Genomic DNA, 115,343 nt, shown 5'->3' on the forward strand with positions numbered 1-115,343 from the left:
CGATTACTGCTTCAAAGCCCGCGTTTTCTAGTTGTTCAATAACTGAATAGGCTGCTTGCCATTCTTTATTGTTTTGCATGATTTCTTTCAGCAACCTTTTCATACAATTTTTCATATTGTTCTACAATTTTAGATGAATGGAATTTTTCATCAACAGCACGGATGGCTGCCTCACGGAAACGTTGTAATTGCTCTTCATCCTTCAATAGGTTCACGGCATATTCTGCCACTGCGTCCGTATCACCTAATTCCACTATATAGCCATCTACACCATGCTCAATGACTTCTGGAATACCGCCTACAGCTGATCCGATACAAGGTACACCACAAGCCATTGCTTCAAGTAAGACTAGCCCGAATGATTCTTGCTGTGAAAGTAATAATTTAAGGTCACTGATTGCATACAATTCAGCCAAATTTTCTTGTTTACCTAAAAATAGAACATCCTTCATGTAGGGACTTTCCTTTACTTGATCCATTACCCGATGCTTTTCAGGACCATCTCCTACAAGCAAAAGCTTTGCCTTCATGTTTGCACGAATCTTCATAAATGCGTCTATTATATGAGGAAGATTCTTAATTTTACGGAAGTTAGATACGTGAATAATAACTTTTTCGTCTTCTTCAATTCCGAATTGTTCCTTTAGGCTCCCTAGATTGCGTGGGAAGTATTCACGTTCATCAACAAAGTTGTAAATCGTATTAATCGGCTTTACTGTATCAATAAGCTCATAGGTTTGTTGTTTTAATGCCTCTGACACTGTTGTAACGATATCAGATTTGTCAATGCCATACTTAATTGCCTGTGAAAGGGTGGAATCCTGCCCAAGTACCGAAATATCTGTACCGTGTAGCGTTGTGACAATCCCAATGTCACGACCACTCATTTCACGTGCTAAGACAGCACAGACAGCATGTGGTATTGCATAATGCACATGAAGCACATCTAGCTCTTCATCCTTAATCACGTCCGCCATTTTACTCGCTAATGCTATATCATATGGCGAATATTGAAATACTGAATAATTATTAACTTCTACTTCATGGAAAAAGACGGTTGGATAAATTTTATTCAATCGAAATGGTACGCTTGAGGTGATGAAATGAATCTCGTGCCCTCTCTCTGCAAGCATTTTTCCTAATTCTGTTGCAATAACACCAGAGCCTCCAACAGTTGGATAACAGGTAATGCCAATTTTTAGCTTTTTCATTCGATTATCATCCTTTCTAAATCACGTCTTTTTTTAATTTCGTCCTTCTTGAATCAGTCTCCAATCCACAAAGCCTTCTTGTAGGCCTTTTAGTAATATTTCTGCAGTGCCCATATTCGTAGCCAGTGGCACTTGGTAAACATCACAAAGACGGATCAGTGCTGAAACATCTGGCTCATGTGGTTGTGCTGTTAAAGGATCACGGAAAAAAATGACCATGTCCATTTCATTATTGGCAATCATTGCGCCAATTTGTTGATCACCACCGAGTGGTCCAGAACGGAAACGTGTTACCTCTAAGCCTGTAGCTTCAATAACACGCTGTCCTGTTGTACCTGTAGCAAACAACGTATGCTCATTTAAAATATCTCGGTAAGCAATAGCAAACTGTACTAAATTATCTTTTTTGCGATCATGTGCAATTAATGCGATTTTCATAAAGCTTCCATCCCAATCTTTAGATGATGTTTTCTAAACCATATACAAGTTGATCCATTTTCATGACTTCTTCTATGCAAAATGCTACACCAGACATAAAAGAATTACGGTTTAACGAATCATGGCGAATTGTTAAAAGCTGTCCGTCTCCACCAAATAACACTTGCTGGTGTGCCACTAAACCTGGTAAACGAACAGAGTGAAGACGCATGCCATCCAATTCTGCCCCTCTTGCACCCTCAAGTGTTTCTTTCTCCTCTGGATGTCCTTGCATTTTTTGTGCTCGCACCTCCTGAATCAATTGTGCTGTTTTAACAGCTGTTCCAGATGGTGCATCTAGCTTTTGATCGTGGTGCATTTCAATAATTTCAACATCAGGTAAATATTTTGCCGCTTCCTTAGCAAACTTCATCATAAGGATTGCCCCTATCGCAAAGTTTGGAGCAATAATGCAGCCAAGCTCTTTTTCTTTAGCCATTGCTGATAATTCCACTAGTTGTGCATCTGTAAAGCCCGTTGTACCAATTACAGGTCGTACATTTAAATTCAAGGCTTCTTTAGTATGTTTATATACTGCATGCGGGCTTGTTAAATCAACTAATATGTCAGGTGCAGTTGCCTCTACAAGCTCTGACAAATCTGTAAAGATTGGAGCCGTATAACTTGCCGGAAACATTTCCAAATCAGCTAGTGTTTTTCCTACTTCCTTATAATCTAGTACAGCTACTAATTCCATTTTGTCATGCTTCATAACTGTATGTACAGCCTCAGCCCCCATCTTTCCCCTAGGTCCTGCAATAGCTACACGAATTGACATTATTCATCATCCTTTCTAGTCCAACGATCTTTATCCCTTGTTTCAAATTTATGTATAACTCGTAAAAGTGCTTCATCTAATTTAATGCCTTGCGCATTTGCAAAGCAAACTAAAACAAAGAAAAAGTCACCTAATTCTTCTTCAATACTGTTAGCATTCTCTGTACTCTTTTTCTTTTTTTGCCCATAAACGTCCTGCACCTCGCGAGACAATTCACCAAGCTCCTCAGTTAGACGAGCCAATAACTCAAATGGTGGGAAATAACCTTCCTTAAATTGTCCTATATAATCATCTACACGCTGCTGTAAAGCTTGCATTGTCACTTGTTCAGTCATTTAAATCACACTCCTACTTACCATCGTATAAAATTTACACCATTGTTGTCAAAAACAATAAAATGTCAGATAATAGATAGCACTACTTCATTTGTTTGGGACTACAGGAGGTCATATGTTAAAACAGATCAAAATCAGCAATATCATCGCAATAATGCTCGGAGCTGCAATTTTTAGCTTCGGCTTCGTCCACTTCAACATGCAAAACCAACTCGGTGAAGGTGGCCTAAGTGGGATTACACTTATACTTTATTTTACACTAGGTTGGGACCCTGCCTTCATGAATTTACTATTAAACATTCCTATGTTTATTATTGGTTATCGTTTACTTGGGAAAAAATCATTTATTTATACGCTCGTTGGAACTTTATCTGTTTCAGTTTTCCTAAAAGTTTTCCAAAAGTATCAATTTACGATTCATTTAGAGGATGATTTGCTACTTGTTGCTCTTTTTGCAGGGGTTTTTGTTGGACTAGGGCTCGGTATCGTTTTTCGCTTCGGTGGTACAACTGGCGGTGTAGATATTTTAGCTCGCCTTGGGCATAAATATTTTGGCTGGAGTATGGGTAAAACGATGTTTCTATTTGACGCAATTGTCATTACACTGTCATGGATAACGTTTTTAGATGCACGCTCTATGATGTATACCCTTGTCGCGGTATTTGTTGGCGCACGCGTCATTGATTTTGTTCAAGAAGGAGCATATGCAGCACGTGGAGCACTTATTATATCTGAAAAATCTAGCGCCATTGCTGAAATGATTGCATTACGAATGGAACGCGGCATTACTATACTTGAAGGTCATGGCCATTTTACGAAACAACACAAGGAAGTTATTTATTGTGTCATTGGTCGCAATGAGGTTGTACGTTTAAAATCTATTGTTTATGAGGTCGATCCTCACGCGTTCGTCTCTATAATAGAAGTACGGGATGTGGCAGGAGAAGGCTTCACGCTCGACGACCAAAAACAACCGCTCCATTAAAATGAACAATTTGCCTGCTCTTTCGAATAAAACATTCGTTGAGGTAGGCTTTTTTTTACATATTAAATTGTAATACCACAGTTTGACGGATTAAAAAACTTGCTATAGTGAAATACCACTACAACAAGTTTTTTTAATTAGTCGTCACTTCGCATATTTGTAAAGATTAATACTAAACGTAATAATTCTAATACAGCTACTGCTGCTGCGGCAACATATGTTAATGCTGCTGCACTTAACACTTTGCGCGCTGGACGCTCTTCTTCATTTGTAATAATCCCTAGAGAATTCATTTGCACTAATGCACGCTTTGATGCATCAAACTCTACTGGTAACGTTACTAATTGGAAAACTACACCTGCAGCCAATAATACGATACCTAAAAGTAACATATTTGCACTACTTGCAAAAATACCAATCATGACAAATATCCAAGACATATTTGATGAAATATTTGCAACTGGCACTAGCTTACTACGTAATGTCAGCATTGAATAAGCTTCTTTATGTTGGATGGCATGGCCAACCTCGTGGGCAGCAACTGCAGCTCCAGCAATACTCGCCTCATAAAAGTTACTTTCCGATAAAGCAACTGTTTTTGTCGCCGGATTATAGTGATCAGACAACACACCTTGTGTTGGAACAACTCGTACATCATATAAGCCGTTTGCATCTAAAATCGCACGCGCTACCTCTGCACCTGTTTGTCCCTTCATTGTACGTTCTTTTGCAAACTTATTATACGTGCCCTTTACTTTCATCTGTGCATAAAGCGGCAGTAGCATTATTATTGCAAAATAAACAATATACATACCTGTTGACAATTTTCTAACCCCTTTCTATCTCTATACTATAATTCTATAATCAATTACTTAATTCGGCAAATATTTGCGCCACCTAATTGAGAAGACCGCTAGAAAAATGCATGCAACCGATAACCAAAAAGTAAAATAGCCAATATAGCTTGTATAATCTGCTAAATCACGATACATCGGCATTTGGCCAAATACATAATCAATTACATCATTATGCAATGTCCATACAGCTGCCACGGCAATATGCCAATATGAAAAAACATATTTACCAAGATACAGAATTGATTGGAAGGCCATCATAAAATGCGAGCCTACAAGCATCCAGCCTTGCCACCCAATAGATCCAGTCTCAATCAACGTCCAAATATTCATCACGTCAGCCCATAATCCATACTTTACTAATGTTATCAGTGCTAGTACTTCCATTAGCGGCCATTTTTTGCCCATAATCCAAGCTAACAATACAAAGCAAAAGAATAAGCTGGCTGTCGGGCTATCCGGCACAAAAATATAAAAAATAGGCTTTGTGATGGCAAGCTGCCATCCGTACCAATAATAACCGTAAATAGTTCCTAATAGATTGATAATAAGTAAAAGTATTAAAAATGACTTATGCGTAAGGAGATACCAGACATTTGCACGTGTAATTTGCATAATTAAAACTCCTTTATCTTCTGTCTTTACTAAGATGCCTTTTTTAACTGTTATTATGTATAAGATTGTCTTTAATTTGCCACATTCTTTCAATATTGAATATTGGCAGAATTTTTTTGCTCCTAACCATAATGTAAGGTTGATTTCCGTTCCGACTGGGCGCTTTGTTGCTGCCGCTTCGCTTTCGCACAGTTAAAACATTTGCCGCTGACGCTTCGCTTTCGCGCAGAGCAGAGTTTCCTGGGGGCGTCCGATGAGCCTTTTCACTCGCGTTGCTCGCTCCAATCAACTTATATACAATGTCATCCCTTACTTTTGTAGATGAGCTTTGTTTCTAACATTCCCTTAAATAGACTACATCAAAAGTTGGGGTGTTACACACTTTGTAGCAACTAGCGTGTATTTTGGCAAAGCGCCTACATAAATTCTGGTGACTTCCCCGCCTTTTTCGGCAACTTACCGCCTAGCCTTCTCGGTTTGTTCATAGAAACAATCTTGACTGGCCACTTTTCCGCAGGAGTGACTGGACATTTATCTCTATTTTAAATAGTATGTAACTCCTAACAAATATTATTGAAGCAATAATATATTTTGCGGGAACTTTTTTGAAGCTGTAACAGTCACATTATTATACTAGCAGAAAAAAAGAGCCAGTTTCCTGACTCTTTTAAAACAAATCTTATTCCTTAGCCTTTAAGCTCGCAATAAATTCAGCTAATTGCTTCGCTTCTTCGTCTGTACCGTGGAATTGACCGGCTGGCATTCCACCACGACCATTATGAATAATATCTTCAACTTCTTCAGCCGTTAGTGTATTACCAAGTAATTTTGGAGCAGCTGGGCCACCATTTAAATCAGCAGCATGACAGCCGATACAAGATTTAGCTTGGTCACCTGAGTCACCATTCCAAATCGCAAATCCTGGAAGTGATTCATCAATATCAACATCAACTTCTTCAATAATTGCACCCATTGCTTTTTGAGCTTCCCAGTCATGGTTAACAACTGACTCCCATGTTAAGTAGAACATAGCAGCCAACGTTAATAACATAAACGCTGTTGGTAATGGGCGTTTAGATGGACGACGCTCTGGACTTTTATCTAAAAATGGCATTAATAATAGCGCTCCAAATGCAAGACCTGGAATTACGATTGCTCCAATAACATTATATGGACCTGAAGCATATGAGTATTTTAATAATTGATACATGAATAAGAAGTACCAGTCCGGTAATGGCACGTATGCTCTTGTTGGATCAGCTGGTCCTTCAAGAGGTGATGGATGTGCAACTGTTAATATTAAATAAGCTATTAAAAATACAGCACCAACCATCCATTCTTTTAGTAAGAAGTTCGGCCAGAAAGCTTCCGTCTTACCTGGATATTCGGAATAATCCTTTGGAACGTTCGGCATTTTGTGATTCGCTTTAATACGAGAATCACCAACAAATTTCATTCCTTTTCCGCGATGCATTATGTCCCCTCCTTTAAAAAATCATCGAACCGTCAAGAACTATTACAACGGCCCTGAAATTCCTTGACGACGAATCATGATAAAGTGTGCTGCAAGTAACCCAAACAATACTGCAGGTAAGAAGAATACATGAATCGCAAAGAATCGTGTTAACGTTTGAGCCCCAAGAATAGTTGAGTCACCCGCTAATAAGATTTTAATCCATCCACCGATAAACGGTACAGATGCAGCAATTTCGATACCTACTTTAGTAGCGAATAATGCTTTCATATCCCATGGTAATAAGTATCCTGTAAAACCAAGACCCATCATTACACCAAAAATACCTACACCAACCATCCAGTTTAATTCACGAGGTTTCTTATAAGAACCTGTAAAGAATACACGAAGAGTATGTAAGAACATCATTACGATTACTAATGAAGCTCCCCAGTGGTGCATACCGCGTACGATTTCACCAAATGCTACTTCGTTTTGTAAATAATAAACTGATTTCCAAGCATTCACTACGTCTGGTACATAGTACATTGTTAAGAACATACCAGATAGTATTTGAATCACTGTGATGAAGAAAGTTAATCCTCCGAAACAGTAAACGAATGCTGAAAAATGATGTGCAGGGTTCACGTGCTCTGGCACTTCGTGGTCGGCAATATCACGCCAAATAGGTGTAATATCTAAGCGTTCATCGACCCAATCATAAATTTTATTTAGCACTGTTTTGTACCCCCTTACTTAACTAGAGTATTTGCTTTAGTTGGACCAAGCGATAAGTAACCATCTTCTTCTTTAACTTCGTATTCATCCAACGGACCTGTAGGCGGTGTACCTGGTACGTTTTTACCATTTTTCTCGTAACGTCCAGCGTGACAAGGACAGAAGAATTGATTTGGATGTTTTGTATCTTCTTCCCAGCCAACCATACATCCTAAATGCTTACAAACAGGAGATAATGCAACGATTTGATCGCCATCTTTGTAAACCCAAGCAACGTTTGTTACTTCTGATTTGTACCATGCGTCAACTTGTTCAAATTTTAAGTCAACTTTAACTGGTTTGTCAGTAATATCAGCGATTTTATGCTCTGTCTTTATAAAATTCCCACCATCATGTTTTTGTAATAATGGGTCAACTGCAAAGCGAAGCATCGGCATCAGCATACCTGCCGCCATAAAGCCACCTACACCAGTTAGTGTATAGCTTAGGAATTGACGACGTGAAACTCGATTATTACTCATTTTTTTCCCCCCTCTAACTTAAAGGTCAGTCCAACGGACATTCTTTTACAAATAGTAATACTAGGACATATCTATGATATATCAAGTCCATAGCTTGGTCAATATAGCATTCTGTGGAAAGCTGGAGAATGTGAACATTTATTGAAACAAATTGTTAAATCTGTGCCCATTTGGTCGAAAGCATCGGAATCACTTGTCGCAATTGATCTTCGAGAATAGAGCTTTTCACACCTTTATCCATACTTTCTAACGGAATCGCTGGTAGCCAAACTACATTTATTTCTTCTCCAATATTTGTCCAAAAATGGTCACAAGTAATGAAGAACACATGCTTAAAACCAGCATTATGTAATTGTGCCTCTAATTCCTTCGGCATATCTTCGTTTTTTAATGTTGCACTATACGAAAATGGTGGCATCAGTAAAAGACGACCTTTAAACTGTTGTTCGATAAAAGATGTAAGCGATAACAAAAAATCCGCCTCTGTACCACTCTGTTTCATTTTTTCAGGAGATAAATCGACGGTTACGAGTGGAACAATTGCTGTATCGATAAATTCCTTCTGTGCCATAAACGATGTCACATCGCTTGCATTAAAATACATCTTACAAACCTCCTCTTGTTGCATAAATCAATTTCGCTTTGGCGTAATTCAATATCCGTGACATCCGCCAGGGCTTTAGGCCAACAAATGTTTTTTGAAGCGTAGTGCTAACGCAGCATCAGCAAAAGGTTTTGTCTGTGCGAAAGCGTAGCGTCAGCAACAACAACAACATAATGTTGGTCACTCAGTCGTTGCCACAGGACGTGGCATTCTTAGACTGGGTTCTTTATTTCAATGGGGTTTTGTACACCCACTGAATGAAGATAAAAAAAATGCCCTTCTCCACTCTTCAATAGGATAGCCAATAAAAAGTGAAAACAATCATTCACTTGTTATGTTATCATATTGAGGTAGATAAAGGACATTCAATTTTTGCCTTTAACTAACGTAAATTAGCTGTTTCCTTTAGAGCTTGTAACAAATTTGACAATTCATAAAATCGCTCTTCATCTCCCTGATCAAGAGCTTCATCAATTTGCGCGAGTAATTTTTCTTCTTGGAATACGAGTAAGCTGTTGGAAAGCAGCTCTTCTGCCAGTAAACGATCTTTTTCACTGACAATAAGTGCTTCCGGCATATAAGGGTTTTCTTCAAGAACTGCTAAGTATTGTGCACTTGGTGGTACATTAGGAAAATTCAATTGTATATACATATCTTCATGTTCATGTAAGCGTAAATCATGGAAAGATTTCTCAGCATCTGCTGTCATTACATTACCTTTGTAAAAACGAAATGGCACACCAGTTGAGTCAACTGTTGACATTACCATTGCTCTAGGGCAATAGTGAGCTTCTTCAACAAATCGAATTCGTTTTAATAACTCATCGTTGCTTAATAAGTAATTCAAAATCCATACACATTCACGACGTTTCAATTGATAATTCTTTAAAAACCATCTAACAAATGCTTTTTTATCGACAACTGATACAGAAGCAGTCATACCCACTCCCTCCTTTACTCAAATTCTAAGGTTTCTAACTTCTCTTGCCACTCTAGTTCACCCGGCTGAATAGTTATTAAATGACCGAGTACTTCTTTAGCTTCTGAACGCTTTCCTTCTTCTAATAAGAAATAAACATATTTTTCTAAAAATGCTGCGTCTTCCTTAAAATCATTATATGCCAAACGGTAAAATTCGTATGCACGGTCGTACAATTCTAAATTTTCATATGCAACCGCAGCAAATGGGTATAAGGTGCTCCATTCAAAATCATTTTTTTGCAACTCTTCAAATAATTCTATTACATCCTCATGACGCTCTTGCTGTGCCAACACAGAGATTAATGACAATACTGCCTCCATGTATTCAGGATCTAAGGCAATAGCTTCACGTAGATGCTGTTCACCCTCAGCTGGCAAACCCGTTTTCAAAGCCATTTTACCTGCGAATAAATATAAGGATTTATCATATTCATCACGCTTTAAACCTTCAAGAATGGCCGCGTAAGCTTTTGTATTGTCCTCCGTCATGGCATAGCTTTCAGCAAGCAATAAATAGGCAGAAAAATAATCAGGATCTAATTCTTTTAATTCTTCTAATTGTTTAATGGCCATTTCATATTTTCGAGATTGAAAGGCCGAATACGCAGCACCAAATAAAACATCCGGCTTTACTTCATCGTCAAGTGCTTTTAAATAGTAATCTAAAGCCGTTTCATAGGCAGCTCCAGCACGATACACCTCAGCAAGTCGTTCAACAAGACTTATCCCAGCAAATTCAACTTGTTGTTCATACAATTCTTCATATAGTCTCGCAGCCTCTAAAAAACGACCCGTTTCAAATAAAAGCTCCGCTTTAGCAAATTGTAATAATGGCTCCTCTGGTAATATAGATAGTGCCTCATTAATGCGCATTTCTGCTACTTCGAATAATCCTTGCATTTGATAATAATCTGCTAATACTAATAATGCTTGGGGATATTCTGGAGATGTCTCCTCAATTTCTAATAAAAAATCTAGCGCTTCATCTTCAGCGCCAAGTTCCATTAAGACGTTTGCACGATCAATTTTCAACTGTGCCTCTTCCGGGAATAAAAATTGTAAATGCTCCAGTACACGGTCAGCTTCCTTCATATACCCATACTGCATAAACACTTCAGCTAGCGTATAAATTTCCTCTGGTAGCTCCTTCGTTAAAAATGATTCAAGTAGCTGTTCAATTAATGCTAAGTCTCCTTGTTCAAGTGCTTGCATTATTTCAGTCATCGCATTGTTCACAGTCATTCACCTATTCTTTCATTAATATCTTTATGCTACAAAACATTTTCTTTCGAAACAAGAAAAAACTCCCCAAAAGACTTGGAGAGTCAGGATTAATTTCGCCTTGGCGTCATTACGTCCGGATTTTGAGTTGTGCCCAGGTCTGCACGAGTGCCGACAAGATGTCGGTAATGCCACAGGACGTAGCATCCTTACAAAGTTCCTCTATTTCAGTAGGCGTTTGGTACATCCACTAAAAAGGAACCGCAACCGCATTCATCTAACCACAGTCAGAGTGTTAAAGATAGACCTTACTTTACTTCCTCTATATGCTCGAAAAACGATGGGTAAGAAACCGCAATACATTCTGCATCATCTAAAGTTACAGACCCATCTGTTATTAGTGCAGCTACAGCGCCCATCATTCCTATACGATGATCACCGTATGTTTTGAGGCGAGCACCATGTAATGGAGTTGGTCCTTCAATAATCATTCCATCCTCAGTCGCTTCAATAGAAGCACCTAGTTTTTTCAATTCATCCACTACAGCCGTTATCCGGTCTGTTTCCTTCACCTTTAACTCCTCGGCATCCTTAATAATCGTTTTGCCGTTTGCCTGCGTTGCTAATAAAGCAAGAATCGGGATTTCATCGATAAGACGAGGAATAATATCTCCTTCAATTGTAGTTCCTTTTAATACTGAAGTTTCAATTGTAATTGTTGCTGTCGGCTCTGATTGGCTATCTTCATTCGGCATTAATGTTATAGATGCGCCCATATTATGAAGCACTTCGATAATACCATCACGTGTTGGATTAATTCCGACATTTTCTAGCGTTATTTTACTACCTTCACAAATAGCTCCGGCTACTAAGAAAAAGGCTGCTGATGAAATATCACCAGGAACAGAAACATGCGTCCCAGTTAGAGTTTGTCCTCCTTGTAATGTAATAACACCATCCAACTCGTCAACCTGTGCACCAAATTGACGTAGCATTCTCTCCGTATGATCTCGAGAAACTTCAGTTTCTCGCACAATTGTAGTGCCTTCAGCACGTAAACCCGCAAGTAAAATAGCTGACTTCACCTGTGCACTTGCGACAGGCATGTGGTAATCAATAGCTTGTAATGTTGTACCTTGAATGGCTAATGGTGTATATTGTCCATCTGCCCTTCCGGTAATGTGTGCATCCATTTGACGTAACGGATCAATAACACGGCGCATCGGTCGTTTTCCAATGGACGCATCCCCTGTCATTACTGAATGTAAGTTAGATCCAGCTAGAATCCCAAGCATCAAACGTGTCGTCGTACCAGAGTTTCCTGTGTATAGTACCTCTGTAGGCTCTTGCCACCCCTCTATGCCTGGACTGTCGATAGATACATTTGTTCCTTCCACGTCAATTTTTACACCGAGCTTTCGGAAGCAATCAATTGTACTCAAACAATCCTCACCTAATAAAAAGCCCTCAACTGTCGTTTTACCCGTTGCAATAGCTCCAAACATAACAGAACGGTGAGAAACAGATTTATCACCTGGAATCGTTAAAGTCCCTTGTAAGGAAGGTTTATCATATTGTAATACTTTTTCACTCATCGTTTCTTCCCCCTAATATGAAGATAGAAAGCGCCGTAATTTCGACGCTTTCTTTTAAGTAAGCATTTTGCCTACGAAATATATGTTTCATAATTAGCACGCTTTTGTATACACGCTGCTGCACGTTCACGGTCACTTTCGCTTTGTAAGCTAATAACTAGAATACCGAACACGTCTTCACGTGCCTCTAAAATACGTAAATTCGTAATACTAATCGCTTCGTTTGCAAGTAAGCCTGTCACCTCAGAAATAACCCCCGGATAGTCAGGAACATCAACATATAAGTCAAATGATGTGAACATTGCTCCTGCACTTATCGGTAATTCATCCCTTAGCTCTTTGGCAATCGCAAAGTATTTTTCAATGTCCTCCGAGCCACCATTTAAAAGCAGCTCCTTAACACGACTCATTTCCTTTTCCCAGCCTTCTAGCTGTGCAATAAGCTCATCTCGATTTTGTAATGTAATATCTCGCCATAAAATCGGATTAGATGACGCAATACGCGTTACATCACGGAAGCCCCCTGCAGCAAGAGAACGTGTCATCGGATACTCCCCATTTTCTCCGCCCAACTGGTGCACAAGAGAAGCAGCAACGACATGCGGGAAGTGACTAACTACAGCTGTCATATGATCATGCTCACGAGCAGATACACTAACAACCTTTGCATGTGTAAATTTTAATAGACTTTCAAGCTGTGCCATATGGACAATTTCTTCACCGGCAAGCGGTGTTAGCATATAATACGCATTTTCAAAAAGGTGAGCCTTTGCAGCTAAAACACCGCTTTTATGTGAGCCTGCCATTGGATGTCCTCCAATAAAGGTAATGCCTAACTCACGCAATTCCCCAGCCTTTTGCATAATCATCTTTTTTGTACTTCCTGTATCTGTTACGATTACTTTATTTTTTAACGGCCATGTTTTTAATTGTTCCATCCATACAAGTGTTGCGTTAACCGGAGTTCCAAAAATAATAACATCTACGTCGGCCGCCACTTCTTTTGGATCTGTCACAATATCATGAACAATATTTAACGTTTTCGCATGTTCACGTGTTTTCTCATCCATATCATAGCCAATAATTTTTGTTTCTGGTGCCTTTTGTAATGCTAAGGCAATTGAGCCTCCAATTAGGCCTAGCCCAATAACGAGCACTTTACGTGTCGTCATGCAAAAACTCCTAGCTCTTTAAGGACATTTTCAAGGTGACCTAACAACGCTTCATTTTGAGCCTCTGTTCCGATTGTCACACGGATAAACCCAGGCAATCCTAACGCATTTCCACTACGGATTATAAAGCCTCGTTTCATTAGCTCATTGAAAACAACATCACTATCAGCATTCGTATTAAAGAAAATAAAGTTCGTATCAGAAGGGAAGTATTGCAAATTATATTTTTCACAAAATTCAATATATTGCTTTTTACCATTTTCATTTGCTTCACGGCAAGCTTTTATATATTCTTGATCACTTAAAGCGATTGTCGCGACTGCTTGACTTAAAATGGTATTGTTAAATGGCGCTCTTACTGGATCAAGCTTAGCAATTACGTCAGGTTGCCCAATTGCATAACCCACTCGGAAAGAAGCTAGGCCATATGCTTTTGAAAATGTACGCAATAATAGTACATTTGGAAACTCGTTAATTAAAGGAAGAGTATCTTTGTGACCAGGATGCGTTACGTACTCGATATAGGCTTCATCTAATACTACTAACACATCACTTGGTACTTTAGCTAAAAATGCACGCAATTCAACATCAGGTATCACAACACCTGTTGGATTATTTGGACTACAAACCCAAACGATTGATGTGTTATTATCAATTGTCGCTACCATTGCATCTAGATCATGTGCACCTTCTATACAAGGAACTTTGCGTACCTCTGCGCCTTCGATTGCAGCATTGTGCCAGTATTGAGAGAAGGATGGGTCTGCCATCACTGTGTTTACGCCTGGATACAACAATGCACGAGTAATAATGGCAATGATATCGTCGGAGCCGTTACCAAAAAGAAGCTGTGTTTCTTTGACATCTAGATGATGCGCAACAGCCGTACGTAAATTCTGCGCATAGCCGTCTGGATAAATAGCATGATTTACCGAATTATTTTGTAAATAAGCAGTTATCTTAGGTGAGCACCCAAATGGGTTTTCATTAGATGCTAATTTTACGACTTCTTGTAAGCCATATTCACGTTGTACTTCTTCAATTGGTTTACCTGGTTTATATGCTTGCATACCGTCCAATTGTTGTTTCCATTTCATCTCAAACATCTCCTCTATTTATTTAGCTTGGGCTAAATCTGGTCTTAATTTCACTGCATCATTGAGATACAAGTGTTTAACATCCTTTTGTGCCACTTCCACATTCGCATGTATTAATACACGAATACAAAGTGGCAATGCATTCGGCACGTCCATTTCATGCGTACACATGACAGGTACATATTGCCATCCGTCCATTAGCCGTACAGCACGTGCCGGAAAGGCTGACGTAATATCAGGCGTTGTGGATATTAAAATGGAAGCAATATCATCTACTTCCACGTTATTTGCTGCTACTACTTCACTCACTAATCTTGCTGTCTCATCCCATACAAGCTCTGGCTTGTCAGATTCAATTGTAATTGCTCCTCTAAGTCCACGAATCATACAAGCACCTCCGCTAATAGCTGTCGGAATTCGGCGTCTACTTCTCTGCACTCTGCTAAATCAATTGGTTGCACGAAAGGTTTACCAATTTTATCCAACAACACAAATTGTAAAATACCATACTCCGCTTTTTTATCTTTCATTAAATACTCTGTTAACTGATCAAAGGAATATTCTTTCACTGCTTCAAATGGATAGCCATTCTTCACTGCAAATTGCAAAAATGCTGAAGTGAAGTTACGATCTAATTCACCGTATCGTTCACTTAATAATAAACAATATACGAGTCCAATCATTACAGCCTCGCCATGTGCTACTTTACCATAACCTGCGGCCGCTTCAATGGCATGCCCATAAGTATGACCTAAGTTTAAAAATTTTCGCACGGATTGCTCGGTTTCGTCCTCTGCTACTATTTGCGCTTTTACTTCAATTCCTTTTCTAAGCTGCATCGCCAATTCTTCTGTGCTGAAATGAATAACTGTCTCTACAGCCATTAATTCATCTAACCACGCTGCATTAGAAATCATCGCATGCTTGATCACTTCTGCTGTTCCTGAGCGTACTTCACGCTCAGGTAAGCTTTCTATAAATATAGTATCGTAAATGACGCCCTCAGGTTGATAAAACGCACCAATCATATTCTTACCTAATGGATGGTTAATTGCTGTCTTACCACCTACTGCTGAGTCATGTGCTAAAATCGTCGTTGGGATTTGAATAAATGGCACCCCACGCATATAAGTGGCTGCAACAAAGCCTGTTAAATCGCCTACAGCACCCCCACCAAATGCAAAAACAAATGATTTACGTGAGCACTTTTGTTCAAGTAAAAATGTTTGGGCTGCATAGTATTGTTCGAAAGTTTTACATGCCTCACCACTTGGTAAGACAAAGACCTCAAAATGATAAGGGAAATTAGCTTTGAAATAATCTCCTTGTGCTGCCCACACATTAACATCCGTAAAAACAATGAGTTTATCGGCTTTTTGAAGCTTATCATCAAATTCTTTTACTGCTTCTGCCAAAAAATTATGACCAATGACAACCTCATATTGATGTGATTTCGTCGCTACTGGTACTCGCATAAATTAGAACCCCTTTGTATAACGACGGTGTTCGTCGATTTGAGCTTTTAGTTGAGGTAATTGATCACTATGGAATTGTTCCAATATTGCATTCGCTATTTCCCAGGCAATAACATGCTCAGCAACAACTGATGCTGCTGGTACTGCACAGCTATCAGAGCGTTCTACACTAGCTTTAAATGGCTCTTTCGTTTCAATATCAATACTTTGCAACGGTTTATATAAAGTAGGAATTGGTTTCATTACACCACGTACGACAATTGGCATTCCAGTAGACATTCCACCTTCTAAACCACCAAGTCGATTTGTTGCACGTGTATAACCTTCTTCCTCTGACCAAATAATTTCATCATGTACTTCAGAGCCTTTACGTCGTGCCATTTCAAATCCGATTCCAAATTCCACACCTTTAAATGCATTGATAGATAACATGGCAGCTGCTAATTTCGAATCTAGCTTACGGTCATAATGAACATATGAGCCAACACCAGCTGGCATTCCTTCTACAATGACTTCAACAACACCACCAATGGAGTCACCCGCTTTTTTCGCTTCATCAATAGCTGCCACCATTTTTGCAGAAGCCTCTGGGTCAACGCAATAGCAAGGATCTGCTTCAACAATGGCACGAATTTCATCGGCAGATTTTCCTTCCACTAAGGAAGCGTCTGCCTTAATACCAACGATTTCTGTTACATGCGCCACGATGGAAATGCCTAATTCATTTAATAACGCTTTTGCAACAGAACCTACAGCTACACGAACAGTTGTCTCACGCGCTGAAGAACGCTCTAACACATTACGTAAATCACGGTGTCCGTATTTCATGCCTCCTACTAAATCTGCATGTCCTGGACGAGGACGTGAAATTTGGCGTTTAATATCTTCAGGATTCACATCTTCCGCTAATGGTTCTGCTCCCATAATTTTTGTCCAGTGCTTCCAATCATCATTTGTGACTACGAGCGCTACGGGAGAACCAAGTGTTTGTCCATGACGAACACCAGCAACGATGTCCACTGTATCCGTTTCGATTTGCATACGGCGACCTCGCCCATGTCCTCCTTGACGACGTTTTAAATCGTGGTTAATTTTTTCTGCTGTAATTGGTAAGAGCGACGGTAAGCCCTCAATAATTGTTGTTAATTGGGGGCCATGTGACTCTCCCGCTGTTAAGTAACGCATAAACACTTTCTCCCTTCAACTCGCTAAAGTATGTATTTTTCACTATAACATATATTCTCTAAAAAAACAGTCCTTTTGCAAATGTCTTTTAAGACTCGTTTTAATTATTTGTAAACTCCGAATTGCTCCAGCGACTTCAATTAATTTTAAAAGTAACTTTAAGGTTAATGTAGAGCACCTCGTTAAATTCGAATATTCTGAACGATTCACTTAAAAAAAAGATATTATCTTCACTTTCACTAATCATTAGTCTTCACCACTCAAGCTTTTACCGGCAGTTAATCTCCTACTTATTTTGCGTTCGCTAAATTTTGATGTTAGTGTCTTACTGCCCGTTGATGCGAGTTAACTAATAAAAAATACGCTTTTGCTTATACCAAGCGAAAAGCGTACGAGACATCTATGTTTAAGCCTTTAAAATATGTACACGACATTCATATTGTCTATTGTACGAATGCTTTTCTCATATTATTAACTATTTTCGTCTATAGAAGAATGTATCCTCGACTTCAAAATCATATCGAGATGGGTTAAAAATTTGCTCTGTAGATCCAACAAACAAAACCCCATCCTGACGCAACGCTTTACTAAAATTCGTATAAATCTGATCTTTCGCTTCTTCAGTAAAATAAATCATCACATTGCGACACACAATTAAATCATAATTAGCATCATAATGATCATTAAGTAAATTATGTTTCTTAAAAGTCACACAACGTTTAATCTCATCCTTGACCCTATAAAAGGAACCTTCTTGCTCAAAATATTTGGCTTTAATATCACTCGGCACTTCTGCTAATGAGCGCTCTGGATACACACCTAATTTCGCCTTTTGAATGACATTTTCATCTAGATCAGTAGCAATGATTTGAATTTGAGATAATGGCACTAATTGAGATAATACCATGACTAAAGAATACGGTTCTTCACCCGTTGAACAAGCAGCACTCCAAATTCTTAAACGCTTATTAGTTTGCAGTAATTTCGGAAATATTTTTTTCTGCAACACTTCCCAACGCTTCCCATTGCGATAAAATTCGGATACATTAATGGTCATGCGATCTAAAAACTCATTCATTAAGTCCCGATCTTGTTCAAGTGCCTTTAGAAAGTCCACAAAATTACGATGTCCCTTTTTCTCATACAGAGATGTTAATCGTCTTTTCATTTGCGCTTCTTTATATAGCGCTAAATCTATTCCTGTTTTGCGCTTTATACCTGCTATAAACTGTTCATAATCAGACATATGGTCTTCTTCCCCTCTAGCGTCGTATTTCCATTATAGCGGAAAAGTGCCATTTCTGAAATAGTCTTTCACATGTAATCCAGGTTACTTAGTTGAGTTTTGTTTTTCCTCTAATAACAACACTTTAGATTGCTCTAATTCTAGACGTAATTTTTCTGTTTCCATCGTATACGTTTCTAATCTGAGCTTCTCTAGCTCTACTTCCTTTTCGATAGACTTTAATTTAATCTTTTGCTTTCTTGTGTTTGCATCAGTCAATATCCCTACTAATGAGATTAGTACGCCTCCCATAATTGCAACTATCGCAATTGACAATACGTCCACTTCCTTTCATTACTAATGATTATACGGTAAAACGGAAAAATAGTTTCATTTTTCTTTACAATTAGCAAAAATATTCCATTGATATTTTTGGTTCTTAAGCAAAATATTCACTTGACTGCACATTCCACTCTGTGGGACCTCTTCCACGTATGTGTCCTGAGCCCAACTCCGCTCCATATACTTTTTTCAGGAAAGCGCCCATTCAGAACTGAAATCAACCTCTCGTTATGGTAATGATCCAGTTTTTTACATGAAAAATGAAGGCAGTTAGTTACCACCTTCAAGCTTTAATCACTTAAACCTCTACTCGATAATCCTTTAAATCTTCTCGCAATTTTACCTTCATGAATTTCCCTACAGAAGTTTTAGGTATCTCATTTAAAAATACAATATCATCAGGAATCCATGTTTTATGGAATTGCGATCGTAAATCTTCTAGCAGCTCTGATTTCGTAATGGAATCCTTACATTCAAGCTTCGGTACAACACATGCTAGAGGTCGTTCTATCCACTTTTCGTGAGGAATCGCTATAACAGCAGCCTCCAACACTTTAGGATGTGACATCAAAGCATTTTCAAGCTCTACTGAAGAAATCCATTCTCCACCGCTTTTAATTAAGTCTTTCGTACGATCTGTAATTTTAATATAACCATCTACTGTCATTACTGCAATGTCACCAGTGTAGAGCCAGCCATCTTTAAAAGCTTCCTTTGTTCGTTCATCGTTATAATACTCTGCAGCAATCCACGGGCCTCTAATTGTCAATTCGCCCATTGTTTTGCCATCCCAAGGAACTTCACCGTTTTCATTGACTACGCGTGTTTCAATGAGCGGCACTGTTATTCCCTGCGTAATACGAACATCCATTTTTTCACCGATCGCGTAATCTTGCATATGTGTTAAATACGTCGATACGCTAACAAGTGGAGATGTCTCGGTCATACCGTAGCCCGTCATGTAAGGAATGTTAAGCTCCTCCTCAAAACCACGAACTAGACCGAGTGGCGATGCTGAACCACCACAGACAATCAACCGTATAGAAGACAAATCACGAGGATTTTTGCGTTGCTCCTGTAATACCCCAAGCCAAATCGTAGGTACTCCTGCAGTCAACGTTACCTTATATGTTTCAAATAAATCAAGTAGTAACTGCGGTGTAAACATCGGCCCTGGAAGCACCTGTGTAGCACCAAATAATACACCAGCAAACGGAAATCCCCACGCATTGGCATGGAACATTGGTACAACAGGAAGTAAAACATCAGCCTCGCCTATTGCAATACTATCGGAGAGTCCCGCTGCCATAGTATGGAGGACAATACTACGATGAGTATACACTACGCCCTTTGGCATTCCTGTAGTTGCACTTGTATAGCACATGCCAGCCGGTGTATTTTCATCTAAATCATCTGGGAATTTAAAATCATCATTCGCCTCTCCGAGTAATGCCTCATAGGACAGAGCATTCGGTAATGGGAAGTTTTCTAGCACGATCGCATCCCCCATTACGATAAAATGCTTGACTGTTTTAAGCTGCGAGGCAATTGGTGCAATAAGTGGAACTAAGTTATCATCAATTAGTAATATTTCATCTTCTGCATGATTAATAACATAAGCAATATGCTCAGGCGCTAATCGAATATTAATCATATGCAACACAGCTCCTGCACATGGGACTGCAAAATATGCTTCTAAATGGCGATGGTGATTCCAAGCGAAGGTACCTACCTTCATACCTCTCTCCATTCCCAACTTTGTAAGGGCATCTGCTAGTTTACGAGTTCGTTTTACATATTCTTTATAAGTAAACTCGTGAATGGTTGTAGGGCTTGTCCGCGAATATATTTTTTTCGCATGGAAAAATCGTTCTGCTCGATCCAAAAAACTTGTTAATAATAAAGGTGTATCCATCATATGCATAATAACGCTCCCCTTTGTTTATATAATTTTTGAATCGTCCAAGCCTTCTGCTGCTGCCAATATTACAGTCGAAACAAATTAATTCTTCGCCTCGCTATCCGTAGACAAGCACCTTTTCACTTTAGAGTTTCACGAAAGCTAATCACAAGAAGTTGGTTTTAGCCTTCGCTCATTCTTTCTAGCTTATTTAGCAGTTCCCTCTACTTTGGCTGCAAACGAATCGCACCGTCCAAGCGGATAACTTCACCATTTAATAAACCATTTTGGATAATACTTTCGACCAATAGCGCATACTCTGATGGTTTCCCAAGTCGTTTAGGGAACGGCGTCATTTGGGCAAGTGCTGTTCTTGCTGTCTCTGGTAACGACGCAAACATTGGTGTTTCTATTAATCCTGGAGCAATCGTCATGACACGTACACCAATTTCAGCAAGCTCCCGAGCAATCGGCAACGTCATCGCTGCCACACCACCCTTTGACGCACTATATGCTGCTTGTCCTATTTGCCCATCAAACGCTGCCACAGATGCAGTATTAATAATAACGCCACGCTGACCTTCCTCGTTTGGCTCATTATGTTGCATCTTCTCGGCTGCTAGTCGAATCACATTAAAAGTACCAATTAAATTGACAGAAATCACCTTTTCAAATAAACCAAGAGCATGTACACCACGCTTTGAAAGTACTTTACTTGCGTCAGCAATTCCAGCACAATTCACTGTGACATTAATGGACCCAAATGTTGCTACTGCTTGTTCAAGCCCTGCCGCTACATCAGCTTCTTTGGTAACATCAACGCGTGCATATTGGACATTTTCCCCTAGCTCCTCTACTAGTGCGTGTCCTCGCTCGTCATTCAGATCAAAAATGATGGCTTTGCCACCCTCAGCAACAATTCTTCGAACAGTCGCCTCTCCTAAACCTGATGCTCCTCCTGTTACAACTGCTATTACTTCATTCATCAAACACAACCCCTTTTACATTTTTTCAATAATAGTAGCGTTCGCCATCCCCATACCTTCACAAATTGCAAGTAAACCATATCTTAAATTTTCTCTTTCCATTCTGTACAGCATCGTTGTTAACAGTTTTGTACCCGTCGCTCCTAATGGATGCCCTAATGCAATTGCTCCTCCATCCGGATTTAATTTATTGGGATCTGCTCCAATTTCACGCAACCAAACAAGTGGTACTGGCGCAAAAGCTTCATTCACTTCATACGTATCAATTTCCTCTATCGTAAGACCTGAACGTTCTAGCGCTTGTCTAGTTGCCTCAATTGGACCAGTTAGCATTAACGTCGGATCTGAGCCAACAACAACTCTTGTAACAATTTTAGCAAGCGGTCGGATACCAAGCTCCTGCGCCTTTTCTAAAGACATAATAACTACAGCTGAGGCACCATCACTCATTTGACTTGCATTACCTGCTGATATCACACCATCTTCTTGGAAAATGGTTTTTAGTCCATTTAATATATCAACTGTCGTTTCTGCCCGAGGCCCCTCATCAACAGAGAATGTTGTCACTGTGCCGTCTTCTTGCGTAACTTGGACAGGCAATATTTCCTTTTTAAAATGGCCAGCTTCAATTGCACCTAATGCTCGTCTATGACTATCATAAGCAAAGTTATTAAGCTGTTCCTTTGACAAATTCCATTTTTCAGCTATTTTTTCGGCTGATACCCCTTGATGAATAATTGTATAGTTGTCTTGTAATCGTTTACCCGCGTGGGCACCTTTCATATTAGAACCCATTGACACCCTCGTCATGCTTTCAACCCCACCAGCAATAACAATGTCCATATCGCCTGCTAAAATAGCCTGTGCTGCGAAATGAACAGCCTGCTGACTTGAGCCACATTGACGATCAATTGTCACACCCGGGACACTCTCCGGAAAACCTGCCATTAATAGGGCCGTACGGGCTATATTTGATCCCTGTTCAGCAGTTTGCGTCACACAGCCAAAAATAACATCCTCCACCTGATCCTTATTAATACCTGCTCGTTGTACCACTTCTTGCAGTACATCTGCCGCTAAGTCATCTGCTCGAACGTTGCTTAATGCCCCTTTACTCCTGCCAACTGCTGTACGAACGGCTGATACTATTACCACTTCTCTCATAAAAAAACCCCTTTGCACTGTCGATTCTCTCATTTCCTATCATCCAATGTATTTAGATGCTACGAAATATATTCTTGATTATTAAGCTATTCAAAAACCTTAATTATCAGAATATTATATCTTTTATTTTACATGACTAAGAAGTATTTAACAATTCTATATGTATCTAGAAAATTCCATCCACTATTTTTATAAGCTATCTAGGGCTCTAATTATAAAACTAACCACACTCCTTTTCAGAGCAATAAAAAAAGCAATCTCAAAGTAAATTGAGATTGCTTAATCTATTTGCAAATTTAACTATGCCTCGGCATAATTGTTATCTCACTAGGTTGGAGATAAACGCTGAAAGAAATTAAACTAAATCTTCACCGAAGAATAAGCCGATTTCACGCTCAGCAGAAGCAAGTGAGTCAGAACCGTGAATGATGTTGTGAGAAACAGTTGTTGCATAGTCACCACGGATTGTACCTGGGTTAGATTCTTCAGGTTTAGTTGCTCCCATCATTGTACGAGCAAGTTTAATTACGTTTTCGCCTTCCCATACCATTGCGAATACAGGACCAGAAGTGATGAAATCAACTAATTCACCAAAGAATGGACGCTCAGCATGCTCAGCATAGTGCTTTTCTGCTAATTCTGTAGGAATTACCATTAATTTAGCACCTTTCAATACAAAACCGCGACGTTCAAAACGATCTACGATATCTCCTACTACTTGACGTTGTACGCCATCAGGCTTAACCATTAAAAAAGTTTGTTCGATTGCCATGTTTAAAACACTCCTTAAATTCGTATAACAGGTTTTACACCTACCGATAAATATTAACAAAAAATCAGGCTTTGTACAACAAAAAGCTAGAATTTACGCTTACCCATAAATAAAGCGACATCACGTAGTTTTTTCTTGACAGGATGTTTTGGTAATGCATCTATTTCCTGTAATGCCTTTTTCAAATATTTATCACTCATTTTATTAGCTTGCTCAATCGCGTCGGATTTACGCACATATCGCAGCATATTTTGACGTTCTACCTCCGTCAAAGTACCTGCAAATACTTTTACCAAATAAGGTTGCATCCCAGGATCATCTTTTAACAATAGAATTGGTAATGTAATATTGCCCTGCAATAAATCACTACCTGCTGGCTTCCCTAATTCTTTATCTGTTGCCATTATGTCTAAAACATCATCGATAATCTGGAAGCTCATGCCTACAAAATAGCCGAAGCGTTTCAAATGTCTCACTGTTTTGGGATCGACACCTGCTGCTACTGCACCAAGTTCACAACTAGAAGAAATTAGTAACGCCGTTTTGCGTTTAATTCGTCTAAAATAATCCTTTAATCCTTGATCTAGTCTAAATTTATCTTCGATTTGAATGACTTCACCGTTACAAATTTCCACCATTGTACGTGCTAAAATTTGATGAACTAATGGGTCTTCAAGCTTTGTAATATATTCAAGTGCACGTGCAAAAATAAAATCGCCCGTGTACATTGCAACTCTATTATTCCATTGTGATTTGACAGTCGGGCGTCCTCTTCGCATATTGGAATCATCAATTACATCATCATGCACAAGTGATGCCATATGAATAAGCTCTACTGGCACGGCTACATCCTTCATCTTTTCGATATCATAGTCGCCAAATTTCGCGCCAAGCAACACAAAAATTGGTCGTATCCGTTTACCACCAGCTTGCAATAAATGGAGAGAAGCATCATTGATCAAACCTGAAGAAGAGTACACTGCTTTTTCTAATTCTTTTTCAATGATATCGATATCTGATTTCAAATCGGAATAGAGTAGTTTTAACTTCATCTTTTCCACTTGTGAAAACCTTCCCCCATTAACGTACTTTTTTAAAGCCCATATGCATTGCCGCAGCACCGCCACTGTATGCTTTGTACGTTACTTTTTCTAAATCTGCCTGTTCAAACATTGCCGCTAACTTTTTCATACCTGGGAAATCATTTGCTGATTCCTGTAACCAAGAATATTCTTTAAAGCTTTTCGCAAATATTTTACCAAATACCGGCATTATATATTTAAAATAAAAACGGAATAGCTGTCGATAGCCGGGAATTTCAGGTTGAGATGTTTCTAAACAAACAACCATTCCTCCAGGTTTTACAACACGATTCATTTCCTTTAAAACTTGTAAATAATCTGGTACATTGCGAAGCCCAAAACCAATTGTTACATAATCAAATGTATTATCTGGGAAAGGTAATTCCATAGCATTTCCATGTATTAATTCAATTTGTGGGTATGGCTTTACTTTTTGCTCGCCAACCTTCAGCATGTTTTTACTGAAGTCTACCCCTTTTACTTCTCCGCCTTCACCAACTGCCTCAGCTAAGGCAATTGTCCAATCTGCCGTACCACAGCAAACATCCAGTGCTTTCGCTCCAGGTTTTACTGCCATACGCTTCATCGTATCATTGCGCCAGCCAACATGCATTTGGAAGCTAATAACACCATTCATTTTGTCATAGCTTTGCGAAATACTTTCAAATACTTCGTGCACGTGCTCTTCTTTCGTTTTAGCCATTTTGAAAAACCTCTCTTATCCATTAGTAGAAGCAATGGATGCCTCTACACGTGCTTGTAGAACTTGTTTCACATCACCTTGTAAAAACGATGCATCTTCTATCACCTGTAACAGCTCTGTTTTTAATTGCACAATCTTGTCCTGTATGACGTTGACATAGGTCGCTCCGGCAGATCTCGCACTTTCTTCAAGAACCCTACTCATTAACGTTACTTGCCCACGTTGATATGTCGCCCATTCTCTTTCTAAACGCAAGATTAATAAGCTCTTCTCTACAAGTGGAATATAGTTTCCAAACGAATAGAGCTCAAAAAATTTTGAGATCAATCCCGATTCAATGTTAGTTATTGAGGCATACCATTGTTCGACTGATCGTTTTTCTGCCTCATATACTTTAATTTGGTGTTCACAACGTTCCACAATCCCTTGTGACAAACTTCTAATCAATTCGACATTTCCCGACATCGCTAAAATCTCATAATAACGACCACTATAAAAGTCTCCAGCTAAAACGGTTAGCTGCTGTTCTTTTGATGTGGCATCTAATTCTTTTATATGATCGTGAGCCGCTAAGGCTGCGTACACAATTCCAACAGTGATGGCAGCTTCTCTTTCCTCTTGCTGCCACTCCTCACCATTCAAAAAGGGAACTAACAAGTAAAATAATTGATTTTCATCGAGCACAGGCACCCCTGTGTATTTTTGCAAAGTTCTATGACGAACATCCATGAAAATCTCTGTTTTTAATTGTGCAATTGAATTTTGAATGTATGTTGCATTCATAGACCTTACTCCATTTCACTTTCAAATACGTTAGTCACTTCATGGATCTAACGCTTGCTTACTGAGTCATTATAGCACACGCGACGATTCGGAATAAAAAATTTTTGCTTATTCAACATGATAGACAGCAGAGCTTCCCCAATCAATTATGCCTTGGCAAATATGCGTCAGGAATCGGCTTTGTGCTTAGGCCTGCACGAGGGCCGACACGATGTCGGTCATTTCGGTTATGCCACAGAATGTGGCGTTTTTACTGGTGCAGGTCAAGTTAGCCGTTATCGCATGGATGCGATGATTTTACGCTAACATCCTCTAAGAACTTCTTTCTGATTCCGTGGCATCCGCCGGAGGCTTTAACTTCTGTAACTGCCGTAGTAAAAAACAATTGTAGCTGACGCTTTGCTTACGCTACAAAAGACATTTGCTGAAAGCAAGTTAAAAACAGTTTACACATTTAGCCGATTTATATGTGCCATCACTAATTTGCCATGAACATAAAACCATTTCTAAAGCACTTCTGAATGTAATTGCTCTTTATTACTTTTTCGCTTCGCTATTAATAACACCATGAGCTGTATGAATCTGTGCTTTCCCACGAATTTTCATGGCAGATGTATGTTCGGTAAATTGAGCAATCATAACTTCGCCTGCATCTAATTTTTCAGAATGATGGAACTTTGTATCTGTGCCTCGTGTTAAACCGATTACATGCACTCCATCTTCCTCTGCTTGAATAACAATATAATCTTGTGCCATTGTCTGTACACTCCTTAAATCCGACAAATTCTTTGTCCATCATAACATAATTAGACATGCAATTTAAGACATTTGAATAAATGATAAAACTTCTCTACGTTTTACTTCATCTTCTTCGTAAATACCACGTGCAACCGATGTCACAGTTTTAGATCCTGGCTTCTTAAGTCCACGCATAGTCATGCACATATGCTCCGCCTCAATTACTACATAAACACCTTTCGGAGAGAGCATTTCCATAATTGTCTCTGCCACTGAAGAAGTAATACGTTCTTGTAATTGCGGACGACGAGCAATCGTTTCTACTGCACGGCCTAATTTACTTAGTCCAGCAACAATGCCATCGTTTGGTATGTATGCGACATGAGCTTTTCCGTAAAAAGGCACTAGATGATGCTCACACATCGAATAAAACGGAATGTCCTTTACAAGTACTAATTCTTCATGGTCTTCATGAAACACTGTTTTAAAATAATCTTTTGCGTCTTCATGTAAGCCACTAAACATTTCTGCATACATTTTTGCTACACGTTTCGGTGTATCGAGTAAACCTTCACGATTTACATCTTCGCCTACCGCTTCTAATATCATTTTTACTGCTTCTTCTATTTTCAATAAATCAACATTCGACATCCGTAAAAACCCTCCTGCGTATCAATACATTACACATTTCCTTATGCATCGTAGCACATCCAAAAGGTAAGCGCAAAACGACTTACTTGATTCAAAAGAAATTCAACGCTATATGAGTAAAATTGCCATTTAACGCTTTCTAATTAGTAGTATGTTTTGTAAAATTTGGCTCGTCACAATAACGTCATGTTAATTTCCGTTCCGGGCAACAGGTGTTTTTTTATGCGAAGGATTATTACAAATGCGATGCTTTTAGCCTTCGTTCCTCTACTCGCTTGCGCTCTAGGGAAGCTGATTCCCTTAGAAGATGCCCTGTCTCCATTCCAAGCAACTAAATATATCTATAAATTTCAAAAAAATAGATCCCGACTTTCAGTGATAGGCCTAAATTGTGCATAGGATCTCTATATTGCTTACACTTACGTTTATGTCATCTTTCTATGTACCTTAACTTAGTTATCTATGCAACACCCGCAAAAAATAAGTTAAAAAGAGCAGCCTTCATGTTCGTTTACATGAAGACTGCTCTATGTAACTACCAGACGTGTATTATTTTACAGCATCTTTAAGCGCTTTACCTGGTTTGAAAGCAGGTACTTTGCTAGCAGCGATTTCGATTTCTTTACCAGTTTGTGGGTTACGACCTTTACGAGCCGCACGTTCACGTACTTCAAAGTTACCAAAACCAATTAATTGTACTTTGTCACCCTTTGCAAGAGCATCTTGAATTGTATCAAATACAGCTTCAACTGCTTTAGAAGCGTCTTTTTTAGAAAGACCTGCAGCTTCAGCAACAGAGTTTACTAATTCTGTTTTATTCACACCATTCACCTCCTCTCAAAGGGTCATGAACCAATTCTGTAAAAAGATTAACACATAGAAAACCGCTACGCAACTGTATTCATTCATGATTATAACCAAAAAATAAGTTTTTCACCCAAAAAACAAAAATATCAGGACTTTTCGCATAAGAACGAAAAGCCCTGTGATAATTTTTTGCGCTTTTTTTATTCATTTTATCACTACAAAATAAATGTAACTAACCCTCTATCGCCTTCGTTCACCATACGTTCAATTGTTTGTCGCATCCGTTTTTTAGCTGTATTTGGAACAGCATCCATTTTATAGCGTATTCCTTCTTTTAACACTTCATGTAGTGGAGTTCCAAAAAGCTGTGTGTTCCATAATGCATCACGATCATGTAGATAAGCATGATTTAAATCCTTAAGCAATTGTTGACTGTGGAATTCCGAGCCGATTAATGGCGCGAATTCTGAATCCATATCTACACGAATGATATGATATGATGGCGCTTTTGCCTTCATACGCACACCATAAAAATTATTTTGTTTAATGAGCTCTGGTGCTGTTGGTTCAAACTCCTGCATCATCGGCAATGTGACACCATAACCAGTCGAATCTGCTTCATTAATTGCACTTTTAAAGCGTTTTTGCGCCTCTTTTGCTTCTGCTGCCTCTTTAATAAATACTAGCCAATCTCGCTTCGTCTCAATTGGTTCTTCTAGCCATTCATTACATACCGACTTATATAGCTCACTTTGTAATGACACTCGAATAACTGCATTCCCAACACCAGCATCCACATGTACCACTTCACTTTGATCAATAAAATCAATGGCTTTAAAGGCATCTGATGCCTGCTGCACATCTCTAATTTTCATAATAGATGACAACACTTCTTCCATCGAATCAATTAGCGCAACATTCAATGGGTGTGTCGCATCTAAAACATCTAACCAATCTGGTTTCTCCACCTCAATTGTTCGAATTGGAAATTCAAATAATGCTTCTTGCAAAATATACTGAATATCAGATGCACGCATTTGATCAATCGAAGTGGCAATTACTGGGACATTATAGCGCTCAAATAACTCATTTCGAAGCTGTACGGTTTCCTCTCGAGCCGGCATTTGACAATTTAGTACAATAACAAAAGGTTTTCCAATATCCATTAATTGCTCTACAATTTCCTCTTCTGCCTTCTCTGCTGCACGACGACTTATACCATTAACTGTGCCATCTGTTGTTACAACAATCCCAATATTGGCATGGTCACGAATTACTTTATCTGTGCCTATTTTCGCCGCTTCTTGGAAAGGGATAGGCTCTGTATGCCAAGGTGTATGCACAAATTTTGGCCCATTTTCATCCTCATAGCCCTTTGTCCCTTCAATGATATAACCAACGCAATCGGCTAAACGAATTGAGAACGGCATTTCATCATCACCGACTGCAATACGTGTTGCTTGGGCAGGCACAAACTTCGGCTCAGCAGTCATAATGACTGGCCCCGGTGAGCTTTGTGGCAACTCGTCTTGTGCTCGCATTCTTTCTGTTTCATCCACAATATTTGGTAACACGACCGCTTCCATAACCTTTTTTACAAATGTTGATTTACCTACACGTACTGGACCGACAACACCAATATAAACATCGCCATTTGTGCGCTCTGCAATTTCTCTAAATACTGCTTCACTCAAGGTTTCTGCCTCCTTTATCTACGCTTTTTCACTATATGCGGGCGGATAGATAAATATGAAAAGCCCCTCACAAATGTAAGGAGCTTTTCGACTAATCTTTTTTAGTTTTAGATTCAGACTCTTGAATTGCTTTTTCTCTAGCTTTTTCTCTAGCTTTTTTTGCGTCACTATTATAGGCATCCATAGAATAAATTGGCTCACCATTTTCATCTACTGTATACGGTATAGAATAAGCTGGTACTACTGGATATTTATCGACAAGTAGCTGACGAATATCATCTCCAGGCTTTATAGAAGGTTTGTCTTCTTTTAGTAGTTGACCTAAGTCGATTGAATAGTCGACATGCATTTCGCCATCGCCTGTCATAAATATTGGTAATTCGGTACCAGAATAGGGGCTTTTCACAGTTACATCTGTTTTATAGCCCAATTCTTCAAAGTTAATTTGATATACATTATCAGAAGCTGCACCCTTTATCGGTAAATATTGGGTAGAAAGTTTACGAATATTAATTTCTCGAATTCGCTCTGCAGCATTTAAATCTACCAATTTTACTTTAGCTTCATTCTCAGGATCCCAAATAATATACTGGAAAATCCCACCCTTTTCATAGGCGTTCCCAGGAATTTGCGCAAGATATTTAGGCATTAATTTTTCAAAATCAATTAAATATTTTATATATATATCTGTATCTAGCTCGCTATTTTTAATTGGAACTAGTCCACCAGTTGCTTCACGATATTCATTAACCGCACGCTGAACCGCAGCTAATTGGTCAGCATCAGGCACTAATTTTGCCCTTTTTTCGTCTTCTGGATATGCACAACCTACTAGAAGTACAGCGGTTACTATTACCAAAAGAAAAGCACTTAGTTTTTTCATGTCACTTCCACCTCATCATTTTTATGCCGGCCATGTGGCAACAATTAGTACCATTAAAAATGTGCCAAGTCCAAACAGTATGTATGCAATTAAATTTACGATTGTACGTAAAAAAACGTTCGAAACTTTATTTCGAGCTAAATAAATTAAACCGATAGATATAATTAAAAAACCGATACAATAAAACGATACCCACATTACATCAAGCGCAGGCAAATGTGCTAACGGACCCATTTAAGACAACCACCTTTCTACAACGTCACGAAACAATCAAAGTATATTATACTATGCGCTTTCGCTAAAAAGAAATAGTTGTCCAGTAACTATCAATCAATTATACCTCGGCATACTTGCGTGACATCCGCCGGAGGCTTTGGACCAACATGATGTTGGTCACTCAGTCGTTGCCTCAGGACGTGGCGTTCTTAGACTGAGTTCCTCTATTTCAGCAGGTGGTTGGACACCCGCTGAAAAGAGTTTAAATCCGCATCATACCACCACCTATAGAGGTAAGAGACTTCTTCTGAAAGATGTTAAATGGACAACCTTTATAACTTTTTAGCATATTCAATTAAAAGCACAAAATAAGGCGTCTCAGCTATTCCCTGAGACACCTTATTTATGTCCATTTCATGACAAAACTAATCAAATAGATCAGGTATATTAATTAACCTTATTTATCCATTCCATTAATTTAGTACATCATGTCATCGACTTCTCGCTTTTTCATACGCATCATCAATGTATCAACCGCTATTTTAGGTTCGATATTATTAAATAGAACACTATAAAGCTCCGCTGTTATCGGCATAGCAACGTCATATTTCTTTGCTAGCTGATAGGCCGCTTTTGTTGTGCGTACCCCCTCAACAACCATGCCCATTTGGTCGAGTACCTCTGGTAGCTTCATGCCTTGCCCCAGTAAATTACCTGCGCGCCAATTACGAGAGTGTACACTTGTACATGTTACAATTAAGTCCCCCATGCCTGTAAGTCCTGAGAATGTGAATGGATTCCCTCCCATTTCAACACCAAGACGTGAAATTTCAGCTAAACCTCGAGTAATAAGTGCCGCTTTGGCATTATCACCATAATTTAAGCCGTCTGAAATACCTGCGGCTAATGCAATGACGTTTTTTAATGCGCCACCTATTTCTACGCCAATCACATCTTTGTTTGTGTAGACACGGAAATATTGGTTCATAAATAAATCCTGCACTTTTTCTGCAGCTTCAATGTTTGCACAAGCCGCTGTAACAGTTGTCGGGTGGTGTAAGACAACTTCCTCTGCATGACTTGGACCTGAAAGTACAACAACTTCTTCTACAAATTCTGCAGGTAGACTTTCTACTAAAATTTCCGAAATTCGTTTTAATGTATCGGGCTCAATTCCCTTCGATACATGCACAAACAGTATTTTTTTATCGAGTGTTGCTATCATTTTTTCACATACTTCTCGAATAGCCTTAGTAGGCACGGCTACGACAATTGTCTCCGAATGAGCAACTGCCTTAGCAATTTCACTTGTCGCATACAAATTTGTTGGCAGTACTGTTTCAGGTAAATACTTCCTATTCGTATGCAGGTTGTTAATTTCTTCAGCTTGATCTGTTCGATGAGTCCATAGAAGTGTATCATGCCCATTTTCTGCAAGTACCATCGCAAGTGCTGTCCCCCACGAACCTGCCCCTAACACACAAACTTTTTCCATTCAAAATCCTCCCTTGTTAAGAAAAGACAATTCACTCTTATTAGTTTCGAAAAATGCTAGAGAAAACTATACTTTCTTCTCTTGTAAAAAGACGCCACCCAACAAAATTGTCGGGCTGGCGTATTGTATGTGTATATTTTTCCTAAGCACGAGCTCGGGAAATTAATCGAATTGGCGTTCCTTCAAAATCAAATGTTTCTCGGATACGATTTTCTAAAAATCGTTCATAAGAGAAATGCATTAGCTCTGGTTCATTAACAAACACCACAAACGTCGGTGGCTGTATCGCAACTTGTGTAGCATAGTAGATACGAAGACGGCGTCCCTTATCAGCTGGTGCTGGGTTTCGTGCCACAGAATCCTCAATCACCTCATTAAGGATAGATGATTGAATACGCATTGCGTGGTTTTCACTTACACGTTGTATAATCGGTAAAATTTGATGTACACGCTGCTTTGTATTGGCTGATACAAAAATAATCGGTGCGTAGTCTAAGAATAAGAAATGCTCACGAATTTGGTGTGTAAAGACGTTCATTGTTTTTTCGTCTTTTTCAATGGCATCCCATTTATTAACTACAATAACAATAGCTTTTCCTGCTTCATGCGCATAGCCTGCAATTTTTTTATCTTGTTCTTGAATGCCTTCTTCTGCATTTAGAACGACTAAAACAACATCAGAGCGTTCAATTGCTCGTAACGCACGTAATACAGAATATTTCTCTGTCGTTTCGTATACTTTCCCTTTTTTACGCATACCTGCAGTATCTATAATGACATATTCCTGATCATCATACTCATAAGGCGTGTCAATAGCATCACGAGTAGTCCCCGCGATATTACTAACAATTACGCGGTCTTGGCCTAAAAAGGCATTTACTAATGAGGATTTCCCTACATTTGGTCGACCAATTAACGAGAATTTAATAACCTCGTCTCCATATTGCTCTTCATCTTCCTTAGGGAAATGTTGTGCACATTCGTCTAATAAATCCCCTAAGCCTAAGCCGTGAGAACCAGAAATTGGCCAAGGCTCACCAAAGCCAAGCGCATAGAAATCATAAATCATTTCGCGCATGTCTGGGTTATCAATTTTATTCACTGCTAAAACGACTGGTTTTTTTGTTTTGTATAAAATTTTAGCTACTTGCTCATCAGCGGCTGTTACACCTTCACGACCATTTGTCATAAAGATAATAACGTCCGCTTCATCAATGGCGATTTCTGCTTGTTGACGAATTTGCTCTAAAAACGGCTCGTCTCCAATCTCAATACCACCTGTATCAATAATATTAAAATCATGTGCTAACCACTCTGCCGAACTATAAATACGGTCGCGTGTAACGCCTGGAATATCTTCCACAATCGATACACGTTCTCCAACGATACGATTAAAAATCGTCGACTTACCTACGTTCGGACGACCTACGATGGCTACTACTGGTTTCGTCATCTGTACTTCATCCTTCCAACTTCTTGTCTTTCGCTATTATACACGAAAAATGCCATTATATCATATCATATCCATGAAGGTGCGTGCTATGTACCGTTCTTTCCATTTATTTAAGGATTTTTTTATCATTTCGGCTGTTCTATTTGAATGTTCAATGTGATGTGGTTATCTTCGAGTCTGATTTATTCTATCCGTTTTACTATAATTGTTCTTTCCATCGCTTTGGCTCTTCTAACCGTTTCAACCATAAAAAAGCGAGGACACAAACTGTATCCTCGCTTGTCAAGTTTATTTAAAGTTTTTCAGTTTATCGCCAATAACATCACCGAAAGAGAAGCCTGTGTTTTCTTCTGGTAATTCATAGTCGATTACTTCCTCTGCCTCAGGATTTTCAAGTAAATCTTTAATGCTTAATGCTAAGCGGCCATCTTCAGCATTTACGTCAAGCACTTTCACCTGTACCTCTTGTCCTTCTTTTAAAGCCTCATGTGGCGTGTTAATATGCTTATGCGCGATTTGCGAAATATGCACTAAACCTTCTACACCTGGGAAAACTTCCACAAACGCTCCGAAAGAAGTTAGACGTTTTACTTTTCCATCTAACACTGTACCTTTAGCTGCACGCTCTTCAATGTTCGACCAAGGACCAGGCATCGTATCTTTAATAGATAACGAAATACGCTCATTTGCTGGATCTACTGAAAGGACTTTTACCTTCACCTCTTGTCCTTCTGATAAAACCTCACTCACATCACCCACATGCTCATGAGACACTTGTGAAATATGAACAAGACCATCAATACCACCAAGGTCAATAAATGCACCAAATGATGCAATACGCTGTACTTTACCATCTAAAACGTCACCAGTTTTAATTTGGTTAATGACATTTTTCTTTTGAGAAGCTTTTTCAGCTTCCACTACAGCACGATGTGATAAGATCAAGCGATTTTTTTCTTTATCAAGCTCAACAATTTTAAAGTTAAGAGATTTACCTTTATAGTCTTCAAAATCATCAACAAAGTAGTCTTCTACTAGAGATGCTGGAACGAAGCCACGTACTCCTAAATCTACGACAAGACCACCCTTAACAATATCCTTCACTTCCGCTTCGAAAATTTCCTCAGCGTTGAATTGTTGCTCAAGTGTATCCCATGCTTTTAAAGCATCTACTTTACGTTTTGATAATACATAGTTTTCTTCTTCAACTTTTGTAATCATCAACTCCAACTCATCTCCGACAGAGATGACGTCAGACGCTTTTTCAATGTGTAAGCTTGATAATTCACTTATTGGTACAATACCGTCAAATGGTGCACCTGGGATTGAAACAGTTACCGCTTTTTCATCAACCTGCTCAGCAATACCTTTGACGATATCACCTTCGTTTAACGTTTGTTCTACATTGTTCATTTCTTCAGACATATGTAACCCTCCTTCGCATCTTCCCTTACTATTTTATTCGATATTGAAGCCAAAGACAAAAATAAATCCTTTAAATTTTAAAAATGTCTGAAATTTTAGGATTTATAGCATTTTTTCTTGCGCTAATTTTAAAATGGCTTGTGCAGCATCATCAATTGATAAGGCTGTCGTGTCTAAAAATATGGCATCTTCTGCTTGAATTAGTGGTGATGCTTCACGTTCGCTATCCATTTTATCGCGCAGGGCAATTTCTTCTTGAAGCTTTTCAACGGTAGATTCAATTCCTCGCTTTTGATTGTCAATAAAACGACGTCTTGCTCTCTCTTCTACAGTTGCAGACATAAATATTTTTAGTTCTGCATTCTTTAATACATGTGTAGCAATATCTCGCCCATCCATAACAACACCACCATTAGCCGCAAGTTTTTGTTGCTGTGTTACTAATAGTTCACGTATTTCAGCATGAGCCGCTACTTGTGAAACAGATGAGGTTACTTCATTTGATCGAATTTCAGCAGAAACATTCTTCCCATCTAAAAAGACAAGTTGTCCTTGAGAAGAAGGCTTTAATTCAATTGTGCTAGATGCTAGCATTTCTGCTAATTTTGTTTCATCATCTAAATGTATGTTTTGTTGCATTGCTTTATACGTGACAGCACGATACATAGCACCTGTGTCGATATAAGTAAATTCAAGTGCCTCTGCAACGATTTTTGCGATTGTGCTTTTCCCAGCACCAGCCGGTCCATCAATCGCAATTTGAATGTTTTTCTTCATATTTCCCCCTACTTTCTATCACACCATATTGTATCATAAAAAAGCCCTCTTCAAGGAGAGGGCTTTCTAAAATCAAATTACTACGCGAGTTGAAAGATGTGTAAACTCCCTGCAAAAATTCATAGATTTTCTCAATCATCAAAAGGATTTATTTCTTTACGACGATTCACTAACTGACGTTCAAAGCAGAAACGAACAATATGCTGTTGGTCTACATCATCAGTATCTGTTAGTTGTATAGTGGCAATTTTTTTGTCATCTTTTTCGAATATACGAACAACCAACGCATCCGTAATCACGTATTTAACATCCCCGTTGGCATATGGTAAAACGATCGTTAACCGAACCTCATCACCAGCTTGGAAAGAAATTGCCCCTTTCAAGATAACAGCCAAACCACCTGCGCTAACATCCGTTGTTACTAGCTGATATTTGTAATCCTTAAATTGTATCGCTACATCCACAGGCGTTTCCACACGTACATATTCACGACGCTGAATTTTGATAAAGTCATCTTCCTTTGGACAATGCAACATAATCATAGGAATATGACCAGCTTTACGTCCAATCACTTCAGTACTAAAAGCAAATGATTGTTTATCCTCCGTGCGAAAAGTTGCTCTAAATTCAGATCCATCTATTAAAAAAGCTGTTTTCTTTGTGGCAACATTTATTGGATAATCAATGTAAATAATATTTTCATTTTGTTCTACAACTTTACAGCGGAATTTTTCAACACTCTCTGTATAAGTTGGTTCAAGTTCTAATAGTGTACCAATTTTTATTTCCATGAGCATCTCCCCGAACACAAATATACTTTATTATCGCACGAGATACCCATTCTGGCTATATGAAAACTGGTAGTTTTTTCATGGGTTACGTTAAATATTCCACTTTTAAAACATTGTGATTTTCTGCGTCAATAACAATTCTGAACGTTTCTTGCGTGTTTTTATCACGAACCGCAATTACCTCATAACAAAGACGCTGTTCAAATTGACCATTATCTGTATAAATATTTCTTACTTCTTCTACTTTCACGTCGGGATCAAAGAAAGTTTTCCAATCAATTGGTTTTGCAGTTTGTGGTTTAATCGTCTCTTCTTGAATATATTCCATCGCATTTGCACCAAGTAACTCGCCTGTATCCTTAGCAAGCTTTAATTGCACCCCATCTGCATAAACCAATGCATTATCACCAGGGTGAACACGTGCAAAAGTCACATGCCATGCTTGATGGTTTTCACGAGTTTCCACAAATGCTACATCATTCATTCCAAGTCGTTTTACATATTCTTCAGCTTTTTTCATAATTTCATCTTGTGATAGCCTTGCTTCATCTACTGGACGTTCCACTAAATAGGATAGTAAATGCCCACCTTTTTCTGTTAGATCGACATATCCTAAACGAATACCTTGGTGGAATTGGATATGATAAAACGGATATGGTGCAGTATCGCTACTTTTCGTAACAGTAAATGTTGCATCTTTTATAATAGGGAATAATTGTTTTACTTTTTCCAATGCTTCTTTTTCAGTAATGACTGAATCCTGTAATGCTTGAAGATCTATTTTTTTCTGCCAATCTGATTCACTTAATGTTAGTGGGAAGTCTTTTTCGCCGTAATCCTTTAATGTCTTTTGTACATTATCAAATGTTGTATTTGGGTTCTTAGTATCTACTTGTCGTAACCAGACATCCATCTTGCCGTTATTTTTATAAAAATCTACTGTTGCAGCAGACCATTCATCTGAAAGTGATTGTAAATTTGTAGAGATTTTTGGCATTTTTTCTCGCCAAGCTTGGTAATCACCTGTTTTAGATGTTCTCTTTGCCTCATCTCCTAGGCGCCCTAAGTAACTTAACCAGTCGTTCGACATTTCCTGCCCGATAGGAATATTCGACATAGAAGATCGAACGTCAGAGCTCAGTCGCCAAACAGAATCTAACTCATTGTGAATGGCATTGTCATCCCTAAACAATAGAGATTGTGAAACAGATCTTTGTAGATGCGATAATTTCTCAGATGCATCCGTTAAATTATCCGTGTACTGAGCAAGCACAGTACGTTGTAAACTTGCATTTTTTCCGTGCATATTAATGCTATATGCCCCTAAGCCAATAACTGCCGCAGTGAGTATAACGAGCATAGTTCTCATTTTTTTCCTCCTTTCTTATGAACAGAAAATGTGTTCTCCAATTCGTTTAATTTGTGGTCGTGACCAAATCCACTTACTTGTAGCTGTTTTCGGATTAAAATAATAAAGTGCATTTTCTGAAGGATCCCAACCATTCATAGCATCAAGAACTGCTTCTTTTGCACGTTCATTTGGTTCAAGCCAAATTTGTCCATCTGCCACCGCAGTAAATGCTAGCGGTTGGAAAATAATACCTGAAATAGTATTCGGGAATTCAGGACTTTCCAAACGATTTAAAATAACGGCCGCTACTGCTACCTGACCTTCATAAGGCTCTCCTCGAGCTTCACCATAAACCGCATTCGCGATTAATTGTATATCTCTGTCAGTATATTTTGGAGGTACTTGAGTTTTAGTCCCATTATTATTACTACTTCCACTACTTTTACCTCCTCCTCCACCACCGCCAGTATTTGTTTTTACTTGCTGTTCAAGTGGAACACCACCATAATAGGTAAATTGATTTCCTGCATTTAATTGCGCCTTAACCCATCCTGCATCATAATCTGAATAACCTGATAAAGTTTTTTTAGTTTTGGCACCGGCAATTCCATCGACTGGTAAACCATATTTTTGTTGAAAATTTCGTAAAGCCCAATATGTGTTATAGCCAAATTTGCCATCAATTTTACTTTTATAAAATCCTAAGTATTGTAGCCTTGCTTGTAGCTCAATTACATCATCTCCATAAGCACCACGAGAAATCTGTTGCTCGGTAAATGCAATGGCGTCATTTTGCGGAATAGCAAATATACTAATCCCCAACATCAAAGCAAACATTATGCTTACTAAACGCACTATCATCACTCCTTTTTTTTTTAGCTTGAAACAAACGACTCATTTTATACATTCAAAAAATAGAAAAGCGCAGAAATCTTTTTTAGATTTCTGCGCTTTATATTTTTTTATGCATATGCAAATGTTGCACTAGGTGATAGTGAGCGAGCTTGACTTTTCGTAGCCCAAACCACCACAAAAATAGCATAAAAGGTATCATTAAATATACCCAATATCCTTTAAATGATAAAATTGTATTATATAAAATGTGTAATACTACCGGTGCACAAAGCGCCATAGCAATCATTTCTTTCGTCTTTGCAAACTTTGAAAACTTGGCACGTCCATAATAATAGCCCATTACAACACCGAACAAAGCATGACTTGATACAGGTAATAATGCACGCATAAATGCAGTATCCAAACCGAAAGAAAATAAATAAAGCACATTTTCAATCGTGGCAAAACCAAGAGATACGCTTGCACCATACAGTATGCCATCATAAGGATCATCGAATTCTACATGATTGTAGATTGCGATTAAAAGAACAAACCATTTAAAAAACTCTTCAACTACACTTGAAAAAACTACATCTTGTAGATAAAGATATCGAAAGACCCCTTCCTCTGTCAGAACATATTGTAAGAACAAGATTGGGAACGTTAAAAATGCGCCATACAAAAACGTTTGAAGTAAGGTTCTTCTTGGCTCCGTTGCCATCTGATTGCGCAAATAAAAGTAACTAAAAAGCGCTAGACCGGGAGCAATGGCAGCTGATAATAAAATGATCATGATGCCGGCCCCTTTCAAAAATCAATTTCATCTTGACATAATGATGTTAAGATCTTAAAATTCGTGACATCCTTCTGACTCTAGACCAACAATGTTTTTTGTACGAAGGTGAAGCGTCAGCCCCAAAATGTTGGTTAACTTTAGCATTTTCGCAGGATGTAAAATTTCATAGCCTACGTTTATCTTTTCCTGTCGGTTATTGGACAAAAATATCGTCTATGTCTTAGGCGGAAAACTTTCGTGACATTTTTCGACAAAAAACATCTATTGCATGAAGATAAACTGCTATTATTATACCATGTTATGACATAAAACTTTTTAAAAGGAGATATTATTTTATGAAAAAAACAATTTTATTAATTCATACAGGTGGAACAATTTCTATGGCGATGAGTGATGAAGGTGCCGTTATGCCTAACAAGGAAAATCCTCTAATGAAGGAAAGCAGCAAACTTGATGCACTTGCTACAATTATTGAAATGGAGGCATTTAACCTCCCATCACCACATATTACTCAAAAAGAAATGCTTAAATTACGTAACCTTATTATCGAAAAAGTTGCAGAGGAGAAAATTGATGGTGTTGTGATCACCCATGGAACTGATACATTAGAAGAAACAGCATACTTTTTAGAATTAACGACTGATTTATCAATTCCTATTGTATTAACAGGTGCCATGCGCTCCTCAAACGAACTTGGTGCAGACGGGGTTTATAATTTAGTAGAAGCCGTCCGTGTAGCTGTAGATGAAGAAGCTCGTGAGAAAGGTGTTCTTGTTGCCATGAATGACGAAGTCCACCTTGCTGTTAATACTACAAAAACAAGCACCAGTTCAGTAAATACCTTCCAGTCACCTCAATATGGCCCGATTGGACTTATTACAAAATCAAGAATATTATTCCATCATGCTCCTATTCGCCGCCAATATGTAGACATTGATGGATTATCAAAACGAGTAGCCATGCTAAAAGTGTACGCTGGCATGGAGGTTGACTTACTTGATGTAGTACTCGCATGTAAATATGATGGCGTTGTATTAGAAGGCCTTGGACAAGGCAACGTCCCTCCATCAGTTGTTAAAGGTATTGAAAGTCTCATAGAGCGCGGTATTCCAGTTATACTCGTATCCCGTTGTTTTAATGGTATCGCAGAAGGTGTCTACGGCTACGTTGGTGGTGGCAAAATGCTCGAAGACCTAGGAGCTATATTCGCAACCGGCATTAATGGTCAAAAAGCTCGATTAAAATTATTAATTGGGCTCAACAAAGTTGGAACTCCTATTGATTTAAAGGAATTTTTCATGTAAGGCTAGTGTATTCGAAATTCACTTTAGCTTATGCATCTATAATTTGATTATAATAATCCAAAATATTATGTAAATGATTGATTGCTATCTCAAAATCTGGCTGAAAAATAGACAGCTGCATGAAATTTCTTTGACGTAAGTATTGGCTATCCGCATGAACATAAAAAACATTTAGAATTAAATCGCTCTGTAGATTTGCCAAAGCCTTAGGAAGTTGTAAAGTGATTAGCATCGGATACTGTCTAGTTGCAACTTAATATTGCATGAATGGTAGCTGCAGCAATGTTTTAAAGCGTTGTTGTAGCTGTTCATATCTTTCTGGATATGCCTGTAGTGCTGCAACAAGCTAGGTGATAATGCCAGACCTATCCCTATAAAAGTTGCTACTCCTTTTCCTCCATTAAACTTAAGCCAAAACGGAAACATATGCCCAAGCATACCCAAACTAGCACCTAAAACTATTTCCCATTCCTCGAAACGCCATAAATTTCCTACACCAACAATGAGCGCACCTTTTAAAGAATCCCCTAAAAAGGTCCAAATAAAAGCACCTTTCCCAATCACACTACCAGCATTTCGAGCCCCTAGGTTTTTACTTCTTTCTTCCTGTAAGTTAACACCATATGCTTTTCCAACGACATACGTGTGCGTCTGATGAAACGCTTCGCTCTTCTACCCGTCACTTTGCCCTTCTATCCGTCGTTTCGCCCTTCTATCCGTCGCTCTGGCTCTTCTTTATCCGACGTTTTAAAAAAAGCTGTATAAGCAGCTTACTTGCCTATACAGCTCATATTACTATTTATCTTTTTCTACAATTGTCTTCGCAATACAATCGCCATGGAATCGGCCATTTTCAATAAAGATTTCATTGGCATTATTTCCAGCTGCAATAACTCCTGCAATGAATAATCCTTCTACATTTGTTTCCATAGTTTCTGGATTAAACAACGGACGAACCGTTTCATCATCAATAGAGACACCCATTGCTCGAATAAATGAATGATCTGGATGATAGCCTGTCATCGCAAAAACAAAATCATTTTTTAAAGTTTTCTCGCTACCATCTATTTCTACAACGACCTCATGCTCACGGATTTCAAGCACATTTGAATTGAAATGCATTTGGACTTCTCCATCTCGTACTAGTCCTTCAAATTCGGGTAAAACCCATGGCTTGATGCTAGGTGAATACTCACTATTACGATAGACAACAGTGACGCGAGCTCCAGCCTTATTCAACTCAAGTGCTGCATCCACTGCCGAATTTTTCCCACCTATTACAAGAACATCAGTATCAAAAAATTCATGTCCCTCTTTAAAGTAATGGTAGACTTTCGGTAATTTCTCACCTGGAATGTTTAAATAATTTGGATGGTCATAGTAGCCTGTTGCAATCACAACATAAGGTGTTGTATAAACCTCTTTATCTGTCGTAACTGTAAACATCGCTCCATTTTTTACAACGCTATTTACTTTCTCGAAACGATTTACTTGAATATCCTTCAAACGTACAACTTCTCGATAATAAACTAGTGCTTGGTTTCGCTTTGGTTTACGACCTTCAATAATAAAGGGCACATCGCCGATAGCTAGTCGTTCACTCGTACTAAAAAAAGTTTGATGTGTAGGGTAATTGTAAATCGCATTTACGATATTCCCTTTTTCAATGACAATTGGCTTTAATCCAATATTTTGCAAGGCTATTGCTGCTGCTAAACCACATGGGCCTCCGCCAACAATAATTGCATCTACTTGCTGCATTTCTTGACACTCCTATCAACTTTGTATTAGCAATTTGCTAATACTTTACTTTTAACTTCTTTCAGCAATTATTTTCTGTAACGTAAGTGAAACGGCAGTTACAAAAGTCTCTTGTACCGAAAGCGTAGCGGCAGGTACAGAAGTCTCCCACCTCTATAGATGGTGAGATGAATGCGGGTTTAAGTTACTTTTCAGCAGGTGTCCAAACATCCGTTAAAAAGAGGAACTCAGTCTAAGAACGCCACGTCCTGTGGCAACGACTGAGTGACCAACATCTTGCTGTTGTTGCTGACGCTTCGCTTTCGCACAGATAAAACCTTTTGCTGACGCTACGTTAGCACTACGCTTTCGCGCAAAAAACATCTGTTGCTGACGCTACGCTTTCGCACAGAAAAACATTTGTTGGCCCAAAGCCTCCGGCGGATGTCACGGAAACCGGAAAGGAGTTCTTAGGGGATGTTAGCCTAAAATCATCGCATCCGTGCGATAACGGCTAACTGACCTGCATCGGTAAAAACGCCACGTCCTGTGGCATTACCGAAATGACCGACATCGTGTCGGCCCTCATGCAGGCCTATGCACAAAGCCGATTCCGGACGCAATTATGCCGAGGCATAATTGATTAATCAGGCTTTTACCGAATAAATCCTTATCGCTTCCATTATACGCCTTCTAACGAATTTTGGTTGTTTATTTATCCGAAACTTCAATGTCAATAATATGACACTGTGGTCTCGCACCAAGTCGGAAAGGTAATAATGTAGTACCATAGCCGTTGCTTACTAACGTCATCACACCTTCACGCTCACGATATGAGCCTTTAGGATGCACCCCATATGGGCCAATTCTAATTTGACCACCGTGTAAATGCCCACCCATCATTAAATCTGCTCTAAATTTTGCACGGACCTCTGCAAAAACACCAGGGTTATGTGAGATGAAAACAACTAAGTCTTTCTCTTCTACCTTTGCAAATGCTTCATCAAATCTACTTTTCATTATAGATGTGTCTTCAATTGCATTAAGCCAAAAGCGGTTTTTTTTAGGTAGTAATACAGCATCATTGGCAATAATCTGAACACCATGGTCCTGTAAAATACTTCGAAATCGCTCTTCACCTACTTCTCTGTCATTATTACCCCATACAAAATAAGTTGGTCCTAGAGTCGTTAATAATTTAAGGTTGTCATGAATGCGTTGAATAGGTGTACGTCCATCTGCAAAATCTCCACCAATAATAATAGCATCAAATGGACCATCTAACTGCTCAATCATCTGGCGATTAATTTTGCGTAAATGGGTATCCGAAATAAAAAATAGTCGGATTTTTTCCTGTTCACCCTTTAATAGCAATTGATGATGTAAAACATTATTTTCATGTGCCACCTTCAACATATAAAGCATGGACGCGATGACTACTAAAATAAATAGTCCAAAATAAATCATTCGTTCACTTCTCCTTACGAAAGCAAAAAGACGATTCATTTAAAAGAAGAATCGCCTTTTCACCAAATCAGACGTACGCCTCAACCCTATTTGGTGTTAACGTTTGTCCATTATTTTATACTAGAAAAACATCATTGCCAAAGAATGACACCTGTTTTCTTATGGTAACTTAATAACTTGTCCAACCGATAGAGTATTTGTAGACATACCGTTTGCTGCACGGATTTTCGCTAGTGTTGCTTCACTGCCATCACCGTAGTGATTCAATGCAATACGATATAGATTTTCATTCGCTTTTACAGTATGGGTACTTGATTTTGCAGATTGTTTTGCTTCTTCTGCTTTTCGTGCTTCCTCAGCATTTCGTGCTTGTTCAGCTTTTCTAGCCGCATCTGCTTGTCTAGCCGCTTCGGCTTGTGCTCTTCTAGCTTCCTCTGCCTTCTTAGCTGCTTCGGATTGTCTAGCTTCCTCTGCCTGTTTGGCTGCTTCGGCTTTTTTCGCTTCCTCTGCTGCCTTCTGTTCAGCTGCTAATTTCTCAGCGTCTTTCTTAGACGCTTCTTTTGCTTTGTCGGCTTTACCTGCTTTATCGCCTTCTTTGTTTTTGTCTGTTGACACAGGTACAGTTTTATCCCCTGACTTGTCAAATTCTACAATTTGCTCCGTAGAATTTTTTTCAGCCTCTTCAATTGTTGATCCGGGTTCATAGAATTTTAAGAAATAGATTAATATTGATAATGGAATTAAGATAAAAATTACAAAAAGAATCGTCATTAATGGCGTTTTTCGTTTTGTATTTTTTGGCTTTTTATTATTACTTCCATTTTTATTCATTCTTGCAACTCTAGATAAAGCTTGCTGTTCTTTTTGTTCATCTTCAAAAGATTGACGATGTTCTTCGATTTTATCGCGATAATCTTCTTTACTCATTCGCCTTTCCTCCAACCTCACTACGCATTCTATCATTCTATTATGACTAATTTTGCGAAAAAAGTAAATGACCGTCAGTTATAGTCTAAAAAGGGCATATCACCATAACGTGGAGTTGATTTCCGTTCAGACTGGGCACTTTCCCGGAGGAGTACAGTCTTCACTGCAATCAACTTATATATGGCATACGTTTTAACAAATGTCATCCACAACTTTTGGTGATGAGCCTCTAAACACCCTTTAAGAGTTGCTTTAAGCGACTTTTCCATGGGATCATTTCTATTTTCTTCTCTACCGTCAAGCGTATCTTATTGATTTCATCATAATGGATTCCACAATTTTCACAACAGTTTTCTGGTTTTTTCAGCAATTTTTGCCCAAAATACCCGACTAGCTGTGTCCGAATACAGTCTTTTGTCTGGGTAATTATATGCATTTTATCGACAGCACGATATTTTTCCAGTGCCAAATGATTTAAACGCACTTTAACTTGTTCCATCGTTTCTTGTTGCAGCCAGTAATCAAGCACACGAAAAGCGGTCTCACTCAGCTCTCCATTTTTCAACATTTGTGAAGGGTGTACTTGTTGATTTAGTAGTTCTTGATAACGATCCACATGACCAGCTGTTGGCAAATCGCCTGTTACAACAAATTTCGCAAGTTCCTCGTCACCATCACTATATAGTAAAATGGCGAGCGCTGATTGACCATCACGCCCTGCACGGCCAATTTCCTGCATGTAATTTTCTACATTAGAAGGCATCGTTTCGTGGATGACCTGACGAATATCTGACTTATTGATACCCATTCCAAAAGCATTCGTTGCCACAATCCAGTCGAGTTCCCCGTCAATAAACTGTTGCTGAATAAACTGACGGTCCTCAGCACCATAGCCTGCATGATAAGCTGCTGCTCGGATACCTGCCTGTATAAGCGCCTCACTATATTGTTCAGCACGCTTCCGCGAAGACATATATAATATACCCGGTCCTGCGGTCTCCTTAACATGCTGCATAATCCAATGTGCTTTATCTGCCCTATCCTCAAATACAACACGCCCAAGATGAATATTAGGCCGATCCACATTGTACAAAAACTCAAACGGTGTATCTAGCGACAATGTATCTCGTATATCATTGACTACTTTATTCGTCGCAGTCGCTGATAAAGCTAAAACCGGTGGACGATTTACTTGTGAAAACCATTGTCTAATTCGTAAATAATCTGGTCTAAAATCAAAGCCCCACTGTGAAATACAATGTGCCTCGTCCACAACGATAAGACCAAGCTGCATTTGTGAAAGCTTGTCTTGAACCTGTTGCTGTAAAAGCATCTCTGGTGACGTAAAGATAAAGCGAAACTGCTCTAAAAAATGTAACACATAGCGTTTTTCACTTATTGTTAAAAAAGAATTTAAGGCAACTACCCTCTTTTCACCAAAGCGTTTTAGCTCCTCTACCTGATCCTGCATGAGAGATAGCAAAGGAGAAACAATTAAAACCGGCTTCTGTAAGATATATCCTGGTAGCTGGTAACAAAGTGATTTCCCCATTCCAGTTGGTAATAAAGCAATAACATCTTTTTCCTCCATAATTGCTTCGATGACCTCTTTTTGACCTGGACGAAATGTTGTATAGCCAAAATACTTTGCTAACGTTTGTTCAAGTTCCATTTATACTTCCCCTTTCGCGAGGACAAGCCTTAACTGGAAATAACTCATACCTTCAACTACCTCATGCAATGTTTTCAATTTTTTAGTTTGATAGTATTTCGATGCCTGCCAAACTTTTTCCGCTTCTTCATAAGAGACGAATGGACCAATCGAAAAGTTCGGTTCATTCATGGCTAATTCTACCAAATGATCCTCAATTGTACTTTGTTTTAATTTCCTTATTTGCACAATTTGTTCAATTGAATAGCCCTGCTCATATAAATGTGCTGTTTGCTGCGCTGAATCGGTTAATAATGCTTTTACTCTTAACCCCTCTGCCATTTTACCAAGCAGCGGATAATCATTTGTCTGATGAACTTCATTTAATAAAGTATGTAGCAATTCTATAAACGCTAATTGACAATCTAAAACTGTTTCCTGACGTTGACTAGCAAGCTGCTGCCACGTCCATCCTGGTAAACTATGACCGCTCAACCGATAGAGGACGAGCTGCTTGCTGGCATCTGACACTGGTAACACAGAAAGCAACTGTTCACATTCCTCCAATAATTGTTGCTGTAAATGCCCATCTTGATAGTGATGCTCGAATAAAAATGATCGAACCCAGGACTGAATATTCGTATCTCTACTAATAGGAGAAAATGAACGAATCCCATCATTTTGATAAGATAAACTTTGAACAATTAACGAGAACCTTGCAAAAAATACATGCTCATTTCCCCTATAGTGCCATCCGTCAAATAAAAAGTCAGGCGACTGCTCTGCTCGCTGTAAACCTAGCTCTTTCATGGAATAGTGACCAGATTCTTGCATTATTAACCAACTATACTGCAAAAATGAAGTTACGGCTTCATCAAATGTCTTCCGAGGTAACTTAGGTAATAGCCCGAAATAATTATGTAACTGAAATAGGCCAATGTCTTGAATAGTCTGACCTGAGCGCTTTCCTCTTAGTACATGATAAGCAGCTGAAATAGTTCGTTCGTTATTTAGTTTTTGAAAGATTTGCAATAAAATTTGATGAAACATAGACGCAAATTCCTCCAATTTAATAGTATTTATGTTGAAAAGTAAGATAAACATCTTTAAAATGAGTATGAAGCTTTGTAGGAACATTTAAAAGGAGAGAAAAAAAAATGGCTAAATACACAATTGTTGATAAAGATACATGCATCGCTTGTGGCGCTTGCGGAGCCGCTGCACCAGATATTTATGATTATGATGATGAAGGTATTGCCTTCGTTATTTTAGATGATAACATGGGAACAGCTGAAGTTCCAGAAGATCTACTAGAAGACATGCAAGATGCTTTCGAAGGATGCCCTACTGACTCAATCAAAGTAGCAGACGAAACTTTCGATGGCGATTCTTTAAAATTCGAATAATTTTAAGTATCTTTAAAGGCATCCTTAACTGGGTGCCTTTATTTTTTTCCCTCGTTACAAACACCAAAATTAGATTGCATGTTAATTTTCTGGCTCATCACCATAACGTGTGGTTGTTTTCCGTTCCGACTGGGCGCTTTGTTGTTGCTGTCGCTACGCTTTCGCACAGATAAAACATTTGCTGCCGCTTCGCTTTCGCACAGAGCAAAGCTTCCTGGGGGCGTCGGGGCAACAGGATGTTGGTCACGAAGGCATTATCACAGGACGTGATGCTTTTAGCCTTCGTTCCCCTATTGCTAATCCCCAAGGAGTCGCCCAGTCGTAACGAAGATCAACTAATACTTGGCATATGTTTTAACAAATGTCACTCACAACTTTTGGCGATGAGCCAATTTTCTACATACGAATCACTTAGTAACAAATTCTTATACCATGTTTATTAATTTAAAAATCTTGCTGCAAAAAATAACATCTACCAAATTCGTCTCTAACATCCTATAGCAGAGACTTTTTTTGTACTTTTCAACGTAAAGTTGTTCACTCTTTTCATCTTGTTATTGCAACCATTTTTTATGTATGATAAGATTTTAGTAGTTGGTACTAATAACAGATATTATTTCATAAAGGGGTTCTTATTAGATGATGGATAATTTATTACAATTAAAAGATAAGAATATTGTCGTAATGGGCGTGGCAAACGATCGAAGTATTGCTTGGGGTATCGCAAAACGTTTATTTGACGTAGGTGCAAATGTTATTTTCACATATCGTCAAGAACGTTCATTAAAAAAATTACAAATGCAATTAGAGAAAATCGGACAATCCGATTCACTAATCGTACAATGTGATGTTAACAGCGACGAAAGCACAAAAGCTGCTTTCGATGAAATCGGTACAAAAGTAGGCGTTATCCATGGTATCGTGCACTCAGTAGCGTTTGCTAATGCAGAAGATTTACACAATCGCTTCTTAAATACAACTCGTGATGGCTATGCGTTTGCACAAGATACAAGTGCCTATTCGCTTATTTCAGCAACAAAGGCCGCACATCCATATATGACTGAAGGTGGTTCTATCGTAACAATGAGCTACTTAGGAGCAGAGCGTGTTCTTGATGGCTACAATGTTATGGGTGTAGCAAAAGCTGCATTAGAGGCATCTATGCGCTATCTTGCTGCAGATATTGGTAAAGATAATATTCGCGTTAATGCGATCTCAGCTGGAGCGATTCGCACACTTGCTGCAAAAGGTGTTCCTTCTTTCAATACAATTTTACACAAAATCGAAGAAACAGCTCCATTAAAACGTAATGTTCAACAAGATGAAGTGGCAGACATGACAATCGTGATGCTTTCTCACTTATCTCGCGGTGTAACAGGCGAAACGATTTACATCGACGCAGGCTACAATATTATGGGTTAAATGTAAAGAAGCATGGAAGATCAAAATTGATCTCTCATGCTTTTTTGTTTCGGATTTACAAATCTGTTATTTTAGTACCTTTGGAGCCGGATAATCAAAGCCCTTTGTATCTACTTCTACCTTTTTCATTTGCTGATCTTTTAATGGTTTATCTGCACCATCTCGTTCAGCAGCAGCGATAGCATCTACTGTTTCCATCCCCTCGATTACTTTCCCAAAGGCAGCATATTCGCCATCAAGCTGCGATGTATCCTTTACCATAATGAAAAATTGAGATCCCGCAGAATTCGGATCATTTGAACGAGCCATTGAAATAACACCGCGTTCATGCTTCAAATCATTTTTAAAATCATTTGATGAAAACTCACCTTCTATCGAGTAGTCTGGTCCACCCGTACCATTACCCGATGGATCTCCACCTTGAATCATAAAATCAGGAATAACTCGATGGAAAATAAGACCATCATAAAAACCTTTTTTAGCTAAGGAAATAAAATTAGCTACCGTATTCGGTGCTGTAGAAGGCTCTAATTCGATGACGATTTTTTTATCATCGTTCATCGTAATCGTCACAATTGGATTTTCCTTCACTTTTGATGAATAATCCGCATTTTCTTCCGATTTCTTTGTAGTATTTCCCTCCGATTGCTCACTTTCTTTAGCGGCTCCACAAGCTGTCAAAACTAAAACTACCGCCAGCAAAGCAAAGACCAAAGAAAATCCTTTATTACGTGCAAACATATTCTTTCAACTCCTCTTTATAACCAGTCTACTCATTATACTATCAGATAGTTTACGACAAATCATTTTTATATAATAGCTGATGAAGTTGTTATAGTTACATAAAATATAAAACTACCAAAATTGATAAATTTCTAGTGTCCTGTTACAATGCGTTGTTTAGCAATAACTCCCTTTAATAAAAAAGATAGCAAGCATGCTACGACTAAAAATACAGTAATCATACCAATAACGCCTGCCCAGCCGTAATGCATCCAGAATACCCCTCCTACCGTTCCTCCAACACTTGAACCAAAATAATAGAAAAATAAATAGAGAGAAGAAGCCTGCGCTTTATCATGAGTGGCTCGTTTACTAACCCAGCCACTGGCAATCGAGTGTGCCGCAAAAAAGCCAAATGTAAAAATTGTAATTCCTAAAATTTTCAAACTAAGTAACTCAATTAATGTGAAAATTGCCCCTGTAAACATGATGGCAATGGACAATAACAGCATCTTTTGACGGCCATATCGATCAGCTAGACTACCGAACCAAGCAGAGCTAAAAGTACCCACTAAGTAAATCACAAAAATCCAACCAACAATCGTAGCACTTAAATTATAAGGTGGCGCCATCAATTTAAAGCCAATGTAGTTATAAAGAGTTACAAAGCTCCCCATTAATACAAAGCCAATACCAAAAAGACAAAGCATGGATGGGTCCTTTAAATGTTGTAAAAGAGATGTCGCCAATGATTTCACCTGTAATGGACGAGCTATAAAATGCTTGGAGTTAGGAAGCATCCATATAAATAACACACTAATCATAATACTGATGACACCAAGTACAATCATCCCCACCTGCCAATTGTAAAGATCCGTTAATGTGCCTATAATAACTCGACCACTAAGCCCACCTACCGAATTCCCACTTATATATAAGCCCATTGCAATACCTAAACTAGATGGATCCACTTCCTCCCCTAAATAAGCCATCGCAATTGCTGGCAATCCTGCAAAAACAACGCCCTGTATAATACGTAACACTAAGATTGTTTCAAAATTAGGAGAAAAAGCAAGAGCAAGCGTAATAATAGATGCCGCAAAAATAGAAATGGTCATCAAAGATTTCCTGCCCCATGCCTCTGATAATGAGCCAACAATAATCATACTGATCGATAACGCAAAGGTTGTCACAGAAAGTGTTAAACTCGCAACTGCTGGTGATACATGAAATTCCTTCGCAAATGTTGGTAATAATGGCTGTGTTACATATAAGTTGGCGAAGGTAATAAAGCCCGCTAAAAATAAAGCCCAGTTTGCCTTATGGAATGCCTTAGTACCCTTTTGAATGTAATCCATTTCTCTCTCTCCTTAACGTACTTCCAATGCTACTATTATTCTAATACAATAATCTTCAAAACTCACGATTGTTTGTCAAAAAATAGACAAATTTGCCGCAGTTTGAATCATTGCCATAACGTGTTGTTGACTTCCGTTCCGACTAGGCGCTTTCCTGGGGGCATCCGATGAGCCGCTTCACTTGCGCTCCAAGGTCTCGGGCCAACACGATGTTGGTCACGAAGGCGTTATCACAGGATGTGATGCTTTTAGCCTTCGATCCTCTATTGCTAATCCCCAAGGAGTCGCCCAGTCGTAACGAAGATCAACCTATCTATATGGCATACGTTTTAACAAATGTCATCCACAACAATTGGTGATGAAGCTACTGTTTTTATTGTTGAATGCATTATTTATTTGATAATCTTCCCGTGACTGCAATTACATATCTTCAAATAAATATCTATTTTGAATTGGCAAATATTGTGTTACAGTGAAAGTAATCATCTAGCAATCTTTGCAATATGAGCTCCGATGACTAAACCTATTTTCGTTGCATAGACTTGGAGGAATTTTTATGAAGATTATTGAAGCTTTGGCTCTTTCAGCACCCTATATCCACCTTGCATTAAAGGAAGAAGCAATCGTGGCTGTCATTGAGAAGGAAAGTGAAACAGTTGTAAATTATTTAGCTGGCAACCGTGTAGATTCAGGCTATCTAAATGGACAAAAGGTAAATGCTAATGACCAAAATGTTTTCATTGCCTTCAATGGAAAAAATGCTGATGTCGTTATACCAGAGGATGTATACGGAGTGGCCATCAATGCTTTTTCATTTCCAATCCGTGAAAATGGCAAAGTCGTAGGAGCCCTAGCATTTGGACTGCCAATCGACAATGAACTTAAACTCGAGGAATATATAGGCACAATGGATAGCATTGTAAACAGCCTACAGGACAAAGTACATACTATTGCCTCACATTCAGAGGAATTATCAGCAACTAGTGAGGAAATTAACAAACAAGCACAGCACGCACTTGAAGATTCTGAGAAGACAAATGAAGTAACAGATTTAATAAAAAGCATTTCTCGCCAAACAAATTTACTCGGCTTAAATGCATCTATTGAGGCAGCCCGTGCGGGGCAGCATGGCGCTGGCTTTAACATCGTAGCGCAGGAAGTTAGAAAGCTCTCTTTCGAAACATCCAGCGCCACTGAAAACATTGAATCATCCCTTCGAAATATAAATAGAAACCTTGACAACCTGAAGCAAAATATGGGGCAAATCAATGACGCTACAAATGAACAGGCTCAACTCGTTCAAGATTTCAGTGAAATTATTGAGGAGTTAACAGTTCTTAGTCATGAAATGAAGGGCTTTATGCACGATGCCTTAAAATAATAAAGAGGTGAAAAACAATGCAAATTACAATTAATCCTGAACTATCCTTACGTACTATCGAATTAGAAGATGCAAATGCTGTTTTTACCTTAACTGATGTATCACGAGCATCTTTACGTGAATGGTTGCCGTGGCTGGATTTTACAAAGGAAGTAGCCGATACAACGGCATATATAGAAGGCTGTATAAAAGGACAAGAAGCTAAAAGTAGCCTCTCACTTGTCATCATTTTTCGAAATGAAATAGTAGGCATTGCTGGATTTAATACGATTAATCATAGCAATAAAATTGCAGCGATTGGCTATTGGCTCAGTGAAGGAGCTCAAGGACATGGTATTATGACAAAGACCGTACAGGCGTTATTACAATATGCATTTGGGGATTTACAGCTCAATAAGGTGGAAATTCGCGCTGCTGAGGGCAACACAAAAAGCCGTGCCATCCCTGAGCGTCTAGGCTTTACAAAAGAGGGAACGATCCGTGCGGCAGAATGGCTTTATGATCATTATGTCGACCATGTTGCTTACGGTATGCTCGCTAGTGAGTGGAAACAAATTAAAGAAAAATAAAAGCTTCTCAAAAAATAGCCGCCCGATATTACAAATATCAGGCGGCTAAAATTTTATTTTTGTTCAACTGTTTCTTTTATCTCTTCTTGCGTTTCATGAGCTGTAGCTTGCGCTTGCTTTCCTAAGCCTACTGCTATTTGCTCTAGCTCAGGACGCAATGTATGCTTCCCTGCATAGCTTTCAATTAGTTCTTTAACGTCAATCCCTGAAGTTTCCTTCAACGATTCCTGTAATGTTGACATTAAATTAGTTGCGTAGGCAGTTACTTTATTGGCACCGCCGCTTCCTTCCCCACTGCCAGTATCAACAACAGTAATCTTATCAATATTGCCAAGCGGACTCGCAAGCTCTTTCGCATATTCAGGCATCATACGTACAATCATATCAAGAACAGCTGCTTGACCATAGTATTCGAAAGCTTCCGCAATTTTACGTTTTGCTTCAGCTTCTGCTAGACCGCGAAGACGAATAATATCAGCATCCGTTTCCCCTTTTGCACGCTCAGCATCCGCTTTCGCAAGACCGTCCAAGCGAATTTTCTCTGCTTCGGCTTGCGCTAATGATTCGATACGGTATTTCTCCGCATCTGCCTGTGCTAGTTCACGCATTTTAGCCGCAGCTGCATTTTGTTCGATAGCGTAACGATCAGCGTCAGCCTTTTTCTTAACTTCTGAATCATATTGCTTCTCACGACGTAAAATCTCTTTTTCTTCTAATTCAATTTGCTTTTGACGTTCGATAATGCGAATTTGCATTTCCTGTTCTGTTACTTCTTGTTTTGCACGAGCCGTTTCAAGTTCATATGCTTGGTCTGCACGAGCTTTTGCAATATCCTGCTCACGGCGATAATCAGCTACTTTTAATTGATTATCCTTTTCCGCTTCTGCAATTTCTGTCGCACGTTCTAACTCTGCTTTTTGTGCTTCTTTCGATGCTTCAGCACGTTTAATACGTGTTTCCTTTTCAGCATCTGCAGTAGCAATATCCGCATCACGTTTTACTTGTGCAATACGTGGTTTACCAAGCGAGTCTAAGTAGCCATTTTTATCGCGCACGTCTTTAATCGTAAAGGAAACGATTATTAGACCCATCTTCGCCAAGTCCAGGGATGCAACACGTTGCACTTCCTGAGAAAATTTATCACGGTTTTTATAAATTTCCTCAACCGTCATCGAACCTAAAATTGAACGTAAATGACCTTCTAACACTTCGCGCGCCTCATTTTCACGCTCATCCTTTTGCTTCCCTAAAAACTGTTCTGCTGCCGTTGCAATTTCAGAAATAGAGCCACCAATTTTAATGATAGCTGTTCCATCAGCCATTACCGGTACACCTTGTTCCGTATAAACCTCAGGTGTAGTCACATCAAGCTTACTAGATAATAAGCTTAATGGCCGTGCTTGCTGGAAAATTGGGTATACGAATGTACCGCCACCACGGATAATTTTTATCCGATTTCCTGACTCATCTTTATGTACATTTTTTGAGCCAAGATAGCTACCTGTCACAATCAGTGCTTCATCAGGACCCGCTGTACGATACTTTGTCACATACAGTGCAACTAGTGCAATTAAAACAAAGGCTACAATCCCTATAACAATTAAAATCTCCATTGACATATTTATATCGCTCCTTTAGGAAAATTTTTTATCATAAGATCTCACAAAAAGTGTTCCTTCCTTCACTTCAACAACAAGTACCGTCGTATCGTAATCGATAGCCTCATTGTCAAAACCTGTTGCTCGCTTCGAAATCATTCCGCTAGTCGTTTCAATTACTACCTCTCCAAAACCATCTATCGGGATTGGGATAATGACCTTTCCCAACTGGCCACCAAGCGATTCTTCCGTATAAGCTAAAGAAACATCAGCCGATCGTAGCGGAACAAGAACAAATAAATAAAATAATGCACTTAAAATAGCTCCGATGATACAAGCAGCAACAATGTTCCAAACGCTAGGGAAGAAGGATAATTTTTCTAAAATAAACCCTGTTGCTGACATCAACGTAATGAAAGATAGAATGACACTCGGATTAAAAATCGGTAACCCCTCTCCAATGCCCTCGACAGCATCACCAAAAAACATAATTAAAAGAGTTGCAAGACCACCGAAAATTAATACCACTAAAAAGATCTGTTCGAGTGAATAGCCAAATAGCGTCAAGTTGTTCACCCCTTTTCATTGTATTACCTACTATACGGATACAACCCACAGAAAGTTTCGTAATTTTTCATATTTTCTTAATTTTGAATGATAGGTTTATCAAATATACCTCAGATAAATGAGGACCAACATGATATCAATCATTTCAGTAATGCCATAGGACGTGGCGTTTTTACGAATAAAAAAGCATGTCACTGATGGGGCTTTATTTAGAAGCTCCTATCGGCAGGCATGCTTTACTATATTCTAGTATATTTAATGTGGTTAAAGAACCCTGTAATTTGAGAGTCAAACAATGCTCACCAACTCAAATACCCGACCATTCGACACAAAAGTATTTGGTTTAGGTAAAACGTACAAGCAACATAAATCTGTTTGCATATAGTGTCAATATATAATAGAAAGGGTGTGTATCGTGGGGAACGAACATAAAAATTTTCAAAGGATCAAGTTCAAGTTTAAATCAAATCCAAGTTGTCGTTGTCATGATTGCGGTTTTTGTCCTCCTTGTCGTTGTAAGCCACCATTTATACCTGAACCACCAATTCCACCACCGTGTCATTTTTTAGTGTACGTTACAGACGCTGGTCAGTTAGCTACTCCTGATAATATGGTATCAGTAATTGATACGGCGACCAATACAATAGTCGCTACTATTCCAGTAGGAACAGCTCCACTAGAAGTAGCGATTACACCAAATGGAGCGTTTGGTTATGTTCCAGCTCTCTTCTCGGATAATGTAACGGTTTTTGATACTACAACAAATGGGGTAGTCACTACCATTCCATTGGCAGTAGGATCTCAACCTCTTGGTGTAGCGGTTTCACCAAATGGAACACTTGTTTATGTATCAAATCATGGAATTGGAGCTAACTCTGTATCTGTCATAAGTACAGCTACAAATACCGTAACCGCTACTATTGGAGTTGGGCTTCAACCTCAAGGTATAGCTTTTACTCCGAATAGTGCGTTTGCTTACGTTGCAAATGAAAACTCAAATTCAGTATCCGTTATAAATACTGCTACAAATTCCGTAGTTGCTACTATCACTAATATAATGGGAATTGGTATTCGCCCAAGATCAATCGTTATCACACCGAACGGACAATTTGCTTACGTTACAAATGAAAATAGTAACACTGTATCTGTAATTAATACTGCAACAAATACGGTAGTTGATGTAATTAATGTTGGAACAGGACCTGTGGGAACAGCTATTACACCTGATGGAACACTTGTTTACATTGTCAATAAAGGTGGTAATACTGTATCTGTCATAAATACAGCTACAAATACGGTGATTGCTACAATCCCTGTAGGGTTATCACCTGACCAAGTAACCATCTTGCCGGATGAATCACTTGCATATGTCACAAATCAACTTGACAATACTGTGTCCGTCATAGATATAGCAACAGAAACAGTAATCGATACAATCCCAGGGTTTAACGGTCCTACTGGTATAAAAACCGGGACAATTTGCATGATTTCGGGGCTCTAATAATAGGCACCTCCACTAGTTCATCTGCATAAAAACAGACATACTTTCTATTGCCATTTGGTTAATTGAAGTATGTCTGTTCTATTTTGTTATGAAGTTAGTCTACCTTAAAATGTTTGACGTAGAACTTGTGACCATACAATTTGTTTCACCTAGCGATTAATGGTTCCTTGCTGTTCACTGCCTTCTAAATATATGGGTAGTTCCGTGCTATTGAAAATAGGACTAAAAGTGGGGCTAGCTCATAGCTACCCCCACTCAACCCGCATTATATAGCCATTAACAAAGCCTTTAGGATTCTAATACATTTAAAATAGCATCAAGATCATTGACAGCAATATCCAGGCGTTCCTTTGCCTCGATATTTTGCTGTTTTAATTGATTAAACTCTAGTAAATTTTTCTCATGCTTTAACTTGATAGAAGACAAGCGTTCAATTCGTGACTCTACCTTTTCAATAGCTTGCTCACAAACTGCTGTCCATAGCTTTTCTGCTTGCTGCATTTCAGTCGTTGATGGGTTGTGTTGACGCATAATTCGTGCATATACAGCTTCAATTTGTTCTATTAATTCTGAATAAAAATGTCGCTCAACACGAGTAGTCTGGAAAGTTGGATGCTCTACCTCTTTTGCATATGGGGTAATTTGACGTAGTAGCTTTCCAGCATTTTCTCCAAAACCATGTGATAAATTTAATACATTCATTAACTGTAAAAGTAAACGAATTTCTTCTAGATTAATAAGCTGTGAATCGATGCTTTCCTTTAGCTTTAAGGATTCTATATAGCGTCGATCAAAGTGCTCAATTTCACCGTTGCGCTGTTCTACTAAATGATCACTTGCATTGTCTTTTAAGCTTTTAATATAGCGAATGGCGTGGCTTCTTAGCTCTTCCATCGACAGCAAGTTGTCATTGTCTTGTTGTGGCTTTCCTCGTTGAACATACGCAAATGCATCCATTTTTTTTGGCCATTGTGCTGCTGAGGTTTCTTCTGAGACATTATAGCGTATATAAATTCCGTGCATTCCATATCCTCCAAGTCCATTAAACAAGTATCTCTAAAGACAATAAATCGAATACGCCATTTTTTCAAGTAAAAAACTTTTAAAGTTTAAAAATCCTTCTTTCGAACAATTATTCAAAAATTCCGAGTAGTCGTTCCTATTCAGGATTGCTATATTTATTTAACGGGCGATTTTACCACTTTATCCTTTACTAGCTTGTTTTCACATAGTTTCAAACATATTTCACGTCTAAAATAAGCAAAATTGTCTCCTCCCAAAAATAGCTCTTTCCTTGCACCACTTATAGACATTCACTAAGTGATCCTAAAATAGATTCTAGCATTTTTATTTTTCATCCTAATTAGGCATCTTGTCGTATTTGATGAATGCTTTTTCCTTCAGTAAAGGCATGAATTGATTTTAATTTACCTATTGATTTGAAATTTGCCTTGTCATAGACCTTCGCAACCTGTTCATTGATTGGCAAGATCCAGAGATACTCTAACCCTTGCTTTACTGACTCTTGCTGAATATGCTGCAGAATATACCCAATCAAACCTCGTCCTCGGTAACTTTCAATCGTCGCTACACTCTCAACTCTCCCTTGTTTCCCTGAGATGAAAATATTGGCAGTACAGCAAGCTTTGCCATCCACTCTTAATAAATAATACGTAAAATGCGGAGAATGATAGGTTTGTTCAAAGGCTTTTTCAATTAATGCAGGCTCCCCAAATGTAGCAATACTCATTTCTACGGCTAATGCTTCCTCCTTATTGGCATCTGTTACACGTTCAATTTGTATGGTTGGATTATGTGATAATTGCGCGTATTCACCATTCCAACACTGTACATCATCTGTAAAACATTCATATTGAAAGCCATGGATTTCTAATGCTTCTATACAAGACTGATTTTCCTCAACATTGTATAAATACAATCTAGGGATAAGTGATTTCGACTGATAGAAATTCTTGATTTTCTTTAAAAACATATCCGGCTCGGTAATCTTCCTCCATATATGTGCATGATTGGCGTCGTAATAGGTTGGCATTTCCTTATTGTAAAAAAATACGCCTTCATTATATGTTTCCATCTCACTAAAACTTTTAATATAATCAATATCTAGCTGCATGATATGCTCAATTTTATGCATGCTCTGTTCCTCCTTCAACCCATTTTTCATATAAATCTTCTAGCTGCTGTTCAAGCTTATGACGTTGCTCCTTAGCAAGTGTAGACTCCTTTAATTTCATTTCGAGCTTTTCAATTTGTTCTTCAATGGGTATCTCTTTTTTAGTCACGTAGATCTTTTCAAGAGCTTCTTTTATTACTGGTTCTGTTACTATTTCTAAGCGTTTTTGTCTTGCCCACTCATAATCACCTTCAAACACTTGAATCGATTCATGCTCAATCCATGCAACTTTTGTAAAAATCTTTTGTAAAAAATAACGGTCATGCGAAACACCAATAATAGTCCCTTCAAAGGATTCCAGTGTATCCTCCAATACCTCTCTCGCTTCAATGTCTAAATGGTTGGTCGGCTCATCCAGCATCAATAAATTAATATCCTCATGCATTAACTGTGCTAGACGTAAGCGCATTTTCTCACCGCCACTTAAATCCTTCACTTTTTTAAAGACGTCATAGCCATAAAATAAAAACTGAGCAAGAATATGACGTGCTTCAGCCTCTGACACAGAGACGCTCTCACGGAAGGCATCTATTAAACGAATGGCAGGATTTTTATGTTCAAACTGTTGCGATAAGTAGCCAATTTTAACACTGCTGCCGACATTGCAAACACCTTCATTCGGTTCTACTTCACCTAGCATCATTTTTAATAACGTTGATTTCCCACTGCCATTGCCACCCACAATCGCCAGTCGTTCTTCGAAGTAAACCGCTAAATCACTTTCCTTAAATAATGGTTTTTCAAATGCATGGCTAATGCCCTTCATTTGTACAACCTCTTTACCACTACGCTCAGCCATTGTTAAAGCTAAATTCATTTTCTTTTTCGTAGTAGGCTTCTTCACACGCTCTATACGGGCCAGTGCTTTTTCCATACTTTTAGCACGTCGATGCAAGCCAGCATTTGGCGGATTCGCTTCATTTGCCCATTGCTTTAAACGTTTTATTGTTTCCTGCATTTTTTTAATTTTCTTTTGCTGTTCTTCGTATTCAGCAAACTGCTGTTCTACTTTAGCTTCTTTTTGTGCTACAAATGCATCGTAATTGCCAATATACGTAAATGCCTCTCCATCCTCAATCTCAATTATTTTGTGAGCCATCTGATTCATAAATTGGCGATCATGCGATACTACAATAACAATTCCCGCAAAGTTTCGGACATAATTTTCTAGCCATTCTATTGCCTGCATATCTAAATGGTTCGTCGGTTCATCTAATAGCAAAATAGAAGGGTTACTTAACAGGATTTGCCCAAGCATCACCTTTGTTTTCTCCCCGCCACTTAAACTACTAAAAGGCTGCTCAAGTAATGGTGTAATACCTAGGCCGTTTGCAATCATCGCTAATTGCGCATCCATTTCATAGCCACCCTGCAGCATAAACTGTTCCTGTACATGACCATATTGCTGAAGTACCTTTTCTGTTACAGCTAACTGCATTTCCTGCTCAAGCTTTGTCATTTTTGCCTTTATTGCATAGATTTCAGCAAATGCTTCCTCCAGCACTTCCTTCACAGATAACGTGGGATAATGCGGAATTTGATGTAAATAACCAATTGTCGCTTCCTTGCTTTTTATGATTCGCCCCTTATCCGGTGTATCCAAACCAGCTAGTAACTGTAATAAAGTTGTTTTCCCGCTGCCATTCACGCCAACAATGGTAACATGCTCCCCTGTATTTACTTCTAATTGAAGCCCTTCGAATAAAACATTTCCACCAATAATTTTTTCTATTTGTTCAGCTTTAATTTGCATCGTTTTTTCCTCCATTGAAACGTGCGAAAAACATCTATAGACACAAAAAAGACTGCTCGATTAACAAGCAGTCTTTTCCTCATTAGTTTGTGAAAAAGAATGGTTAATCCGCTACGTTTGATATTTGATTTTGCTTAAAAATGGACAGACCTATCCCGTTGTTCGCAAAATCGAAAGTAATCACACGTGCAAAATACATAGCTGTATCTACGTTTACACATGTTTTCGTAGCGTTTTTATTCATTCCTTTTCACCTCCGTTCATAATCGTTAGTTTTATAATACCATAATTCCGATAAATTGGAAAATGGAAAATTTTCAGAGGTGTAAGAAAATTGTTTCGGATGTACTTTTTAATAAAATGTAGATAAAGAATCTATATTTAATCAGGATGAAATTATTATCATTTTTATAACAATGGATACAAAAAACGATAGTAATTTTTTTATATAATAATAGATAAATGATATATAATGAAAAATACTTTGAATTATTAATTTAAATATACATAATTTAATATGAAAAGAGGTGTGAAGTTATAATTTACAATATTTCCGGAGCAGTATTTGCATCTTTTTTCATAGTAATGGCATGTGTCAAAGTTAGAAAAAAGGGTTGGTCATTTCTCCTCATCGGTATCGGTTTAGCAATTAATGCTTTAGTTGCTCCAATTTCATTCGGTTTGAGTTTTATGGCAAAAGAAGTAGAAGGAGGAGGACTCCTTGACCAAATTCTACTCTTTTTACTTTGCCAATCCATTCCATTACTAATACTTTTTATATGTGTTTTAGTGTATCTTATAATAAAAAGGTGTCAATCAAACTAAATGAGTTTGGATTAATAGCGATTTTCACAGCTAATATGCAAGAATTGGCGAGTAGCGCAAGCACACTGAAACATATTGCCAGTAAAAATGCGAAGGCTATTCAGAAATAGTATCCACGCTATTGCTGATCAAACAATTTACTGACCTTAATTGATTAATTAAAGCAGCACGTGCTTGAAAGTATGGTAAGGGCTTTGCGGTTCGAAGGATTGTTCAATAGGGTAATATCTAATGGGCAATCTTTTTTATTCGTCATACCCCTTATGACGGTATATCTTTTAAGGCTATCGGTACTGCTATGCCCCATTACCTACACAAAATGCTTTTAACACGATCATTTCCTCATTTGATTCATTATTAAAATGAGTAGCTATAAAATTGAAAAAGTGCGAGCTCTAGTACAAAGACTTATGTACTAGAGCTCGCACGCTTATGTTCCAATAATCAATTATTATGGCTGTAAGTTAAATGATGTATTGTTCTTGTACCATAAACTTATTGTAATACATATAAAAATTAATGCACCGACAGCTGTAATCCCAAAGAATACATTCCCTCCATCGGTTGTAGAGTTAAGAAATATACCACTACTAACAATACCTACACAACTTATAATTCCTGACAAGATAATTGCCAGCTGACGATTTAGTTGGTAAATGAAAACAATAAGTACTGCAAAAATATAGAGAACACTTACTGTCATAATAGTCGGGAAAAATGGTTGAAATTTAGCCGCATAGACAATGTAATCAAGCTGGTTAATATCCTGGCCACTGATTATCTCATTATTAAATAACTGAGAAAATGGTGTTGAATACTTCCATTCAAACGGATTATCTATGATTCCACTTCCCTCATACCAAGAGATAGCTGTTGACATCAGTAATGTCAAGAAACCAAGAATTAGTTGTATCACATATTTAAACAACGTTCTTCTCCCTTCACCCTTTGAAGTTAAAGACGTTACAATAAGTTTTATAGTTCCAAAAAAATCAAACCATGGAAATTCTAACAAGTATCGAGCTATGAAATCCAGAGAAACTACAGTATTTAATATTCTTATTTTTCACTAAAAGACAGTGAAATACACCTACATTTCTAGGTTTTCACTTTTTTCACAAACACTTTCACAAACGGTACGAGGAAAACGGATACGACCAGCACGCGGAATAGCTGAAATGCTGTGACGATCGTGACATTTGCATGTACGGAAGCGGCAATAATCCCCATTTGATCAAGCCCGCCTGGTACGATACTTAAAAAGCCTGTTTTAAAATCAAGGCTGTATAAACTCTTCATAATAAAGGTTAAGCCATAAGCTGCGCCAATAAAGATACCCGCCGATACAAATGCGTAAAACACATGCTTCTTCGATAAATGTAGATCGTCTTTTTTCAATAAAAGTCCGATGTAAATTCCAAGCATTAGTTGCGCAATATGAAGTAGTGACAATGGCAATTTCGGTACATCAATCCCTGCTATATTGATACCCATCAATAAAAACACGGGACCAAGCATATAGCCTGTCGGAATTTTCACCTTTTGCGCCAGCCACCCCGCTACTCCACACACAGCAAGTAAAGCTACTAAGCTCCATGTATACGCTCCATTGACAACTACACCAGTTCCCCCAGAGCTTGACACCATTAATGGCACAAAGCCGACGATTAAAAGAACCCGTAATATTTGGAAGAACGTAATGACGACCATATCCATATCCCCCTGCTCCTCGGCAAAGGCAACAACCTGTGACATGCCACCAGGTACACAGCATGTCAATGCTGTCGCAAAATCTAAATCCGCACGTCTGGCAACTAAATAACTAACACCAAAAAACAATACAATAAATAATACGTTTAAAACAATCATACTTCCTATAAATTGTTTAATATCCTGTACCGCTTCTGGCGTAAACGCAAAACCAATGGAATAGCCCGCAACAATTAATCCAAAATTACGGAAATATTTATGCCATTTCAATTGTACTTTTGTTGATAACTGAATAATAAGCACCGCCGCTATAGCTCCAAGAAACCACGGCATTGGAATATGTAATACATTAAATAAAATTGCACCTGTTAACCCTATACATAATGTAATGAACATGTGCTTGTCAAAAATAAACATAGAAGCAACCCCTCATGATTGTATGATTCTATTATGCCGTGAACATGCCTATTTTTCTACTTCATCACTTTTTTTCAAAGTCATATATCGTTCGAATTGAACCTGTTATCTACAAAATTTAACCTCTTATCCAATATTTTCTCCAAGCCAAAATTTTCTATGCTACATTATTATTACCTGATTCAGTGTTTCTCCGAACGGAGATATGTAAAGGAGGCCTCCAATGAAAATTCATTTAACAATCAATAGTGAGCTAGAAGAAACTGAGGTTCATATACATGCAAAGGAATATAACGAGCAAATTGAACGACTGATGAAGCAACTACAAACTTCACAAACGACAATGTTAGATGGCTACTTTCAGCAGGAAATTCATATGCTAAAAATTTCAGATATTTACTCCATTTACGCAGAGGGTGCAAAAGTATTTTTGCAGACGGAGGAACAGGAATTCGAAACGAAGCGTAAATTATATGAGCTAGAAGCACAATTAGCGAAAGACTTTGCCAGAGTCAGCAAATCGACACTCGTCAATATTAACAAAATTGCCTCTATTCAAATGGGTAAAATCGGTACAACAGAACTGATTTTAGAAAACGATGTGTCCGTCCATGTTAGCCGGAAATATTTAAAAGAACTAAAACACCACTTAGGGATTGGGAGGGACTCATAATATGAAATTTATTCGCATGATGATTATTGGAATACTCATATCACTTAGCTCTTCCTACATCTTAGTAACATTAAGTGTCGTATCTAATAACGCTGTGATGTCAGGGCCGGAGTTACTTGAACAAATTATCATCGCCGCTATACTTGGAGCTGTAATAGGTCTACTATCCATGATCTTTGACATTGAGCGTTTACCTTTTATTGTTCAGTTTATTTTACATGTAATTGCAGTTACGCTGTGTGTGTTGATTGCAGGCTATTTCGGGCGCTGGTTTGAACATTCAAGCATTACGTCTATTTTTATAAGTGAAGCTATTATTTTCTTTTTTGCTTGGTGCATTATTTATGTTATCCAAAAAAATGATATTGCAAAAATCAATCAACACATTCAAAAAAGAAAGGAATAAAACAATATGGCCTTTGCTATACAAGTTGAAAATCTATGTAAGAAATATGGGGATCATCAGGCAGTAAAAGGTATTTCATTTACGGTTGAGCAAGGTTCCCTCTTCGCCTTTTTAGGTGCAAATGGTGCCGGGAAATCAACGACCATTGAAATACTTTGTACATTATTAAAAAAATCAAACGGTACTGTAAACATTAATGGTTACACACTTGATGCAAGCAATGACAATGCGGAAATTCGAAAATCCATTGGTGTCGTATTTCAGCAAAGTTTACTAGATGAACGATTAACGGTGCAGGAAAATATACTTCATCGTGGTAAAACATATGGTTTATCAAAAAAACAATTAACCGATAATTATCAATTTGTTTCAACATACTTGCATTTAGAAGATATAGAAAAGCGAAAATATGGAACATTATCAGGTGGTCAAAAAAGGCGTGCTGATATTGCTCGAGCCCTTATCCATCGACCAAAAATATTGTTTTTAGATGAACCAACAACTGGACTTGATCCACAAACGCGTCAATTCGTTTGGCAGGCCATTAAACAACTTCAGCTCGAAACAAACATGACTGTTTTTTTAACAACGCATTATATGGAAGAAGCGGCTGTCGCTCATCAAGTCATCGTCTTAAAAGAAGGAGAAATTGTTGCTGAAGGGACACCTGATGAACTTAAAACAAAATACGCCTATGATTCAATGGCACTTGTTTTTCATAATAGTTCAGAAGGGATACAGTGGCTCGAGGAAAATGCTATCTCCTATACAGAAAAGTTAGGTATTTTCTCCATCCGAGTCGACTCGACACTTCATGCTTTAACGCTATTAAAAAAAGCGGAGTCGCTTATTGCTTCATTTGAAGTCATCAAAGGTACGATGGATGATGTCTTTCTTCATATTATGGCCGAGGGAGGCGCAGCTTAATGGAAGCATTATTTAGCTTAGTAAAACGAAATAACAAGGTTTTTAGACGTGATAAAACACAAGTCTTCTACTCGCTTCTTTCTGTCATTATTGTCATTGTGCTTTACGCAGTATTTCTTCAAAAATCACAAGTAAGTGCAATTGAAGCAGTGACAAAGGCTACTCCAGCTTTGGTAACGATGGTCAATGAATGGATTGTCGCTGGTTTACTATCTATGATAGCTGTTACTTCTACACTTGCTGCGTATAGCATTGCTGTTAGGGACCTTGAATCAAAAGCGCAAGCTGATTTTCTAACAGCACCCATCTCGCGAACAACCATCCAATTTAGCTATGTATTAAATGCCTTTATCATTGGCTGTATCTTTTCCTTTATCGCCCTTATTGGCTGTGAAATTTTTATCGCATCAACTGGCGGTCAGCTACTAAGCTTTGGGGATTTCATGAAAGTAGTAGGCTTACTATTTTTATCTGTGTTACTTGCCAGTGTTTTCAATCTCTTCCTAGTGTTACTTGCTAACACCCAACATTCATTTTCAACTCTCAGTACAATCGTCGGTACAGCACTCGGTTTCTTATGTGGTGTTTATGTACCTGTTGGTGCACTTCCAAGCTTTGCTCAAAATGTTATTATGTATTTCCCTATCAGCCATACAACTTTACTATTACGCAATGCCTTTATGGAGAGCTCAATTTCCAAGGTTTTCGAAGGTGCGCCTGCTTCACAGGTGGAAGATTATAAAATAATGTATGGGATTGTCTATGACCTTCATGGAAATATACTGAGTACCTCAACTAGCTCTATCATTATTTTTGTCACAATTATTGTGCTAGCGATCTTATCAATCATTATTTTTAAAAAGAAAAATAAATAAACATTTTCACACATCGTTTATAAAACGATGTGTTTTTTATTGATTTTATTCAAACAATTTGTTATTTTAATAATAAATAAGCAAACAAAATTACAAATGGTTTGTTTTTTAGGAGGATTTTCAATGGATGTAAATGAATTGTTTTGGCAAGCTTCAATCCATGACATAAAAAAGGGCTACAATGCTGAAGCAACACACTTCTCTTGTTTGCTTTGCGGGAAAAAAATTGAAAAGGGTATTATTTATCCACTTGAGGGCGTTCTCTACGAGGCAGAAAAATTTATGCAACATCATATTACTGCAGCGCATCAATCAGTATTTCATTATTTAAATGGCCTTCATAAAAAAATGACAGGACTAACTGATCATCAAAGTCATATTTTACGCTTATTTTATGAGGGAAAAACCGATCAAGAAATTAAAGAAGAGTTGGAAATTGGTAGTGCAACAACGATACGCCACCATCGCTTTACTCTTAAAGAAAAGGAACGTCAAGCGAAAACGTTTCTTGCAATGATGGAACTATTAAAAGAACAAAATGAAAAGGAAGACAGTTTTGTACCTATTCATAAAACGGCTACGATGGTCGACGATCGCTATAATATTACGATTTCTGAAGAACAGCAATTACTTGAAAAGTACTTTCCAAACGGTATAGGCAAAGAGCTTGCCCGCTTCCCAAAACGTGAAAAACATAAAATTGTGATACTCCGTGCAATCACAAAACTTTTCGATGAAACAAAACAGTATTCAGAAAAAGAATTAAACGAAATAATCCAACCGATATATGAGGACTATGTGCAAATACGTCGCTATTTAATCGAATACGGCTTCATGGATCGAAAAGAGGATGGCAGTACTTACTGGATAAAAAAATAAGAAAGAAGGATTTCCGATGGACCATAAAAAAGAATTAAAGGAAATGTACAAAGAAATAAAAATCGAAGCTGGTGTTTTCACAATGACCAATAAACAAAATGATAAAGTGTTTGTTGGCAGTTTCAATAATTTAAAACGCTTAAACGGCTTTCAGTTTATGTTAAAAACAAATACACATACTAATAAAGAGCTACAAGCCGATTACAACGCACTCGGCAAAGACGCTTTTGATATTGAAGTTGTGGAATATTTAAAGAAAAAAGAAGAGGGTTATTTCGATCCCAAAAAAGAGCTAGAAAAATTAGAACAAAAATGGCTCGACAAGCTTCAGCCATTTGGTGAACGTGGGTATAACTAGGCATAGAGCTAAAAAAAGAATCTGTTTTCTTCGCGATTAAGCTGGAGAAACTTGCAGATTCTTTTTTAATTTCTTATATTGTGTCGTTTCGGCGGGGATTCACTACTTTCGGGTATTTCTTTCGTGGTAGGGCATATACGAGTTGGATCTGAGCAGTTTTCCCTTGCACCCGAGCAGTTCCTTGCTGACCCGAGCAGTTTTCTCTTGGACCTAAGTATTTCTTCGCTAATTCTACTCCTGCATCTTTGCGTGGGACTTACATTGACGCACTAGTATTCATCCTACTAGTTCTCTCATCTTATTTCTTCCTGTAAAAGAATTTCCTGCTGAGCTTTTTTTGTTAACTTTCCGAAAACTAGCTCATAAGAATGTTTGATTAATTTTTCAACTAAATCCATAGGTACATCATCTACATCCATATAAATTGAATTCCAATGTGTTTTATTCATATAGTAACCTGGAATTATACCTTCATAGGCTTCTCTCAACTCTTCAGCTCGATTAGGTTCACATTTCAAAGTAAGTACCGGTCTTCCAGTAGCATCGCCGCCCATCATCCCATACATTTTACCCCCAATATGATAGCGATCAGCATGCCATTCTTCTTTGTAATCATATGTTGTTCCACGAAGCTTTAGGCAATATGTGTGAATTGTTTCTTTGTTCATTATTATTTAACCCCTTCCCCTCTAAAAATCAATTATGCCTCGGCATAATTGCGTCCGGAATCGGCTTTGTGCTTAGGCCTGCTGAGGGCCGACACGATGTCGGTCATTTCGGTAATGCCACAGGACGTGGCGTTTTTACCGATGCAGGTCAGTAAGCCGTTATCGCACGGATGCGATGATTTTAGGCTAACATCCCCTAAGAACTCCTTTCCGATTCCGTGACATCAGCCGGAGGCTTTAACTTCTTTCAGCAGGTGTTCAATCACCTGCTGAAAGAAATTAAAAACACACGTTCGATTATATTCATTATAATCAAAAACGTGTGTAGAAGGAATAATTATTTATTTTTGCAAGACACTCAGTTTTTTAACCCTTTATCCAGGACACCCTTTACTTTACACCTCTATCAAACATGCCAATGACCTCGGTAGTTTGCAATATATTGACAAAGGCTTTGGCATCTGTTTCCTTTATCATACCTTTTACTTCAGCAAGCTGATAGCGCGTAATGACGGTAATTAAAACTTTTCGTCCTTCCCCTGAATAAGCACCCTTCGCATCCATAATAGTTACACCTCGATGAAGCCTTTTCAGTAGCTGCTGTTTAACTTCCTCACCCTTGCTCGTAATAATCATCAGTGTCAATTTAATATGACTCGTATGAATCGTGTCAACAACCTTCCCTGTAGCGTAAATCGATACAAGCGTCAGTAATGCGGCATCCCAGCTAAAAACGAACCCGGAGATAGCTACAACGATACCGTTCATCGCAGAGATTAATGTACCTAGTGGAAAATCTCGTTTACGACTTAACAGCATCGCTATAATATCAAAACCTCCAGAAGAACCTGCCGCACGAAAAATCATGCCCATCCCTAGGCCCACAATAACACCACCAAATAACGAGGCAAGAATAGGGTCTTGTGTAGCTTTATGGATTGGAATAATATACAAACTCGCTGACAAGACAACTACTGAAAGAATGGTATATCCAATAAATCGCTTCCCAAGCTTCAAAACCCCTATAATAAGCAAGGGCAAATTCAACAGTAAATTTATAACTCCTGTATTTAAAGGTGTAATAATACCAAGCATGATAGCAATCCCGCTTAATCCCCCACTTAAAATCTCATGTGGAATTAACAAAAAATTGTAGGCAAAGGCGACTAATATCGATGAAAGTGTAATAACGACAATATTACGCATAACAATTCCCCTATCATTAACGAACAGTTTTCTCTTAGAATACCCAACTTATTCGTTCAAAAAACCTGGAGTATTGCAGTTAAACAACAAATTTATTTCTTCTGATATTCTTTTTTCTGCTCCTCTTTTATCGGCACTTCTTTTAACGGCTCCTCTTTATTCTCTTCTACATTCTCGGCAACCTTATAAATACGTTCAAGCATTGGCGGATGTGTATAACGGAACCACTTTACGAGTAACTGTGGATTTACCTCACTTAAACCAGAAATCGTTAGCTTTTGGTATGCAGTAATTGCGGACTCTCGATCACCCGTAATTGATATCGCATATTGATCAGCTCTTGTTTCCTGATACCTTGAAATATAATTCGACAGAGGACTTGAAGCAAATAATAAAACAGATGTAATGAGCAAAAATAATGGATAAGAACTTATATCACCGATTTTTCTAATTTTTAATACCTGTCCGTAACGTCCAATCAACCACCTCAAACATTTCGCTGATAGCCATAATCCGACCAATGTCAACAATAGATACCCTGCAATACCAAAGTAAATATGCTTCTCAACGTAGTGTCCCATTTCATGTGCCATAATAAATAATATTTCATTATCTGTTAAACGATTTAACGTTGTATCCCATAGCACAATTCTCGAATTACTGCCGATACCTGTTACATAGGCATTTAAAGCATTTGTTTTTTCTGCCATATTGACTTCATATACATGTTCTGCTGGTATATTTGCCTGTGTAGCAATAGACAAGATTTTCGCCTCTAGCTCTTTATTTTTGAGAGGATAAAAATCATTATATAAAGGATCAATAACTACGGGTTGAATAAACATCACAAATATTGTAAATGGAATCGTTAGAAACCATGTATAAAGCCACCATCTTTTGGCACTTTTTTTGATGAGCCAATAAAGGACAGACACGATAATAAAAGTCATGCCAAAGTTGACCCAAAAATCAATAATGCCATCCCGCATCCATGACGAAAATCCCTGTGTACTAATTCCGTAGGTTTTGCTTAAATTGTAACGATAATAATTGAGTGGAAATAGTACAACATATAGTAAAAGTGATAATAAGAATAAGTAACTTGCATTTTGTAACAGCTTCCATTTTGTTTGTGATGTCGCAACTTTTTCGAAATAACGTGATATGCCCATCATTAAAATTATGAAATAGACTAACCATTCTAAAGGTGTAGCAACAAAGAATAGGAAGTTCCGTATTTTCGAATATTCACCACTTAAGTAAAGTTCTTTTTCAGACATAAACATCACTGGATCTGCAGCTGTCCCCTGCATCGCTCGCGGTATTGTACCGCCACCGCTGTGGAATATATACCAATACATACACAGCACATAAACACCGAATATAAGTAGCGCGACAATTCCCATTTTTTTCGCTATGTCATTTCCTCCCTTGTTCAACACTAAGTTCGTCCTATAGTAAGTGTAAGCTAAATTGAAAAAGTTAGAACAAATCTTTCATTGTTTTTATTTACCTTCTATTCTACTTCACACCAACAAAAAATATTTCGCTTCACTTCTTCAAACGGGTGATAAGTCATGCAAACGCTATGGACATCGTAGCTTGTTCGCTAATAATAAAATGATGTCGCAAATTTTATGAATATATTTTTTATTACAAATGACGTTTTGCCACGTTGATCATCATCATTCAAATAACTTGTAGATGCTCACTTATATTGGACTTTTGAGTCAATTATACCTCGGTATAATTGCGTCCGGAGGCTTTAACTTCCTCTATTTAACACTTTAATAGAAAGATTCGACTTATTATTCCTAAATCGTGTCTAAGCAGCAAATGTTTCAATTTATGATTTTGCCAAATAAAAATATATCCTCTTATGACATAATTCCATAATCAACAATAATAACATGGAATGGGGATTGTTTATCCCTATGAAGGGAGGGTTGTACTTGCTAACTGAGTTACTGACAAAAGATACTATACAACTCGCAAATTCTGTAAATACTTGGCAAGAAGCTATTCATTTAGCTGCTAGTCCACTATTAAAGCACAATAAAATCGAAGAACGCTATATTGAGGCAATGATTCATTCCATTGAAAAACACGGACCTTATGTAGTCATTACACCAAAAGTAGCGATTCCACATGCACGGCACACAGAAGGAGTTAACGCGCTAGCCATGAGCCTATTAACCTTACAAAAACCTGTTTTGTTTGGACCAAAAAAACCTGTTTTCTTAATTATTGTCTTAGCGGCGACCGATAATGCGTCACATCTGCAGGCATTAGTTGACTTAACAAAGATTTTGCAAGAACCAAATCAAATCGATAGCATCATCGCCTGCCAGCATAAAGACGATATTATCAAGGAAATTCAACAAATTGTGGCAAAGGAGTAATCTTGATGAAAATTTTAGTAGTGTGCGGGAATGGCTTAGGCAGTAGCTTTATCATGGAGCTGAATGTAAAAAAAGCATTATCCGAACTTGGAAAAGTTGCAGAAGTAACTCATACAGATTTAGCATCTGCCAAGGCAGAGAAAGCGGATATTTATATTGGTGCAGAAGATATTGTCAATCAATTACCCGAAGAGAGAGGTCACATCGTTAGTATTGTTAATATGATGAGTATTTCTGAAATTAAATTAAAGCTAAAACCGCTGTTATGAGGGATTGAACTTTTTTAAAAAGACGAATGAAAAATTGGATAGGATGAGGTGTTAATATGTTAGATGTTATTATGAATGACATTTTAGGAACACCAGCTATATTAGTCGGCCTATTCGCTTTTGTCGGTTTATTAATCCAAAAAAAGTCGGCTTCAACCGTTCTTTCTGGTACGTTAAAAACAATTATGGGCTTTGTTATACTTGGCGCAGGTGCAACCGTTTTAATTGGTTCTTTAAATCACTTTAGTAATATGTTTGATCATGCATTTAATGTCCAAGGAGTTATCCCGAACAATGAAGCGATTGTAGCAGCCGCTCAAACTAGTTTCGGAACAGCTACTGCCATGATCATGGTTTTCGGTATGATTATGAACATTTTATTTGCGCGATTTACGCCTTTAAAATATATATTTTTAACAGGTCATCATACATTATTTATGGCGTGTTTAATCGCAGCATCACTGTCAGTCGGCGGAATGAGTGGCACACCTCTTATCATCGTTGGCTCTATTCTACTTGGTATTTGTATGGTCGTATTCCCTGCCATTTTACAACCAACTGTTCGCCAAATAACAGGTAGTGATGATTTTGCTGTCGGTCATTTTGGAAGTGTTGGCTATTATGTATCTGCTAAAATTGGAAAGCTCTTTGGAAACAAGGCCAAATCAACGGAAGATATAAAAGTCCCAAAATCTCTAGGTTTTTTACGAGATACATCTGTAGCTATTTCCTTAACTATGAGTCTATTTTTTATTATCGTTGCCCTATTCGCAGGTAAATCCTATATTGAGGCACAATTATCTGGCGGTTCAAACTTTATCGTCTTTGCCATTATTCAAGCTATTACCTTTGCCGCTGGTGTCTATATCATTTTAGCTGGCGTACGGATGCTGATCGCCGAAATAATTCCTGCCTTTAAAGGGATTGCAGATAAACTTGTGCCAAACACTAAGCCTGCATTAGACTGTCCTACCATTTTCCCGTTCGCACCAAATGCTGTTATTATTGGCTTCCTGTTTAGCTTTGTAGCAGGCCTAGCGTCTATGTTTATTCTTCCCCTCATAGGGCTAAAAGTGATTGTACCTGGTCTTGTTCCACATTTCTTCACAGGTGCGGCTGCAGGAGTATTCGGTAATGCAACTGGTGGTAGAGTCGGTTCTATGGTAGGGTCATTTGCCAACGGTCTAATTATTAGCTTTATCCCCGCGATTCTACTGATCTTTATGGGAGATATCGGCTACGAAGGAACTACATTTGGTGATTCAGACTTCGGCATTGTAGGGATCATCATTATTAATGTATTAAAATTATTTGGTGCAGTTTAATATAAACGATAAGCCTCGCAAACTCTTTGGATGTTTGCAAGGCTTTTTCAATTGACAAATATAAGGGTTAATTTTGCAATATATATAAATATTTCACAATATACTCCTACCTTTTTCACTATACAAATAGAAAAAATTCATTAATAAACGAACTAAATACTCAGTGCTTAGAAAATTTCGAGAATGATTTAAACCCATTTCCCTCTAGTAAATAGTAAAAAATCTGATAGTATTTAATGGTAAAATAAAAAAACCCTCGTCTGACATCTGACTTAGAACGACTTTTTTCCGAAATAAATCATACATACAATGGGAGGTACTCATATTGAAAAAATTAATGATTGGCTTTTGTTTAATAGTTTTGTTAATAGTAGCAGGCTGTTCAACAACTCCGTCAGAAAAAGCGCAAGATGACTATAAAATTGGGATCTTACTCTCAGATGCAGGTCTTGGTGATGAATCGTTTAATGACTCAGCATTTAAAGGGCTTGAGAAAGCACGAGATGAGCTAGGTATTTTGTTTGATTATAAAGAAGCGCCTGATGGCAATTACGAACAGAAGCTAGAGGAACTTGTCGCAGAAAAGTATAACGTCATTATCGGTCTTGGCTTCTCTGTACAGGAAGCTTTGGAAAAGATTGCGAAGAAATATCCTGATCAGCAATTCATCCTTATTGATGGTCAATCAGATGTTGCAAATATCACTTCAATAACCTTTAAAGAGCAGGAAGGTAGCTTTTTACTTGGAATGGTTGCAGCAATGACGAGTAAAACTGGAAAAATAGGATTTATTGGTGGTGTAGATATTCCTGTTATTCATCATTTCGAAAATGGTTTTATCGAAGGAGCACAATATTTTAATCCTAAAATCGAAATTGTCAGTGAGTACTCTGGAAACTTTGATGATACCGAGGCAGGTGCCGCAATCGCAGAACGTTACATAAAGAACGGTGTAGATTTTATTTATCATGCAGCGGGATTCACAGGCTTTGGCTCTATAAAAAAAGCTGAAGAAATGGGCATATATGCGGCGGGAGTGGATACTGATCAATTTTACATAGCCGAAAAAACTGTCGTAACATCCATGTTAAAAAATGTCGACCAAGCTGTTTTTAAAATGGCTAAAACACTAGTTGAGGACGGGAAAATTTCTGAAAAATCGTTTTCATTCGGTTTAGCTGATAACGGAGTCGGACTTGCGGATATACGTAATATTAAACTTACACCTGAACAACAGACTGCTATTGAAAAAGCGAAAGAAGATATTGTCTCGGGTAAAATAAAAGTTACTGCAGAAAAGGGGAACAGTCAGTGACACTTCGAAAAAAACTATTTATGAACATACTTATACCCATTGTCCTCGCAATGGCTATGATTGGCTTTATTATCGTTCAAACATTTGATATACAAACTACTGCAGAAGATGATACAGAGCTATTACTGGCAGTGAAAGAACTTGAGCAAAGTTTAGTTGTAGCGAGCCAATCACTAAATAATTACACATATTTAGCTAGTGAGGCCAATAAAAATGAAGCCCTTTCCATTTTAAAAGAAACGAAAGTAAATTTAGAAAAACTCTCAACGATTGCAAAAGTACCTGATCATAAGGCTATCATCAAAAAAATCGAGGGTAAATACGACGAGTTAGCAAAAGCTTCAGATGCAGGGTTTCTTGCTCACAATCGTCCTGAGATAAAAAAACAAGCAATAAGAATAGCCGGTATTTTGAACGATATGTATCTACTGAAAAAAGAAACAAATGAATGGTATAAAGAAACGAATGATTTGGCAAAGCAAAAAATTTCTTTCATTACTACAACAACAATAATCGGAAGTATCCTTTTAATTATTGCTACTATCATTTTTTCGTATGTCGCAACGAAAAGAATTACAAATCCAATTAACCAAATTGTAGATTATGCACAAGCGGTGGCTGCAGGGAATTTGACAATTGACACCTCTTCCCTATCCTATAAGAAAAGCAGTCGAAATGAAATCGATCAACTGACTGAGAACTTTTCCAAAATGATTGTTAGCTTAAAAAGCACGGTACAATCCATTGATAATGTAGGAAAAAATGTTGGTCTCTTTACAAAGGATGTCACAAGCTATATTGAAACCGTTAACGAGGGCAATAAACAAATTGCTACATCAACGGACGAATTGGCGAAGGGCAGCCTCACTATTTCAGAAGATATCCAATCAACTGCTATCCTTATGAATACGATGGCTGATCAATTTACTACTGTTCAGCAGACAAGTGAACAATCAGCAATAAACGGCAACCAGGCACTTACAGCCGTTCAAAATGGTCGTAGTTCACTAGAAAAGCAATCCTCTATCGCGAAGGATATATCATCCACTTCGATTAACATCAAAGAGGCTGTTACTCAATTCTCTCAATTTACAACAGAAATTGAAGGTGCTGCTAATGCAGTCCATGCTATTGCAGATCAAACAAATCTCTTAGCATTAAATGCTGCCATCGAAGCGGCACGTGCAGGGGAAGCTGGAAAAGGATTCGCAATTGTGGCAAAGGAAGTCAAAAAACTATCTCATGAAACCGAAAAAGCAACGGCTTTCATCTCTTCTATGGTTACACATATACAAGATGGCATTACGCTCATTCTTTCTACGGCAGAGCAGGGACATCAGCTGTCAAAAGAACAATTACAATCGATGACCGTTACAGAAAAGTCATTTGAAGCGATCGCAACTCATGTGTTAGACATAAATGATCAGTTACAGCATCTTACTGAGGACATGGAGCAAACAAGCGAAATGAGCCAGCAAATGAACAGCGCCATTGAAAACATTTCAGCTATTACGGAAGAAACCGCAGCGGGAACAGAAGAAATATCTGCTTCTTCCCAAGAGCAACTACAATCCTTCCAGAAAATTAGTGAAAAGGTATCAGAACTTCAAGTCTTGACAAACACATTGTCTGTAGAGCTTAAAAAATTTAAATTATAAAAATCACGCACCTATTATACAGACTAATAGGTGCGCTGATTAGCAGTTTTTATTCAATTTTATTTATTACAAGACGCTGGTTTCCGATACGGACTACTCGCTTTTCTTCTGGCGAGCATCGAGTCGATTATTAGGACGAAGTGATTGTAGGAAGAACTTTTGCTCATAAAACTTATTTTAACCTTCACAATTTTCGGGTCTAGTGTATCTACTAAAGCCCCCATCTTTATAGCTGGGAGGCTTTTATTATGCTTCGTAAATATATTTTTCTAGTGTGTATTTTTCTAGTTTATCTTGCACTACATTATACCCAATACCAGGTAGGTCAGAAACTTGGATATGTCCTTGGTCATCCATGACAATTTCTGGCTCAATAATGTCCTCATGCCAATAGCGGGCAGACGGTGCTGTATCACCAGGTATGATAAAGTTTGGCAGTGTTGTAATCGCAATATTATGAGCACGACCAATCCCTGATTCCAGCATCCCCCCACACCATACGGGGATTTGATGCTGCTCACATAGATCATGAATCTTTTTAGCCTCAGATAAGCCTCCAACACGCCCTACCTTTATATTAATCACTTTGCAGCTACCAAGTTCAATTGCACGTCTAGCATCATCGTATGAATGAATACTTTCATCTAAGCAAATCGGTGTATTGAGTTCGCTTTGTAATTTTCGATGATCGACAATATCATCATGCTCTAGCGGTTGCTCAATCATCAATAAATTTAATTGATCCATCTCTTTAAATAATGCTAGATCTTCTAATGAGTAGGCCGAATTGGCATCTGCCATTAAAGCAATATCACCGAAGCGCTCACGGATTGTACGCAGTACTTCGATATCTTTTCCGGGCTTAATTTTAATCTTAATTTTTTTAAATCCTTGTTTTAAATAAGCTTCAATGCTTGCTAGCAATACATTCGTATCATCTTCAATGCCTATGCTAATGCCAACTGTAATTTCTTTTTTCTCTCCTCCAAGTGCTTGTGCTAAAGGTATCCCCTGCTCTTTTGCATATAAATCCCAAATAGCCGCTTCCACAGCAGATTTTGCCATATTATTACGTCGCACACGAGCAAATTTCTTATTTACCTCATCTGGGTGGTTAAATTCCTGACCAATAACAAGTGGTATTAAAAATTCATCAATAATAGAGAATGCCGTTGAAGCTGTTTCTTCTCCATAATAAGGATAGGCGGAAACTACACATTCTCCATAACCAACATGCTTCTCACCATACGCTTCAATAATTAAGAAGATGCGTTCTTGCTGCGTCATAAAACTTGTTTCAAATGGTGTTTTCATAGTCATTTTCATTTTACGGACTATTATTTTTTCAATTTTCATTTCTCAACACTCCCTATTTGTAATATAAATGGCAGGCCGTTTTATGGTCAGGTGAATGTTCGAACAGCTCTGGCTCCACCGTCCTGCATTTTTCCATTGCAAAAGGGCATCTCGTCTGGAAAACACAGCCTGTCGGTGGATCCAATGGAGAAGGGATTTCACCTTGCAACTTAATCTTTTCACGTTTAATTCGTGGATTGGGCACAGGAATTGCAGATAATAGTGCTTTCGTGTAAGGATGCATTGGATTGTTAAAAATTTCATCTGTCGTTGTTTCTTCTACTAGCTTACCTAAGTACATTACGCCAATTCGATTGGAAATATGGCGTACAACACTTAAGTCATGAGAAATAAACAATAATGTTAAATTAAATTCTTTTTGTAAATCTTCTAATAAATTTAGCACTTGTGATTGAATGGATACATCTAATGCTGATACAGGCTCATCACAGATAACAATATCTGGATTCATGATGAGCGCTCGTGCTAATCCTATGCGCTGACGCTGCCCACCAGAAAATTCATGTGGAAATCTAAAATAATGTTCATTTTGGAACCCTACTTTATTTAAAATATCCATCACTTTTTGTGTACGCTCTTGCTTCGTGCCAATATGGTGTATTTTCAAGGTTTCTTCTAATATTCTTCCGATACGTTTACGTGGATTTAAAGATGAATAAGGATCTTGAAACACCATTTGTAAACCACGACGAATTTGCATCATTTCTTTTTGTTTTAGCTTATTAATTGTCTGTCCTTGGTAAATTATTTCGCCATCTGTAGGTTCAATGAGCCGCAAAATCGAACGCCCTGTAGTACTTTTTCCGCAACCAGATTCTCCAACTAAGCTATATGTCTCTCCTTTAGTAAGCTCAAAGGACACATTATTTACTGCTTTGACATATCTTTTTTCTCCTCCAACACCACCACTAACAGGAAAGAAGGTTTTTAAGTTTTTTATTTGTAAAATCGTTTCTTTATTATCCATAAATTGTCACCTCCCGCTTCCCTTGAATTTCTTCAAAGTGCCAACATCTAACTTTACGGTCTCCGTAGCTTTCAAGTGTTGGTTGAGATATGCGACATTCTTCTGTCTGGAACTCACAGCGTGGAGCAAAACGACAACCTGCAGGTATTTGATTTAATGTCGGCACCTTTCCTTCAATCACATACAGCTTTTCCTCACGACTTCCTTCTATAGTAGGAATTGATTTTAATAAGCCTTGTGTATATGGATGAAGAGGCTGATCAAAAATCGAAAATACATCACTTTCTTCAATAACTTGTCCCAAATACATGACAACCACTTTTTCACAAACTTCAGCCACAACTCCTAAATCATGCGTAATCATTATCGTCCCCATATTAAATTGCTCTTTTAAATCTTTTATTAAGTCTAAAATTTGTGATTGCGTTGTCACATCTAACGCTGTTGTTGGTTCATCAGCAATTAAAAGTGCAGGCTGACAGCAAAGTGCCATCGCAATCATGACCCGTTGACGCATCCCCCCCGAAAGCTGATGTGGAAACTCATCAATCCGTTTCTCCGGTGCTGGAATACCCGTCAATTTCAGCATGTCGATCGCTTTCACGCGCGCCTGTTCTTTTGAAACATTTTGATGAAGGAGGAGAGCCTCCATAATTTGATCCCCCACAGTGTAAACTGGGTTTAATGAACTCATCGGATCTTGAAAAATCATAGCTATATCATTACCACGGATTTCTCGCATCTCTTTTGCAGATTTCGCTAATAAATTTTGACCTTCGAGACGAATTTCACCCTCATATTTCGTATGCTTCTCATCGAGAAGTCGTAAAATAGATTCCGCTGTAACACTTTTACCACAGCCGGATTCTCCCACTACACCAACGATTTCTCCTTTTTTAACAGTGAAAGAAACATCATCGACAGCTGTTACTGTCTTTTCCTCTGTATCAAAATGAACTTTTAAATGCTCAATTTCAAGTAAAGTATCTGTCATCGTAATAACACCCCCTTACTACTTCTTCGATTTATTATGCGGATCTAGCAAGTCTCGCAATCCATCACCAAATAGATTTAATCCTAAAACCGTTAACATAATTGCAATACCCGGGAATATTGTCATCCACCATGCATTGAAAATAACCGTTTTGCCATCATATAACAAATTGCCCCAACTCGGTTCAGGCGCAGGAATCCCGGCTCCTAAAAAGCTAAGTGCAGCCTCTACAATAATGGCATCTGCAAAAATAAAAGTAGCTTGAACAATTAATGGTGAAATGACATTCGGAAAAATATTCGACCAAATGATACGCGTACTATTTGCACCCTGTGCCCGCAATGCCTCAACATATGTTTGCTCCTTCACGATTAATGCAGAGGAGCGAATAGTTCTTGCAACAAGTGGCGTAAATACAATCGTTAAAGCGATAATCACATTAGCCAAATTTGCACCGAGTGATGCCATAATCGCAATCGCAAGTAGGATGGCTGGAAATGCCATTAGACCGTCAGAAGTTCGCATCAATAAACTATCAAGCTTTTTAAAATAAGCTGCGTATAATCCAACAATTGTCCCGAAAATAGAAGTTAACAATGCGACAGAAAAGCCAATGACTAATGAAACACGTGCCCCATACATAACACGACTAAATAAATCTCGACCGTAGTTATCGGTGCCAAAAAAGTGTTCAGCACTTGGTGGTAATAATCGATTCGCCGTATCCAATGTATAGGGAGAAGTCGAGATGATCAACGGGGTCAAAATCGCGAACATAATTATCACGGTCATAATAATGGTGCCTGTCAAAGCCAATTTGTTGCTAAAAAACTTCTTCCTAAATAGAGTTCGTTGCTTTTGCTTCATCTGCTTCTTAATGATTGACAGATCATTCATAGAATGTTCTTGACTCAATTTACTCCCCCCTATCTCTTCCCAACTCGTAAACGTGGATCAACAATACCATATAGTAAATCAATTACTAAATTGATAGTTACGTAGCTAACTGCGATTAACAAAACAACCCCTTGAATTACTTCAAAGTCACGTCTTTCTACTGAGTTAATAATCAATTGACCAATGCCTGGGATATTAAATACTGTTTCAACGACAGCTGCACCAGCTACTAAAGTTCCAAAGGTTTGACCGATAATCGTTAAGATCGGAATAAATGCATTTCGTAATGAATGTTTCATTGTAATAATAAATTCCTTTACCCCTTTTGCACGTGCTGTCTTAATGAAATTGGCCGATAAAACATCCAGCATCGAAGACCGTGTCATACGGGCAATAAGAGCAGCCTGCATTGAACCTAATGCAATGGCAGGTAAAATTAAATAGCGGATATGTACATCTAAACCTGCTTCTAACGGTTTATAGCCGGCAACAGGTAACCAACGTAACTCCACTCCAAATAATAAAATTAAAAATAATCCGAGTAGAAAGCTTGGAACTGATATTCCAACAAGTGAAATGCCCATAAATGTTTGATCTAATATTGATCCTCTAAACTTAGCCGAAAGCACACCAAGTGGAATAGCTAGCACAATGGCAAACAACTGAGCCATAATAGCCAATGAAAACGTTGGACCTAAATGCTCCAAAAAAGCTGTTAATACGGGTTGTTTCATAAACAGTGATGTTCCTAAATCGCCCTTAAATATATCTCCTACCCAAGTCACATATTGTTCCAAAATAGGACGGTTGAGGCCAAGCTCCTTCTGAAGCTCAGCCACCTCCTGAGGAGAGGCTTCAGGACCTAGCATAACTGAAGCTGGATCACCAGGCGTTATATGAACTAATAAAAAGACGACAACTGATACAACAAATAGTACAGGTATAAGTGACAGTATTCGTTTCAGTATAAAGTTCAACACAAGCTCTTCCCCCCTAATGAATTTACTTCAAATTCCATAAAATGATACCTTGCAAGAAATCATAGCCCTCAACGGACGTATCATATGCTGTTACTGTCGTTTTGTTACCAAATTTAATAATTGGTACATAATCATATACTTCAACCATTAAGTCACTGTAATAACCCTTCGCCTCTTCCTGTGTTGCAGCACCTGCAATTTTTCCTAATAAATCATCAATTTTAGGGCTATTTGTCCAACCTGCCCATTCTCCTTTGGAATCCAAGAACACATATTTATTAGGTACAGGCTCTGTTGGGAAACCAGTAATAAAAATATCATATGCCTTTTCATCTGTACGACGCTGTTGAACAGTTGGCCAATCATAAATATCAAGCTTCACTTTCATGCCAAGACTTTCTAATTGTTGTTGAACTACAACGGCTGCATTGTAATGGTCTTCATAATCACGTGTTGATAAAATAACGATCTCTTCCCCATTATAGCCAGCTTGTTTTAATAGAGCTTTTGCCTTGTTAGTATCTTTTTGATTGTATTGATCTCTACCTGCATCTGAATACCAGTCTGTTTGATCTTTAATCATTAAATTATGTTCTAATTCGTAAAATTCTGGGCTCGAAAACGCCGCTCTCAAAATTGCTTCTTGATCAAGCGCAGCATTTACAGCTTGACGCGCTTCCTTTTTGGCAAATAGTCCCGCTCGCTTGTTAAATACAACAGCATTAAATCCATTATGATTAATAGAAGTTTTAACAGTATCAGACGTTTCTAATTGCGCCACATTGTCGAATGGGATCGCATTAGCTACTTGGTATTCCCCTGTTTGAATGCCAGCAAAACGTGTTGAAGCATCGGTTACAATATTAAAATAAATATTTTCATAATGTGCCTCTTTTTTCCCTGATAATCCATTGGCTGGACTATCCACAGCTACATAGTCATTAAATTTCCCCAAATGAATATATTGGTCATTTTTCCACTCCACGAATTTATATGGACCTGTTCCAACAAATTCTGTTAAGCCATCAGCAGCCGATGAAGCATTTGCTTCTTCCGTTGTAATAATTGCAATTTGACTTGGATCTGCCAATAAATGGAGCGCAATAAAGAGTCGCTTCGGCATGACTAATCGCACTGTTGTATCATCTACTTTTTCAAATGTTGCATCCGCAAAATAGGTTTTGCCTAAACCTGTCGTTGTCATCCAGCGTTGCATAGATGCCACGACATCTTCGGCAGTTAACTCATCACCATTATGGAATTTAACACCTTGTCTTAATTTAAATGTAATTACTTTTCCATCTTCACTTTCTTCCACTGATTCCGCCAACATAGGCACAACCTTCGAATCTTTATCTAGTGTTACTAACGATTCATAAATATTACGAGCTACATCACGTGTAGCTACCGCAGTTGTCATCAATGGATCTAATGTTGGCGGCTGAGCATTATAAGCTATCTGTAATTCTGAATAATCTTTATTACTTTCTGCTCCTTTACCACCAGCACTATCATCTGAAGAACAAGCTACTAACACGAAAAGCACACCCACAATCATTAAAAATAACCAATTCGCTTTTTTCATGTCGATCCCCCCAAGACTTTGTGATATTTGATCTAAAAGCATTCACTTTATTTATAAATAATTTAAAGCGAATACTTCAACATATATTAAGCTAACAAATATTTTTTAAAAATTCAATTATTTTTCTGAAAATATTGAAAATAAAATATATTGTGAATATGATATAATAAAGTAAACGCTTATTTTTTCAGAAAAAAAAAGAGTTTCCTTCAAACTCAACGGAGGTATCAGCTTGTACGCATATGAGACTAAAATACAAGAAAAATTTGATGATTTATCCCCTACATTAAAACGGGTTGCATTATTTTTAAAAGATAATCCAAAGCTTTTTGCTTCAAATTCCGCGACGAAAATCGCTAATATGATTGGAGTCAGCGAAACAAGCGTGATTCGATTTGTTTATGCCATCAATTATGGGAGTTTTACTGATCTACAAAATGAAGTACAGGATTCTATTTTTGATTTGAAAAATTCTTTGATGAGTTTGTCTCAAACATTTACAGAGCAAACGAATCATACAGGCATTGAGGAAGTCATGATTCGTGATCAAATCAATATAAAAAAAACGGCTGAAAATATAGACCCCGATGTTTTTAAAACGGTAGTTAAGCGGATTGCTCTTGCAAAGGAAATTGTTGTATTAGGAAGTGGAGCCTCTTATGGTTTTGCGCATTGGTTTAGCTTCACATTGAATACAATACGAGGAAATAGTAGAATTTTAAATTTATATATGGATGATTTTTCTTACATTAATAATTTAGATGAAAATAGTGTCGTTGTTACCTTTTCTTTTAATCGTTATATGAAACATACACTTGAAATTACACAAGAATTAAAGGAACGTGGCGTTTATGTGGTGGGTATCACAGATTCAGATATAGCTCCCATAACTCAAATTGCTGATTCTACATTTGTTACTAAGATGTCACATATGTCTACAATTGACTCTGGTCCTGTCATTTCCTCGTTATTGAATACAATCTTGAATCAAATGATTCAAGACTATCCAGAGCAATATGAAAAGCAAAAGCAACAATATGAGACTACTTATAAAGACCTATTTTGGAATGAGGGATTACATCATGAAAATTAAGCAAGAACTATTACGACATTTTCGTTACTTACATGAAAATGCAGAGGTAAGCTGGCAGGAGGTGAATACAACACATTACTTGAAAGACGTTCTCCATGAGCTAGGCTATAAGGTGACTACTTTTAATGATTGTACAGGGCTTTATGCAGACCTTGGCCAAGGCCATCCTATAGTAGCGGTCCGCGCAGATATTGATGCACTATGGCAGGAAGTCGATGGCTGTTTTAAAGCGAATCACTCATGTGGTCACGATGCCCATATGAGCATGGTAATAGGTGTGGCAAAATGTATGCAGCATGAAAATTTCAATGGCACGCTACGCCTCATTTTTCAACCAGCAGAAGAAAAAGGCAATGGCGCTTTAAAAATGATTGAGAAAGGCGTTATACAGGATGTGGAATATCTATATGGCATCCACTTGCGACCAATCCAAGAAATCCCATTAGGTGTAGCTTCACCAGTTATTATACATGGCGCAGGTCAAATGATCGATGGACAGGTAAAAGGAGACGATAGTCATGGGGCACGCCCTCATTTAACAGTCAACGCTATAGATGCTATGACGCTGATCAATGAACAGTTAAATCAAATTCGTATTGATCCACAAATACCACATTCCATTAAAATGACCTATATTCGTGCTGGAGGTGACAGCCGTAATATCATTCCTGGGAATGGACAATTCGGACTAGATTTGCGTGCACAAACGAATGAAGCGATGGAGGATTTGGTACAAAAATTTAAACAACTCATAAACGGTGTACGTACAACCACGGGTGCAAACATTCATTATAACATCGTGACAGCCATGCCTGCTGCTGTTCAAAACGAGGAAGCTATTCATTTTGCACATAAAGGCATTGCAGAAGTCATTGGCGAACAAAATATCATGCCTACACTCATCACCTCTGGTGGAGACGATTTTCATTTTTACACTATCAAGAACCCAGAATTAAAAGCAACGATGATTGGCCTAGGCTGTAACCTTGCGCCAGGTCTCCATCATCCGAATATGAGCTTTAATATAGATGCCCTTGAAATCGGAACAAACATCTTAACTAAAACCGTGTTAGCCACATTATGTGCTAAACAATAGATTACTAGTTTGAAGCGTAATTGGATACCGTTGCAAAATCTTTTTGATGAAAGTTAATATAAAACAAGTATTTGATTTTACGTAAAAAAGTATAGATGGTGGAGAAAAAGTATAAAATTTTTCTCCCATGCTTAGAAGGTTTTAGGATAAATTAAAAAGACAAGATAAGAAAAACAAAATCCCGAATAACGTTCCATATTCGGGATTTTTCTTAAATATAAAGTTAAACCACCATCAACTAGAACGATTGATTCTGTCCACCGCTGGCTCTGCCAATACCGCTTCCAGCTCCAGAGGGGGTAACTGGCCCCCCGCATAAAATCGCAGCGACGAATATATAAATGAATGAAGATATACTAGAATGATGACTTATTTCAAGATAAATATTTCATTGTTAAATGGAGAACTGCAACTTCATCTCCTGTGTTTTCATAGCTATGATTTCTATTTGCTTCAAATTGAATAGAATCAAATTCGTTTAATTCATATATTTCTTGTCCAACTTGAATCGAAATTTTCCCTTTCATTACTGTTACAAATTCGATAGCTCCTTCATGATGAGGTTCTGCCTCATATATGCTATTCGGTTGCAAACAAGCACGATGCATTTCCAATCCTGTTTCTTTTTTGTAACGAAATATAGTTTCTAATCGCCACATTTGATTTTCTTCTATAGTAAATCCTTCTCCACAGCGTGCAACATTTACTATATCTTCTATAACCATAAGGCGTGATAACGGAATGGATAATCCTTTTGTAATCTTCCAAATGACGCCTAATGTAGGATTCGTTTCTCCTCTCTCAATTTTCCCTAGAGTTAATTTACTAACACCCGTTTTTTTCGCTAACTCTTCTAAACTTAATTTCTGTTCATTCCTTATTTGTCGTAACAGTTGACCGACTTGCATAATTACTTCTTTTGTTTGCATATCCTCTTGTTCTTTCATATGAAACCCCACTTTCGGTATATTATAGTTTACTTTTTGTATTAATAATTATATTATAATATATATTCAGAAAGGAGCGAACGAAATGCGTGCTATCTTATTAGGTATTTTATCATCTGCGTTTTTTTCAGCTACATTTATTATAAATCGAGTTATGAACGTATCAGGTACAAGCTGGGCTTGGACTGCTTCCTTCCGATTTTTATTCGCTTTACCCATTTTATTCTTTATCGTCCTATTTCGCAAAAACCTTCGTCCACTATGGGTAGAAATGCGTAAACATCCTTTGGCATGGTTTGGTTACGGTACAATAGCCGGGGTTGGATTTTATTCCTTATTAAGTTTTGCTGCTGTATTTAGTCCTGCATGGCTCGTAGCAGGTACATGGCAAATAACCATTTTAGCTGGTTTGTTATTATCTCCGCTATTTTTTATTACATTGGAGACAAAGTCAGAAGTTAAACGAGTGCGCGGTAAAATTCCTATGCGAAGCTTACTCGTTTCCTTATTTATTTTAACAGGTGTCATTTGTATGCAATTAACAGAAGCTGGGGATATTACTGTTTCTCAATTTTTATACGGCTTCCTCCCTGTAGTCATCGCCGCATTCTTATATCCTTTCGGTAATAGAAAAATGATGGAAGTTGTTGCTGGCCGCTTAGATACATTTCAACGCGTATTAGGCATGGCGATTGGTAGCCTTCCTGTCAGTATCATATTAGCGATTTATGGTTGGACTACAACGGGCATACCAACATCTGGGCAAATCATGCAAGGTTTCTTATTAGCATTATGTTCAGGTGTTATCGCCACAATGACATTTTTCTTCGCTACTGACTTAGCGAAAAATAACCTTTCTTTATTAGGGGCAGTAGAGGCAACACAAGCTGGAACATTGGTATTTACTGTTCTTGGCGAAATCCTTTTATTAAACGGTTCCTGGCCTGTTGGTTTATCTTTAATCGGTATGATCATTATCATGATTGGAATGATAGCCAATAGTATTTTAAATCGATCTGTTCCTGTATCCAAACAAAAGAAAACAGCATAGTGGCGATGTGCCTCAGATGTGAACATTCAATAAAGAAAGAGCATGTCTTTTCATAAATAAAAAACATGCTCTCTTTAATGTATTATTATAGTTTTATCAAATATATTTTCTTAATATGACAAACTTCCTGCTATAATTAACCCCACCGTAATGCCCACTGCAAATAAACTGAAGCCTACTGCAGTATTTCCTTCTTCAACTTTTTTCTCCAAGCTTGTTTTTGGTGTTAACACGTATTCAATAATCAAATACACAACTACTTGTGTAGCAATTCCGATTAACCCCCAAATAAAAGCATCCAGTATATGAACACTCGATGACCATACTGTATATAAGGTGATGCCTAATCCAATCACCTTTCCCCATAACTTCAATGCAACTGCCATATTGCCTTCTTTAATTAATTTCCACTCTGAAAATTTTGTTGTAAAAGCAAATGCAACAATACCAATCAAAATGAGAATAAATCCGGTGCCTATATATAATAAAAAATTTAAAAAACTATCTAATGAGAAAAATCCCATTCCTTTACACACTCCTTTTATGATAACTTTAGTTTGATTCAATCTCTTAAATTCTTACAATTTTCTAATAACCTATTGGTAAAAAATAAGATCCGTTATCTGTAATTTGTCCCCCAGCGCGAATGCCGATTGCACTTGCCTTACCATTAATATAAAAGCAACCATACATATAATGCGCTCGTTTGGCGCCTCGTTCTGTTTGAATAATAGTTTGTGGTAGCTCTATAAACTGTTGATAAACAGGAAGTTCATCTTTATATGTTTTATGAATATCTTCCGCAATTTTTTTACCTGTATTTGAAAAAATCTCGACAGTATCTCCTTCGCGGCCAAATGCAGGCTTTTTTACAAAACTTTGTCCTTGTTGTAAAAACATATCTGGATCTAGATAAGTTGGTAAAAAATATTTATGTATCGCGTTATGTTCTTCACGTGTATAAAAAGAATGCTGTTCCTCATGTAGCCCCCAAATAAGCGCCATTATTGCCTTAGATTGTAGTAAAAAAGCAGAAGGAGGATTCACAATAGCTACATCTTGTTGTTCAACTAGCTTCATTAACGATTGACCTACTTTTTCTTTCGTCAAGGGATCTTCATCATCTATTAAATGTTCAATTGGATACGTTTGTCTATATAAAACATCGATTTTTTCTCCGTCTATATCATAAAGACCTTGTGGTAGGACAACTTCTTCATTTTCTAAAATCGGCTCATCTACAAGTTGTAATTGCTTAAAGTCCATATACTGACTTTTTAATCCAGTGAGTTCCTTTAAATACATCGTTGTCAGTTTATCTTCTTCATGCTCCGAGTGTGCAGCGAAAACAATATTGTTAGCTCCATATCTTCCCCTCGAACGAAGCGACGACGTTACAGCTTTCAAAATTGCTTGTTTTAATTGATCTTCGCATCCGTCGTTTGGATTTTTCATCTCAAACTGTTCACACACTTTCCCATTCACAAAAAAAGTTTCTTTTATAAACGTAGGTGTATCTGCGTTTATTTCAAGCAATTTTACTTGTTCCTCAGTCACTACTAAATCTAAACGAGCGATGACACTTTCTATTGGAAGTGTTTGCAAACGGATGAAAGAGTGAGTTTCAGTGGGAAATCCAAGTCGCAAAAGTGTCTCATCATCTACCATACGCAACAAAGCAGCCAACTTATAAAAAATATGGCCAATCTGGTCGGTTGCTTGACGAATCTTATTGATCGTTTCAGCACTTTCTCGCTTAATATCAAATAGAGCATATTCCATACCATATATGTCATGCCAAAAATCCTTTATCTGGCTAAAAAACTGTTGCCGATTTTCACGAAATTGATTCATCTTTATCCTCCAAAACCGCCTTTTGAACCACTACCTATACCTGATTTGTAATTCGATACATAACTTTTATAATCAGCACTTTTTTGTAACGAATTTTTTGAGTTATAATATTTTCCTCCATGATAGTAACCCCCGGCATGTGTTGAATGACTATCATCGCAATAATACGTACCCGTCTCACTATCCCAATCCCAATCATCGCAATCCGTTCCAGTTGGCTCTGCATATCCCCTTTCGTCCCCACAAGCAGATAGCGTTACTAAAGCCGCAGCTGCTAATGCCCCTGTCATCATTTTCTTTGTCTTCTTCATTCTAAAAATCCCCTCCCTATGTTACACGCGTATATCCTGTTGGCTTCACATATAAAACATATACGCCTCGGTCTTCATCAATTTCAGCTGAGTCCCGCTCCCATTCCTTGTCCTCGATATATGTGTATATACTGCCGATAATACTTAAAATATCTAAATGATTCGTCATATATTCAAATTTTATAAGCGGATAATTTTTATAGGCATTTAATTCACGAAATTCAAGTTTTATACCTTCATATAAGGGTTCATTAATTTCAATTGGAGTTTCTTCATATATTTTTACATAAATTACAAATAACTCATCCTCAATAGCAGAAGACAGTTGTTGATAAGTCTTACCTTCTTTAATAAAAAATTCACATTCTCTTCTAGTTAAAATTTGTGATAAATCAATATTAGTATAATAATAGATTGGTTCAAATTTGTCTTTATCTTTTTGCAAACGATATTCTAACATCGCACCTTCAAATTGCATAACACACTTCCCTTAATAAAGTTTTTATATATTCATCGTAGATTTTTCTATTCATAAGCTCCTTAATTTTTATACGACTGAGATTTATAATTAGTTTCATATTATTCTACTAAACTTCACCTTAGGTATCATTAGGGTTTATACCTATCTGCATTATTATTTCACATAAGGTTATGTATTTTTTAGTAGAGAGAAACTCCATCACAATGACCTGTATTTATATTTGAATATAAAAATCCCACTTAAAATAGAAAGATTTAACCTTTCTATTTTAAGTGAGATTAAGTTTATTATAGTAGAAAAAACATTTTTACTACTTGCTTTACTTTAGCGTTTTATTAAATAACTCATCCTTAAAGTTGCCCTTTTGTTCGTTCAATCATCGTTCGCTTTTGAATTTTTGATTGTGTTAGTTGCAAAGATTGTTTTAATGTTTGCGTCCTCTTCGCTTGTTGAAGTGCAATCATCATTGCTGGAATTAAGCTACCTTCAGAAACGGGTTTAACTAAATATCCCATAATATTATCTTGCCTAGACTTCTCTATAAATTCTTTTTGACTATATGCAGTAATCAACAACACTGGTATATCTAACTGACGACCAATAACCTCGCTTGCTTTTAACCCAGTTAGTTTTGGCATTTCTATATCCATTAACACAAGATCCGGTTTCAACTTAAAAGCGAGTTCAATCGCTCGATCCCCATTTCCCGCTTCCCCGACTACCTCATAGCCGTTTTTCCGAAGCATCATTTTTAAGTCCAGTCTAATAATTGGTTCGTCCTCAGCAATCAGAATCCGTTTTTTCATAACATCACAACCTTTCTGGATAGGAAAGACACTACTTATTCAAATTCCTTTGTTGAGCAAAAGTAACGCCTGTACACTTAGCTAGAAGCATTTGTTCGATTAAATCAGATAGATAGGCACCCGCTTCAACTGAAGTCAGTCCTTCTTTATGAATATTTGAAATGACTGTCCGATCGGCTTCAACTGTTTTTTCAGTTGGCCTATAAATCATGTATGCACTCAAGCTTTCATCTGTATTTAGACCTGGCCTTTCACCAATCAATGAAATAACAAGGTCACAATTAACAATAGCAGCCACTTCGTCTTGCACCCATACACGCCCTCGCTTAATAAAAAATGGTTTCGCGACGCTAATATTTTTTAATTTTAGCCCTTGTATTAAAGCAGGTAATAAATCAGCTACATTGGCTTCTACCGCCGAGGAACTCAATCCATCACAAACAATAATTTGAACATTTTTTCCTTTATCCCCGTTTTGTTTAAGATACTTCATAGATTCATCTGATAACTTTCGACCAGCATCTAAATCCATTAAGTATGTTTTCATATCACTAGCTTTCGTCTCAAGCTTATGCAAACCCATATTCTGAAGAAAATCATCACTGACATCTCTTAATACAGCATCCTGTGCAGCTGCATGGTCAATTAGAAATTGCAAATAGCTTGTCGTTAACATACGAGTACCAGTTCGACCAATACCTATACGAGCAGGTGTAATACTTTGTGCTCGCTCAATAGATGCGGCGTTATGCGGCTTGTCTACCCCTTGTAAACGATCTTCAGGAAAATATATGGGTTCTTCTTTATTTTGAGCGGTTTCGCTTTTAGGCGAATTCATATTTTTCTTTACTTCTTCTACTACTCGTTGAACAATATCTTGAATTTGTTGATTATCCATTTTGCTCCCCCCTCCTCAATCAAAAATTGACAGGTCTCCTGCTCGTTTTGTCAGCTTCCCATTTTCCATTAGGCCCATATTCTCCATCCATTTTTCAAATTCTCGAAGTGGTCGTAGGCCCAGAATCTCACGCAAACTAGCATCATCGTGATAGCTTGTATCCTGATAATTCAACATGACATCATCACCACCCGGTACCCCCATATAAAAATTCGCTCCTGCAACTGCCGTTATGATACCGGCAACTTCCTGATCATTTTGATCGGCATCCATATGATTTGTGTAAGTTGGAGCAATACCCATTGGTAAGCCATGCAACTTCCCCATAAATCCATCTTCAAGATCCGCTCTAATTAATTGGCGCCCATCATAAAGTGTTTCCGGTCCAATAAAGCCAGAAACGGTATTTACCATGTAAGGCTTCCAGTGACGTGCATAACCGTAGCTTCTTGATTCAAGAGTTTGCATATCTACCCCAAAATCAGCATTTAAAGATACCTCAGAACCTTGTCCTGTTTCAAAATACATAAAGTTTGGACCAGCTGATGTACCATATCGAGCCATCATCTCATAGCCCTCATCAAGAATTTTTTTAGATATACCGAATGCTTCATTCCCTTTTTGTGTACCCGCTAAACTTTGAAACATAAGAGCGATAGGCGCCCCCTGCTTTAAAGCTTCCATTTGTGTTGTTATATGGGCCAAAACACAATTTTGTGTTGGGATTTGCCATTTCTCGATAAATTCATGTGAAAGTGTCAATAGTTTTTTGACGGATTCAATCGTATCCACATTCGGATTGATACCAATAACTGCATCACCTGCTCCGTAAGATAATCCTTCCTTTATCGAATACAAAATGCCTTCTGGAACATCATTCGGATGATTTGGCTGACAACGAAATGCTAAACGACCAGGCTCTCCAATTGTCGTATTGCAATGTGCTTGATATTTCATTTTCTGTGAAGCAAGCACAAGATCGATGCTTGACATTAGCTTCGCAACTGCTGAAATCATTTCACTCGTTAGTCCCCTTGAAAGTTTTAATAACTGATCTGTACCTGTATCAGATGACAGAATATAATTTCTTAATTCACCGACTGTCCAACTTTGAATATCTTTGTAAATCGTGTCGCTAATATCATCATAAATTAAACGTGTTACTTCATCGATCTCATAAGGAATAACCGGATTCTCATAAATTTCTTTCAGCTGCATCTCGCTAAGTATTACTTTTGCTGCCATACGCTCAAGCGATGATTCTGCTGCTACACGCGCCATCACATCTCCAGATTTCGCTTCACTGGCTTTTGCAAGTACCTCCCTTACTGACGAAAACGTATAATGAGTTCCTTTTACCACGCATGATAATTTCATCATTTAACACCCCTTTTTATATGCTAAAGACTGCAATCAAACGAAAAAAAAGCGCTTTCACTTATCCCTGAAGAAAATTTTCTTCGGGCGTGAAAGGCGCCTTTGCCTAAGTTATTATTTTTATTCATTCTACACTACTAGCAAATATTTTGTAAATAGTTCGAAAACAATATCAGCATCGGTGAACTCAGTGACATTTAGTATGAATGAACTTCGGTAGATACTATCGGAAAAGTTATTGAAACTTTTGTCCCTTTCTTAGAAATAGGGAATGAAAAAACACCTTGTAGCTTCTCTTCAACTAACATTTCTACAAGCTGTAATCCTAAAGATGACAGATCACCTATCGAAAAAGGCTCACCAATTCCACATCCATCATCCGTTACTGTAATCGTAACCATTTGCTTTCGTCGCCTCAAATTTATAGTAATTGCGCCGTAATTTCTTGAAGGAAAAGCATGCTTAATGCTATTTTGAACTAACTCATTCACAATCAGTGCTACGGCTGTTGCTTTATCTGAAGGACAGAATATCGACTCCCCTTCAACAGACACAGCAATATGTTGATCTGGAATAATAGACGAGGAAACTAACAACGTAGAAATTTGTTGTATTAAAAGTTTAATATCTGCTTCCTCAATTCCACGCTGGGCCAAATAATCATGCACTAAAGCCATACTAGATATACGAGATATACTGTCATGAAATACCTCAGCCACTTCTTCCGAGTGAGTACGTTGCATTTGTAACCGCAATAAACTAGAAATAACTTGTAAATTATTTTTAACACGATGATGAATTTCCTGAACGACTATGGCTTGAAAGACACGTTGCTTGTCTTCACTATTAGTCGCTTTCATAAGCTGCTCTATATTTCTTTCGTTCTGCACTACCTGTGAGATATCTCTTTCTTTTATTAATACCGCAATGGTCTCCCCATGCAGGTCCTTTATAGGAACAATATCTTGTTGCATGATTCCACGTTCTTTCGTAATGCCTCTTGATCCAAAAATTGGTTTCCCGGTTTTCAAACTAAATAATACACCCGGCTCCATTTCTTCAAATGCTATCTGCCCTAACATACTTTTTTTATATAAAGATGCTATAGTAGTAGGCTTTGCCTCAGCTACAATTAACGAGGCGTTATCTTCTTCTAAAAGACAATCTATAAAAATATCTGCTTGAGAAAGGTCAGCTATTACTTGAAGGTTTTTGGCTACATCTAAAATAATTTCACACTGTTCATTTGATAAACTAGTCAATCGTTCTACATCTAAAATTCCCATCATGATATCCGATCCCCTCCCTCTAGTTTTCCAAACACTATAGCAAAAATAGAAAATGTGTTCAATATGATATAAAAATAGTAATTCAATCCAATTAAAACTATTAAACCACGATAATCTAAAGAGCGTGTTTTAAACCGAAAACGGATTAAAACACGCTCTACAATCAACTATTAAACAGCCTGCCGCAATTCTTCTTCCTCATGCACAACCTGCGGATTCGCGTTTTCTTCTCTACGCTGACAAATGTTATTCCAAATAAGAGCTGAAATAACTAGTAGAGTCCCTGCTATATCAAAGATTGTTATGTTATATCCTTGTACCATCATAATGACCAATGTAGTAATAGGAACGAAATTAATAAATAAAATTCCGTTAATGGATGATAGGATTTTCACACCATAATTCCAACTAAGCAATGCTACAATACCTGGCAATGTCATCATAAACAATAAATCATATTTAATAGCAAAAATGGTTTCCGTACTTGGGATTGATACAACCCCTTGCATCGTCATGATCACTGTGATGATACCTGTTACAGCTGTGCCAAATACACATGTTAATGTAGAATAGCGCAGAGTAGACCAATCATTAAATGTTTGACCACCCATTGTATAAATAACCCATCCTACAACACCAATGAAAATGAATGCGAGTGAAACTAGATTCTGTTTCAGTGTAAGAAAGAAACTCATATCGCCTTTTGTAATAACAAAAATAGCTCCAACAAAAGCAATGATCATGCTACTAATCATATACTTCTTCGGTTTCACATGCTTATATCCCCATAGAATAGCAATCGAAATCATCGGCATGAGCGCTTCCATAATCGACGCTACCATAACACCGGATTTCCCCATTAACATCTGACCTAAGAAAACAAGCACGTTGTAAACTGTAAACGCCATCGTCCCAAAAAAGACGAGCAGCTTACCTTGCCCTTCTAAACGAAACGCTTTCTTCCCTTCTTTCATCCATAATAAAATGACTAATACAATCGATACCGCTCCATATCGAATAGTTGAAAAATATAACGGATTTATATATTCAAGTGCATGATCTGCTACTGGAAACATGGCTCCCCATGACATACTTGCAATTAAACATGCGATCACGCCTACTATTATTTGATTTCTTCTCACTATTTTTCCTCGTTTCTATGTAACTACTATGAAATGCACAATGAGAATTATAAAAAAGAATATACATCACGTAAAATGATTGAAAGTGATATTAACTATCATTTATAATGATAGTTTTTAAGGGGGAATACTCGATGGAACTACGAGATTTACAGATTTTCAAAAGTGTCGCAAATTATGGGAGCGTTAGCCATGCTGCAAAAGAATTAAATTATGTACAATCCAATGTAACTGCACGTATTAAGCTAATAGAAAAGGAGCTCAAAACGCCACTTTTTTATCGCCATAAAAAAGGCATGACATTAAATCCAGAAGGGCGAAAAATGCTTACATACGTTAATAAGATTTTGCAAGATGTCGAAGAAATGAAACAAGTATTTTTAGATAGTGATACACCAACTGGTACATTAAAAATCGGTACAGTAGAAACAGTAAGTATATTGCCAACCATTCTAGCTTCTTACTATAAAGGGTATCCAAATGTCGATTTAACTCTGAAAGCTGGTTTAACAGAGGAACTCATTAAAGAAGTAGCAGATCACCAATTAGATGGTGCTTTTATAACTGGACCAATTAAGCATCCCGTTTTAGAACAATATGATGTATATAACGAAAACCTCGTTCTCATATCACAAAACAATTCCTTTCGTTTAGAGGAATTTATGTCTACACCAATCCTTGTTTCTAATCAAGGTTGCGGATATCGTTCTAAATTAGAACTTTGGCTCAAAGATGAGGGTTTACTGCCAAAAAGAATCATGGAGTTTAATATATTAGAGACAATTTTAAACAGTGTTGCCATCGGTCTTGGCGTTACACTTGTACCACAATCGGCCGCTGAACATCTATCTACTACAGGCAAGGTTTATTGTCATCCAATTCCTAAAAAATACGGTACTATTTCAACCGTCTTTATACGACGAAAGGATGCATATATGACAAATTCGATGGAATGTTTTTTAAAAACAATTGTTGAGCATCAGCGTATATAGGGTTATTAAGCCCTTAGACAGCGCCAACTCGGAGTAACAATAAATAAAGCTGTTTAACTTTCAGTTAAACAGCTTCTCACAATCTAAGTCAGGCCTTTTAAATTGCCGTGTCTTAAGATTGCATATTTTTACCTATCATGAACTCTATTTTGCATTTTTGTCGGGTTGATGAATTCCGAATATATTGCCCTCTGTATCAATATAGTAGCCTTGCCACGCCATTCCCGGTAGCGCATATTTTGGCATTGCAACCGTGCCGCCATTCTCAAGAATTTTAGCTTCAGTTACATCGTAATTTTCCACGCCCATTGTACAAGCAAATCCATTTAATGCTTGATTTGGTTCCGGAGAAGCACCTTGACGTTGCATTAAAGCACCATCGATTCCAGGTTCGTCCCCTTTGCCAGTCACCGCACCAAAGTAAGGCATACCTGCATAATCACTCCAATCTTGAAATGACCAACCGAATACCTCTCCATAAAATTCCTTTGCTCGTTCCATATCACTTACATGAATTTCGAAATGAACTAATCTTCCCATAATATCCTCCCAATTATAAAAGAATTAAATTACTCACTATGTTTGAGTACAATTACTATATATTATTATGACAAGGAATGGAAATAAAAAACAAGAGAAATAATATGAAAAAATCGAGAATCAGCATCCTAATGCTTGTTCTCGATTTTGGTTCAATTACTTTGCTGAAGAAAGTTAAAAGTTAATTTATAGCATGTAAATAATCTTTTATATACTGAATAAATGGATGCTTTTCTATATCTGATTTACGAGTACATATAAATAAACTTTGCTGAATATCTGCATGTTCTACATATACCCGAGCTATTTTCCCATTTGTTATACTTTCCGTTACGCTATAGGACGGTGCTAAAGTCATACCGTACCCCGCTTCCACTACTTTAACCGATTCATGTAAACCCTGCATTTGAAGTCCTAGTTTAGGTAATGGACAGTTATACGTATAAAAAACCGACTCCAATAAATCAAGTGTCGAGCTACCACGTTCCCGGTAAATAAAGTCCTCATTCGATAATTCATCAATGGAGACAGTTTGATTTGCCAAAGAATGTGATGGGTGTACAACAAACCAAAATGGGATATCTACTATTTTTTCAAACTGTAAATCAGAGTGACCCAATTTATTTTGCACGACAAAACCAAAATCTACTTCATAATTAAGAACTTGCTCTTCCACAGATTTTACATTACCTAGCGACACAAAAAATTCAATGTGAGGATTAGCAAGCTTATACGCTGCTATAATAGGCGGGACTATATAGTTTATTGGTATATAGGAAGAAGCAATATGTATTTTTTCTTCTTTCGTTAAAAATTTATCGAACTTTTCATCAATCTGTGCTTCTAAATAAAATAAACGCATTCCCTGCTCATACAAAAACTTCCCCTCAGACGTTAATTGAATGCCACGTCCTTTCCCTTCAATCAATTTTGCCCCTATTTCGCTCTCTAATTTCCGTATTTGAATGGTGACAGCTGGTTGACTAAGCAGCATTTTATTGGCCGCTGCGGTAATTCCACCAAGCTTTGCTACATTCGTAAAAATCCTTAATGCATGCAAATTCATTTCATTCACTCCTTTCTATCCATAAATTTATTTTATGAATAAGCAATTATTATATATTTGTTTTATGTATTATTTAGCAGTAATTTAGGTGTAGAGGTGATTTGATGGAAATTTTACTACATGAATGGTTATCAGTAAATGGATTTATTTTATTTACAATTGGCTTACTCGCAGCAGTCATTGGTGTTCTTTTCGGCGCTGCAGGCTTTATTTTGTTACCAACAATGCTACTTATCGGCATTCCGATTCATACAACCGTAGCAGTTAATAAATTTGCGACAGGAATTTCAGCTCTATCGAATGTCGTATCGTTTGTCATTAAAGGACATTTATCGTTAAAAAAATTCACATCTTTAATGATGATTGCTAGTTTTGGAGGTGTATTTGGCGCATTTTTAGCCACTCGATTATCGGAACAAATCATGAATATTGTAGCTTGTGCATTCTTAATTTTCTCATTTTTCATTGTACTTTGCAGTAATAAATTTATGGTAAAGGATATAAAAGAAACAGAGGAACAACCAATTAATAAACTCATTCCGTTTGCAATTTCAATATATGACGGTGGTTTTGGACCAGGCTCAGCTCTAATGAATGTAACCTATCATCTTAAAAAGCAATATACCTATATAAAAGCAGTTGAGTTAACAAGAATTATTACGTTTTCAAGTTGTACAGGTGCCTTTCTCTTTTATTATTTTACTGGCATTGTTAATTGGGGAATTGCCATTCCTGTTTCAATTGGCTCTATTGTTGGCTCGTTCTTAGGTTTAAAGATCATTCCTTATATCAAAATAAAGTGGATTCAAATTTTATTACCAATCGTTTTTTTCTTGCTGATTATTCAGGTCGTATCAGATTTGCTAATATAAACCACTCAGCCTGTTCCACACTTGGATTTCTGGTTTAAATTGATCTTTTGCAACCCACGCATAATACCATCAGTAATCTATGTAGGGATAGAGGGCACATATACCGCTATTATGCCCGGACTCTAAGATTGAAACATAAGAACCAATTACTTATTAAAGATTGGCAATTGGTTCATAAATTAGATTGTTGATTTGTTTAATAGAAACTTATAGCCCGACCTGAAAAGGTATTGACTAAGATTGGACTTTCATCCAACGCGCATTTCTCCCTTTTGAAATAAGCTTAACTTCACCTAATAGTTGCAAATCAGTTAAAGCTTTACTTATTGTACTTTCGGCTATATCTGGATATATGCTTCGAATGCACTCTTTTGTAAAAGGTTGTTTTTGATTATGAATGAAATTCTGAATTCGCTCTACTTTAGTAAGTTTACATATAGAATCCAGTACTCTGCTATGTAGATCTTTATAAGCCTCTAAAATAATCATTAAGAACTCTTTTAACCAGAAGCTAATATTATGCCCATTACAGTACCAATTAACCGAAGATTTAAATATGGCTTCATAGTATTCTGATTCTCTTTTCTTTATATATTCATCTAAACAAACATATTTTACAAATGTATGTCCGCTTTTTACTAATAGTAATTGCATGAACATAATTGTTAATCTACCGTTACCTTGACTAAAAGGGATTATGCAATAAAGATTCAATATAAAACGAGCGATTAGTATAAGTGTAGGTAACTCTTTTTTGCGGTTTAATAAATTGTACTGATTGCATAATTGTTCTACAGCCTGTGGAATATTTTCAGGTGGAAGAGGACGATAACAAATCGCGTGCATCCCTTTTTCAGGAATTCCGGGAATAGAAAATGGCTTTTGGCGCCATTTTGCACTGTCAGAGGTATTATAATGAATTAATTGAAAATGCAATTCTTGTATAGTATCTGGACTTATAGAAAAAGTATGCGATTTTTTATGTACAAGAGTTAACGTTTTATAATAACAAAAGATCGCATCTTCCGAAATTGATTGGGGTATCATATCATCTAAAATAAGTTCTTTTAATCGCTTACTTGAAACTTTTATGTCCTCATAAACTGAAATATAGTTTTTTATGTATTGTAGGGGTATAGCTTTTTCAAGGCTAGTAAATATATCAGGTCTTTGCTCTTTATAAGCAGTCAACATACCTTTATATTCACTTATTTCACTGACTAAGTTTATTAGTTGCTGATCAATATTTATGTACTGATCTTCGAAAAAATTTCTCATTTTATTCCTCCTGCTACTATCTCTTAATGCTCTATTACAATAATATTTTTTGTTTTTCAAGAATTCCAAAAGGTATTCTAGTATTACTATTCAAATAACATCGGTTTAATAGAGCTTTTACTTTTTAAAGAAAGAGGACTAATTTATTATTCAAATTTTTGTATAAAGTTACTCTGGACTTTGAAATTACTTTTTTATTCCAAAAAATGGATGTATCGTGAATATAGACATTGGACATTATTAAATATCGGAATATTATCTTTTAAGTGTACTTATATCTTTATTATTTTTGTGACATTCTTGTGTATTTTTCCGATATTTTTATTGCGTTTATTAATTGAATAACCATTAAAGAATATCACCGGTTAACTGCGAATGTATGTGCTTTATCGAATTTACAGAAATGTTATTCCTTGTGTCTATTATATTGACATAACATCCAAAAGGATTCATTAGTTATTATTTATAGACAACTTTAAATATGAAAATGACGTAATCCCATACGTCTCCCTAACATCTAAAGACTTTGCACTGTTTCCAAGCAAAACAAAAAGCACTCTTGTTTTGATACAATAATTGTATCAAAAACAAGAGTGCCGTTTATTTGTTTACTCAAACGAAGTTCGACAATCTCCGTTATTTATGCTTTTCCTTTGCTTTTTGAAGATACATTTGATAGTCTGCTACATTCAATAATTGCTTCGCTGTAGCCCCATCTTGTGGAAAACGCGCACAGCCAATACTTGCTGAAATCACAATTTGCTGTCCTTCAATGATAAACGGCTCCTGTAATAACTCATGTATTTTTGCTGTATACCGTTCAACTTCATTTGCCGTGGTCATATGTTCAACTAATAACACAAATTCATCTCCGCCAAGTCGTGCAAAGACTTCCCGCTTTTGAGTAAATTGCTTGCACCGTTCCGCAAACATTTGTAGTAATAAATCTCCCTGTAAATGTCCATACTGGTCATTTACAGCTTTAAAGCCATTCAAATCTATGAAAAATAGCGAAAATACCTTAACCTCTTCTTCGATTAAACGCTCTAAACGATCTAACACAAATTTACGATTCGGTAAATTCGTTAAACTATCATAATAAACAAAGTGTTCCAGGTTTTTGGAAAAATCAATCGAACTTTTTAAATGCTTATTTAAGTTTTGAATGCGCTTATAGTGATTAGATACATCATAAAGTTCTATCATTAAATACGATGTATGTTCTATTTGTATATGTTGAATTAAAATATTTTGACGAGTTGGCTTCATCTTTCCACACTTGTTTTCCACAAAATATTGATGCATCGCTGCTGAGCAAAAGCTTTTTTGTTTATCCCATAAAGCCTTTTCAAACATATAGGCATAAATCTTTTTATCAAAACGTGGAACAACTGTTGTTATCGGTAAACCTTTAACTTCTTCTTCACTTTTACCTGTGTACTTGACTAACCATTTATTCCATAATCGAATGTTCAATTGCTCATCCAATAAAATAATGCCATTATCTAGCTGATTGACGATCGCTACATATAAATCATTCATCCAAATCCCTACTAATCTCGTCCACTTTTTGAATTAAAAATTCGATTGATTCTAATGAAAACTTAATTAAAATTATGCCAAGCACCTTTGAATTATCCACATCAAAACTTACATAAAGTAATAATACATTGCTATCCCCGGAGCTAGTAAGTGTTTTATAAAACTCTCCTTCATTATGTAAAATTACCTGTGGCACATCATACTCTAGCTTCATCTCCAACAGGCTTCCCATACCGCCCATAATGGAATTTAGAATGATATTGCCTATTTCCTTTACAACATCAAAATCCTCATCATTAAATGAAAGTTCTACATCCTCTTCTGTATATTCTTCCCCTAAGCAAAGCGCGGTCAAATATTTAATTTGCTCTGCCGGAAAAATAAAATCTGCTCTACCAGAAAAGACATTACCAAACTTTAAAGAGGTAGATAGTACTGTACCATTTATTACAGGATTCAGCTCTTCTTGATTGCCAGACTTTAATTCATGTAACCCTAGTAACGTTATCTCTGGTACTGACAAAAAAATTCGTTTTTGAAGAATTTCTGATAATAAGTTAGCTGCCTCGCCGACAAATACATTATACAGCTCTTTCAATATATCCTCTTGTGTTGTTGTCAACAACTAAATCACCCTTCTATCAATAATTCTATCTCCTTCAGTTTCGCAACATTTATCGGTTTATTAATAAATGCTAACGCTCCAGCAGATAAAACCTCGTCACGAACCGCCAATTGCACATCAGCCGAAAGCACGATAATTTTAGCCGTTGGGTATTTCTCTAGTAATTTTCCAATTGCCTCTTGTCCACTCATCTTAGGCATTAATAAATCCATAAATACAAGATCAGGTAGAAAGGTTGCAAATACTTGAATACCTTCAACACCATCATTTGCTGTTTCATAAACAGCATCAGGGTAAATAGATTTTAATGTTTGTATTGTTGTTTTTTGAGAAAACACGGAATCATCTACTACAAGTACTTTCATAAAAATTTATCCTCCGCTATTAAAATCATGTTTCTTAAAATAATATCACAATTATTCTTTATTTGAAAAATATTTGACTAGTTCTCTAAATGTTGGTGAAATTTATATAAAAAGTTTTTTACTAGGATCCCTCTTCCATTAATAAATTTTTGCTGAAAATTCATAGAAAAGGTAAAAAAAGAAGTGATTATACATTTATCTCATTTTTAGGTAACATTGATATATATAATGTTAATTTTCTGTAAAATAAAATATTTAAAGATTAAAAATGAAACCGCTATGAGAAATTGAGCTACTTTCTTTATTATTTCATTTGGTTTTCTGTGAAGATTATCTATTATTAAAAGGAGGACCATTCAAAAGTAAAATTCCGTATCAAAACATAACAAAGGTTTCTCCAACGACAGATAGATTCACTCGTTATCGAATTTCATCGTCTAATATAGGACTTGAATTATTTTTTAATCAGCAACCCTAGGAAGGATCAAGATGTTACCAAATGATACATTCGAGTTCATCGCTGAGATGAACTTAATTAAGCTTGATAGGAAGGAAAAGAAAAGCGTATTTTGAATTAATCAAAACACGCTTTTTCTATACTCAATTGAATCATCCTTTTATTATCATTTGCCTTATAGTAACGCTTTCGCTACGAAAACACTTGTAACTGCCGTTTCACTTACGTTACATAAAACATCTACTGAAAGAAGTTAAATCTACACTGCAAACGATTTACTGTAAAATAATAGTTTTAGCTCGATCTTCATTGACAGTATAAAAGAAGAAGTTTAATGTAATATCTTTCTCCTTTATATTTTTAAATGTTTCTACTTGCTTATGTGTTCTTAACACGCCATCATTAGAACGACTTTCAGCAAAGATTTTTTTGCCATTCTGATAAATAACATTTTGAACAATACCACCAAATTGCTCGTTCTTACTTTCCGATTCAACAATTAAATCACTACCATTAGCATAGTAGGTAATATCAATTGGATATCCATCTAATTCAGTTTTTATAGTTTGTGGTACATCAGAAATATTTGTTAGCTCTACTTTGTCTTGCTTTTCAGCTTTATATTCAACGCTCGCATCATTTAGGGTAAGAGCAATTTCTTTATTCGTAATATCCTTTATCAGCTCCTGCGTTTCAAAGGAAAGATAATCTTCATAAAAGTACCCTGATAATTCTTGGTCACCAATTCGTAATTTAATTTGATGATAATTGATATAAACTAGATTAGAATTGGCATCTATATTTTTTTTATTAAAATAAAGCTTGACCCTGCTCGGTGTAATCACAAGCTCTTTAAATTGAAGTTGCTGAAAGCCTATCTCAATTTTTTCGTCTATATCCATAACAAAAGTAGACTTTTTAGCAAGGTCTTGATTGTATTGGAAATCTAGATTCCACGTTTCTGGTTTATAACTTACTGTATCCGTATAACTTAAAAATACCCCTAATTTATCTACCGCTTCTTTTTGTATCTCTAGTGAATCACTTCTTTTAATAACATTTGCTTGAGGACGTTTATGAGTAACGCCAAAACTTGCAATGGTTTCATCTTGAATTTTATAAGATAAATATGCGTCTTCTATGTTATTAGACTCTTCCAGGTCGATAAGATAATCCAATATATATTGCCCATTTAGATAATCATTTGAAATGAACTCTATTTGTGATATTCCATCTTGATGAATGTTAATCTTTTCAGGATATGTGTTCGATTGAGCCAAATCTTTTAACTCTATACTTTTCAGTTGTATTTCCTTTACACCACCTAGTTGAAGTGTAACATCGCTGTTGTGTGGGATTTCCTCATCTGTTTTTAGAATCCCTACTAATTGATCTGTTTCCTGATTATATACTGCGTTAGCCTCCATCTTTATTTCTTTGCCGTCACTTATTTTGAGTAATGCTTTTTCGAAATCCGCTGCATAAATTGAATCATCGTGATCAATATCTAAGCTAAAGTTAATAGTAGTACCATTCTGATCTGAAATTACATTATGAATATTTAATACACCAGCTTCGTTTTCTACAGCTTTATTGACTTCCTGTCCAAAGCCATTTTCTAAAGAAGTAATAACGCCTGTTCTATTCATATTTCGCATCCAGTCCAAGATTTCTGTTGTATATTTAGCAAGTACAGGTGTGGCTGATAAAACAATTGTAAACATAATGGCGGTTAATATAATTTTGGGTTTATAGCTATGTTTTTTAGTTTTATAATGATGATTTTGTTGTTTACGGATGATTTTACTCCACATTTCATTCTCATTAGGATAATCTACTTGATCGTACTTCACTTTTTCTTTTATTAAATCGTCCATATTACTCATGATGATCCCTCCATTCAAATAAAAAATTGTCATCCACTTCGATAAACTTTTTCGTTAATTTTTTACCTTTAAAAAGTCTCGATTTAACCGTCCCCTCAGGGATTTTTAAAATTTGAGCAATTTCTCTATCTTTACAATCATGCACATATTTCAATACCATTACCTTCCGTATACGAACAGGCAGTTTGTTCATTAAATCAACTAACTCACTTTTATTTTCATTGAGCTGTATTGTTCGCTCAATATTTTGGGTATTGTCAACTCGTATAAATGATAGGAAATCAAAATTTTCTTTTAATAGCAGTCTGTTCTTTTTCTTTAAATAATTTCGAGACATATTCATAGCAATACTAAGTAACCAGGATTTTTGATTTTGTATAGCATGAAAATCTTCAGTCAAAGCTTTTGCAAAAACATCCTGACAAAGATCTTCTGCATCGTATTTATTTTGAAGCATGTAATAGCAAGCTCTGAAGACGTCTTTATAATATGTTTGAAACAAAACTCTCTCATCGCTAATTTGTTCCACAATCCCACCTCCTTTTCCGATTTCTACACAAGTAACAATTTAGCATTATAAATAGTTCATTTTTTTAAAAAAACTTTATAGAATTTCGTTAAATGAAGTTCAATAAATAAATCGGATTTATGTATGGGCATACTTCTAAAGAATATTGAAGCAGAAAGATTTGCTTACAACATGGGATTGAATTCACAGCTCTAATACGTTGTTTTTATTGCCCTTATCATTGGCTTTATGATTAAACGTCGCGATACCACCCTCATTTGTGTACTAGGCATCTTTGCTACAGGCGATTTAACTGCATCCATTCTTTTAGATACATAAAAAAATCAATGCTATTTTCATAACTTTTCTTTCCTTAGTAGACCTCAAAAAGGCTTAGAAATAATTCTTAAGCCTTCTTCCAAATTGTAGCTTTAGAATAAAGATTGATACAAAATCCCCTTCAACCTTTATTTATCTGCAAATATAAAATGCCATTTTGAAAAAAGATTGATCAAAATATAGTTAATCTTTCTAACTAATGTTGAGATTTTTTTAAAAATTTTGATCAATTAAAGGAATCTTGTTCAACTAAACATATTTCTACAAGTAGGGGGTGAACAGTTTAGTTGACGGGATCAATGTCCCACGCCCCCGTTCCATCAGCAACTATTTTGTAATGTAGGTCATTATTCCAAATGCCTTTGTGTAACTCATTTTCAATGATTAATGATTCGTTTCCTAATGAGTAAGGTTCAAGTGCTTTTTTATTTCCCATCCCTTTAGAGTTAAGTAGTGGATTTCCTTATCTATTAAATTTCTCAAAGTGGTCATTAAACGTATCTTTATATCTTGTTGTTTGTTAATATCCAGCTCAATTAACATTTTGTACAGTTTCTCTATTGAATCTTAATTTTCCCTCTTAGATAAAGTCAAACCATGAATGACCAGTTGGAAATTGTATTTTCAAAGTCATTTTTAGCCAGTCCCTTTGTTCAGGCAATAAATATGGAAGCATAATTTGAAGATCTTTAAAATCTTTTTCTCTAACGTTTGAACTACCACCCTTATAAAGGAGTTGAATCTCGGGTCTCAAATAAGGTACCCCCTCATTTGTTCTTAAAAATATATCTTCTAATCTTCTTCGAATAGATTTTTCTCTCCTGTATATCCAAGATTGTTGCTCTGTCTCTACTATCATAATTTGAAAGGCCCATGGGGAACTACTGCTTTTGCTAACCCAGATGTCTTTTGTAGTTTTTAAAAATTCACCTTCTTGCCAAAGAACAAGTTTCCCATTCTCTGCCTTGTATAACATACAATCATCTGACAAATGATTATAGGTAGTTAATTGTTCCTCTCGAAGTATTATTACATCTATATCATCATGTACCCTTGACTGTTCGCCTAAATGTAAATCTAAAGCCCATCCCCCTGCAATACCCCAATTAATTGGAATAGTAGAAAAGAGCTTATAAATCTCTGTTACGGTGATTGATTCCCAATTATCTATATCTGTCCTCATATAAATGTCCTCCTCATAGCTTTGAAATAAAATTTGATTAAAAGTATGCTGCAAACGTTGATTTGCGTTATAAAAATCCCACCGTTTTGAAAAAAAGATTGAGCTAAACGGTGGGATATTATTGATTTAATAGCGTGTTTTTTTAAAGGTTGGACAAAATTTTTATAAAAGGTACCCTATATATTCTCTAAATGATTCGTATCATTTATAAAGTGAATTACCTTTTCCTTATCAGTAAATTCAATTAAACTAATTCCTGTATCTCCGATTTTAAAATAATAATCCATGTTGATTGGCATTTGGTAAAAAGCACGTAATATATTATTAATTACCCCGCCATGAGCAACAATCGCAATTCGTTCATATTTATTTCCTGTCACAATCTTAGAAAATATCGTTTCAATCCTCATACGAAATTCTATGAATGATTCTCCATTTTCAAAACGATCATGAGAAAATTTTGGCTCTGGATATTTTTTCGCCTCTTCAAAGGATAATCCAGCTTGTACACCATTATTAAACTCCATTAATTCTTCTTCCAATTGCACTGGGCACCCAATAGTTTCTCCTAATGTTTCAGCGGTTTCACGTGCTCTTTTTAACGTACTTGCCCATATAAAATCTGGTGGAAAATCATTTTTTACTTTTTGTGATAAACTTTCCACTTGCTTTCTACCTCTTTCCGTTAATTCAAAATCAGCTCTTCCTTCATGTACGTTTAAAATATCTGCTTCCGATTCTCCGTGTCGAATTAATAGTATTTGCATGTCTTTTCCCCCTAATATCTTATAAATTTTCAGTTATATATGTATTGAACTGACCTCGACGTTATTGAAAAGCGACTGCACTATTGAACAATTGCCCCCAATAGTCTAATAAGAAGTTTTATGTGTTACGTATTGTAACTTTCCCTTCTTTATTTTCTTCGTGGTTCCATTCAACTTGAATCTCAAATGTTCCATCTTTAAAAAATAAAGGAAATCTTCTCCGTATCGATGTCTGCATAGGAAGTTTATATGCGTTCTCTATATCTACCCAAACAGCTTTCCCCTCTGGAGCATCTTCCAAGAGTTCACCCTCGAAATCCTTTGTTATGTAATTAAATATCATATACCTATCTTTAGCGACTGGATTAACATATTCATAAAGCCCTTTATAAATAAGGTTGCTAACTTCTAACCCAGTTTCTTCTTTTACTTCTCTGATAGCACTCTCTACAATACTTTCAGGAAACTCAACTTTACCACCCGGTGGAATAAATCCTTTGAAATTGTCGTGCTGTCTATCCAGAAGTAAAACTTTCTCTTCACTTTGAATCATACAAACAGTCCATATTTTATAATTAATAGAATTACTCATAATTCCCTCCGTATTTTCATCACCATATATTTATCCTTCTTATTCGACTAAACTGCGTCTTTAGTTTAAGTAGAAAAAGACTCTACCCCTTATTGAAGTAAAGCACCCTGTTCGTATTATAAGGTCAACCGGAGAAATCTGGTTATAGCTTAATACCATGACAGAAAGATTAGCCTCAATCAATAAAGTACATTCTATGGCTTTATGTGTATGTACACCTTGTTTTTCTAATGCTTGAAGCAATGAAAATTCGATGGTTCGTTTTTCGTGATATTGTATGTCAGATAATCGTATACAGTATTGATTTTGGCCGACGGTAACTATGTATTTTTCATCTGGTGAGTATCCTTTCTCGACTTTTTTATAGATGAATACCCTTTAAGGCTCGATATGTGGTCTATTACACTTTCAATTAACAAAGTCAATCCGCCTTTCTCGCAACAAATAAGAATGAAAATGATACTATACGGCCGAGTGACTGTCAATGTTATGTTATTTTGGTTTTATAATCCTTTTTTTGAATTTCTCCTTGAAAAACGTCAGAGTATATTAAGATCACTAAATTTCTCGTTATGACATACTTCAACCATTATCGTTGGCAACGGCATTTGAAAAAGCTGCCGCCTGTAAAATACAGACAGCAACTTCAACTAGAGTAGCTGTTTTGATCTATGCAAGCTACAGTAAATAATTTAAATTTCTATTAGTTTTTTGGCATACTCATTATTTAGGATGCTTCTTTTTTTAAAATTTCGTAACTAATAAACAGCGATTGGCCCATAAGGACCTTCGATAATTTCTATTTTTGTTTCGAAAATATCTGTCAAAATTTTCGAGTCCATAACCTCTTCTACTGTTCCAAAAGCGGCAATTTGTCCATCTTTCATAGCACAAATTCTATCAGAATATTTGGCTGCAAAATTTATATCATGCATAACAGTCAGAATTGTTCTTCCAAATTCATTAGCCGCAAGTCTCAAATGCTCCATCATTTGAACAGAACGAGCAACATCAAGATTGTTCAGAGGCTCGTCCAAAAGTACATATTTAGTCTCTTGGCATAAAACCATTGCTACATATGCCCTTTGTCTTTGACCACCTGAAAGCTCATCTAAATATCGATCTTCTAAATCAGTCAAGTCTAAAAAATCGATATATTTGGAAATAATATTCTCATCTTCTTTCGTTAATCTTCCCTTTGAATAAGGAAATCGTCCAAATCCAACTAGTTGTCTAATAGTAAGCCTAGTTACAAAATGATTTTCTTGACGCAATATAGTCAAAATTTTTGCTAAGTCTTTTGATTTGGATTCAGCAATATCCATATTTGCCACCTGAATTTGACCTTCCTCCATATCCAAAAGTCTTCCAATCATCAAAAGTGTCGTAGACTTTCCAGCGCCATTTGGGCCAATTAAAGAAGTAAAACCCGCTTTTGGTATTTCAATATTCAAAGGTCCTATTTTTACCTCATCAGTATAGAACTTTTTAACATTATCAATTTTTATCATAAAGCCCTCTTCCTTAAAACTACAGTTAAAAATATTATTCCACCAAATAATTCGATAATAACTGAAACCACACCTTGAGCATGGAATACATGATACATCAAAAAGTATGCACTCGTTATTATCAAAAATCCTATAGCAAGAGCCATTGGAAAAATATATCTATGATCATAAGTTTTCGCCGCCTGATAGCTCAAAGTCGCTACTAAAAAGCCATAGAAAGTAAGCGGTCCAATCAAAGCTGTTGAAATTGACATCAAAATAGCAACTAAGACAAGCGTATAAATTACACTAGATTGATATTTCACTCCAAAAGAAGTAGCAACATCCTTTCCTAGTGACAATATATTTAGATTCTTAGAATGAGCAAGAAGTAATATTGCTACAATTATTACCATAGGAATTACAATAGGAAAATATGCAGAATCTGCATTGTTCACAGAACCAAACAATCTTGCCTGTAAAATATCAAATTCAGAAGGCGCAAGTAGTCTTCTCATGAAAGTTGACACAGAATTTAGCCCAGTGCCCATAATAATTCCAACTAAAAGCATAAGTTGTAAATTCCCGTATTTACCAGAAAGTAGCCATCCATAAAGGATCAAACTCATCAAGACCATCACAACAACTTGAAATAAAAATGATCCAATCCCAGTAAAATTAATCAATGCACTAGCACCAAAGAAAAATATTGTACTAGTATGAATTGTTGAGTAAAGTGCTTCGAAACCTAAAAGCGAAGGAGTGATAATCCTATTATTGGTAATCGTTTGGAAAGCAACCGTCGACAAGCTCTGACAAACTGCAGCAATAATCATTGCAACAAGAGCTACGATCCTTCTCATAACAACTGGGATAAAAGAAGGTGAATCTACTGGAACTGGATTGTTATAAACTAAAAGTCCATATGAAGAAAGGATGCCCAAAGCAATCAATGTTATTAGCAAAATCCAATAACGTCTTTCTTCCTTCTTAGAACGAAAAGCCCTAGCTGATCTATTTTCATTATGAAGGCTAGAATCGATTTCGACATTTTCTTTATTTCTATATTCCAATGTGTTCATCGGCGCCTCCTTGGTTTTCTTTGTCTCAATAAAATAGTAATAAACACGACTGATCCCACTGTTCCAAGTATTAATGAAACAGGTACTTCAAAAGGCATTATAATTGTTCGAGAAATTATGTCACAGGCAGTTATAGTCCCCATTCCTATCACACATACCCAAGGTAAATTACTCCTAAGATCATCGCCTCTAAACATTGAAACAATGTTTGGGACAATTAAACCTAAGAAAGGTAAGTTTCCAATAACAGCTGCAACAATTCCAACTGCAAAAGAAATGAGAACAGTACCAAAAAGAACAATCCTATTGTAATTAACGCCAAGGCTCGTTGCGACATCTTCTCCTAGTCCAGCTAAAGTCAATCTATTAGCATAAATAAAAATAAGCAAAGTAACGATAACAATTAGCCATAAATATTCATATCTTCCCACTTGAACAGCCGCAAAAGAACCTACAAACCAAGTTTCAATACTTTGCGTCATTTGGAAAAAGAGTCCCATAAAAGTGGACACTGCAGAAATGACTGCTCCAAGCATCAATCCAATAATCGGGACAATTAAAGACGATCGAAGTTTAACTCTTCTTAAAAATAAAAAGAAAATCATAGTTCCTATAAAAGAAAAAATGATTGCACCAGTCATTCTTAGAACTAAAGTCGGGGCAGGAAATAATAAATAAACAAAAAGCAGCCCTAAACCTGACCATTCAATAGTCCCTGTTGTAGTAGGTTCAACAAAACGATTCTGTGTGATCAGTTGCATTACGAGTCCTGCCATTGACATTGCAGCTCCAGTAAGCATTAGTGCAGCTGTTCTCGGAACACGAGTTATGAAAAACATCTCCATTCCATCCTCATGTCCTCGTATATCATACACTCCAGTAAACAGTGATATAATGCCTAAAATAATAACAACTATAATCGCTAATATAAAAGGTTTTGTCCATATCTTATTGTAGTTATAAAACTGGGGTTGAGAATTTATCTCAACCCTAGAAGTTACATTTTTCAGCACTATTTTATACTCCTTTACACTACTTAGCTTTAGCTAAAGTATTTGCAAGGTTTTCAAACAACTCTATATAAGTCTGAATTGATTCATTTGTGTAAGTATCTGCTGGTGCATAAACAATATGTTTTTTAGAAACTGCAGTTGTTTTTTGAAGAGCAGGTGCGTTAGCAATAACATCCTGAGCAGGAACTGAATTCTCTTCACCAGAAATTGCAGCATCACGATCTAATACGAAAAGCCAGTCAGGATTACTTTCTGCAATAGCTTCAACAGAAACTTCATCACCTTTATGATCTGAAGTAGAATCGGCAACTTCTAATGCTGGAGCCCAACCAAACATTTCATACATTGGTCCCCAAACACGTCCAGAATGAGGAGCTGCAAAACCAATATCCCCACCACCAACGATAACACTCATCACTTTATCTGTTCCATTATAAGCAGATTTAGCATTTTCGATAACTTTATCAAAATCAGCTACCACTTGTTTAGCTTCTTCATTTTTATCGAAAATTTGTCCTAAAGCAATTGTAGAATTTTTAAGTCCATTTACTAAGTTTTCCCCAGGCGTAGCAGCTTCCTCAGAAACATCTACATTAAGATCAATAACAACTGCATTTGGTACTAATTTTTTGATCTCTTCGTAATAGCCAGCAAATCTTTGACCGACGATTACTAGTTCAGGGTTTGCAGCTGCAATAATTTCAAGATTTGGTTCGCGGTGATTTCCAATATTTTTAACTGAATCGTCCTTTACATATGGTGAATCCGCAGGCATTACATCCTTTGGAACAGCCACTAAATCAATTTTCCAATCAGCTAAAGTTTCAAAAGTTCTATTATCCAAAGCAACTACATTCTTTGGGTTTACAGGAACAGTAACAGTTCCATGGGCATCAGTGATTTCAACTGTCGTAGGCTTAGCAACCTCTTCGCTTCCTTTATCTTCATTAGACTTTGACTCTTCATTAGTTTTATTACTTGAGCAAGCTGCTAACATCAAAGTCAAAACTGCCAAAATTCCAACTAACTTTAAAAACATAGATTTCTTCATACATATACTCCTTATGTAATTTATTTTGAAAACGATGAAGTCTATAGATTGAATTGGATAGTAATTGCTAACCACCCCAATTGCTATTGATAATCATTTTCATTTGGTTGTTCTGTGACTTAGTATAGTTTTTAATTCTGTGAAAATCTTGTGAAAGATATAAATTTATAAAGAAAGTTACTTTCAAGCATAGATTCTTATAGTTTCCGTCTCTTCAATAGCTTCCAGATCAGATTTAATAGAACAAAAAAACGAGCAAAACTAGTTGAAACTGTTTTACTCGTTTTTTTCGATTATGTTTAATGTTGATTACTGTGACAAACTGTACTTTACCTATTATCTTATTTTTACTATTCAATCATTGAATAGCCCCTACCATGGATTGTTTGAATATATCTGTCTTTCTTCGAGCACTTTAGCTTTTTTCTTAAATACCCAATATACAAATCCACTACATTTGGATTGACTGCTACGTCATATCCCCAAACCTGATTTAAAAGCATTTCACGGCTCAATATTGTATTTTTATTCTTGATTAAAAATACAAGTAAATCATATTCGCGCTTAGTAAGCGGGAGATTTTCGCCACCTTTTGTCACAATATTGCTGGATGCATCCACGAAGAGGTCTTTAAACCGAAAGTAATCAGTCTCGATTGGCTGAATACAGTCCCCTCTTCTTAATATAACTTCTATCCTTGCTACTAATTCTTCTTTCACAAATGGTTTTCTTATATAATCATCTGCTCCTGCTTGTAATCCTGCTATACAGTCCTTGCTGGACACATTGTCAGTCACAATGATTATTGGGGTCGTTTTAACGGCCCGTATTTGTCTGCAAATTTCCGGTCCAGATATACTTAACGAATCCCAATCTAATATGATAAGATCCCAATCTTGCTCATATAC

The 115,343-nt window shown here is 37.1% G+C and carries 121 protein-coding genes and 1 pseudogene (2 of these 122 only partly in view); 26 read left to right on the forward strand and 96 right to left on the reverse strand.

Features of this window, described 5'->3' with window-relative positions:
* The 5 genes in view from ACQKMI_RS06400 to ACQKMI_RS06420 are tightly spaced (at most 33 nt apart) and all read right to left on the reverse strand, a layout consistent with a single transcriptional unit that may run on beyond the window.
* On the reverse strand, positions 1 to 79 hold the start of the coding sequence (locus tag ACQKMI_RS06400; RefSeq protein ID WP_427487810.1) for a CCA tRNA nucleotidyltransferase. It extends 1,100 nt beyond the left edge of the window; the window shows 79 of its 1,179 coding nt (coding positions 1–79); it begins with the start codon at positions 77 to 79; the stop codon falls past the left edge of the window.
* Positions 66 to 1,211 (reverse strand): N-acetyl-alpha-D-glucosaminyl L-malate synthase BshA, encoded by a 1,146-nt coding sequence (bshA, locus tag ACQKMI_RS06405; RefSeq protein WP_427487811.1) that lies wholly within the window; start codon positions 1,209 to 1,211, stop codon positions 66 to 68. Before bshA ends, ACQKMI_RS06400 begins: the two co-directional genes overlap by 14 nt.
* A 33-nt stretch (positions 1,212 to 1,244) precedes the next feature.
* Positions 1,245 to 1,649, reverse strand: coding sequence for a methylglyoxal synthase (gene mgsA, locus ACQKMI_RS06410; RefSeq protein ID WP_427416681.1), 405 nt, complete (start codon positions 1,647 to 1,649; stop codon positions 1,245 to 1,247).
* A 19-nt stretch (positions 1,650 to 1,668) separates the two neighbouring features.
* Positions 1,669 to 2,466 carry a 4-hydroxy-tetrahydrodipicolinate reductase gene (gene dapB, locus ACQKMI_RS06415; protein ID WP_427487812.1) on the reverse strand — a complete coding sequence of 266 codons (798 nt, stop codon included), beginning with the start codon at positions 2,464 to 2,466 and terminating at the stop codon, positions 1,669 to 1,671.
* Positions 2,466 to 2,801, reverse strand: a complete 336-nt coding sequence (locus ACQKMI_RS06420; RefSeq protein ID WP_427487813.1) for a nucleotide pyrophosphohydrolase — start codon at positions 2,799 to 2,801, stop codon at positions 2,466 to 2,468. Before ACQKMI_RS06420 ends, dapB begins: the two co-directional genes overlap by 1 nt.
* A gap of 115 nt (positions 2,802 to 2,916) precedes the next feature.
* On the opposite strand from ACQKMI_RS06420, the gene ACQKMI_RS06425 reads away from it, so the two are divergent.
* Positions 2,917 to 3,786 (forward strand): YitT family protein, encoded by an 870-nt coding sequence (locus ACQKMI_RS06425; protein ID WP_427487814.1) that lies wholly within the window; start codon positions 2,917 to 2,919, stop codon positions 3,784 to 3,786.
* Between the two features lie 137 nt (positions 3,787 to 3,923).
* Here ACQKMI_RS06425 and ACQKMI_RS06430 read toward each other — a convergent pair whose 3' ends face one another.
* The 23 genes from ACQKMI_RS06430 to ACQKMI_RS06540 form a co-directional block, all read right to left on the reverse strand.
* Positions 3,924 to 4,598: a zinc metallopeptidase gene (locus ACQKMI_RS06430; protein ID WP_248719165.1), complete on the reverse strand. Its 675-nt coding sequence runs from the start codon at positions 4,596 to 4,598 to the stop codon at positions 3,924 to 3,926.
* A gap of 60 nt (positions 4,599 to 4,658) precedes the next feature.
* Positions 4,659 to 5,255 carry a DUF1405 domain-containing protein gene (locus ACQKMI_RS06435; protein ID WP_427487815.1) on the reverse strand — a complete coding sequence of 199 codons (597 nt, stop codon included), beginning with the start codon at positions 5,253 to 5,255 and terminating at the stop codon, positions 4,659 to 4,661.
* Between the two features lie 679 nt (positions 5,256 to 5,934).
* The gene (locus tag ACQKMI_RS06440; RefSeq protein ID WP_427487816.1) at positions 5,935 to 6,729 is read right to left on the reverse strand and encodes a c-type cytochrome; all 795 of its coding nucleotides are present in this window, start codon (positions 6,727 to 6,729) and stop codon (positions 5,935 to 5,937) included.
* A gap of 42 nt (positions 6,730 to 6,771) precedes the next feature.
* Entirely contained in the window at positions 6,772 to 7,446 is a 675-nt protein-coding gene (gene qcrB, locus ACQKMI_RS06445) for a menaquinol-cytochrome c reductase cytochrome b subunit (RefSeq protein WP_323649245.1), read from the reverse strand.
* 14 nt (positions 7,447 to 7,460) lie between these two features.
* Positions 7,461 to 7,967 carry a ubiquinol-cytochrome c reductase iron-sulfur subunit gene (locus tag ACQKMI_RS06450; RefSeq protein WP_427487817.1) on the reverse strand — a complete coding sequence of 169 codons (507 nt, stop codon included), beginning with the start codon at positions 7,965 to 7,967 and terminating at the stop codon, positions 7,461 to 7,463.
* A gap of 154 nt (positions 7,968 to 8,121) precedes the next feature.
* Positions 8,122 to 8,571: a DUF2487 family protein gene (locus tag ACQKMI_RS06455; RefSeq protein WP_427487818.1), complete on the reverse strand. Its 450-nt coding sequence runs from the start codon at positions 8,569 to 8,571 to the stop codon at positions 8,122 to 8,124.
* Positions 8,572 to 8,953: 382 nt separating this feature from the next.
* Positions 8,954 to 9,511 (reverse strand): ReoY family proteolytic degradation factor, encoded by a 558-nt coding sequence (locus tag ACQKMI_RS06460; RefSeq protein WP_053593562.1) that lies wholly within the window; start codon positions 9,509 to 9,511, stop codon positions 8,954 to 8,956.
* 14 nt (positions 9,512 to 9,525) lie between these two features.
* Positions 9,526 to 10,794, reverse strand: coding sequence for a tetratricopeptide repeat protein (locus ACQKMI_RS06465; RefSeq protein ID WP_427487819.1), 1,269 nt, complete (start codon positions 10,792 to 10,794; stop codon positions 9,526 to 9,528).
* A 287-nt stretch (positions 10,795 to 11,081) separates the two neighbouring features.
* On the reverse strand, positions 11,082 to 12,368 hold the full coding sequence (aroA, locus tag ACQKMI_RS06470) for a 3-phosphoshikimate 1-carboxyvinyltransferase (protein WP_427487820.1): 1,287 nt from the start codon (positions 12,366 to 12,368) through the stop codon (positions 11,082 to 11,084).
* Positions 12,369 to 12,439: 71 nt separating this feature from the next.
* Positions 12,440 to 13,540 carry a prephenate dehydrogenase gene (locus ACQKMI_RS06475; protein WP_427487821.1) on the reverse strand — a complete coding sequence of 367 codons (1,101 nt, stop codon included), beginning with the start codon at positions 13,538 to 13,540 and terminating at the stop codon, positions 12,440 to 12,442.
* Positions 13,537 to 14,637, reverse strand: coding sequence for a histidinol-phosphate transaminase (hisC, locus tag ACQKMI_RS06480; protein WP_427487822.1), 1,101 nt, complete (start codon positions 14,635 to 14,637; stop codon positions 13,537 to 13,539). Before hisC ends, ACQKMI_RS06475 begins: the two co-directional genes overlap by 4 nt.
* An 18-nt stretch (positions 14,638 to 14,655) precedes the next feature.
* Complete coding sequence (aroH, locus tag ACQKMI_RS06485; RefSeq protein WP_323649260.1) at positions 14,656 to 15,024, reverse strand: chorismate mutase; 369 nt, start codon at positions 15,022 to 15,024, stop codon at positions 14,656 to 14,658.
* Positions 15,021 to 16,112, reverse strand: a complete 1,092-nt coding sequence (gene aroB / locus ACQKMI_RS06490) for a 3-dehydroquinate synthase (RefSeq protein ID WP_427487823.1) — start codon at positions 16,110 to 16,112, stop codon at positions 15,021 to 15,023. The genes aroH and aroB overlap by 4 nt, the downstream gene beginning before the upstream one ends.
* A gap of 3 nt (positions 16,113 to 16,115) precedes the next feature.
* Positions 16,116 to 17,297, reverse strand: coding sequence for a chorismate synthase (aroC, locus tag ACQKMI_RS06495; protein WP_427487824.1), 1,182 nt, complete (start codon positions 17,295 to 17,297; stop codon positions 16,116 to 16,118).
* 475 nt (positions 17,298 to 17,772) lie between these two features.
* On the reverse strand, positions 17,773 to 18,543 hold the full coding sequence (locus tag ACQKMI_RS06500) for a CheR family methyltransferase (RefSeq protein ID WP_427487825.1): 771 nt from the start codon (positions 18,541 to 18,543) through the stop codon (positions 17,773 to 17,775).
* An 84-nt stretch (positions 18,544 to 18,627) separates the two neighbouring features.
* Entirely contained in the window at positions 18,628 to 18,858 is a 231-nt protein-coding gene (locus ACQKMI_RS06505) for a hypothetical protein (protein WP_427487826.1), read from the reverse strand.
* A gap of 304 nt (positions 18,859 to 19,162) precedes the next feature.
* Positions 19,163 to 20,788 carry a long-chain fatty acid--CoA ligase gene (locus ACQKMI_RS06510; RefSeq protein WP_427487827.1) on the reverse strand — a complete coding sequence of 542 codons (1,626 nt, stop codon included), beginning with the start codon at positions 20,786 to 20,788 and terminating at the stop codon, positions 19,163 to 19,165.
* Positions 20,789 to 20,988: 200 nt separating this feature from the next.
* Positions 20,989 to 21,750, reverse strand: a complete 762-nt coding sequence (locus ACQKMI_RS06515) for a 3-hydroxyacyl-CoA dehydrogenase (RefSeq protein ID WP_427487828.1) — start codon at positions 21,748 to 21,750, stop codon at positions 20,989 to 20,991.
* 15 nt (positions 21,751 to 21,765) lie between these two features.
* Positions 21,766 to 22,914 (reverse strand): thiolase family protein, encoded by a 1,149-nt coding sequence (locus ACQKMI_RS06520; RefSeq protein ID WP_427487829.1) that lies wholly within the window; start codon positions 22,912 to 22,914, stop codon positions 21,766 to 21,768.
* 355 nt (positions 22,915 to 23,269) lie between these two features.
* Positions 23,270 to 23,686, reverse strand: coding sequence for a nucleoside-diphosphate kinase (ndk, locus tag ACQKMI_RS06525; RefSeq protein ID WP_100544600.1), 417 nt, complete (start codon positions 23,684 to 23,686; stop codon positions 23,270 to 23,272).
* 86 nt (positions 23,687 to 23,772) lie between these two features.
* Positions 23,773 to 24,747, reverse strand: coding sequence for a heptaprenyl diphosphate synthase component II (hepT, locus tag ACQKMI_RS06530; protein ID WP_427487830.1), 975 nt, complete (start codon positions 24,745 to 24,747; stop codon positions 23,773 to 23,775).
* A 19-nt stretch (positions 24,748 to 24,766) separates the two neighbouring features.
* A complete protein-coding gene (locus tag ACQKMI_RS06535) occupies positions 24,767 to 25,471 on the reverse strand; it encodes a demethylmenaquinone methyltransferase (protein WP_427487831.1) in 705 nt (234 codons plus the stop codon).
* 15 nt (positions 25,472 to 25,486) lie between these two features.
* Positions 25,487 to 26,254: a heptaprenyl diphosphate synthase component 1 gene (locus tag ACQKMI_RS06540; protein WP_427487832.1), complete on the reverse strand. Its 768-nt coding sequence runs from the start codon at positions 26,252 to 26,254 to the stop codon at positions 25,487 to 25,489.
* Positions 26,255 to 26,434: 180 nt separating this feature from the next.
* On the opposite strand from ACQKMI_RS06540, the gene ACQKMI_RS06545 reads away from it, so the two are divergent.
* Complete coding sequence (locus ACQKMI_RS06545) at positions 26,435 to 26,560, forward strand: hypothetical protein (RefSeq protein WP_427487833.1); 126 nt, start codon at positions 26,435 to 26,437, stop codon at positions 26,558 to 26,560.
* Between the two features lie 231 nt (positions 26,561 to 26,791).
* On the opposite strand, the gene mtrB is transcribed toward ACQKMI_RS06545, so the two are convergent.
* The 6 genes from mtrB to ACQKMI_RS06575 form a co-directional block, all read right to left on the reverse strand.
* Positions 26,792 to 27,010, reverse strand: coding sequence for a trp RNA-binding attenuation protein MtrB (gene mtrB, locus ACQKMI_RS06550; protein WP_049666799.1), 219 nt, complete (start codon positions 27,008 to 27,010; stop codon positions 26,792 to 26,794).
* Positions 27,011 to 27,073: 63 nt separating this feature from the next.
* Positions 27,074 to 27,643 (reverse strand): GTP cyclohydrolase I FolE, encoded by a 570-nt coding sequence (folE, locus tag ACQKMI_RS06555; RefSeq protein WP_079559906.1) that lies wholly within the window; start codon positions 27,641 to 27,643, stop codon positions 27,074 to 27,076.
* Positions 27,644 to 28,192: 549 nt separating this feature from the next.
* Positions 28,193 to 28,465, reverse strand: a complete 273-nt coding sequence (locus ACQKMI_RS06560; protein ID WP_004232618.1) for an HU family DNA-binding protein — start codon at positions 28,463 to 28,465, stop codon at positions 28,193 to 28,195.
* A gap of 200 nt (positions 28,466 to 28,665) precedes the next feature.
* Positions 28,666 to 30,144, reverse strand: a complete 1,479-nt coding sequence (gene spoIVA / locus ACQKMI_RS06565) for a stage IV sporulation protein A (RefSeq protein WP_427487834.1) — start codon at positions 30,142 to 30,144, stop codon at positions 28,666 to 28,668.
* Between the two features lie 91 nt (positions 30,145 to 30,235).
* A complete protein-coding gene (locus ACQKMI_RS06570; RefSeq protein ID WP_427487835.1) occupies positions 30,236 to 31,027 on the reverse strand; it encodes a hypothetical protein in 792 nt (263 codons plus the stop codon).
* A 21-nt stretch (positions 31,028 to 31,048) separates the two neighbouring features.
* Entirely contained in the window at positions 31,049 to 31,261 is a 213-nt protein-coding gene (locus ACQKMI_RS06575; protein ID WP_323649306.1) for a DUF2768 domain-containing protein, read from the reverse strand.
* Between the two features lie 139 nt (positions 31,262 to 31,400).
* Between ACQKMI_RS06575 and ACQKMI_RS06580 the strand changes: the two genes are divergently transcribed.
* Positions 31,401 to 31,589, forward strand: coding sequence for a hypothetical protein (locus tag ACQKMI_RS06580; RefSeq protein WP_427487836.1), 189 nt, complete (start codon positions 31,401 to 31,403; stop codon positions 31,587 to 31,589).
* 132 nt (positions 31,590 to 31,721) lie between these two features.
* On the opposite strand, the gene ACQKMI_RS06585 is transcribed toward ACQKMI_RS06580, so the two are convergent.
* From ACQKMI_RS06585 to prsW, 8 genes are all read right to left on the reverse strand, one after another.
* Positions 31,722 to 32,738, reverse strand: coding sequence for an NAD(P)H-dependent glycerol-3-phosphate dehydrogenase (locus ACQKMI_RS06585; protein WP_427487837.1), 1,017 nt, complete (start codon positions 32,736 to 32,738; stop codon positions 31,722 to 31,724).
* Positions 32,739 to 32,880: 142 nt separating this feature from the next.
* Positions 32,881 to 34,191, reverse strand: a complete 1,311-nt coding sequence (der, locus tag ACQKMI_RS06590) for a ribosome biogenesis GTPase Der (protein ID WP_427487838.1) — start codon at positions 34,189 to 34,191, stop codon at positions 32,881 to 32,883.
* Between the two features lie 288 nt (positions 34,192 to 34,479).
* A complete protein-coding gene (gene rpsA / locus ACQKMI_RS06595) occupies positions 34,480 to 35,616 on the reverse strand; it encodes a 30S ribosomal protein S1 (protein WP_323649312.1) in 1,137 nt (378 codons plus the stop codon).
* 102 nt (positions 35,617 to 35,718) lie between these two features.
* Entirely contained in the window at positions 35,719 to 36,393 is a 675-nt protein-coding gene (gene cmk / locus ACQKMI_RS06600; RefSeq protein WP_323649314.1) for a (d)CMP kinase, read from the reverse strand.
* Positions 36,394 to 36,524: 131 nt separating this feature from the next.
* Positions 36,525 to 37,184 carry a flagellar brake protein gene (locus ACQKMI_RS06605; RefSeq protein WP_427487839.1) on the reverse strand — a complete coding sequence of 220 codons (660 nt, stop codon included), beginning with the start codon at positions 37,182 to 37,184 and terminating at the stop codon, positions 36,525 to 36,527.
* An 85-nt stretch (positions 37,185 to 37,269) separates the two neighbouring features.
* Complete coding sequence (locus ACQKMI_RS06610) at positions 37,270 to 38,553, reverse strand: PepSY1/2 domain-containing protein (protein WP_427487840.1); 1,284 nt, start codon at positions 38,551 to 38,553, stop codon at positions 37,270 to 37,272.
* Positions 38,554 to 38,568: 15 nt separating this feature from the next.
* Positions 38,569 to 39,390: a spore cortex-lytic enzyme gene (gene sleB / locus ACQKMI_RS06615; protein ID WP_427487841.1), complete on the reverse strand. Its 822-nt coding sequence runs from the start codon at positions 39,388 to 39,390 to the stop codon at positions 38,569 to 38,571.
* Between the two features lie 97 nt (positions 39,391 to 39,487).
* Complete coding sequence (prsW, locus tag ACQKMI_RS06620; protein WP_427487842.1) at positions 39,488 to 40,162, reverse strand: glutamic-type intramembrane protease PrsW; 675 nt, start codon at positions 40,160 to 40,162, stop codon at positions 39,488 to 39,490.
* Between the two features lie 338 nt (positions 40,163 to 40,500).
* Here prsW and ACQKMI_RS06625 point away from each other — a divergent pair, with 338 nt between their 5' ends.
* Positions 40,501 to 41,469 (forward strand): asparaginase, encoded by a 969-nt coding sequence (locus tag ACQKMI_RS06625; protein ID WP_323649323.1) that lies wholly within the window; start codon positions 40,501 to 40,503, stop codon positions 41,467 to 41,469.
* 28 nt (positions 41,470 to 41,497) lie between these two features.
* On the opposite strand, the gene ACQKMI_RS06630 is transcribed toward ACQKMI_RS06625, so the two are convergent.
* From ACQKMI_RS06630 to ACQKMI_RS06665, 8 genes and pseudogenes are all read right to left on the reverse strand, one after another.
* Positions 41,498 to 41,671, reverse strand: coding sequence for a hypothetical protein (locus ACQKMI_RS06630; protein ID WP_427487843.1), 174 nt, complete (start codon positions 41,669 to 41,671; stop codon positions 41,498 to 41,500).
* Positions 41,672 to 41,694: 23 nt separating this feature from the next.
* Positions 41,695 to 42,099, reverse strand: a pseudogene (locus ACQKMI_RS06635) (glycerol-3-phosphate acyltransferase); the annotation flags it as partial.
* A gap of 165 nt (positions 42,100 to 42,264) precedes the next feature.
* Positions 42,265 to 43,230, reverse strand: coding sequence for a YpdA family putative bacillithiol disulfide reductase (locus ACQKMI_RS06640; RefSeq protein WP_427487844.1), 966 nt, complete (start codon positions 43,228 to 43,230; stop codon positions 42,265 to 42,267).
* A gap of 213 nt (positions 43,231 to 43,443) precedes the next feature.
* A complete protein-coding gene (locus tag ACQKMI_RS06645) occupies positions 43,444 to 43,593 on the reverse strand; it encodes a hypothetical protein (RefSeq protein WP_427487845.1) in 150 nt (49 codons plus the stop codon).
* A 327-nt stretch (positions 43,594 to 43,920) separates the two neighbouring features.
* Positions 43,921 to 44,676: a metallophosphoesterase gene (locus ACQKMI_RS06650; RefSeq protein WP_427487846.1), complete on the reverse strand. Its 756-nt coding sequence runs from the start codon at positions 44,674 to 44,676 to the stop codon at positions 43,921 to 43,923.
* A gap of 159 nt (positions 44,677 to 44,835) precedes the next feature.
* Entirely contained in the window at positions 44,836 to 45,603 is a 768-nt protein-coding gene (locus tag ACQKMI_RS06655) for a LysM peptidoglycan-binding domain-containing protein (RefSeq protein WP_427487847.1), read from the reverse strand.
* Between the two features lie 229 nt (positions 45,604 to 45,832).
* On the reverse strand, positions 45,833 to 47,275 hold the full coding sequence (locus ACQKMI_RS06660; protein WP_427487848.1) for a RecQ family ATP-dependent DNA helicase: 1,443 nt from the start codon (positions 47,273 to 47,275) through the stop codon (positions 45,833 to 45,835).
* Complete coding sequence (locus ACQKMI_RS06665) at positions 47,276 to 48,304, reverse strand: helix-turn-helix domain-containing protein (protein WP_427487849.1); 1,029 nt, start codon at positions 48,302 to 48,304, stop codon at positions 47,276 to 47,278. It lies immediately after the preceding gene.
* A 107-nt stretch (positions 48,305 to 48,411) separates the two neighbouring features.
* On the opposite strand from ACQKMI_RS06665, the gene ACQKMI_RS06670 reads away from it, so the two are divergent.
* Positions 48,412 to 48,660 (forward strand): ferredoxin, encoded by a 249-nt coding sequence (locus ACQKMI_RS06670; RefSeq protein WP_004232564.1) that lies wholly within the window; start codon positions 48,412 to 48,414, stop codon positions 48,658 to 48,660.
* 639 nt (positions 48,661 to 49,299) lie between these two features.
* Positions 49,300 to 50,082 (forward strand): enoyl-ACP reductase FabI, encoded by a 783-nt coding sequence (locus tag ACQKMI_RS06675; RefSeq protein ID WP_427487850.1) that lies wholly within the window; start codon positions 49,300 to 49,302, stop codon positions 50,080 to 50,082.
* A 66-nt stretch (positions 50,083 to 50,148) separates the two neighbouring features.
* On the opposite strand, the gene ACQKMI_RS06680 is transcribed toward ACQKMI_RS06675, so the two are convergent.
* Together ACQKMI_RS06680 and ACQKMI_RS06685 are read right to left on the reverse strand one after the other, a co-directional pair.
* Positions 50,149 to 50,823 carry a peptidylprolyl isomerase gene (locus ACQKMI_RS06680; protein ID WP_427487851.1) on the reverse strand — a complete coding sequence of 225 codons (675 nt, stop codon included), beginning with the start codon at positions 50,821 to 50,823 and terminating at the stop codon, positions 50,149 to 50,151.
* Between the two features lie 134 nt (positions 50,824 to 50,957).
* Positions 50,958 to 52,163: an MFS transporter gene (locus ACQKMI_RS06685; protein WP_427487852.1), complete on the reverse strand. Its 1,206-nt coding sequence runs from the start codon at positions 52,161 to 52,163 to the stop codon at positions 50,958 to 50,960.
* Positions 52,164 to 52,719: 556 nt separating this feature from the next.
* Here ACQKMI_RS06685 and ACQKMI_RS06690 point away from each other — a divergent pair.
* Together ACQKMI_RS06690 and ACQKMI_RS06695 are read left to right on the forward strand one after the other, a co-directional pair.
* Positions 52,720 to 53,544 (forward strand): methyl-accepting chemotaxis protein, encoded by an 825-nt coding sequence (locus ACQKMI_RS06690; protein ID WP_427487853.1) that lies wholly within the window; start codon positions 52,720 to 52,722, stop codon positions 53,542 to 53,544.
* 17 nt (positions 53,545 to 53,561) lie between these two features.
* Complete coding sequence (locus ACQKMI_RS06695) at positions 53,562 to 54,113, forward strand: GNAT family N-acetyltransferase (RefSeq protein WP_427487854.1); 552 nt, start codon at positions 53,562 to 53,564, stop codon at positions 54,111 to 54,113.
* Between the two features lie 53 nt (positions 54,114 to 54,166).
* Here the strand turns inward: ACQKMI_RS06695 and ACQKMI_RS06700 are convergent, their stop codons facing one another.
* Both ACQKMI_RS06700 and ACQKMI_RS06705 read right to left on the reverse strand, forming a co-directional pair.
* A complete protein-coding gene (locus ACQKMI_RS06700; protein WP_427487855.1) occupies positions 54,167 to 55,732 on the reverse strand; it encodes a flotillin family protein in 1,566 nt (521 codons plus the stop codon).
* Between the two features lie 15 nt (positions 55,733 to 55,747).
* Entirely contained in the window at positions 55,748 to 56,278 is a 531-nt protein-coding gene (locus ACQKMI_RS06705) for a hypothetical protein (RefSeq protein ID WP_427487856.1), read from the reverse strand.
* A 568-nt stretch (positions 56,279 to 56,846) separates the two neighbouring features.
* Here ACQKMI_RS06705 and ACQKMI_RS06710 point away from each other — a divergent pair.
* Positions 56,847 to 57,779 carry a beta-propeller fold lactonase family protein gene (locus ACQKMI_RS06710; RefSeq protein WP_427487857.1) on the forward strand — a complete coding sequence of 311 codons (933 nt, stop codon included), beginning with the start codon at positions 56,847 to 56,849 and terminating at the stop codon, positions 57,777 to 57,779.
* 291 nt (positions 57,780 to 58,070) lie between these two features.
* Here the strand turns inward: ACQKMI_RS06710 and ACQKMI_RS06715 are convergent, their stop codons facing one another.
* The 7 genes from ACQKMI_RS06715 to ACQKMI_RS06745 form a co-directional block, all read right to left on the reverse strand.
* Entirely contained in the window at positions 58,071 to 58,805 is a 735-nt protein-coding gene (locus tag ACQKMI_RS06715) for a hypothetical protein (RefSeq protein ID WP_323649358.1), read from the reverse strand.
* Between the two features lie 340 nt (positions 58,806 to 59,145).
* Complete coding sequence (locus ACQKMI_RS06720; RefSeq protein WP_427487858.1) at positions 59,146 to 59,937, reverse strand: GNAT family N-acetyltransferase; 792 nt, start codon at positions 59,935 to 59,937, stop codon at positions 59,146 to 59,148.
* On the reverse strand, positions 59,930 to 61,729 hold the full coding sequence (gene abc-f / locus ACQKMI_RS06725) for a ribosomal protection-like ABC-F family protein (RefSeq protein ID WP_427487859.1): 1,800 nt from the start codon (positions 61,727 to 61,729) through the stop codon (positions 59,930 to 59,932). The genes ACQKMI_RS06720 and abc-f overlap by 8 nt, the downstream gene beginning before the upstream one ends.
* A 103-nt stretch (positions 61,730 to 61,832) precedes the next feature.
* Positions 61,833 to 61,973: an RAxF-45 family protein gene (locus ACQKMI_RS06730; RefSeq protein WP_427487860.1), complete on the reverse strand. Its 141-nt coding sequence runs from the start codon at positions 61,971 to 61,973 to the stop codon at positions 61,833 to 61,835.
* 298 nt (positions 61,974 to 62,271) lie between these two features.
* A complete protein-coding gene (locus ACQKMI_RS06735) occupies positions 62,272 to 62,487 on the reverse strand; it encodes a hypothetical protein (RefSeq protein ID WP_427487861.1) in 216 nt (71 codons plus the stop codon).
* Between the two features lie 518 nt (positions 62,488 to 63,005).
* Positions 63,006 to 63,470: a YjdJ family protein gene (locus ACQKMI_RS06740; protein ID WP_427487862.1), complete on the reverse strand. Its 465-nt coding sequence runs from the start codon at positions 63,468 to 63,470 to the stop codon at positions 63,006 to 63,008.
* Between the two features lie 182 nt (positions 63,471 to 63,652).
* Positions 63,653 to 64,681: an AbrB family transcriptional regulator gene (locus ACQKMI_RS06745; protein ID WP_427487863.1), complete on the reverse strand. Its 1,029-nt coding sequence runs from the start codon at positions 64,679 to 64,681 to the stop codon at positions 63,653 to 63,655.
* 223 nt (positions 64,682 to 64,904) lie between these two features.
* Here ACQKMI_RS06745 and ACQKMI_RS06750 point away from each other — a divergent pair, with 223 nt between their 5' ends.
* The 6 genes from ACQKMI_RS06750 to ACQKMI_RS06775 all read left to right on the forward strand — a co-directional run bounded on the left by ACQKMI_RS06750 (position 64,905) and on the right by ACQKMI_RS06775 (position 68,799).
* Positions 64,905 to 65,354, forward strand: coding sequence for a LytTR family DNA-binding domain-containing protein (locus ACQKMI_RS06750; RefSeq protein ID WP_427487864.1), 450 nt, complete (start codon positions 64,905 to 64,907; stop codon positions 65,352 to 65,354).
* Between the two features lies 1 nt (position 65,355).
* A complete protein-coding gene (locus ACQKMI_RS06755; protein WP_427487865.1) occupies positions 65,356 to 65,760 on the forward strand; it encodes a DUF3021 domain-containing protein in 405 nt (134 codons plus the stop codon).
* 6 nt (positions 65,761 to 65,766) lie between these two features.
* Positions 65,767 to 66,687 (forward strand): ATP-binding cassette domain-containing protein, encoded by a 921-nt coding sequence (locus ACQKMI_RS06760; RefSeq protein WP_427487866.1) that lies wholly within the window; start codon positions 65,767 to 65,769, stop codon positions 66,685 to 66,687.
* On the forward strand, positions 66,687 to 67,562 hold the full coding sequence (locus ACQKMI_RS06765; RefSeq protein WP_427487867.1) for an ABC transporter permease: 876 nt from the start codon (positions 66,687 to 66,689) through the stop codon (positions 67,560 to 67,562). Before ACQKMI_RS06760 ends, ACQKMI_RS06765 begins: the two co-directional genes overlap by 1 nt.
* Before the next feature lie 123 nt (positions 67,563 to 67,685).
* Positions 67,686 to 68,441: a DUF2087 domain-containing protein gene (locus ACQKMI_RS06770; protein ID WP_427487868.1), complete on the forward strand. Its 756-nt coding sequence runs from the start codon at positions 67,686 to 67,688 to the stop codon at positions 68,439 to 68,441.
* Between the two features lie 16 nt (positions 68,442 to 68,457).
* On the forward strand, positions 68,458 to 68,799 hold the full coding sequence (locus ACQKMI_RS06775; protein WP_427487869.1) for a GIY-YIG nuclease family protein: 342 nt from the start codon (positions 68,458 to 68,460) through the stop codon (positions 68,797 to 68,799).
* Positions 68,800 to 69,092: 293 nt separating this feature from the next.
* Here ACQKMI_RS06775 and ACQKMI_RS06780 read toward each other — a convergent pair whose 3' ends face one another.
* The 3 genes from ACQKMI_RS06780 to ACQKMI_RS06790 all read right to left on the reverse strand — a co-directional run bounded on the left by ACQKMI_RS06780 (position 69,093) and on the right by ACQKMI_RS06790 (position 72,091).
* Complete coding sequence (locus tag ACQKMI_RS06780) at positions 69,093 to 69,467, reverse strand: MmcQ/YjbR family DNA-binding protein (RefSeq protein WP_427487870.1); 375 nt, start codon at positions 69,465 to 69,467, stop codon at positions 69,093 to 69,095.
* Positions 69,468 to 69,857: 390 nt separating this feature from the next.
* A complete protein-coding gene (locus tag ACQKMI_RS06785; RefSeq protein WP_427487871.1) occupies positions 69,858 to 70,673 on the reverse strand; it encodes a YitT family protein in 816 nt (271 codons plus the stop codon).
* 92 nt (positions 70,674 to 70,765) lie between these two features.
* Positions 70,766 to 72,091, reverse strand: coding sequence for a M48 family metallopeptidase (locus ACQKMI_RS06790; RefSeq protein ID WP_427487979.1), 1,326 nt, complete (start codon positions 72,089 to 72,091; stop codon positions 70,766 to 70,768).
* 534 nt (positions 72,092 to 72,625) lie between these two features.
* On the opposite strand from ACQKMI_RS06790, the gene ACQKMI_RS06795 reads away from it, so the two are divergent.
* From ACQKMI_RS06795 to ACQKMI_RS06815, 5 genes are all read left to right on the forward strand, one after another.
* Positions 72,626 to 73,075: a PTS sugar transporter subunit IIA gene (locus ACQKMI_RS06795; RefSeq protein ID WP_427487872.1), complete on the forward strand. Its 450-nt coding sequence runs from the start codon at positions 72,626 to 72,628 to the stop codon at positions 73,073 to 73,075.
* Positions 73,076 to 73,080: 5 nt separating this feature from the next.
* Positions 73,081 to 73,344 (forward strand): PTS sugar transporter subunit IIB, encoded by a 264-nt coding sequence (locus ACQKMI_RS06800; RefSeq protein WP_427487873.1) that lies wholly within the window; start codon positions 73,081 to 73,083, stop codon positions 73,342 to 73,344.
* A 56-nt stretch (positions 73,345 to 73,400) separates the two neighbouring features.
* Positions 73,401 to 74,669 carry a PTS ascorbate transporter subunit IIC gene (locus ACQKMI_RS06805; protein WP_427487874.1) on the forward strand — a complete coding sequence of 423 codons (1,269 nt, stop codon included), beginning with the start codon at positions 73,401 to 73,403 and terminating at the stop codon, positions 74,667 to 74,669.
* 325 nt (positions 74,670 to 74,994) lie between these two features.
* On the forward strand, positions 74,995 to 75,984 hold the full coding sequence (locus tag ACQKMI_RS06810) for a BMP family lipoprotein (protein WP_427487875.1): 990 nt from the start codon (positions 74,995 to 74,997) through the stop codon (positions 75,982 to 75,984).
* Positions 75,981 to 77,642: a methyl-accepting chemotaxis protein gene (locus ACQKMI_RS06815; protein WP_427487876.1), complete on the forward strand. Its 1,662-nt coding sequence runs from the start codon at positions 75,981 to 75,983 to the stop codon at positions 77,640 to 77,642. The genes ACQKMI_RS06810 and ACQKMI_RS06815 overlap by 4 nt, the downstream gene beginning before the upstream one ends.
* 246 nt (positions 77,643 to 77,888) lie before the next feature.
* On the opposite strand, the gene menC is transcribed toward ACQKMI_RS06815, so the two are convergent.
* From menC to ACQKMI_RS06845, 6 genes are read right to left on the reverse strand one after another with little or no spacing between them, the layout of a single operon-like run.
* Complete coding sequence (gene menC / locus ACQKMI_RS06820; protein WP_427487877.1) at positions 77,889 to 78,998, reverse strand: o-succinylbenzoate synthase; 1,110 nt, start codon at positions 78,996 to 78,998, stop codon at positions 77,889 to 77,891.
* Between the two features lie 13 nt (positions 78,999 to 79,011).
* Positions 79,012 to 79,986 (reverse strand): ABC transporter ATP-binding protein, encoded by a 975-nt coding sequence (locus tag ACQKMI_RS06825; RefSeq protein ID WP_427487878.1) that lies wholly within the window; start codon positions 79,984 to 79,986, stop codon positions 79,012 to 79,014.
* On the reverse strand, positions 79,979 to 80,980 hold the full coding sequence (locus tag ACQKMI_RS06830) for an ABC transporter ATP-binding protein (RefSeq protein WP_427487879.1): 1,002 nt from the start codon (positions 80,978 to 80,980) through the stop codon (positions 79,979 to 79,981). The genes ACQKMI_RS06825 and ACQKMI_RS06830 overlap by 8 nt, the downstream gene beginning before the upstream one ends.
* An 18-nt stretch (positions 80,981 to 80,998) precedes the next feature.
* A complete protein-coding gene (locus tag ACQKMI_RS06835) occupies positions 80,999 to 81,895 on the reverse strand; it encodes an ABC transporter permease (protein ID WP_427487880.1) in 897 nt (298 codons plus the stop codon).
* Positions 81,896 to 81,906: 11 nt separating this feature from the next.
* Complete coding sequence (locus ACQKMI_RS06840) at positions 81,907 to 82,857, reverse strand: ABC transporter permease (protein ID WP_427487881.1); 951 nt, start codon at positions 82,855 to 82,857, stop codon at positions 81,907 to 81,909.
* A gap of 22 nt (positions 82,858 to 82,879) precedes the next feature.
* Complete coding sequence (locus tag ACQKMI_RS06845) at positions 82,880 to 84,442, reverse strand: ABC transporter substrate-binding protein (protein WP_427487882.1); 1,563 nt, start codon at positions 84,440 to 84,442, stop codon at positions 82,880 to 82,882.
* 232 nt (positions 84,443 to 84,674) lie between these two features.
* Between ACQKMI_RS06845 and ACQKMI_RS06850 the strand changes: the two genes are divergently transcribed.
* The gene (locus ACQKMI_RS06850; RefSeq protein ID WP_427487883.1) at positions 84,675 to 85,535 is read left to right on the forward strand and encodes a MurR/RpiR family transcriptional regulator; all 861 of its coding nucleotides are present in this window, start codon (positions 84,675 to 84,677) and stop codon (positions 85,533 to 85,535) included.
* Positions 85,525 to 86,631 carry a M20 peptidase aminoacylase family protein gene (locus ACQKMI_RS06855; protein ID WP_427487884.1) on the forward strand — a complete coding sequence of 369 codons (1,107 nt, stop codon included), beginning with the start codon at positions 85,525 to 85,527 and terminating at the stop codon, positions 86,629 to 86,631. The genes ACQKMI_RS06850 and ACQKMI_RS06855 overlap by 11 nt, the downstream gene beginning before the upstream one ends.
* Before the next feature lie 374 nt (positions 86,632 to 87,005).
* Here the strand turns inward: ACQKMI_RS06855 and ACQKMI_RS06860 are convergent, their stop codons facing one another.
* Positions 87,006 to 87,578 (reverse strand): helix-turn-helix domain-containing protein, encoded by a 573-nt coding sequence (locus tag ACQKMI_RS06860; RefSeq protein WP_427416187.1) that lies wholly within the window; start codon positions 87,576 to 87,578, stop codon positions 87,006 to 87,008.
* 85 nt (positions 87,579 to 87,663) lie between these two features.
* Here ACQKMI_RS06860 and ACQKMI_RS06865 point away from each other — a divergent pair, with 85 nt between their 5' ends.
* Complete coding sequence (locus tag ACQKMI_RS06865; protein ID WP_427487885.1) at positions 87,664 to 88,629, forward strand: DMT family transporter; 966 nt, start codon at positions 87,664 to 87,666, stop codon at positions 88,627 to 88,629.
* A 110-nt stretch (positions 88,630 to 88,739) separates the two neighbouring features.
* On the opposite strand, the gene ACQKMI_RS06870 is transcribed toward ACQKMI_RS06865, so the two are convergent.
* The 9 genes from ACQKMI_RS06870 to ACQKMI_RS06910 form a co-directional block, all read right to left on the reverse strand.
* The gene (locus ACQKMI_RS06870; RefSeq protein WP_427487886.1) at positions 88,740 to 89,153 is read right to left on the reverse strand and encodes a DUF350 domain-containing protein; all 414 of its coding nucleotides are present in this window, start codon (positions 89,151 to 89,153) and stop codon (positions 88,740 to 88,742) included.
* 64 nt (positions 89,154 to 89,217) lie between these two features.
* Positions 89,218 to 90,483 carry a glutathionylspermidine synthase family protein gene (locus ACQKMI_RS06875; protein ID WP_427487887.1) on the reverse strand — a complete coding sequence of 422 codons (1,266 nt, stop codon included), beginning with the start codon at positions 90,481 to 90,483 and terminating at the stop codon, positions 89,218 to 89,220.
* A gap of 2 nt (positions 90,484 to 90,485) precedes the next feature.
* Complete coding sequence (locus ACQKMI_RS06880) at positions 90,486 to 90,794, reverse strand: hypothetical protein (RefSeq protein ID WP_323649422.1); 309 nt, start codon at positions 90,792 to 90,794, stop codon at positions 90,486 to 90,488.
* Between the two features lie 16 nt (positions 90,795 to 90,810).
* Positions 90,811 to 91,272, reverse strand: coding sequence for a hypothetical protein (locus tag ACQKMI_RS06885; RefSeq protein WP_427487888.1), 462 nt, complete (start codon positions 91,270 to 91,272; stop codon positions 90,811 to 90,813).
* 353 nt (positions 91,273 to 91,625) lie between these two features.
* Positions 91,626 to 92,081 carry an ANTAR domain-containing response regulator gene (locus ACQKMI_RS06890; RefSeq protein WP_427487889.1) on the reverse strand — a complete coding sequence of 152 codons (456 nt, stop codon included), beginning with the start codon at positions 92,079 to 92,081 and terminating at the stop codon, positions 91,626 to 91,628.
* Between the two features lie 31 nt (positions 92,082 to 92,112).
* Positions 92,113 to 92,979: an ethanolamine ammonia-lyase subunit EutC gene (gene eutC / locus ACQKMI_RS06895; protein WP_427487890.1), complete on the reverse strand. Its 867-nt coding sequence runs from the start codon at positions 92,977 to 92,979 to the stop codon at positions 92,113 to 92,115.
* Positions 92,980 to 92,994: 15 nt separating this feature from the next.
* Positions 92,995 to 94,356, reverse strand: a complete 1,362-nt coding sequence (locus ACQKMI_RS06900; RefSeq protein ID WP_427487891.1) for an ethanolamine ammonia-lyase subunit EutB — start codon at positions 94,354 to 94,356, stop codon at positions 92,995 to 92,997.
* A gap of 197 nt (positions 94,357 to 94,553) precedes the next feature.
* The gene (locus ACQKMI_RS06905) at positions 94,554 to 95,645 is read right to left on the reverse strand and encodes a sensor histidine kinase (protein ID WP_427487892.1); all 1,092 of its coding nucleotides are present in this window, start codon (positions 95,643 to 95,645) and stop codon (positions 94,554 to 94,556) included.
* A gap of 170 nt (positions 95,646 to 95,815) precedes the next feature.
* Positions 95,816 to 96,787 (reverse strand): DMT family transporter, encoded by a 972-nt coding sequence (locus ACQKMI_RS06910; protein WP_427487893.1) that lies wholly within the window; start codon positions 96,785 to 96,787, stop codon positions 95,816 to 95,818.
* Positions 96,788 to 96,921: 134 nt separating this feature from the next.
* Between ACQKMI_RS06910 and ACQKMI_RS06915 the strand changes: the two genes are divergently transcribed.
* Complete coding sequence (locus tag ACQKMI_RS06915; protein WP_427487894.1) at positions 96,922 to 97,779, forward strand: LysR family transcriptional regulator; 858 nt, start codon at positions 96,922 to 96,924, stop codon at positions 97,777 to 97,779.
* Between the two features lie 144 nt (positions 97,780 to 97,923).
* On the opposite strand, the gene ACQKMI_RS06920 is transcribed toward ACQKMI_RS06915, so the two are convergent.
* Together ACQKMI_RS06920 and ACQKMI_RS06925 are read right to left on the reverse strand one after the other, a co-directional pair.
* Positions 97,924 to 98,319, reverse strand: a complete 396-nt coding sequence (locus ACQKMI_RS06920) for a VOC family protein (RefSeq protein WP_427416200.1) — start codon at positions 98,317 to 98,319, stop codon at positions 97,924 to 97,926.
* A 181-nt stretch (positions 98,320 to 98,500) separates the two neighbouring features.
* Positions 98,501 to 99,385, reverse strand: a complete 885-nt coding sequence (locus ACQKMI_RS06925; RefSeq protein WP_427487895.1) for a LysR substrate-binding domain-containing protein — start codon at positions 99,383 to 99,385, stop codon at positions 98,501 to 98,503.
* Positions 99,386 to 99,489: 104 nt separating this feature from the next.
* Between ACQKMI_RS06925 and ACQKMI_RS06930 the strand changes: the two genes are divergently transcribed.
* Positions 99,490 to 100,257: a sulfite exporter TauE/SafE family protein gene (locus ACQKMI_RS06930; RefSeq protein ID WP_427487896.1), complete on the forward strand. Its 768-nt coding sequence runs from the start codon at positions 99,490 to 99,492 to the stop codon at positions 100,255 to 100,257.
* Between the two features lie 234 nt (positions 100,258 to 100,491).
* On the opposite strand, the gene ACQKMI_RS06935 is transcribed toward ACQKMI_RS06930, so the two are convergent.
* The 4 genes from ACQKMI_RS06935 to ACQKMI_RS06950 form a co-directional block, all read right to left on the reverse strand.
* Positions 100,492 to 101,535 (reverse strand): Fic family protein, encoded by a 1,044-nt coding sequence (locus ACQKMI_RS06935; protein ID WP_427487897.1) that lies wholly within the window; start codon positions 101,533 to 101,535, stop codon positions 100,492 to 100,494.
* 636 nt (positions 101,536 to 102,171) lie between these two features.
* Positions 102,172 to 103,077, reverse strand: coding sequence for a diguanylate cyclase domain-containing protein (locus ACQKMI_RS06940; RefSeq protein WP_427487898.1), 906 nt, complete (start codon positions 103,075 to 103,077; stop codon positions 102,172 to 102,174).
* On the reverse strand, positions 103,070 to 103,699 hold the full coding sequence (locus ACQKMI_RS06945) for a hypothetical protein (protein ID WP_427416205.1): 630 nt from the start codon (positions 103,697 to 103,699) through the stop codon (positions 103,070 to 103,072). The genes ACQKMI_RS06940 and ACQKMI_RS06945 overlap by 8 nt, the downstream gene beginning before the upstream one ends.
* Positions 103,700 to 103,707: 8 nt before the next feature.
* Positions 103,708 to 104,067, reverse strand: coding sequence for a response regulator (locus ACQKMI_RS06950; protein ID WP_427487899.1), 360 nt, complete (start codon positions 104,065 to 104,067; stop codon positions 103,708 to 103,710).
* Between the two features lie 313 nt (positions 104,068 to 104,380).
* Here ACQKMI_RS06950 and ACQKMI_RS06955 point away from each other — a divergent pair, with 313 nt between their 5' ends.
* Positions 104,381 to 104,545, forward strand: coding sequence for a PH domain-containing protein (locus tag ACQKMI_RS06955; RefSeq protein WP_427487900.1), 165 nt, complete (start codon positions 104,381 to 104,383; stop codon positions 104,543 to 104,545).
* 254 nt (positions 104,546 to 104,799) lie between these two features.
* Here ACQKMI_RS06955 and ACQKMI_RS06960 read toward each other — a convergent pair whose 3' ends face one another.
* The 10 genes from ACQKMI_RS06960 to ACQKMI_RS07005 all read right to left on the reverse strand — a co-directional run.
* The gene (locus tag ACQKMI_RS06960) at positions 104,800 to 106,410 is read right to left on the reverse strand and encodes a DUF4179 domain-containing protein (RefSeq protein ID WP_427487901.1); all 1,611 of its coding nucleotides are present in this window, start codon (positions 106,408 to 106,410) and stop codon (positions 104,800 to 104,802) included.
* Positions 106,403 to 106,939, reverse strand: coding sequence for an RNA polymerase sigma factor (locus ACQKMI_RS06965; protein WP_427487902.1), 537 nt, complete (start codon positions 106,937 to 106,939; stop codon positions 106,403 to 106,405). The genes ACQKMI_RS06960 and ACQKMI_RS06965 overlap by 8 nt, the downstream gene beginning before the upstream one ends.
* Before the next feature lie 898 nt (positions 106,940 to 107,837).
* On the reverse strand, positions 107,838 to 108,440 hold the full coding sequence (locus tag ACQKMI_RS06970) for a nucleotidyltransferase domain-containing protein (protein ID WP_427487903.1): 603 nt from the start codon (positions 108,438 to 108,440) through the stop codon (positions 107,838 to 107,840).
* 176 nt (positions 108,441 to 108,616) lie between these two features.
* Positions 108,617 to 109,207 (reverse strand): histidine phosphatase family protein, encoded by a 591-nt coding sequence (locus tag ACQKMI_RS06975; protein WP_427487904.1) that lies wholly within the window; start codon positions 109,205 to 109,207, stop codon positions 108,617 to 108,619.
* Between the two features lie 118 nt (positions 109,208 to 109,325).
* Complete coding sequence (locus ACQKMI_RS06980) at positions 109,326 to 109,799, reverse strand: 8-oxo-dGTP diphosphatase (protein WP_427487905.1); 474 nt, start codon at positions 109,797 to 109,799, stop codon at positions 109,326 to 109,328.
* Positions 109,800 to 110,557: 758 nt separating this feature from the next.
* On the reverse strand, positions 110,558 to 111,310 hold the full coding sequence (locus tag ACQKMI_RS06985) for an ABC transporter ATP-binding protein (RefSeq protein WP_427487906.1): 753 nt from the start codon (positions 111,308 to 111,310) through the stop codon (positions 110,558 to 110,560).
* Positions 111,307 to 112,371: an iron chelate uptake ABC transporter family permease subunit gene (locus tag ACQKMI_RS06990; RefSeq protein ID WP_427487907.1), complete on the reverse strand. Its 1,065-nt coding sequence runs from the start codon at positions 112,369 to 112,371 to the stop codon at positions 111,307 to 111,309. Before ACQKMI_RS06990 ends, ACQKMI_RS06985 begins: the two co-directional genes overlap by 4 nt.
* A complete protein-coding gene (locus tag ACQKMI_RS06995; RefSeq protein WP_427487908.1) occupies positions 112,368 to 113,384 on the reverse strand; it encodes an ABC transporter permease in 1,017 nt (338 codons plus the stop codon). The genes ACQKMI_RS06990 and ACQKMI_RS06995 overlap by 4 nt, the downstream gene beginning before the upstream one ends.
* 19 nt (positions 113,385 to 113,403) lie before the next feature.
* On the reverse strand, positions 113,404 to 114,435 hold the full coding sequence (locus ACQKMI_RS07000; protein WP_427487909.1) for a siderophore ABC transporter substrate-binding protein: 1,032 nt from the start codon (positions 114,433 to 114,435) through the stop codon (positions 113,404 to 113,406).
* A gap of 350 nt (positions 114,436 to 114,785) precedes the next feature.
* On the reverse strand, positions 114,786 to 115,343 hold the 3' portion of the coding sequence (locus ACQKMI_RS07005; RefSeq protein WP_427487910.1) for a response regulator transcription factor. Its footprint extends 120 nt past the window's final position; only the last 558 of its 678 coding nucleotides appear in the window; its start codon lies beyond the right edge, outside the window; it ends in the stop codon at positions 114,786 to 114,788.

Origin of the sequence: Lysinibacillus sp. NPDC097214, assembly GCF_050277945.1 — a bacterium.
Taxonomy (GTDB): Bacteria; Bacillota; Bacilli; order Bacillales_A; family Planococcaceae; genus Lysinibacillus; species Lysinibacillus xylanilyticus_B.

Bases quoted from the DNA above. Each gene is read 5' to 3' on its own strand.
- ACQKMI_RS06650 (WP_427487846.1), bottom strand. From the start codon at position 44,676: ATGATTTATTTTGGACTATTTATTTTAGTAGTCATCGCGTCCATGCTT.
- abc-f (WP_427487859.1), bottom strand. From the start codon at position 61,729: ATGCAAATTAAAGCTGAACAAATAGAAAAAATTATTGGTGGAAATGTT.
- ACQKMI_RS06535 (WP_427487831.1), bottom strand. From the start codon at position 25,471: ATGGCTAAAACGAAAGAAGAGCACGTGCACGAAGTATTTGAAAGTATT.
- ACQKMI_RS06605 (WP_427487839.1), bottom strand. From the start codon at position 37,184: ATGGAAATAAAAATTGGTACACTATTAGAACTTGAACCAACTTATACA.
- ACQKMI_RS06720 (WP_427487858.1), bottom strand. From the start codon at position 59,937: ATGCATAAAATTGAGCATATCATGCAGCTAGATATTGATTATATTAAA.
- ACQKMI_RS06870 (WP_427487886.1), bottom strand. From the start codon at position 89,153: ATGGGATTTTTCTCATTAGATAGTTTTTTAAATTTTTTATTATATATA.
- ACQKMI_RS06905 (WP_427487892.1), bottom strand. From the start codon at position 95,645: ATGATGGGAATTTTAGATGTAGAACGATTGACTAGTTTATCAAATGAA.
- ACQKMI_RS06765 (WP_427487867.1), top strand. From the start codon at position 66,687: ATGGAAGCATTATTTAGCTTAGTAAAACGAAATAACAAGGTTTTTAGA.
- cmk (WP_323649314.1), bottom strand. From the start codon at position 36,393: ATGAAGAAAAACATTCAAATTGCGATTGATGGACCGGCTGGTGCTGGG.
- ACQKMI_RS06675 (WP_427487850.1), top strand. From the start codon at position 49,300: ATGATGGATAATTTATTACAATTAAAAGATAAGAATATTGTCGTAATG.
- ACQKMI_RS06575 (WP_323649306.1), bottom strand. From the start codon at position 31,261: ATGGGTCCGTTAGCACATTTGCCTGCGCTTGATGTAATGTGGGTATCG.
- ACQKMI_RS06680 (WP_427487851.1), bottom strand. From the start codon at position 50,823: ATGTTTGCACGTAATAAAGGATTTTCTTTGGTCTTTGCTTTGCTGGCG.
- eutC (WP_427487890.1), bottom strand. From the start codon at position 92,979: ATGGATAATCAACAAATTCAAGATATTGTTCAACGAGTAGTAGAAGAA.
- ACQKMI_RS06920 (WP_427416200.1), bottom strand. From the start codon at position 98,319: ATGGGAAGATTAGTTCATTTCGAAATTCATGTAAGTGATATGGAACGA.
- ACQKMI_RS06685 (WP_427487852.1), bottom strand. From the start codon at position 52,163: ATGGATTACATTCAAAAGGGTACTAAGGCATTCCATAAGGCAAACTGG.
- ACQKMI_RS06845 (WP_427487882.1), bottom strand. From the start codon at position 84,442: ATGAAAAAAGCGAATTGGTTATTTTTAATGATTGTGGGTGTGCTTTTC.
- ACQKMI_RS06830 (WP_427487879.1), bottom strand. From the start codon at position 80,980: ATGACAGATACTTTACTTGAAATTGAGCATTTAAAAGTTCATTTTGAT.
- ACQKMI_RS06585 (WP_427487837.1), bottom strand. From the start codon at position 32,738: ATGGAAAAAGTTTGTGTGTTAGGGGCAGGTTCGTGGGGGACAGCACTT.
- ACQKMI_RS06455 (WP_427487818.1), bottom strand. From the start codon at position 8,571: ATGTATTTTAATGCAAGCGATGTGACATCGTTTATGGCACAGAAGGAA.
- ACQKMI_RS06420 (WP_427487813.1), bottom strand. From the start codon at position 2,801: ATGACTGAACAAGTGACAATGCAAGCTTTACAGCAGCGTGTAGATGAT.
- ACQKMI_RS06975 (WP_427487904.1), bottom strand. From the start codon at position 109,207: ATGCAAATACTATTAATTCGACACGGAGAATCGGAAGCAGATATTTTA.
- ACQKMI_RS06640 (WP_427487844.1), bottom strand. From the start codon at position 43,230: ATGCAGCAAGTAGATGCAATTATTGTTGGCGGAGGCCCATGTGGTTTA.
- ACQKMI_RS06770 (WP_427487868.1), top strand. From the start codon at position 67,686: ATGGATGTAAATGAATTGTTTTGGCAAGCTTCAATCCATGACATAAAA.
- ACQKMI_RS06715 (WP_323649358.1), bottom strand. From the start codon at position 58,805: ATGCACGGAATTTATATACGCTATAATGTCTCAGAAGAAACCTCAGCA.
- mtrB (WP_049666799.1), bottom strand. From the start codon at position 27,010: ATGGCACAAGATTATATTGTTATTCAAGCAGAGGAAGATGGAGTGCAT.
- ACQKMI_RS06450 (WP_427487817.1), bottom strand. From the start codon at position 7,967: ATGAGTAATAATCGAGTTTCACGTCGTCAATTCCTAAGCTATACACTA.
- ACQKMI_RS06465 (WP_427487819.1), bottom strand. From the start codon at position 10,794: ATGACTGTGAACAATGCGATGACTGAAATAATGCAAGCACTTGAACAA.
- ACQKMI_RS06865 (WP_427487885.1), top strand. From the start codon at position 87,664: ATGCGTGCTATCTTATTAGGTATTTTATCATCTGCGTTTTTTTCAGCT.
- ACQKMI_RS06775 (WP_427487869.1), top strand. From the start codon at position 68,458: ATGGACCATAAAAAAGAATTAAAGGAAATGTACAAAGAAATAAAAATC.
- ACQKMI_RS06520 (WP_427487829.1), bottom strand. From the start codon at position 22,914: ATGAGAGAAGTGGTAATAGTATCAGCCGTTCGTACAGCAGTTGGCAGG.
- ACQKMI_RS06785 (WP_427487871.1), bottom strand. From the start codon at position 70,673: ATGCGTAATATTGTCGTTATTACACTTTCATCGATATTAGTCGCCTTT.
- ACQKMI_RS06515 (WP_427487828.1), bottom strand. From the start codon at position 21,750: ATGAATGAAGTAATAGCAGTTGTAACAGGAGGAGCATCAGGTTTAGGA.
- ACQKMI_RS06430 (WP_248719165.1), bottom strand. From the start codon at position 4,598: ATGTATATTGTTTATTTTGCAATAATAATGCTACTGCCGCTTTATGCA.
- ACQKMI_RS07000 (WP_427487909.1), bottom strand. From the start codon at position 114,435: ATGAAGAAATCTATGTTTTTAAAGTTAGTTGGAATTTTGGCAGTTTTG.
- aroC (WP_427487824.1), bottom strand. From the start codon at position 17,297: ATGCGTTACTTAACAGCGGGAGAGTCACATGGCCCCCAATTAACAACA.
- ACQKMI_RS06425 (WP_427487814.1), top strand. From the start codon at position 2,917: ATGTTAAAACAGATCAAAATCAGCAATATCATCGCAATAATGCTCGGA.
- ACQKMI_RS06915 (WP_427487894.1), top strand. From the start codon at position 96,922: ATGGAACTACGAGATTTACAGATTTTCAAAAGTGTCGCAAATTATGGG.
- der (WP_427487838.1), bottom strand. From the start codon at position 34,191: ATGACGAAACCAGTAGTAGCCATCGTAGGTCGTCCGAACGTAGGTAAG.
- ACQKMI_RS06540 (WP_427487832.1), bottom strand. From the start codon at position 26,254: ATGAATGCAACATACATTCAAAATTCAATTGCACAATTAAAAACAGAG.
- ACQKMI_RS06690 (WP_427487853.1), top strand. From the start codon at position 52,720: ATGAAGATTATTGAAGCTTTGGCTCTTTCAGCACCCTATATCCACCTT.
- ACQKMI_RS06880 (WP_323649422.1), bottom strand. From the start codon at position 90,794: ATGAAGAAGACAAAGAAAATGATGACAGGGGCATTAGCAGCTGCGGCT.
- ACQKMI_RS06935 (WP_427487897.1), bottom strand. From the start codon at position 101,535: ATGAGAAATTTTTTCGAAGATCAGTACATAAATATTGATCAGCAACTA.
- ACQKMI_RS06695 (WP_427487854.1), top strand. From the start codon at position 53,562: ATGCAAATTACAATTAATCCTGAACTATCCTTACGTACTATCGAATTA.
- aroB (WP_427487823.1), bottom strand. From the start codon at position 16,112: ATGCGAGTACCAGTAGCGACGAAATCACATCAATATGAGGTTGTCATT.
- ACQKMI_RS06655 (WP_427487847.1), bottom strand. From the start codon at position 45,603: ATGAGTAAAGAAGATTATCGCGATAAAATCGAAGAACATCGTCAATCT.
- ACQKMI_RS06500 (WP_427487825.1), bottom strand. From the start codon at position 18,543: ATGTCTGATTATGAACAGTTTATAGCAGGTATAAAGCGCAAAACAGGA.
- ACQKMI_RS06875 (WP_427487887.1), bottom strand. From the start codon at position 90,483: ATGAATCAATTTCGTGAAAATCGGCAACAGTTTTTTAGCCAGATAAAG.
- ACQKMI_RS06440 (WP_427487816.1), bottom strand. From the start codon at position 6,729: ATGCATCGCGGAAAAGGAATGAAATTTGTTGGTGATTCTCGTATTAAA.
- ACQKMI_RS06435 (WP_427487815.1), bottom strand. From the start codon at position 5,255: ATGCAAATTACACGTGCAAATGTCTGGTATCTCCTTACGCATAAGTCA.
- ACQKMI_RS06940 (WP_427487898.1), bottom strand. From the start codon at position 103,077: ATGAATGATTTATATGTAGCGATCGTCAATCAGCTAGATAATGGCATT.
- ACQKMI_RS06825 (WP_427487878.1), bottom strand. From the start codon at position 79,986: ATGGATAATAAAGAAACGATTTTACAAATAAAAAACTTAAAAACCTTC.
- ACQKMI_RS06570 (WP_427487835.1), bottom strand. From the start codon at position 31,027: ATGAAAAAACTAAGTGCTTTTCTTTTGGTAATAGTAACCGCTGTACTT.
- prsW (WP_427487842.1), bottom strand. From the start codon at position 40,162: ATGATCATTTTATTATCAGCTGCCATTGCTCCCGGTCTAGCGCTTTTT.
- ACQKMI_RS06900 (WP_427487891.1), bottom strand. From the start codon at position 94,356: ATGAAATTATCATGCGTGGTAAAAGGAACTCATTATACGTTTTCGTCA.
- ACQKMI_RS06750 (WP_427487864.1), top strand. From the start codon at position 64,905: ATGAAAATTCATTTAACAATCAATAGTGAGCTAGAAGAAACTGAGGTT.
- ACQKMI_RS06800 (WP_427487873.1), top strand. From the start codon at position 73,081: ATGAAAATTTTAGTAGTGTGCGGGAATGGCTTAGGCAGTAGCTTTATC.
- ACQKMI_RS06980 (WP_427487905.1), bottom strand. From the start codon at position 109,799: ATGAGTAATTCTATTAATTATAAAATATGGACTGTTTGTATGATTCAA.
- ACQKMI_RS06510 (WP_427487827.1), bottom strand. From the start codon at position 20,788: ATGCATATGATGGATACACCTTTATTATTAACAAGTTTTTTGGATCGA.
- ACQKMI_RS06855 (WP_427487884.1), top strand. From the start codon at position 85,525: ATGAAAATTAAGCAAGAACTATTACGACATTTTCGTTACTTACATGAA.
- ACQKMI_RS06645 (WP_427487845.1), bottom strand. From the start codon at position 43,593: ATGTTTTTTGCGCGAAAGCGTAGTGCTAACGTAGCGTCAGCAAAAGGT.
- ACQKMI_RS06860 (WP_427416187.1), bottom strand. From the start codon at position 87,578: ATGAAAGAACAAGAGGATATGCAAACAAAAGAAGTAATTATGCAAGTC.
- rpsA (WP_323649312.1), bottom strand. From the start codon at position 35,616: ATGTCTGAAGAAATGAACAATGTAGAACAAACGTTAAACGAAGGTGAT.
- ACQKMI_RS06670 (WP_004232564.1), top strand. From the start codon at position 48,412: ATGGCTAAATACACAATTGTTGATAAAGATACATGCATCGCTTGTGGC.
- bshA (WP_427487811.1), bottom strand. From the start codon at position 1,211: ATGAAAAAGCTAAAAATTGGCATTACCTGTTATCCAACTGTTGGAGGC.
- aroA (WP_427487820.1), bottom strand. From the start codon at position 12,368: ATGAGTGAAAAAGTATTACAATATGATAAACCTTCCTTACAAGGGACT.
- ACQKMI_RS06745 (WP_427487863.1), bottom strand. From the start codon at position 64,681: ATGTTTATTTTTGACAAGCACATGTTCATTACATTATGTATAGGGTTA.
- hisC (WP_427487822.1), bottom strand. From the start codon at position 14,637: ATGAAATGGAAACAACAATTGGACGGTATGCAAGCATATAAACCAGGT.
- ACQKMI_RS06805 (WP_427487874.1), top strand. From the start codon at position 73,401: ATGTTAGATGTTATTATGAATGACATTTTAGGAACACCAGCTATATTA.
- ACQKMI_RS06660 (WP_427487848.1), bottom strand. From the start codon at position 47,275: ATGGAACTTGAACAAACGTTAGCAAAGTATTTTGGCTATACAACATTT.
- aroH (WP_323649260.1), bottom strand. From the start codon at position 15,024: ATGATTCGTGGACTTAGAGGAGCAATTACAATTGAATCTGACAAGCCA.
- ACQKMI_RS06665 (WP_427487849.1), bottom strand. From the start codon at position 48,304: ATGTTTCATCAAATTTTATTGCAAATCTTTCAAAAACTAAATAACGAA.
- ACQKMI_RS06730 (WP_427487860.1), bottom strand. From the start codon at position 61,973: ATGAATAAAAACGCTACGAAAACATGTGTAAACGTAGATACAGCTATG.
- ACQKMI_RS06970 (WP_427487903.1), bottom strand. From the start codon at position 108,440: ATGAGGACAGATATAGATAATTGGGAATCAATCACCGTAACAGAGATT.
- ACQKMI_RS06610 (WP_427487840.1), bottom strand. From the start codon at position 38,553: ATGAGAACTATGCTCGTTATACTCACTGCGGCAGTTATTGGCTTAGGG.
- ACQKMI_RS06960 (WP_427487901.1), bottom strand. From the start codon at position 106,410: ATGAGTAATATGGACGATTTAATAAAAGAAAAAGTGAAGTACGATCAA.
- folE (WP_079559906.1), bottom strand. From the start codon at position 27,643: ATGTCGAATGTTGATTTATTGAAAATAGAAGAAGCAGTAAAAATGATA.
- ACQKMI_RS06780 (WP_427487870.1), bottom strand. From the start codon at position 69,467: ATGAACAAAGAAACAATTCACACATATTGCCTAAAGCTTCGTGGAACA.
- ACQKMI_RS06755 (WP_427487865.1), top strand. From the start codon at position 65,356: ATGAAATTTATTCGCATGATGATTATTGGAATACTCATATCACTTAGC.
- ACQKMI_RS06990 (WP_427487907.1), bottom strand. From the start codon at position 112,371: ATGAACACATTGGAATATAGAAATAAAGAAAATGTCGAAATCGATTCT.
- ACQKMI_RS06985 (WP_427487906.1), bottom strand. From the start codon at position 111,310: ATGATAAAAATTGATAATGTTAAAAAGTTCTATACTGATGAGGTAAAA.
- dapB (WP_427487812.1), bottom strand. From the start codon at position 2,466: ATGTCAATTCGTGTAGCTATTGCAGGACCTAGGGGAAAGATGGGGGCT.
- ACQKMI_RS06950 (WP_427487899.1), bottom strand. From the start codon at position 104,067: ATGAAAGTACTTGTAGTAGATGATTCCGTGTTTTCTCAAAAAACAACA.
- ACQKMI_RS06760 (WP_427487866.1), top strand. From the start codon at position 65,767: ATGGCCTTTGCTATACAAGTTGAAAATCTATGTAAGAAATATGGGGAT.
- menC (WP_427487877.1), bottom strand. From the start codon at position 78,998: ATGAAAATTGAAAAAATAATAGTCCGTAAAATGAAAATGACTATGAAA.
- ACQKMI_RS06890 (WP_427487889.1), bottom strand. From the start codon at position 92,081: ATGAAAAAACGGATTCTGATTGCTGAGGACGAACCAATTATTAGACTG.
- ACQKMI_RS06460 (WP_053593562.1), bottom strand. From the start codon at position 9,511: ATGACTGCTTCTGTATCAGTTGTCGATAAAAAAGCATTTGTTAGATGG.
- ACQKMI_RS06735 (WP_427487861.1), bottom strand. From the start codon at position 62,487: ATGGATTGGCAAAGTAAAAAGAGTAGAATTTGGTCAAGGAGTCCTCCT.
- ACQKMI_RS06885 (WP_427487888.1), bottom strand. From the start codon at position 91,272: ATGCAATTTGAAGGTGCGATGTTAGAATATCGTTTGCAAAAAGATAAA.
- ACQKMI_RS06625 (WP_323649323.1), top strand. From the start codon at position 40,501: ATGAAAAAAACAATTTTATTAATTCATACAGGTGGAACAATTTCTATG.
- mgsA (WP_427416681.1), bottom strand. From the start codon at position 1,649: ATGAAAATCGCATTAATTGCACATGATCGCAAAAAAGATAATTTAGTA.
- ACQKMI_RS06930 (WP_427487896.1), top strand. From the start codon at position 99,490: ATGGAAATTTTACTACATGAATGGTTATCAGTAAATGGATTTATTTTA.
- ACQKMI_RS06700 (WP_427487855.1), bottom strand. From the start codon at position 55,732: ATGTCAATGGAGATTTTAATTGTTATAGGGATTGTAGCCTTTGTTTTA.
- ACQKMI_RS06475 (WP_427487821.1), bottom strand. From the start codon at position 13,540: ATGACGACACGTAAAGTGCTCGTTATTGGGCTAGGCCTAATTGGAGGC.
- ndk (WP_100544600.1), bottom strand. From the start codon at position 23,686: ATGGCAATCGAACAAACTTTTTTAATGGTTAAGCCTGATGGCGTACAA.
- ACQKMI_RS06925 (WP_427487895.1), bottom strand. From the start codon at position 99,385: ATGAATTTGCATGCATTAAGGATTTTTACGAATGTAGCAAAGCTTGGT.